At 37.0% G+C, this 115,343-nt stretch carries 94 protein-coding genes, 1 pseudogene and 7 riboswitches (2 of these 102 running past the window's edge); of the genes and pseudogenes, 69 read left to right on the top strand and 26 right to left on the bottom strand.

Translation table 11 applies throughout. The features are described from left to right. Positions 1-163, bottom strand: the 5' portion of a protein-coding gene (locus tag JOC48_RS04430) for a C40 family peptidase (protein WP_239584187.1). 596 nt of this gene lie to the left of the window's left edge; 163 of the gene's 759 nt are visible here — the first part of the coding sequence; its start codon is at positions 161-163; its stop codon lies beyond the left edge, outside the window. Positions 164-794: 631 nt separating this feature from the next. Further along, positions 795-875, bottom strand: a riboswitch (cyclic di-GMP riboswitch). 78 nt (positions 876-953) lie between these two features. Continuing rightward, on the bottom strand, positions 954-1,121 hold the full coding sequence (locus tag JOC48_RS04425; RefSeq protein ID WP_204497840.1) for an aspartyl-phosphate phosphatase Spo0E family protein: 168 nt from the start codon (positions 1,119-1,121) through the stop codon (positions 954-956). Between the two features lie 565 nt (positions 1,122-1,686). Between JOC48_RS04425 and JOC48_RS04420 the strand changes: the two genes are divergently transcribed. Both JOC48_RS04420 and JOC48_RS04415 read left to right on the top strand, forming a co-directional pair. Continuing rightward, entirely contained in the window at positions 1,687-2,439 is a 753-nt protein-coding gene (locus JOC48_RS04420) for a hypothetical protein (protein WP_204497839.1), read from the top strand. Positions 2,440-2,835: 396 nt separating this feature from the next. Then, positions 2,836-3,675 (top strand): SAM hydrolase/SAM-dependent halogenase family protein, encoded by an 840-nt coding sequence (locus tag JOC48_RS04415; RefSeq protein ID WP_204497838.1) that lies wholly within the window; start codon positions 2,836-2,838, stop codon positions 3,673-3,675. 69 nt (positions 3,676-3,744) lie between these two features. Here JOC48_RS04415 and JOC48_RS04410 read toward each other — a convergent pair whose 3' ends face one another. Next, positions 3,745-4,902: an acyl-CoA dehydrogenase family protein gene (locus JOC48_RS04410; RefSeq protein WP_204497837.1), complete on the bottom strand. Its 1,158-nt coding sequence runs from the start codon at positions 4,900-4,902 to the stop codon at positions 3,745-3,747. 74 nt (positions 4,903-4,976) lie between these two features. Further along, a riboswitch (SAM riboswitch) is annotated at positions 4,977-5,128 on the bottom strand. Positions 5,129-5,434: 306 nt separating this feature from the next. Beyond that, positions 5,435-5,538: riboswitch (SAM riboswitch) on the top strand. A gap of 111 nt (positions 5,539-5,649) precedes the next feature. On the opposite strand from JOC48_RS04410, the gene JOC48_RS04405 reads away from it, so the two are divergent. From JOC48_RS04405 to JOC48_RS04390, 4 genes are read left to right on the top strand one after another with little or no spacing between them, the layout of a single operon-like run. Next, positions 5,650-7,041 carry an LLM class flavin-dependent oxidoreductase gene (locus JOC48_RS04405; protein WP_204497836.1) on the top strand — a complete coding sequence of 464 codons (1,392 nt, stop codon included), beginning with the start codon at positions 5,650-5,652 and terminating at the stop codon, positions 7,039-7,041. A 27-nt stretch (positions 7,042-7,068) separates the two neighbouring features. Further along, positions 7,069-8,091, top strand: coding sequence for a methionine ABC transporter ATP-binding protein (locus tag JOC48_RS04400; protein ID WP_204497835.1), 1,023 nt, complete (start codon positions 7,069-7,071; stop codon positions 8,089-8,091). Then, a complete protein-coding gene (locus JOC48_RS04395) occupies positions 8,075-8,734 on the top strand; it encodes a methionine ABC transporter permease (RefSeq protein ID WP_204497834.1) in 660 nt (219 codons plus the stop codon). The genes JOC48_RS04400 and JOC48_RS04395 overlap by 17 nt, the downstream gene beginning before the upstream one ends. Positions 8,735-8,754: 20 nt before the next feature. After that, positions 8,755-9,579, top strand: a complete 825-nt coding sequence (locus JOC48_RS04390) for a MetQ/NlpA family ABC transporter substrate-binding protein (protein WP_204497833.1) — start codon at positions 8,755-8,757, stop codon at positions 9,577-9,579. 701 nt (positions 9,580-10,280) lie between these two features. Here JOC48_RS04390 and JOC48_RS04385 read toward each other — a convergent pair. The 3 genes from JOC48_RS04385 to JOC48_RS04375 form a co-directional block, all read right to left on the bottom strand. Further along, positions 10,281-10,997 carry an EAL domain-containing protein gene (locus JOC48_RS04385; protein ID WP_239584186.1) on the bottom strand — a complete coding sequence of 239 codons (717 nt, stop codon included), beginning with the start codon at positions 10,995-10,997 and terminating at the stop codon, positions 10,281-10,283. A gap of 76 nt (positions 10,998-11,073) precedes the next feature. Further along, a riboswitch (cyclic di-GMP riboswitch) is annotated at positions 11,074-11,158 on the bottom strand. A 197-nt stretch (positions 11,159-11,355) separates the two neighbouring features. Beyond that, complete coding sequence (locus JOC48_RS04380; protein ID WP_204497832.1) at positions 11,356-12,540, bottom strand: MFS transporter; 1,185 nt, start codon at positions 12,538-12,540, stop codon at positions 11,356-11,358. Positions 12,541-12,668: 128 nt separating this feature from the next. Next, complete coding sequence (locus JOC48_RS04375; RefSeq protein WP_204497831.1) at positions 12,669-13,589, bottom strand: DMT family transporter; 921 nt, start codon at positions 13,587-13,589, stop codon at positions 12,669-12,671. A 208-nt stretch (positions 13,590-13,797) separates the two neighbouring features. On the opposite strand from JOC48_RS04375, the gene JOC48_RS04370 reads away from it, so the two are divergent. Beyond that, complete coding sequence (locus JOC48_RS04370; protein ID WP_204497830.1) at positions 13,798-14,034, top strand: YozQ family protein; 237 nt, start codon at positions 13,798-13,800, stop codon at positions 14,032-14,034. Positions 14,035-14,091: 57 nt separating this feature from the next. Here JOC48_RS04370 and JOC48_RS04365 read toward each other — a convergent pair whose 3' ends face one another. After that, on the bottom strand, positions 14,092-15,057 hold the full coding sequence (locus JOC48_RS04365; RefSeq protein ID WP_204497829.1) for a ribose-phosphate diphosphokinase: 966 nt from the start codon (positions 15,055-15,057) through the stop codon (positions 14,092-14,094). A gap of 219 nt (positions 15,058-15,276) precedes the next feature. Then, positions 15,277-17,628, bottom strand: coding sequence for an FdhF/YdeP family oxidoreductase (locus tag JOC48_RS04360; protein WP_204497828.1), 2,352 nt, complete (start codon positions 17,626-17,628; stop codon positions 15,277-15,279). A gap of 264 nt (positions 17,629-17,892) precedes the next feature. On the opposite strand from JOC48_RS04360, the gene JOC48_RS04355 reads away from it, so the two are divergent. The 5 genes from JOC48_RS04355 (at position 17,893) to JOC48_RS04335 (ending at position 23,566) form a co-directional block, all read left to right on the top strand. Beyond that, positions 17,893-18,876, top strand: coding sequence for a substrate-binding domain-containing protein (locus JOC48_RS04355; RefSeq protein WP_204497827.1), 984 nt, complete (start codon positions 17,893-17,895; stop codon positions 18,874-18,876). A gap of 116 nt (positions 18,877-18,992) precedes the next feature. Further along, the gene (locus tag JOC48_RS04350) at positions 18,993-20,093 is read left to right on the top strand and encodes a Gfo/Idh/MocA family protein (RefSeq protein ID WP_204497826.1); all 1,101 of its coding nucleotides are present in this window, start codon (positions 18,993-18,995) and stop codon (positions 20,091-20,093) included. Positions 20,094-20,392: 299 nt separating this feature from the next. Next, entirely contained in the window at positions 20,393-21,694 is a 1,302-nt protein-coding gene (locus JOC48_RS04345) for an ABC transporter substrate-binding protein (protein ID WP_204497825.1), read from the top strand. A gap of 65 nt (positions 21,695-21,759) precedes the next feature. Beyond that, the gene (locus JOC48_RS04340; RefSeq protein ID WP_204497824.1) at positions 21,760-22,704 is read left to right on the top strand and encodes a carbohydrate ABC transporter permease; all 945 of its coding nucleotides are present in this window, start codon (positions 21,760-21,762) and stop codon (positions 22,702-22,704) included. 19 nt (positions 22,705-22,723) lie between these two features. After that, on the top strand, positions 22,724-23,566 hold the full coding sequence (locus JOC48_RS04335) for a carbohydrate ABC transporter permease (protein WP_204497823.1): 843 nt from the start codon (positions 22,724-22,726) through the stop codon (positions 23,564-23,566). 44 nt (positions 23,567-23,610) lie between these two features. Here JOC48_RS04335 and JOC48_RS04330 read toward each other — a convergent pair whose 3' ends face one another. Further along, entirely contained in the window at positions 23,611-24,231 is a 621-nt protein-coding gene (locus tag JOC48_RS04330; RefSeq protein ID WP_204497822.1) for a YesL family protein, read from the bottom strand. Positions 24,232-24,398: 167 nt separating this feature from the next. On the opposite strand from JOC48_RS04330, the gene JOC48_RS04325 reads away from it, so the two are divergent. Then, positions 24,399-26,444: a beta-galactosidase gene (locus JOC48_RS04325; protein WP_204497821.1), complete on the top strand. Its 2,046-nt coding sequence runs from the start codon at positions 24,399-24,401 to the stop codon at positions 26,442-26,444. Positions 26,445-26,525: 81 nt separating this feature from the next. Here JOC48_RS04325 and lacZ read toward each other — a convergent pair whose 3' ends face one another. Continuing rightward, entirely contained in the window at positions 26,526-29,687 is a 3,162-nt protein-coding gene (lacZ, locus tag JOC48_RS04320) for a beta-galactosidase, LacZ type (RefSeq protein ID WP_204497820.1), read from the bottom strand. A gap of 354 nt (positions 29,688-30,041) precedes the next feature. On the opposite strand from lacZ, the gene JOC48_RS04315 reads away from it, so the two are divergent. Then, positions 30,042-31,310: an FAD-binding protein gene (locus tag JOC48_RS04315; protein ID WP_204497819.1), complete on the top strand. Its 1,269-nt coding sequence runs from the start codon at positions 30,042-30,044 to the stop codon at positions 31,308-31,310. 122 nt (positions 31,311-31,432) lie between these two features. Here the strand turns inward: JOC48_RS04315 and JOC48_RS04310 are convergent, their stop codons facing one another. The 3 genes from JOC48_RS04310 to JOC48_RS04300 all read right to left on the bottom strand — a co-directional run bounded on the left by JOC48_RS04310 (position 31,433) and on the right by JOC48_RS04300 (position 34,319). Further along, positions 31,433-32,599, bottom strand: a complete 1,167-nt coding sequence (locus JOC48_RS04310; protein ID WP_204497818.1) for an ABC transporter substrate-binding protein — start codon at positions 32,597-32,599, stop codon at positions 31,433-31,435. A gap of 83 nt (positions 32,600-32,682) precedes the next feature. After that, positions 32,683-33,513: an ABC transporter ATP-binding protein gene (locus JOC48_RS04305; RefSeq protein ID WP_204497817.1), complete on the bottom strand. Its 831-nt coding sequence runs from the start codon at positions 33,511-33,513 to the stop codon at positions 32,683-32,685. Beyond that, positions 33,504-34,319 (bottom strand): ABC transporter permease, encoded by an 816-nt coding sequence (locus tag JOC48_RS04300; RefSeq protein WP_204497816.1) that lies wholly within the window; start codon positions 34,317-34,319, stop codon positions 33,504-33,506. Before JOC48_RS04300 ends, JOC48_RS04305 begins: the two co-directional genes overlap by 10 nt. Before the next feature lie 314 nt (positions 34,320-34,633). Between JOC48_RS04300 and JOC48_RS04295 the strand changes: the two genes are divergently transcribed. Further along, positions 34,634-35,680, top strand: coding sequence for a Gfo/Idh/MocA family protein (locus JOC48_RS04295; RefSeq protein ID WP_204497815.1), 1,047 nt, complete (start codon positions 34,634-34,636; stop codon positions 35,678-35,680). 89 nt (positions 35,681-35,769) lie between these two features. On the opposite strand, the gene JOC48_RS04290 is transcribed toward JOC48_RS04295, so the two are convergent. Beyond that, positions 35,770-36,651 (bottom strand): LysR family transcriptional regulator, encoded by an 882-nt coding sequence (locus JOC48_RS04290; protein WP_338024232.1) that lies wholly within the window; start codon positions 36,649-36,651, stop codon positions 35,770-35,772. A gap of 118 nt (positions 36,652-36,769) precedes the next feature. On the opposite strand from JOC48_RS04290, the gene JOC48_RS04285 reads away from it, so the two are divergent. The 5 genes from JOC48_RS04285 to JOC48_RS04265 all read left to right on the top strand — a co-directional run bounded on the left by JOC48_RS04285 (position 36,770) and on the right by JOC48_RS04265 (position 41,730). Beyond that, positions 36,770-37,831, top strand: a complete 1,062-nt coding sequence (locus JOC48_RS04285) for a YeiH family protein (protein ID WP_204497814.1) — start codon at positions 36,770-36,772, stop codon at positions 37,829-37,831. 92 nt (positions 37,832-37,923) lie between these two features. Next, on the top strand, positions 37,924-38,895 hold the full coding sequence (locus JOC48_RS04280) for a phosphoglycerate dehydrogenase (protein WP_204497813.1): 972 nt from the start codon (positions 37,924-37,926) through the stop codon (positions 38,893-38,895). A 77-nt stretch (positions 38,896-38,972) separates the two neighbouring features. Beyond that, positions 38,973-39,386: a VanZ family protein gene (locus JOC48_RS04275; protein ID WP_204497812.1), complete on the top strand. Its 414-nt coding sequence runs from the start codon at positions 38,973-38,975 to the stop codon at positions 39,384-39,386. Between the two features lie 156 nt (positions 39,387-39,542). Further along, a complete protein-coding gene (locus JOC48_RS04270; RefSeq protein ID WP_204497811.1) occupies positions 39,543-41,498 on the top strand; it encodes an aconitate hydratase in 1,956 nt (651 codons plus the stop codon). A gap of 55 nt (positions 41,499-41,553) precedes the next feature. Beyond that, entirely contained in the window at positions 41,554-41,730 is a 177-nt protein-coding gene (locus tag JOC48_RS04265; protein WP_204497932.1) for a hypothetical protein, read from the top strand. A gap of 120 nt (positions 41,731-41,850) precedes the next feature. Here the strand turns inward: JOC48_RS04265 and JOC48_RS04260 are convergent, their stop codons facing one another. Further along, complete coding sequence (locus JOC48_RS04260) at positions 41,851-42,876, bottom strand: YecA family protein (RefSeq protein WP_204497810.1); 1,026 nt, start codon at positions 42,874-42,876, stop codon at positions 41,851-41,853. A gap of 708 nt (positions 42,877-43,584) precedes the next feature. On the opposite strand from JOC48_RS04260, the gene JOC48_RS04255 reads away from it, so the two are divergent. Both JOC48_RS04255 and JOC48_RS04250 read left to right on the top strand, forming a co-directional pair. After that, on the top strand, positions 43,585-44,154 hold the full coding sequence (locus tag JOC48_RS04255) for a DNA-binding protein (RefSeq protein WP_204497809.1): 570 nt from the start codon (positions 43,585-43,587) through the stop codon (positions 44,152-44,154). Between the two features lie 9 nt (positions 44,155-44,163). Further along, a riboswitch (cyclic di-GMP riboswitch) is annotated at positions 44,164-44,243 on the top strand. 344 nt (positions 44,244-44,587) lie between these two features. Then, a riboswitch (cyclic di-GMP riboswitch) is annotated at positions 44,588-44,673 on the top strand. A gap of 40 nt (positions 44,674-44,713) precedes the next feature. After that, positions 44,714-44,878, top strand: coding sequence for a hypothetical protein (locus JOC48_RS04250; RefSeq protein WP_204497808.1), 165 nt, complete (start codon positions 44,714-44,716; stop codon positions 44,876-44,878). 66 nt (positions 44,879-44,944) lie between these two features. Here JOC48_RS04250 and JOC48_RS04245 read toward each other — a convergent pair whose 3' ends face one another. Beyond that, positions 44,945-45,445 (bottom strand): ribonuclease H-like YkuK family protein, encoded by a 501-nt coding sequence (locus tag JOC48_RS04245; RefSeq protein WP_275580701.1) that lies wholly within the window; start codon positions 45,443-45,445, stop codon positions 44,945-44,947. A 305-nt stretch (positions 45,446-45,750) separates the two neighbouring features. Continuing rightward, a riboswitch (SAM riboswitch) is annotated at positions 45,751-45,858 on the top strand. Between the two features lie 112 nt (positions 45,859-45,970). On the opposite strand from JOC48_RS04245, the gene JOC48_RS04240 reads away from it, so the two are divergent. From JOC48_RS04240 to melA, 4 genes are all read left to right on the top strand, one after another. Continuing rightward, positions 45,971-47,335, top strand: coding sequence for an LLM class flavin-dependent oxidoreductase (locus JOC48_RS04240; RefSeq protein ID WP_204497806.1), 1,365 nt, complete (start codon positions 45,971-45,973; stop codon positions 47,333-47,335). Between the two features lie 118 nt (positions 47,336-47,453). Beyond that, positions 47,454-48,962 carry a sodium:solute symporter family protein gene (locus JOC48_RS04235; RefSeq protein ID WP_204497805.1) on the top strand — a complete coding sequence of 503 codons (1,509 nt, stop codon included), beginning with the start codon at positions 47,454-47,456 and terminating at the stop codon, positions 48,960-48,962. A 330-nt stretch (positions 48,963-49,292) separates the two neighbouring features. Further along, positions 49,293-50,309, top strand: a complete 1,017-nt coding sequence (locus tag JOC48_RS04230; protein ID WP_204497804.1) for a LacI family DNA-binding transcriptional regulator — start codon at positions 49,293-49,295, stop codon at positions 50,307-50,309. Between the two features lie 68 nt (positions 50,310-50,377). Continuing rightward, positions 50,378-51,709, top strand: a complete 1,332-nt coding sequence (melA, locus tag JOC48_RS04225) for an alpha-glucosidase/alpha-galactosidase (protein ID WP_204497803.1) — start codon at positions 50,378-50,380, stop codon at positions 51,707-51,709. Between the two features lie 92 nt (positions 51,710-51,801). Here melA and JOC48_RS04220 read toward each other — a convergent pair whose 3' ends face one another. Further along, positions 51,802-52,764 (bottom strand): NAD-dependent epimerase/dehydratase family protein, encoded by a 963-nt coding sequence (locus tag JOC48_RS04220; RefSeq protein ID WP_204497802.1) that lies wholly within the window; start codon positions 52,762-52,764, stop codon positions 51,802-51,804. 26 nt (positions 52,765-52,790) lie between these two features. Further along, a complete protein-coding gene (locus JOC48_RS04215; RefSeq protein WP_204497801.1) occupies positions 52,791-53,981 on the bottom strand; it encodes a glycine C-acetyltransferase in 1,191 nt (396 codons plus the stop codon). Between the two features lie 354 nt (positions 53,982-54,335). On the opposite strand from JOC48_RS04215, the gene JOC48_RS04210 reads away from it, so the two are divergent. From JOC48_RS04210 to JOC48_RS04100, 23 genes are all read left to right on the top strand, one after another. Next, on the top strand, positions 54,336-55,259 hold the full coding sequence (locus tag JOC48_RS04210; protein WP_204497800.1) for an ArsR/SmtB family transcription factor: 924 nt from the start codon (positions 54,336-54,338) through the stop codon (positions 55,257-55,259). 200 nt (positions 55,260-55,459) lie between these two features. After that, on the top strand, positions 55,460-56,776 hold the full coding sequence (locus JOC48_RS04205; protein WP_204497799.1) for an extracellular solute-binding protein: 1,317 nt from the start codon (positions 55,460-55,462) through the stop codon (positions 56,774-56,776). Between the two features lie 87 nt (positions 56,777-56,863). Then, entirely contained in the window at positions 56,864-57,739 is an 876-nt protein-coding gene (locus JOC48_RS04200; RefSeq protein ID WP_204497798.1) for a carbohydrate ABC transporter permease, read from the top strand. After that, positions 57,740-58,639 (top strand): carbohydrate ABC transporter permease, encoded by a 900-nt coding sequence (locus JOC48_RS04195; protein WP_204497797.1) that lies wholly within the window; start codon positions 57,740-57,742, stop codon positions 58,637-58,639. 18 nt (positions 58,640-58,657) lie between these two features. Beyond that, on the top strand, positions 58,658-60,424 hold the full coding sequence (locus JOC48_RS04190; protein WP_204497796.1) for a glycoside hydrolase family 2 protein: 1,767 nt from the start codon (positions 58,658-58,660) through the stop codon (positions 60,422-60,424). 150 nt (positions 60,425-60,574) lie between these two features. Continuing rightward, positions 60,575-61,576, top strand: a complete 1,002-nt coding sequence (locus JOC48_RS04185) for an acyltransferase family protein (RefSeq protein WP_204497795.1) — start codon at positions 60,575-60,577, stop codon at positions 61,574-61,576. 26 nt (positions 61,577-61,602) lie between these two features. Then, positions 61,603-63,762 carry a family 43 glycosylhydrolase gene (locus JOC48_RS04180; protein WP_204497794.1) on the top strand — a complete coding sequence of 720 codons (2,160 nt, stop codon included), beginning with the start codon at positions 61,603-61,605 and terminating at the stop codon, positions 63,760-63,762. A 103-nt stretch (positions 63,763-63,865) separates the two neighbouring features. Beyond that, positions 63,866-64,942 (top strand): glycoside hydrolase family 172 protein, encoded by a 1,077-nt coding sequence (locus JOC48_RS04175; protein WP_204497793.1) that lies wholly within the window; start codon positions 63,866-63,868, stop codon positions 64,940-64,942. Positions 64,943-65,018: 76 nt separating this feature from the next. Next, entirely contained in the window at positions 65,019-65,414 is a 396-nt protein-coding gene (locus JOC48_RS04170) for a sulfatase-like hydrolase/transferase (protein WP_239584183.1), read from the top strand. A gap of 160 nt (positions 65,415-65,574) precedes the next feature. Further along, positions 65,575-67,614 carry a glutaminase family protein gene (locus JOC48_RS04165; RefSeq protein WP_204497792.1) on the top strand — a complete coding sequence of 680 codons (2,040 nt, stop codon included), beginning with the start codon at positions 65,575-65,577 and terminating at the stop codon, positions 67,612-67,614. A gap of 388 nt (positions 67,615-68,002) precedes the next feature. Next, complete coding sequence (locus JOC48_RS04160) at positions 68,003-68,989, top strand: C-terminal binding protein (RefSeq protein WP_204497791.1); 987 nt, start codon at positions 68,003-68,005, stop codon at positions 68,987-68,989. A gap of 303 nt (positions 68,990-69,292) precedes the next feature. Further along, entirely contained in the window at positions 69,293-70,456 is a 1,164-nt protein-coding gene (locus tag JOC48_RS04155) for an oligogalacturonate lyase family protein (RefSeq protein ID WP_204497790.1), read from the top strand. A 117-nt stretch (positions 70,457-70,573) separates the two neighbouring features. Further along, positions 70,574-71,410, top strand: coding sequence for a sugar phosphate isomerase/epimerase family protein (locus JOC48_RS04150; RefSeq protein WP_204497789.1), 837 nt, complete (start codon positions 70,574-70,576; stop codon positions 71,408-71,410). 32 nt (positions 71,411-71,442) lie between these two features. Beyond that, positions 71,443-72,429, top strand: a complete 987-nt coding sequence (locus tag JOC48_RS04145; RefSeq protein ID WP_204497788.1) for a Gfo/Idh/MocA family protein — start codon at positions 71,443-71,445, stop codon at positions 72,427-72,429. 326 nt (positions 72,430-72,755) lie between these two features. Then, complete coding sequence (locus JOC48_RS04140; protein WP_239584182.1) at positions 72,756-73,454, top strand: FadR/GntR family transcriptional regulator; 699 nt, start codon at positions 72,756-72,758, stop codon at positions 73,452-73,454. A 68-nt stretch (positions 73,455-73,522) separates the two neighbouring features. Further along, entirely contained in the window at positions 73,523-75,097 is a 1,575-nt protein-coding gene (locus tag JOC48_RS04135; protein WP_204497786.1) for an ABC transporter substrate-binding protein, read from the top strand. 101 nt (positions 75,098-75,198) lie between these two features. Then, positions 75,199-76,155: an ABC transporter permease subunit gene (locus tag JOC48_RS04130; protein WP_204497785.1), complete on the top strand. Its 957-nt coding sequence runs from the start codon at positions 75,199-75,201 to the stop codon at positions 76,153-76,155. Next, positions 76,155-77,045 carry an ABC transporter permease gene (locus tag JOC48_RS04125; protein ID WP_204497784.1) on the top strand — a complete coding sequence of 297 codons (891 nt, stop codon included), beginning with the start codon at positions 76,155-76,157 and terminating at the stop codon, positions 77,043-77,045. Before JOC48_RS04130 ends, JOC48_RS04125 begins: the two co-directional genes overlap by 1 nt. Before the next feature lie 30 nt (positions 77,046-77,075). Beyond that, the gene (locus tag JOC48_RS04120) at positions 77,076-77,756 is read left to right on the top strand and encodes a DUF1028 domain-containing protein (protein WP_204497783.1); all 681 of its coding nucleotides are present in this window, start codon (positions 77,076-77,078) and stop codon (positions 77,754-77,756) included. Beyond that, positions 77,753-78,805 carry an ABC transporter ATP-binding protein gene (locus JOC48_RS04115; protein WP_204497782.1) on the top strand — a complete coding sequence of 351 codons (1,053 nt, stop codon included), beginning with the start codon at positions 77,753-77,755 and terminating at the stop codon, positions 78,803-78,805. The genes JOC48_RS04120 and JOC48_RS04115 overlap by 4 nt, the downstream gene beginning before the upstream one ends. Then, a complete protein-coding gene (locus JOC48_RS04110) occupies positions 78,756-79,748 on the top strand; it encodes an ABC transporter ATP-binding protein (protein WP_204497781.1) in 993 nt (330 codons plus the stop codon). The genes JOC48_RS04115 and JOC48_RS04110 overlap by 50 nt, the downstream gene beginning before the upstream one ends. A gap of 29 nt (positions 79,749-79,777) precedes the next feature. Continuing rightward, positions 79,778-80,683 carry an acetamidase/formamidase family protein gene (locus tag JOC48_RS04105; RefSeq protein WP_204497780.1) on the top strand — a complete coding sequence of 302 codons (906 nt, stop codon included), beginning with the start codon at positions 79,778-79,780 and terminating at the stop codon, positions 80,681-80,683. Positions 80,684-80,783: 100 nt separating this feature from the next. After that, a complete protein-coding gene (locus JOC48_RS04100; RefSeq protein ID WP_204497779.1) occupies positions 80,784-82,394 on the top strand; it encodes a gamma-glutamyltransferase family protein in 1,611 nt (536 codons plus the stop codon). Positions 82,395-82,455: 61 nt separating this feature from the next. On the opposite strand, the gene JOC48_RS04095 is transcribed toward JOC48_RS04100, so the two are convergent. After that, on the bottom strand, positions 82,456-83,106 hold the full coding sequence (locus tag JOC48_RS04095) for a YesL family protein (protein WP_204497778.1): 651 nt from the start codon (positions 83,104-83,106) through the stop codon (positions 82,456-82,458). A 520-nt stretch (positions 83,107-83,626) separates the two neighbouring features. Between JOC48_RS04095 and JOC48_RS04090 the strand changes: the two genes are divergently transcribed. Next, positions 83,627-84,667, top strand: a complete 1,041-nt coding sequence (locus JOC48_RS04090) for a substrate-binding domain-containing protein (protein WP_204497777.1) — start codon at positions 83,627-83,629, stop codon at positions 84,665-84,667. Positions 84,668-84,882: 215 nt separating this feature from the next. Here the strand turns inward: JOC48_RS04090 and JOC48_RS04085 are convergent, their stop codons facing one another. From JOC48_RS04085 to JOC48_RS04070, 4 genes are all read right to left on the bottom strand, one after another. Further along, a complete protein-coding gene (locus tag JOC48_RS04085; protein WP_204497920.1) occupies positions 84,883-86,106 on the bottom strand; it encodes a cation:proton antiporter domain-containing protein in 1,224 nt (407 codons plus the stop codon). A 209-nt stretch (positions 86,107-86,315) separates the two neighbouring features. After that, positions 86,316-89,066 carry a phosphoenolpyruvate carboxylase gene (ppc, locus tag JOC48_RS04080; RefSeq protein ID WP_204497776.1) on the bottom strand — a complete coding sequence of 917 codons (2,751 nt, stop codon included), beginning with the start codon at positions 89,064-89,066 and terminating at the stop codon, positions 86,316-86,318. Positions 89,067-89,568: 502 nt separating this feature from the next. Next, on the bottom strand, positions 89,569-89,733 hold the full coding sequence (locus tag JOC48_RS04075; RefSeq protein WP_204497775.1) for an aspartyl-phosphate phosphatase Spo0E family protein: 165 nt from the start codon (positions 89,731-89,733) through the stop codon (positions 89,569-89,571). Positions 89,734-90,132: 399 nt separating this feature from the next. Continuing rightward, positions 90,133-90,954 (bottom strand): AraC family transcriptional regulator, encoded by an 822-nt coding sequence (locus tag JOC48_RS04070; RefSeq protein ID WP_204497774.1) that lies wholly within the window; start codon positions 90,952-90,954, stop codon positions 90,133-90,135. A gap of 118 nt (positions 90,955-91,072) precedes the next feature. On the opposite strand from JOC48_RS04070, the gene JOC48_RS04065 reads away from it, so the two are divergent. The 6 genes from JOC48_RS04065 (at position 91,073) to JOC48_RS04040 (ending at position 99,445) form a co-directional block, all read left to right on the top strand. Continuing rightward, complete coding sequence (locus JOC48_RS04065; protein WP_204497773.1) at positions 91,073-93,118, top strand: beta-galactosidase; 2,046 nt, start codon at positions 91,073-91,075, stop codon at positions 93,116-93,118. A gap of 124 nt (positions 93,119-93,242) precedes the next feature. Further along, positions 93,243-95,024: a helix-turn-helix domain-containing protein gene (locus JOC48_RS04060; protein ID WP_204497772.1), complete on the top strand. Its 1,782-nt coding sequence runs from the start codon at positions 93,243-93,245 to the stop codon at positions 95,022-95,024. A 122-nt stretch (positions 95,025-95,146) separates the two neighbouring features. After that, the gene (locus JOC48_RS04055) at positions 95,147-96,454 is read left to right on the top strand and encodes a Zn-dependent hydrolase (protein WP_204497771.1); all 1,308 of its coding nucleotides are present in this window, start codon (positions 95,147-95,149) and stop codon (positions 96,452-96,454) included. Between the two features lie 19 nt (positions 96,455-96,473). After that, a complete protein-coding gene (locus tag JOC48_RS04050) occupies positions 96,474-97,517 on the top strand; it encodes a TRAP transporter substrate-binding protein (RefSeq protein ID WP_204497770.1) in 1,044 nt (347 codons plus the stop codon). 139 nt (positions 97,518-97,656) lie between these two features. Then, positions 97,657-98,196 (top strand): TRAP transporter small permease, encoded by a 540-nt coding sequence (locus JOC48_RS04045; protein WP_239584180.1) that lies wholly within the window; start codon positions 97,657-97,659, stop codon positions 98,194-98,196. After that, positions 98,174-99,445, top strand: coding sequence for a TRAP transporter large permease (locus JOC48_RS04040; RefSeq protein ID WP_204497769.1), 1,272 nt, complete (start codon positions 98,174-98,176; stop codon positions 99,443-99,445). The genes JOC48_RS04045 and JOC48_RS04040 overlap by 23 nt, the downstream gene beginning before the upstream one ends. A 111-nt stretch (positions 99,446-99,556) precedes the next feature. Here the strand turns inward: JOC48_RS04040 and JOC48_RS04035 are convergent, their stop codons facing one another. Continuing rightward, entirely contained in the window at positions 99,557-100,753 is a 1,197-nt protein-coding gene (locus JOC48_RS04035) for a Gfo/Idh/MocA family protein (RefSeq protein WP_204497768.1), read from the bottom strand. A gap of 190 nt (positions 100,754-100,943) precedes the next feature. Between JOC48_RS04035 and JOC48_RS04030 the strand changes: the two genes are divergently transcribed. The 4 genes from JOC48_RS04030 to JOC48_RS04015 all read left to right on the top strand — a co-directional run bounded on the left by JOC48_RS04030 (position 100,944) and on the right by JOC48_RS04015 (position 105,103). Further along, positions 100,944-101,762, top strand: a complete 819-nt coding sequence (locus JOC48_RS04030) for an AraC family transcriptional regulator (RefSeq protein ID WP_204497767.1) — start codon at positions 100,944-100,946, stop codon at positions 101,760-101,762. 174 nt (positions 101,763-101,936) lie between these two features. Continuing rightward, positions 101,937-103,088 (top strand): Gfo/Idh/MocA family protein, encoded by a 1,152-nt coding sequence (locus JOC48_RS04025; RefSeq protein WP_204497766.1) that lies wholly within the window; start codon positions 101,937-101,939, stop codon positions 103,086-103,088. A 12-nt stretch (positions 103,089-103,100) separates the two neighbouring features. Further along, complete coding sequence (locus JOC48_RS04020) at positions 103,101-104,282, top strand: dihydrodipicolinate synthase family protein (protein WP_204497765.1); 1,182 nt, start codon at positions 103,101-103,103, stop codon at positions 104,280-104,282. After that, positions 104,282-105,103, top strand: a complete 822-nt coding sequence (locus tag JOC48_RS04015; RefSeq protein WP_204497764.1) for a sugar phosphate isomerase/epimerase family protein — start codon at positions 104,282-104,284, stop codon at positions 105,101-105,103. The genes JOC48_RS04020 and JOC48_RS04015 overlap by 1 nt, the downstream gene beginning before the upstream one ends. A 96-nt stretch (positions 105,104-105,199) precedes the next feature. On the opposite strand, the gene JOC48_RS04010 is transcribed toward JOC48_RS04015, so the two are convergent. Next, positions 105,200-105,397, bottom strand: coding sequence for a methionine aminopeptidase (locus JOC48_RS04010; protein WP_204497763.1), 198 nt, complete (start codon positions 105,395-105,397; stop codon positions 105,200-105,202). 459 nt (positions 105,398-105,856) lie between these two features. Between JOC48_RS04010 and JOC48_RS04005 the strand changes: the two genes are divergently transcribed. Together JOC48_RS04005 and JOC48_RS04000 are read left to right on the top strand one after the other, a co-directional pair. Further along, a complete protein-coding gene (locus tag JOC48_RS04005) occupies positions 105,857-106,381 on the top strand; it encodes a DoxX family protein (protein WP_204497762.1) in 525 nt (174 codons plus the stop codon). Between the two features lie 429 nt (positions 106,382-106,810). Next, complete coding sequence (locus tag JOC48_RS04000; protein ID WP_239584179.1) at positions 106,811-107,260, top strand: hypothetical protein; 450 nt, start codon at positions 106,811-106,813, stop codon at positions 107,258-107,260. Between the two features lie 260 nt (positions 107,261-107,520). Here JOC48_RS04000 and JOC48_RS03995 read toward each other — a convergent pair. Continuing rightward, positions 107,521-108,861 (bottom strand): annotated as a pseudogene (locus JOC48_RS03995) (IS1182 family transposase). A gap of 414 nt (positions 108,862-109,275) precedes the next feature. Here JOC48_RS03995 and JOC48_RS03990 point away from each other — a divergent pair. The 7 genes from JOC48_RS03990 to JOC48_RS03965 all read left to right on the top strand — a co-directional run. Further along, positions 109,276-110,325 carry a Gfo/Idh/MocA family protein gene (locus JOC48_RS03990; protein ID WP_204497761.1) on the top strand — a complete coding sequence of 350 codons (1,050 nt, stop codon included), beginning with the start codon at positions 109,276-109,278 and terminating at the stop codon, positions 110,323-110,325. A gap of 74 nt (positions 110,326-110,399) precedes the next feature. Continuing rightward, on the top strand, positions 110,400-111,560 hold the full coding sequence (locus JOC48_RS03985) for a Gfo/Idh/MocA family protein (protein WP_204497760.1): 1,161 nt from the start codon (positions 110,400-110,402) through the stop codon (positions 111,558-111,560). A gap of 26 nt (positions 111,561-111,586) precedes the next feature. Beyond that, positions 111,587-112,660 carry a Gfo/Idh/MocA family protein gene (locus JOC48_RS03980; RefSeq protein ID WP_204497759.1) on the top strand — a complete coding sequence of 358 codons (1,074 nt, stop codon included), beginning with the start codon at positions 111,587-111,589 and terminating at the stop codon, positions 112,658-112,660. 29 nt (positions 112,661-112,689) lie between these two features. Continuing rightward, positions 112,690-113,553 (top strand): sugar phosphate isomerase/epimerase family protein, encoded by an 864-nt coding sequence (locus tag JOC48_RS03975; RefSeq protein ID WP_204497758.1) that lies wholly within the window; start codon positions 112,690-112,692, stop codon positions 113,551-113,553. Between the two features lie 68 nt (positions 113,554-113,621). Then, the gene (locus JOC48_RS21470) at positions 113,622-113,750 is read left to right on the top strand and encodes a hypothetical protein (protein WP_275580699.1); all 129 of its coding nucleotides are present in this window, start codon (positions 113,622-113,624) and stop codon (positions 113,748-113,750) included. A 173-nt stretch (positions 113,751-113,923) separates the two neighbouring features. Beyond that, a complete protein-coding gene (locus tag JOC48_RS03970; protein ID WP_239584178.1) occupies positions 113,924-114,808 on the top strand; it encodes an AraC family transcriptional regulator in 885 nt (294 codons plus the stop codon). 318 nt (positions 114,809-115,126) lie between these two features. Continuing rightward, a protein-coding gene (locus tag JOC48_RS03965; RefSeq protein ID WP_204497757.1) for a carbohydrate ABC transporter permease crosses the window boundary here: on the top strand, positions 115,127-115,343 show its beginning. It continues 728 nt past the right edge of the window; the window shows 217 of its 945 coding nt (coding positions 1-217); its start codon is at positions 115,127-115,129; the stop codon falls past the right edge of the window.

Genomic DNA, 115,343 nt, shown 5'->3' with positions numbered 1-115,343 from the left:
CCGAATTTTTAGTTACTCGTTTAATAGATTCAGATTGTGGGTATGATTGTTTAATAGATACGGATTCATTAGTGTTCGTTGATGCCTGTACCGAAGTTGCTCCAATCCCAAATGATGAAGCGATTAATACAGTTGCTGAAATGGACAATAATGTTTTCTTCATCGTATCGTTCCCCTTTTACGACTAATTTTTGAAATTATTGTCATTATAGCATAGGAATATAGTAAAAATGATAGATGTAATAGAAATGTAATCTTTGTTCGAATAATGTAATCTATTGCAGAAATGGTGGTCAGACAAAGTTGTTTCATCATGTTAAAGATTACAGGCTGCGCAAAAACGTTTAATTACACATGCGATTGGTTACCAAGGGGTACTACCTAATGACAGGAAAGAGAACAGCCCTCAGACCGTAGACCATTAAAAGAGACACTATATGAAGGCACCTTTCATAAATAATAAGAAAAAATCGTCAGTTATATTTCTGACGATTTTTTAATGTGCAAAGCTGCTTTTAATTGTGTACTAAAAAAATTTAAAAAATATGTTTAATGAATTTGTAATGCGGGTAAGTAAATTTCTAGAGTAACAGTTTTGCTCTTTCTCCCATAGAATTTTTTGAGTGGTTGACGTACGACTTATGAAGCAGACTATATTATTCTAGGAAAAAAGCACCAGTGACAGCGATTACATAAAAAAAGCATCCTTTTAATGGTTGCTATGTAAAGACATTCATTTTGTTATTTGATCATTATCCATTCCACTTTTCCCTAAATAGTAAAATGAATGAGTATTCGGTAGCTGGCTAGCTTAGTTTCCCTTAGCCCCTATAGCTTTGCGCGATTACTTTTCAGTAACATTGCCTTTGTCGTACAATATCATTCGAAAACTTTCAAACAGACTTATATTAAGACCCATATTAATCTGGAAAGGGTGCTAATCATACAAAGGATTAGTTTCCTTTCTTAGATTTGGGCATCACAATAAATTCATTAAGTAACTTATCTAGTTCTTGTGAAATAGACACAACTTCTTCGCCATAACGATCTTGCTGAAATGATTTGTACATTTGCAAACGTAATTTTTCTAGCTTTCTTTCACGCAAGGTTGTTTGTCCCATAGAATTAAATCCCCCATTTCCTATAATTTTTGTCTCGGAAGTGGTATTTCATCGTTACTTCACACAAACTTATACGTACATGGAAAAATTTATTTTGTTTTTCATTAATCAAAAGAATTGTTTTGTCTTGTTGGTTTAACCCAGGTAAAATGTATATAGTTGTCCAATCTATCCCCCTTATGAAGTCATTTTTTTTTTAACACTTTTATAGTTTATAACGCATGTACGAACCTGTAAACATGTGTATTTTTTGTTTTTTTGTCGAAATGACAACCAGAATTACGAATTAAGTAGAAAATGACTTAAAATTTGTGTGGTTGTCTGATAGGTCTAACTAAAAGTAGAGTTGATTGTTTAATAACTTTAAATAAGTGATCCATTTAATTATATGAAAATTTTAATATTCCCCTCCCAATTAACCATAATTAGCGATCAGAAAAAAGCGAAAAATTTTAAAATTGAAAAAATTTTGAAAAAATAGTTCAAAATACCTTGATTTATTATGATCCAAATAATATACTTTTATTGGTTTAATAACTAAAAAATGGCAGGGAGTGGTAGGGGAATGATCAAGAATGTTTTATTGATGTTTTTGGCAATGGTTTTTGCAGTACTGTTAGTTGTACCAGCAGTAGGTGCTTCAACCATTGTGAAAGAAGATGTTATTGTCCAGATTAATGGTGTTGAAGTTAAAGGCGATGCAACACATTGGGTTCCAGGCAAATTAAGAGTTGATGCCATTGCTTATGCTGAATTATTAGGAAAAGATTATACATTTGATAAGGAAAAGAAAACGTTTACTATTGATGAAGAAGAGTTGGAAGTTAAAATGTACAATGGTCTACCAAGTGTACATATTCGTGCAATAGCTGAGGCAACTGGTGCGGAAAATGTAGACTGGGATCAATCTACACCAACATGGACAGCATATGTATTGGATTTACCAGATGGTTCAATCGCATTAGAGCCTGTTGAGTCAGTCTATTCTGATGGCGTTCCTGGAATGGGACAACACTGGGGTCTTCCAGATGAGCTTCCTACGGGACCAATATATGGAGTAGAGAAAGGCAAGTTAATTTTTATCGAACAAATGATTAGTCAAGAAGACTTCATTAATGGTGAAAGTTATGTGAATATCCCTGGGATGAAGGGTCTGCCTTCCTTGCCAATTGAACATACAGATATAGAATTTGTTCCAAATGGTCATCCAGGATTTGAGGTACCGCATTTTGATATTCACCATTATTTTGTAACCCATGAAGAACACTTGAAGTTTAGCCTTCCTCCAGGAGAAACAGAGACAGGACATAGTCATTAATTACAAGTTTCATTTTAAATAAACAGGGATTGATTAAAAATAGAGGCTGTCCTATAAGGGTAGCCTCTATTTTGTTTATTCAGAATATATGAGTTAAGTTTGGATTCGTGTAGTTCATCGAGGAAAAAGAGAATGAAGTGAACGAAAGCCCTAGGATTCGTTTTGTGCCGCGCGAAAATTGTGCTGAAATGAACAAAAGTATCGCTACAATTGCTTCGGTACTATCAAATATCATAAATTTTGTTAGGCATGTTTTTCTAAAGAGGGTGCTGAGGTATATAATAGCTAATAAGGAGGAATAAAGGTAATAATTCTTAAAATAAGGAATAATTTTTTTCATTATCAAATGGGTGTACACGTAAAGTTAAAAGTAAACTAGAAGAAAGGGGAGTATGTATGAGTAATGCATTGGTATTCCAATCAGATTTTGGTTTAAGTGATGGGGCGGTTAGTGCAATGTATGGTGTTGCACATTCTGTTAACTCTGAGATACCAATATTTGATCTAACACACGATATTCCCCCATTTGATATTTGGGCGGCTTCCTACCGTTTGTTACAAACAGTCTCGTATTGGCCGAAATATACAGTGTTCGTTTCTGTTGTTGATCCGGGGGTTGGTTCTGATCGTAAAAGTGTTGTCGTAAGAACGGTTACGGATCAGTATATCGTTACGCCAGACAATGGTTCACTTTCTCATATCAATCATAAAATAGGATTAAAGGATGTTAGAGTAATCGATGAAAACATTAATCGTTTACCGAAATCAGGTGCATCTCATACCTTTCATGGCCGTGATATCTACGCATATACTGGCGCGAGATTAGCAGCTAATGTGATTTCCTTTGAACAGGTTGGACCAGAATTACCACTGGATTCTATTGAGAGTCTACCTTTCATGGAAGCTTATTATGAGGGCGGAATAGTAACGGGAATGATTGATATTTTAGATGTTCGTTTTGGCAATTTATGGACTAATATTAGTAGGCAACTATTCCTAAAGTTAGGAGTGGATTATGGCGATAAAATAGAAGTAATGATACAACATGATTCAAGAGATGTTTATAAAAGCATGATGGTGTATGGCCGTTCTTTTGCAGATATAGCTGTAAGCAAACCACTCGTCTATGTGAATTCTTTAGATAATATTGCAGTAGCAATAAATCAAGGTTCGTTTGCAAAAATCCATAATATTGGAACAGGCTCTAACTGGAAAATTTTAGTTAGAAAAGCTTAATAGCTTTCCTAATTAAATCACTATGATGCACTCATGGCATAAAACCAGCCCAACTGGCAGTGTTGAAAATTACTTCAACACTGCATTGGCAAGGTTGTAAACGATCGCATCATCTGTTGGTGGGTTATGTAGCCCAGCACGCACATCACGAAAATGTCGTTGGAGTGGATTGCTTGCAGATAGACTTCTTGCACCAACGATTCGCATTGCTAAATCGACTACATCATTCGCGTTATTCGTTACAATGTGTTTCACAGCAGCTAGTTCTGCTCCGATTTGATGCTGCTGATCTGGTTGTTCTACCCATTTTCTTGCGACGGAAAATAACACTTCACGAGCATTAAACAAAGAGAGTTCCATTTCACCTATTTTTCTTCTTACCTCAGGTACGTCTTTAATAGGTCCTGGTAAAGTATTCGGGCTGTACTCCGATGCAAATGTTATGGCGTAATCTCTTGCTGATGTAGAGATGCCGAGGTACACGGCGGGAATTTGTAAATACCAGCCTTTAGGAGTCGGCTTTTTTATATCCTCTTCGACTAATAAAGCCTCTTCATCTACAAGTACATTGTCTAAAGTTAAATCATCACTTTTGGTTCCTCTCATTGAAACACTGTCCCAGGTTTCTTCTACCTGTACACCATCCAATTGATGATCAACTAGGATAAATCCTCTTTTACCTGTTTCATTAACGTTAACGGTTACAACAGAATAGTCTAACGCTACTGCCATAGAAGTAAATGATTTCCCGCCATTAATTCGCCATTTGTTTCCCTCTTTTATTGCTGTTGTAGTAGGAACTCCGCCTCTTGATGGGCTTCCTGTAGCCCGTTCTGTTTGAGCGAGATTTATTAGTGCTTTCTCCTCAACAATAAGTTTGCAGAGTTTGGCAAAGCTTTCTTCGTTCCAGTGCCTTTTTTCTGCAGCCTCTAATATAACCCCTAAATGCCATCCGATTGATAGAGCTGTTGGACCGTCACCTCTAGCTAAACGTTCTTGAACGAATAGAAATTCAAATAAATTTATTCCGCTTCCTCCGTATTCTTTCGGTACAGTTAGTGCTAAAAATCCTGCTTCTTTTAAATCAGCAAAGTTTTCGTAAGGGAAACTGCCTTCTGCATCAACTTCTGCTGCTCGTTCTTTAAAGCGATTCGCTAATAAGTCTGCTTGATCTAGTAAATGCTTTAGATTTGTATCCGTTGCGATTTGTTCATATACAACTGTCATTCTCCAATCCCCCTAGCAATAAAAAAGTCCTCTTTTCGATGAGAAAAGAGGACGTGTGATTACTCCGAAACTCTTTCTCATCTTCCAGACATTTGGATGTTATATCATACATCTAATGTCTGCTGGAATTAGCACCTTTCATAACCTTGAAGAAATTTATTCATCTAAGGTTAGTTGGTTGCTGCAGGATCAACGGACCAGTTCCTCCCCTGACTCTCGATAAGAAAATTAATTCACGTATAAAAAGACGGCAAACAAAAATTAAAATTGTCTTTTCTTAGTTACACATGAACAATGAACTTGTTAGCAATCACTTTAATTGAATTTCTATTTTATGTCAATGATTAATTTTTTAGAAAGTTTTTTAAAGGTAAGTGTTGAAATTTATTTTATTTTTGGTATCCTTTTCAGCAATGCAATACTGAACTTTAACATAGCCATTGAAAAAGTATTTCGGGAAAATTGCCAAATAGTGTTGACAGAAAAGTCAAAATCCTGTATATTTTTGGATAAATTTAATAGAAAATTGATTTTCTTATCCAGAGAGGTGGAGGGACTGGCCCTATGAACCCTCGGCAACAGACTGAAAAAAGTACTGTGCCAATTCCAGCAAGCACGATGCTTGAAAGATAAGAGGAGATGAATATCCATGTGTTTAAATGGAACCTCTTCTTTTCTTGAGAAGAGGTTTTTTTGATGCACGTATAAGGTAAATTAGTTGTAAGAATTAAGGGGGATGAAGTGAAAATGAGTAAGGAAATAATTTTAAATGCTTTTGAAATGAATAGTTCGATGCACAATTCACACGGGTTTTGGAAACATCCAGAAAGTAAACGGCATCGTAGATATAAAGATCTGGATTATTGGATAGATTTAGCCAAAAAATTAGAGAAGGGAAAATTTGATGCAGTTTTCTTTGCAGATGTGCTAGGTATTTACGATGTGTACCGAAAGAGTAAGGAACCATCCATTCGAGATGGGTTACAAGTACCTTTGAACGATCCTGCCTTATTAGTTTCAGCAATGGCGAGTGTAACAGAGCATTTGTCATTTGCAGTAACGGTGAGTACAACGTATGAACCACCATTTGGTAATGCAAGAAGATTCTCTACTTTAGACCATTTAACGAAAGGAAGAATTGCTTGGAATGTGGTAACTTCCTATCTTCCAAATGCAGCAAGAAACTTTGGATTACAAAACATGATTAAACACGATGAACGTTATAGTATTGCTGATGAATATTTGGATGTTTCATATAAATTATGGGAGCAGAGTTGGGAAGACGGTGCAGTCGTTGAAGATATTGAAAATGAAAAGTTAGTGGATCCGGAGAAAGTTCACGAAATCAATCATGAAGGACATTACTTTAGTGTAGAGGGACCACATTTAAGTGAGCCATCCCTACAGCGCACGCCAGTTATTTATCAAGCTGGAACTTCTGAACGTGGGCGTGAATTTGCTTCAAGGCATGCCGAGTGCATTTTTGTAGGAGGACCGACACCAGAACGAATTCGTTACTATATAGATGATATTCGCAAACGGGCAGAAAGTCATGGACGCAATCCAGAAAAAATAAAGTTTTTCTCCTTTTTAAGTGTCATTGTTGCAGAAACGACGGAAGAGGCAGAGAAAAAATTTGAAGAATATAACAAGGTTTGGAGTGCAGATGCTGCTAAAGCACAATATGGAGCTAGTGGGTACGATATAGCTGAGTATGAAGAGTTAGATCCAGATTTACCTTTTGAATATACGAAGAAGACTGAAGGAGGTCACTACAAAGCTGCTGCCTTAACAAAGGATGCTCCAAAAAAACTAACGGTCGGCGAAGTACTAAACCGATTTGAATCGCTTGATCGCAATAGTATTATTGTTGGTAATCCATCAGAGGTAGCTGATGCCATCCAATTTCAGTTTGAGGAATCTGGTGTCGATGGATTTAATTTAAACCACTTGGTTACTCCAGGAGATTTAGAATCCTTCATTGATTTGGTGATCCCAGAGCTTCAAAAGCGAGGGTTGTATAAAACGGAATATAAGAATGGAACTTTACGAGAAAAACTATTCCCAGAGGGAAAGAGCACGTTACCGGAGGACCATCCAGGAAGTAAATATCGCCGTGTCATTGAAAAACAGCAGTAACGTAAGGGGAATGGAGGAATTGCAGGAATGATTGAGTTAGTGGACATTACGAAGGAGTTCAGCAGTAGCAAGAATGAGCCGATTTTAGGCGTGGATAATGTCTCGCTTACAGTAAACAGGGGAGAAATATTTGGAATCGTTGGATACAGTGGAGCCGGAAAAAGTACCTTGCTTCGGTGTATGAATATCCTAGAGCGTCCTACAACTGGTGTGGTAAAGGTTGATGGCGTGGATTTATTACAGCTTTCCAGTAAGCAGTTACGCGAAGCGAGGCAATCAATTGGAATGATTTTTCAAGGCTTTCATCTTGTAGCCTCTAAGACGGTTTTTGAAAATGTGGCATTTGCCTTAAAAGCTGCTGGAGTGAAGAAAGAAGAGATAAAAACAAGAGTAGAAGAGTTACTTGAAATTGTTGGGTTAAAGGATAGAATTTATCAATATCCAGCTCAACTAAGTGGTGGTCAGAAGCAGCGGGTAAGTATTGCCAGAGCGTTAGCGAATAATCCAAGTGTATTGTTATGTGATGAAGCAACTTCTGCTTTAGACCCTAGTACAACAAAATCAATATTAGCATTGCTTAAAAGAATAAATAAAGAGTTTGGGTTAACGATCGTTATTATCACACATGAAATGGAAGTGGTGAAAGATATATGCCATCGCTGTGCAGTTATGCAGGATGGGAGAATCGTAGAGCAGGGAAATACGTATGATATTTTCTCAAACCCTAGTGATCCGCTAACGAAAAAGTTTATCGATACGGTACTGAGCTTTGACTTACCTTCACGTCTATTGCAAACGACGACCGGGAAACTATTACAGCTACATTTTTGGGGAGAGATAGCTGCGGAAGGAGTTGTTTCCGATATGCTTCAATCGCACAAAGTAAAAGGAAATATTCTTCATGGCAAGGTGGAATACATACAAGATGTTCCACTTGGTATTTTTATTATGGATTTGAACGGAGCGGAAGAAGAGGTTAATCAAGCTATTGAGTATCTTCGAGAAAGAGTGAGTAAGGTGGAGGTGTTACAGCATGAGCAGTCTGATTGAGATATTACCTGAGCTAAATATCGCCTTCTTTGAAACCTTGTTAATGGTTGGAATTGCTCTACTCGTAGCAATCGTGTTTGGATTACCATTTGGAATTATATTGTATGTGACGGATCGAGGGCTATTTTTAGAAAACCGCTGGATTAAGGGAGTAGTTGGAGTTCTTATCAATCTTGTTCGTTCGATTCCTTTTATAATATTACTTGTATTTCTATTGCCTTTTACTAATTTCTTGTTAGGGACGACGATTGGTCCATTGGCTGCTTCAGTCTCTTTATCAGTTGCTGCTATCCCTTTTTATGCCAGAATAGTAGAATCTTCTGCTAGAGAAATAGATAAGGGAGTAATTGAGGCAGCAATTGCTGTTGGAGCATCTCCATGGATGATTATTAAACATATTATTCTACCAGAAGCTAAACCAGGCTTGATTGCAGGCTTAACCATTACGGCTATCAGTTTAATTGGTTACTCCGCTATGGCAGGAACGATTGGCGGCGGTGGAATTGGAGACCTAGCTATTCGTTACGGGTATTACCGCTATGATAATACAGTCATGTTTACAACAGTTATTTTATTAATTGTCCTAGTGCAAGCTGTTCAATATTTTGGAGATTTTTTAGCAAAATCTGTGAACAAACGATAAATTTATTGGAGGAGAAAATAATGAAAAAAATACTATTACCGTTAATAACTTTATTTGTCATCAGTGTACTATCTGCATGTGGTTCAGAGGGGAATGCATCCTCAGGTGAAAAGAAAGAATTGGTGTTAGGTGGAACGATTCCTTATAGTGATATGCTTGAAAAAGGTGTGAAGCCTTATTTAGAGGAATTGGGTTATGAGGTATCTGTTGAGGAATTTAACGATTATGTACAACCAAATAAGGCGCTTCAAAATGGCTCACTAGATGCAAATTTATTTCAACATGAAGTATATATGAACGCTTTTGCTGAAGAGAACGATATGGAGTTATCTAGTGTGATTACTGTACCAACAGCACCAATTGGGATTTATTCAAATAAATATGATTCCCTGGATGAAATTGAAGAAGGAAGTACGGTTGCGGTTGCCAATGATCCTACCAATTTAGCAAGAGGATTGACTGTTTTACGTGATAATGGCGTGATTGAATTTGGAGGAGAGGTTGATCCACTTCGAGCTTCCGAAAAAGATATTACGAGTAATCCAAAGAATCTAAAATTTAAGCCAGTAGAGGCTGCTCAGCTTCCGCGAACCCTGGAATCAGTTGACGTTGCAGCGATTAACGGTAACTTTGCTATCTCAGCAGGAATTGATTTAACGACGGCGCTTGTTCGAGATAATTTACCTGAAAACATTATTAATCGAGTTGTTGTGTTGACGGAAAATCTAGAGGAGCAATACGTAAAAGATATTAAAGAAGCTGTAGAATCCGATCATTTTAAACAGGTGATTGAGGAAGAATTTCAAGGCTTCCACAGACCAAGCTGGATGGAAGAAAGTGAATAAAAAATAAAAGAAGAGTCTCGCTGATTAAAGCAGCGAGGCTCTTCTTTTTTATTACACAATTGACACATAATGCGCAACAAAAGGTGATTTATCATAAATCTAACGAAAAAAAGAGTGCATAACCGACGCTGTGGAAAAACACTCGCTTTCCGTGGGCACGACCTCAGCCTCCTTGTGAATTACACAAATATTAGCTTTTCGTCTAGTTTCTGCTCATTTTCCTCAATGAATTACACGAATGTCAGCTTTTCGTTTAATTTCTACTCATTTTCCTTGATGAATTACACGAATATTAGCTTTACTTTTAATTTCTACTCATTTTCCTCGATGAATTACACGAATATTAGCTTTTCGTCTAGTTTCTGCTCATTTTCCTTGATGAATTACACGAATGTCAGCTTTTCGTTTAGTTTCTGCTCATTTTCCTTGATGAATTACACGAATATATAAATCCACTATACAGCGTAGGAAATACACGTAGACTACTCGAAAATAAAGTCAATTTTCTTCATGTGATGTAACGCTGCCGAAGCCTTCCTTGACCTGCGGGAACATTTGCCAAAGTGAGACCCGCAGCGAAGTATTCTGCCGAAGCGATTGTATGTCACTCGATAGAAAAGACCTGGAAGAAAGCAAATCCATGTAATAGTTGTGTCGCATTAATCTTATGTTGTGCAATACTGAGATATATAAAATAGGTATCACACGGTATTCATTAATGAAGTTGGTTTTCCTAAGAAATATCCTTGGGCGATAGGTACACCTAATGATTCTGCCGTTTTTACCTCTATTTCTTTCTCTAGTCCTTCTAAAATAAGTTGAACATTATTTTCTTTGCAGTAATCTAAAAAAACTAAGATAAGTGCCTGTTTTTTCCTTGATAGATGTAGATCATTAGATAGATATCGATCCAATTTTAAATAATTTGGTTCAAGCTCAATAATCGATTGAAAATTGAAGTAGCCTTTTCCTACATCATCTAAAGCAATTTGAAACCCCTGACTTTTCAGCTCAAAGATTTTGGATTTTAATAAATGAAAGCGATTAACACATTCTGTTTCAGTAATTTCGAGTATAATTTGTTGACTGTTTAGAGCAAAATCAGTCATAATCTTGTTAAGAAAGGATGGAAAGCTTGAATGTAAAATAGTTGACGGGAAAACGTTTACAAATAAGTTTCCTTCTTTACTTAATAAACCTGCCGAATGGTAGGCTGAGACGGCTTTATGCATGGACCGCGAATCCAATTCATAAAGCCGATTCCTTTTTTTTGCTTCTAGAAATGCCGTTTCAGGGTTTAAAAAGTGTTCGGACCTGAGAAGTGCTTCATATCCCAATTTCTTCTTACTCACGACACTATAAATGGGTTGGAAGTAGTGATGGAACTTTTCATATCCTATGAAGTAATCAATAAACAACAGTTAGCTCCTCCTTTCTTCTTTTTCACGAAAAAAAAGCGAACTTCGAAATTAGGTTCGCTTTTAACCTAGTTTCTTCGGCGGCTCGGCTGCCAATAGCATAATGCCTTAGGCCCGTGGCTTTGCGTCCTTCCCTTTCAGAAAGTTTGCCTTTATCGGAAAACAAAATATTGGGATTTATTGGTTCAATTATACCATAATTCTTTATTTTTCCAATTGTTTTCGACAATTTATTTGAAAATTATAATACTTTTAGCCTGTATACATCGAACTAATTATTTATGAGTAGTGCTTATAGGCTAAAATCTAATCATGATGAAAAAACCGAGCAAATAAAATGCTCGGCTTTTGTAATCTATTAAGTTGCTGGTTTTTGGCCTCGGATTAATAAAACCAGGTATAACAGAATCGATAGAAAGACAGATATTGCTGATGCTAAATAGATAAATTTATAGCCAAACAAAAATGCAATTTGTCCGAATGTTATTGCGCCAACACCAACGCCGAGATCAAAAAAGGAGAAAAAGGTTGCATTTGCCATTCCTTTTCGGTGACCTGGTGCTTTTGAAACAGACCATGCCTGTAACGCTGGTTGGACGGTTCCAAAACCTAAGCCATATAGTGCGGCAGCGATATAGAGAACGAAAGAGCCAGGTAACCAAACTAAGAACAGCATAGCACTAAAAATCATAGTGGTTCCTGGTAAAAAGACAAAAATATGTCCCTTTTTATCATATAAACGGCCAGCGAATGATCTTGAGACCATCAAAAACATTGCAAAAACAAAAAAGTAAAATTCGATACCACCTATCCCTTTTTCAGCTGTGTACAAAGGGAGGAATGATGCAATTCCACCAAAGGTTGTTGTGATGAAAAATAATAACAGGGATGGCTTAATTGCGCTTCTTTCAAAAATATCAAACCTTGGGGTTGCGACAGCGTTTTCAGGTTTTTCCACCTTTTTGTATCTAATTTTAGAAGACAATATTAATGCTACGAAACCAAGCGATGAACAAATGAGAAATAATTGCGTAAAAGATAAGTAACCGACTAAAGCTAATCCCAACGATGGTCCGAATGCAAGAGCAATGTTACCTGACAGACCGAAGTATCCCATTCCTTCTCCTCGGCGTTTAGGTGGGATTAAATCAGTTGCGATTGTCCCGGTTGCTGTAGTTGAAAACGCCCAACCAATTCCCTGCACCATTCGCATCAGAATTAAAAAGACGATGCTGAAAATAAAGGCAAACGATCCGACAGAAAGTACAAAAATAGCAAGCCCTAGCATATAGACAAACTGTCGTCCCTTTGACTCTAACGAGTGTCCTGCATATGGTCGTAATAAAAGAGCTGAAAATGTAAAAATACCAGTAATTACACCAATGAGTTTGTCACTACCACCTAATTCTTGTACAAATAATGGAATGGTAGGTAACGTCATTTGAAAGCCTAAAAAAATAAAAAAGTTTGCCGCACAGATGAGGGCAAAATCTCGCGTCCAAATTTTATCTTGTTTGGAAGTTTTTGCTAATGTTTGATCCATAGATAGCTTCCTTTCTTCGTGACTCGAAATATATTATACCGCAAAAAAGAAGATTGGGAAACTATTCAGCACATGTGGCAAGGAAATAAACCCCATTTAAAGTTAAATGAGGTTTATTGATTTATTGATTATCCTGCCTTGGCATGGGAAATCTGGACTTTTTTTCTTTCCGTACTAATCCATAGTAAGCCTAAAACAATCACAAGTCCTCCAACGATTTGTGGAATCCAAATCGTTTCGTTAAAGAATAGAACCCCTGCAACTGCAGCAGCTGCTGGCACAAAATATCGGTAGAAGTTAGCCTTAGATGCGCCTACTTTTTTCATTGATAAATTCCAGATGACAAATGCAGCCACGGTACATAATATCACATTGTATGCAACGGCTCCCCACGTAACTGGAGTTAGTTCAGACCACATAACTTGGTTCCATCCGCTTAACGTGATCGGAAATAAAAAGATGGAACCAAACAGAATGTACCATGTTGTTACACGCATAGCCGAATACTTATTCATAAGTGGCATACATGCCAAGTTAAAAAGTGCACCAATTAAGCTAATCGAAAGAGCTAATAAGTTGCCGAGCATATAGTCAGAATTAAGGCTAAATCCGTCTTTTCCACCTAGAATAATCATCGAGACACCAATAAAAGCAATACAGCCACCTATCGCTAGTCTTAATGTCATTTTTTCTCGTGTGAATAATGGCGCAAACAAAGCAGTGAAAATTGGCCAGGGAGCGACATTTAAAAGGGAAGCATTGGCAAGTGTCGTGTACTTAATGGAATACATGACAAGGATTTCTAAAATAGTTACGCCAACGAAACCAATGACTCCAAGTTTGATGAGGTCTTGTTTATCTACTTTAACAGAGCCTTCTGTCCACTTTAATATCAAAAATAAAATAGGTAATGCCAATCCAAATCGAAGAAATACAAATACCTCTGCTGGAAATACTTCCATTGCCCACCTAGAAACACCGAAATTAATTCCCCAAATAACTGAAACTAAAATAAGTCCGAAATAAAATACCAAGTTTGTTTTTAACATAAAAAAACCGTCCATTCTTAAAAATTACAACACGATGATATTATCGCATGATAAACGATTAGTTACCAGACAAATTTAAATACTAACCTATCGCTTACCTAGGAAAATGGTTTTAATTTTTGGCTGAATTTCAAAAATATCGATATCCATTGTCATAATTTGTTTCATTCAAGAAAATGCTAAGTTAAAAGAAAAGGAGGTTCAATCAATGGCTAAGCATAATAAGAAATTACCACAGGAAGAGGCAAGTAAGGTTGCAGGAAAGATGTATGATCCTTCTGATTATCAAGCGGATAGCGATTTATCCAAGGGTACTGCGATTACACATGAACAATCCTCTGATGCTTATACGGAAGGAACAGTTGATGGACATATTGATGATGTGAACAAAAATGGTGAATTAAAAAGTGGTAAGGGAGAAGACATTCCGAGAAAGGGTTACTAGTTCATTCTAAAAATCCCCCATAGCACAGCTTGAGCTTGCTATGGGGGATTTTACTTATTAAATGGAGTTAAATAGTGGACTAACAGGTTGTTCTTCATAAACCCGTATAATTGCATCACTTAGTAATGGAGCTACAGTTAATTGGGTAATTTTATCGAGCTTTTTTTCTTCGGACAGTGGTATCGTGTTTGTAGCAACTAGCTCCATCAAAGGTGACTCACTAATCCGTTCAATTGCTGGTCCGGATAGTACTGGATGAGTACAGCAGGCATAAACTTCTCTTGCACCATTTTCCATTAACGCATTTGTACCGCGAGTTATCCTTGTTGCAGTATCAACAATATCATCAATTAAAATGGCAGTTTTTCCTTCAATCTCACCAACAACATTTACTTTCGATTCTCCAGGAATTTGCTCGCGTGGTCCGCGGTTGTCAATAATTGCAATCGGTGCTTTTAATTGATCGGCCATTTGTCGTGCTCTTGTTACACTTGCATGGTCAGGAGAAACGATTACAATATCATCCAGCTGCTTTTGTTTAAAATAGTCAGCTAGAATACGGATACCTACTAGTTGATCAACAGGAATGTTAAAGAATCCCTGTGCTTGTGGTGCGTGGATATCTACTGAAATAACACGTGAAGCTCCAGATACTTGTATTAAATCAGCAATTAGCTTAGCTGTTATTGGTTCTCTTGCACGAGCTTTACGATCCTGTCGTGCATACCCATAGTAAGGGATGACGACATTAATCGTTTTCACTGAAGCACGTTTTAATGTATCAATCATCACGAGCAATTCCATTATATGCTCATTTACTGGGTCACTTGTTGACTGAATAACAAATACATCGCACCCTCTTACACTTTCTTCAATGTTAATTTGAATTTCTCCGTCGCTAAATTTTTTTAAGGAGCATCTACCTAGCTCTATTCCTATATTTGCAGCAATTTCCTCTGCTAACGGGCGGTTTGAACTTAATGAAAAAACTTTTAATTTTGAATCAAGGTATGTGTTCGGCACGTTGGTCCCTCCATCACGTTCCATTTTTTCTTTTTTTACTATAACCTATAGTTTAGCTTATATAAGATAAAAATAAAAATAATTCGACAAAACTTAGCAAAGTGTGTCGATTCCTATATTAAACTTTTTAAATGAAAAAAGAAAGAACACCACTCCATCTATTGTGGAGGATGTTCCTTTTAATTAGTATGTGTAATCATATACGTATAGAAGTTTCGCTTAATGTGTTTCTGTTTCTAATTCTTCTATGCGTTTCTCCACATATTTCGTATCTTTATGGGCATAATATGTTTCGGCTTTTTCTACGATCACCGACGCATTATATTCCGGTATTCCTGCATATTTTTCAAATACACCTTTTGAAATGAGAATATTTCCTTCAGGCCAATGTAACTCAATATTACCTGCTTTTACTGGGACAAATTTGGCACGTCCATTAAATGTACCACATTGATTATAGACTACAACAGCATCGCCTTGATTAATATGATACTTTTTTCCATCCTCTTCATTCATTAGTACATCATAACGATCTGCATTATTAAATGGGTCTGAGTCACTGTAAATCATTGAGTTAAACTGCTTTCCTCTTCTTGTCGTTACATAAAAATGACCTTCGGGTTTACGAAGCTCTGGGATTTCCACTGGGATCAAATTGCCTTTTCCATCTGGTGTTGGACAAATCCCACCTTCACAAAGCCATGCACCGCCCCATTGAAAGACATCACCTTCTGGGTCTAGATGTTGAATCCCATCATAATTAGGATTTGCGCGAGAAATCTCGTCACGAATGTGTTCAGCATTTTTAAAATGAACTAAATGCTTTTGGTCAGGCTTGACACGTCTAGCTAAATCCAAGTAGATTTCCCATTCTGCACGTGCCTCCTCCATTCGAGGACCTTCTATTTCCGGTGATAAGTATACCATCCGCTCTGTAGAAGTAGAAGTGCCCCCGCCTGGTTGTTCATACCTTGTCATTGCTGGTAAGACAACAACAGCTTCTTTTGCATCAACCAATGTAGATGTATTAAAAATGATATCCTGATGGACGCGAATATCTATGTTTTCTAGGCACTGCTTGACAAAGTTAGGATTAGGCATCGTTTCGAGGAAGTTTCCGCCAGACATATAATAGAGTTTTAGCTTGCGATCGTGATCATCAGGCAATAACGTGTTTTCAAGTGAGACACCAACAATGTCTCCTTGCCAATCTGGAATCTCGAATCCCCAATGCTGTTCCACCCGTCTTTTATTTGCATCGTCCATACCTCCGCCTGGTAACACGAAAGGATCTGCTCCCATTTCTCCAGATCCCTGTACTCCAGAATGTCCGCGAATAGGCATAACACCACAGTGTTCTCGTCCAATAAATCCACGAAGCATGGCAAGGTTTGCAACCTGTGACACATTATCTGTTCCGAACCGATGCTGTGTAAGTCCCATCGACCAGACAAATATACCTGAATTTGATTTTGCTAATAGCTCTGATAGCTCAACAATGCGTTCTTTCGCAATGCCGGAAGATTGCTCTAGCTGCTCCCAATTATATGAAGTTGCTTTTTCTTTTAATTCATCAAAACCATTAACGTGAGCGTTGACAAATTCATGATTAATCGCTGAACCTGGCTTTATTTCTTCCATTTCAAACCAGTGCTTGATGATACCGTGCATAAAGGCAATATCTCCGCCAATGTTGACTTGATACACATCATCTGCAATTTTTGTACCAAACAATGCTGAATCAGGGATAGATGGAATCCAGTACTTATCCATTGATGGCTCATAGTAAGGGTTGATCATAATGATTTTTGTACCTTTTCTTTTGGCTGCATACATATATTTTGTCGAAACTGGTTGATTGTTTGCTGCGACAGATCCCCAAAATAAGAGGACATCTGTTCCAATCCAATCCTTGTAATTACAGCTGGAAGCCCCGATACCAAGTGATCTGCTTAATGCAGTTTTGGAGGGGGAGTGACATATCCGCGATGCATTGTCGATATTATTCGTTCCTAAGAAACGGGCAACTTTACCGGCTGTATAATAGGTTTCGTTCGTAATCCCTCTAGACGTTAAGTAAAATGCTAATTGTTTAGGATCTAACTGTTTTATTTTATTGGAAATCAAATCCAGTGCTTCATCCCATGATAAACGCCTAAATTGCTTTTCACCCGGCTTCCGAATTAATGGGTAAGGGATTCGTCCTAATTTACGGAGTTCTGTACTACTCATTTTTCTTAATTCATCGACATCCCTATGGATATCTTTTTCCTTCATTGCTGGCATCGTATTTAAGCGTAAAACGTTCAATCTTGTTGTACAGAGATGAGGACCAGTTAAGGTTTGATCCTTTAAGCCTAAAACTCCGAGTGCACAACCATCACAGACTCCTTTTCTTAATATCCGGGCTGCATATCCAAGGTTGTCTTTATTTTCCCAAGCAACCTTCATCGTGTCACGAATATGGTGTGGTTTTATTTTCCCAAGACCAAATGGAACTTTGCTGACCCATAAATCCGGTTCTAGTGATTTAGGTAGTTTGACAGGACCAGTGTGCTTTGTTTTCCCCAATGGAACCCCTCCAACTTTATATGTATAAGTGGTTTTAAATTAAACTGTATTTCATTTATACTACAATAACATGTTAGCGCTTTCACATCAATAAATAAATGATTTTGTAGGTACATCTCCATACTATCTTATGTTATGTTCATGATAAATTAAATAATAGTCATGAATATTTTGAAAAATACGAAAATGTGTTGACAGTTGACAATCGGTCACTCTATAATGAAAACGATTACAAAACAATACATATGGAAAGAAGGGAGTTCCGTGGCAAATATTCAAGAAGTTGCAAGAAAGGCAGGAGTGTCCGTTGCTACGGTCTCAAGAGTATTAAACAATAATAGCAATGTTACTGAAAAAACAAGGTTAAAAGTAAAACAAGTGATAAATGAACTAAGTTATGAACCTAGCAGATTAGGGCGTAACTTAAGGAATTCAGAAAGTAGGCTATTACTTGTTTTGATACCAAACATCTCCAACCCTTTTTATAGTGAAATAATTAATGGGATAGAAGAAACAGCCGTTAAACAGGATTATAACATACTTTTATGTGAAACGAATTCTGATTCAGAGAGAGAATCTATCTATATCAATTTAATTAAAAATAGAATGGCTGATGGCATTATATTAATGGATCCTACTGTTAATAAGAAAAAGTTACATGAACTTAGTGAAACATACTCCATTGTCCAATGTAGTGAATATGACAAAGAGGGTAACATTCCATTTGTCTCTATTAACAATGAATTAGCAGCATACCACGCGGTAAGATATTTGATAAAGATTGGTAACAAAAAAATTGCTTTGATAAATTCAGATGAAAAGTTTTTATATGCACGAGAAAGAAAACGTGGATATGAAAAGGCATTACACGAGTTTGGGATAACTGGTTATTCTGATTTAATTTATCATACGGATGCTGTGAGCTTTGAAGATGGTCAGTTAGCAATGAGGTGTTTATTAGATAAAAAAGAAAAACCAACAGCTGTATTTGCAGTATCGGATATCTTGGCTATCGGTGCATTGAAAGAAATAAATGCAAGTGGATTAAAGGTGCCGAGCGATATATCTATCGTGGGTTTTGATAAAATTGCATTTTCAAATATGACCTATCCTACTTTAACAACAATATCACAACCAATGTATAAGATGGGTTGTGCTTCTGCAAACATGCTTATTAATAAGATTAAAGGCAAGCAAGTGGAAAATATAACTTTTGATCATGAATTAGTTATACGGGAATCTACCTAAATTTGAACATTAAACTTACCAGGAATATATTGACATTTTTGGTAAATAGATGTAGTATTTTTTGTAAACGATTACATTATGTATATATTATAGTGAAATGAAAGAGAGGATGTTGAATGAAAGAAATAAAAGTTGGTTTAATTGGTTGTGGAAATATCAGTGGTATTTATTTGAAAACGATTCCAAAGTTTAGTCTTTTAGAAATGGTTGCATGTGCTGATATTGACTTAGACAAGGCAACAGAGAAAGCTAAGGAATATAATGTTCCTAAAGCTTGCTCAGTAGAGGAATTATTAAGTATCCCGGAAATTGATATAGTGGTTAACTTAACAATACCTAGTGCACATGCAGAAGTTTCTTTAAAAGTATTAGAAGCAGGCAAGCATGTCTATGTCGAAAAACCTCTTGCAGTTACAAGAGAAGATGGTAAAAGAATATTGGAGAAGGCAGAAGAAAAGGGCTTACGTGTTGGGAGTGCACCAGATACGGTTTTAGGCGGGGGAATTCAAACTTGTAGAAAATTGATTGAAGATGGGTGGATTGGAAAACCAGTAGCAGCAACTGCATTCATGATGGGACATGGACCAGAAGCCTGGCATCCTAATCCAGATTTCTTTTATAAATATGGTGGCGGACCACTATTTGACATGGGACCATATTATCTATCGACGCTCATCAATCTAATTGGACCTGTTAGAAGGGTAACAGGATCAACAAGTATCTCTTTTGAAGAAAGAACAGTTACAAATAGTGAAAACTATGGTAAAAAAATACCAGTAGAAACACCGACACATATTGCTGGGGTGTTAGATTTCGAGAATGGCGCTGTTGGAACATTAATTACTAGCTTTGATGTATGGGGTTCGAACACACCGTTTATAGAAATTTATGGAACGACAGGCACTTTAAGTGTTCCGGATCCAAATACGTTTGGAGGACCGATAAAGATTCGACAACAGTATAATTCTGAGTGGGAACAAATTCCTATTACACATAATTATACAGAAAACACTAGAGGATTAGGGGTAGCTGATATGGCACATGCAATATTAAATAATCGACCTCATAGAGCAAATGGTGAAATAGGTTATCATATTTTAGATATCATGCATGGAATTCATGAGGCGTCCGATTCAAGTTCTCATTATGAGGTAGAAAGTAAAGTGGATAAACCATCACCAATCCCATTAGATTTATTACCAGGAGAATTAGATTAAACAAAGGTTTGTTTATCACTAATTGTAGCAGTATATTATACTGTGAATCTACCAGTATTTTATTGGTTAGTAGATTAAGAAATTAATAGATGTAAGACCTACTTAAATACTTTATTCATAAATACTTCACACAAAATCTAAAGATAATTAAAACTACATTTGTTTATTCATTAAACGAATTAAGATTGTATGATGTATTTTTAAGAAAAAGTTAAGGGGGTGATACCAGGAAAAAATGAGTTATACATTTTTTGAAAGCCCTTACACTATCAGTGGACATTAAAAAATAGGAGGTCAATATGAAAACAAAATTCGGTATTGCTAAGGTAATGTTAATGATTTCAAGTATGCTGTTGTTGTTAGTTATTGTTGCTTGTAGTGAATCGGAGGAGTCTTCATCATCAGATTCAAATTCAAATGGTGATGTAGCAAAGCTTACCGTTTGGTTATGGCCAGGCATGGGGATTGAAGAACAAATTGAACAATACGATGAAGAACACGAAAATGTGGAAGTGGAAATTCAGCTTGCAGAGTTTGCTGATGTGCACTCGAACTTAACTACTTCATTAGCAGCAGGTAGTGGTGCTCCTGACATTTCAGCAGTAGAAGTTAAAGGTATTAATAAATATATTGGAAATCCACAACATTTTGTAAACCTATTTGATTTAGGTGCTGAAGAAGTTGCGGATGATTACTTGGATTGGAAGTTTAAACAAGCGCAAACAATCGACGGGGAGTACTTACTAGGTCTTCCTACAGATATTGGTCCACAAGCGATGGCATATCGTACGGATGTATTTGAGGAAGCAGGTCTTCCAACGGATCGCGAAGAAGTAGCGGAGTTAATCCAAACATGGGAGGACTACATTGAAGTAGGTAAAACAATTAAAGAAAAAACAGGAAAAGCATTAATTGATGATGCGGGAGGATTATATACTGTTGTAGAAGGTCAAGGGGAGAAGAAGTATTATGATGCAGAAGGTAATATCATCATAGAAAGTAACGAACAAATTGATTATGCTTATAATCTAGCAACAGAAGTTATTGAATCAGGTCTGGAATCAGGTTTTGAACAATGGTCCACGGAGTGGGGAACAGGTATGACGAATGGTGATTTTGCTACACTTCTTGCTCCAGCCTGGATGATGGGCTTCATGCAAGAAAATGCACCTGATGCATCTGGTAAATGGGATATAGCAAAATTACCAGGTGAAACTTCAGGTAATTGGGGCGGTTCCTTCCTAACAATTCCTGAACAATCGGATCATCCGGAAGAAGCATATGAATTAATTAAGTGGTTGTTATCACCTGAACAACAGTTGGTAACTTTTGAAAGGAACGGTAATTTCCCGTCAACTCCTGAAATTTATGAAACAGATGCGATTCAAAACTTTAAAAGTGAATATTTCAGTGGTGCACCAGTAGGACAAATTTATGCCGAAGCGGCTAAAGATGTTTCTGAAGTACTAGAAGGTCCAGATTCAATTACAATAGAAGAAGTTCTTAAAGATGCGATTATTAGGGTAAGAGATGGACAGGGCAGTCCGGAGGAAAGCTGGCAACAATCAATAGACGAGCTTGAACGTACATTAGGTAGATAATAATTCTAGAGTATGAGGAGTGATATCGTATCACTCCTCATACAAAAAATGAAAGGGGGATACGAATGAGTACAAATTTGCAAGTTGAAAAGAAGAGTAAAACGATAGGCATATTTAGAAAGCCACTCACTCAAGAAAAGAAGGATCGGATTGCGGGTTACCTTTATATTTCACCGTTTTTTATTTTATTTGGAGTATTTGGTGTATTCCCTATATTCTTCACAGCTTATGTATCTTTAAATAAATGGGATATTTTAGGTACGAAATCATTTATAGGGATGAAAAACTATGCACTATTAATGGGAGATCCAGTGTTTTGGAAATCAATTGGGAATACATTTAGTATTTGGTTTCTATCAACACTCCCACAGCTTTTCTTAGCTTTAGTTTTAGCTTTTATTTTAAACCAAGCATTCATCAAAGGAAAAGACTTCTTTCGATTATCGGTGTTTATACCAAATATTACTTCTGTTGTTGCTGTTGCAATTATTTTCGGGGCGATATTTGGTGAAAACTACGGGATTTTAAATTATTTACTCTCTTTCATAGGAATAGATCCTGTTAATTGGACTGGAACTTTACTGGGAACGCACGCAGCAATTTCAATTATGGTCATGTGGCGTTGGATGGGATACAATTCCATTATTTATTTGGCTGCATTACAAAGTATCCCAAAAGACTTATATGAGGCTGCAACAATTGATGGAGCTAATAAAATACAACAGTTTTTTAAAATTACAATTCCTATGATCCGGCCAATGATTATCTTCACTGTGATTGTATCTACAATTGGTGGAATGCAAATCTTTTCTGAACCATTGATTTTCTCTGGAGCTGGCGGTGGCAGCTTTAATCAAGGTTTAACCATTACACTCTATTTATATGAGGAAGCATTTGTTAGAAATAACTTTGGATATGCATCAGCAGTTGCTTGGGTATTGTTCATTATTATTGTGATATTTTCACTAGTGAATCTATTTATTACTAAACGGATTAATTCTACTGAATAAGGAGAGAGGTGAGTGACAAATGAATGAAGTAGGTGTGAAAAAATTTAGTATCGGGCGAATCTCAACATACGTATTTTTGGTAACGATTACAATTCTGTCGCTTTTTCCATTTTATTGGATGTTTGTAATTGGTTCCAACGATACATCTGCCGTTAATAAATTTCCGCCAGCATTTATCCCTGGGACAAGCTTTTTTGAAAATGCACAGAAAGTCTTTGATAATATTAAGTTTTTTAACGCGATAATCAATTCATTCATCGTTTCTACTTGTGTAACGATATCCGTTTTATTCTTCTGTTCACTTGCAGGTTATGCGTTTGCAAAAATTCGATTTAAAGGAAATAAAGCTTTATTTATTTTCGTAATCGGTACAATGATGGTGCCAATTCAGCTTGGGATTATCCCTTCGTACATGATTATTAGTAAATTTGGATGGATTAACGATTTAAAAGCTGTTATCGTTCCGTGGGCAGTTAACGCGTTCGGTGTATTTTGGATGAGGCAATATATCGCTTCAGCTATACCTGATGAATTAATTGATGCGGGTAAAATTGATGGTTGTACAAATTTTCGAATTTATTGGAATATTGTCTTACCATCTGTTCGACCAGCAATTGCTACATTGGGATTAATTACATTCATGCAAGTATGGAATGAGTTCTTATGGCCGCTAGTTGTTTTAAAGAATGAAGCTGTTCATACCATTCAAATTGCTTTAAGGACATTAAATGGAGCTTATTATCAAGACTTTGCAATGATTCTAGCGGGAACATTTATGGCGACGATACCAATATTAATCGTATTTTTGGTATTCAGTAAACAGTTTATTGCGGGATTAACGGAAGGTTCTGTTAAGACGTAATACAACAACATGAATGATAGAAGTAAAAAAAGAAAGCTATTCTCTTAGAGACTAGCTTTCTCTTCTTGTTTATTCTCAATCTTTTCAAATGTTCGATGACAGAATTTATAAGTAAAGTAACTACCTATGCTGAAAATAACTAATACTAAAATCGGTAAATACACAAAGGTTAGCAGCATTGCTATGGTAATAAGAAATGAAATTAAGACAACATGGAAATGACTGACACCAAGTAGAAATGAATTTTTTATAATTGTATTCCATTTTAATTGATAATGAACGATAACTGGAAACAAGAAGGTTGATGTTAGCAAAAATAAAAAGCCAATTACTAATAAAACAGGTAACAGGACAAATTTAGTAGTTGACCCCAATGTAAACGCAAAATAGATGTCAAGGATCAATAATCCAGAAATTAAGAACCATAGGACTCCAATTATTATACTAGTTTTGAAGTTTTCTTTAAATAATTGAAAAAAGGAACGAAATACACTAGAATCCTTTTTTAACACCCATTGACGCACAACGCCAAACATTGCAGAAGTGGCTGGAAAAATTGTAACAATAGGGATACACATTACGATCCATAATAAATTTAAAAGGAAGAAATTAGTTAGTACTTCCATTAGCTTAAAGAAACGACTATCTACAGAAAATATATTCAATATCATCACCCTGTCTTTTGTGTAAGTATATGAATTAAAAATACCATAGTTTAGTGTAGAAAAAAAGATTACTAGAACAAATTCATAGAACTAAATGAAATCGATTACAACATTGAGCAGTAAGACTTCATTTTGGACTTGTAATAATTTAAAAAAGGAGAATGGAGATGACTAAATCTTTGAAAGCAAATCAATTGGAATTAGGGGTGTGTTATTATCCGGAGCACTGGCCGGAAGATCTTTGGGAAAATGATTATGAAAGAATGCGGGAACTGGGTTTTTCTTACGTGCGTTTAGCTGAGTTTGCATGGTCCATTTTTGAACCGGAAGAGGGGAATTTTTCATTTAACTTCTTTGATCGCGCCATTGATCTTGCCCATAAACATGGACTTAAAGTGATATTAGGAACACCAACTGCAACACCGCCAGCTTGGCTCACGCATAAATATCCGGAAGTATTAAACGTTTCACAGCAAGGTGTGCAATTCCAACATGGCATGCGGCGTCACTATAATTACAATTCAAAAAAATATCGTGAATTGTCAGCGAGGATAGTTACGAAAATGGCAGAACATTATCATAATCACCCTGCAGTTGTCGGCTGGCAAATAGATAATGAATTAAATTGCGAAATAGATGTATTTTATTCTGATGCTGATCATGAGTCATTTCGTTCATGGGTGAAAAATAAGTACGGAACGCTGGACAAGGTAAATAAAGCATGGGGAACAACTTTCTGGAGTCAAACTTACACGAGCTGGGATCAAATTTTTCTACCTCGTCCGACAGTAAATGGATCGAAAAACCCACATCAACTATTAGATGAGAAGCGGTTTATATCAGATAGTGCTATTTCTTATGCGAAACTTCAAGCTGATCTTATTAGAAAATTCGCACCTAATCATTGGATAACAACAAATGGGATGTTTAACCATTTGGATAACCATAGGTTGACGGATGAATTACTAGATTTCTTTGCGTATGATTCTTATCCAAATTTCAGTAAAATTTTTCCTGATCAAGGTGAGAAGCCTTTATTAGATCGGAAGTGGAGTTGGAATTTAAGCGCTGTGCGCAGCATTTCTAATAATTTTGCAATATTTGAACAGCAATCTGGTCCTGGAGGCTGGGTAGATAGAATTGAACAGCCATCCCCGCTACCAGGACAAATCAGATTGTGGACATATCAATCTGTTGCACATGGAGCTGATATGATTCTTTATTTCAGGTGGAGAACGGCGACATTTGGATCTGAAATTTATTGGCACGGAATAAATGACTATCATAATCAGCCTAATCGGCGGATAGCTGAAATAAAGGAAATTAGTCAAGAATTAATGCGAATTAAAGAAAAAATAGTAGGAGCTAAGTTTAAGGCGGAAGCAGCCATTGTAACCGATTACGACAATCAATGGGATGGAGAAACGGATAAATGGTATGGTCCTTATATCAAGCAAAGTGAGCAGGAATGGTTTAAGGCGTTCCAATATAACCATATACCAGTGGATGCTCTAAACTTTGATGAAAATACAAACTTATCGGATTTAACAAACTATAAATTACTAGTTTATCCACATCCCGCAATAATGACTGACCGAAAGGCAAATTTATTAAAGCAATACGTCGAAAAGGGTGGTAAGGTTGTATTTGGATGTCGCTCAGGTTATAAGGATGTCAACGGACAGCCTTATATGTTACCGTTTCCTGGAGTGTTAAGAGAGCTTGTCGGTGTAACGGTTGAAGATTTTACTAGAGTAGGAGAATATCAAGAAATTCCAGAAGCTGAATGGGCAACTGAAATATTTCAGGTAAATCAATTTAACGAAGTATTAAATAATGACAATAATACTGAAATTTTGGCTCGTTATAAAAACGCATATTACGAAAACAAACCTGCTGCAGTTAAATCTCAAGTTGGAAAGGGTACAACAATTTATTTTGGTGGAGTTTTCACTTTGGATATTGCTAATGTTATTCTTGACGAATTAGAGATAAGCAAAACCGTGGAAAGTATTGAATTATCAGAAGCAGTGGAGTTAGCCATACGGGAAAAAGATGGAGTAGAATACATTTTCTTATTAAATTACTCTGACTCTTCTCAAACGATAACCTTTAAGGAAGAATGGAATGAATTAATAACTAAGACGAAATTGAATGGAACTATTGAAATGAAGGGATTTGAAGTCTTAATCTTAGAACGTAGGAGGAAGTAATTGCATAACTGTTGTAAAGAAAAGGCCCGAGTTCCTGCTCAGAACTTGGGTCCTTTTCTTTATAAGTTTCACTACTAGTAACTACACATTCGTTACATTGCTTTTTTGCTCTAGCATAGTTTTACTAAGTGAGAGGGCAGAATGTTCACTTTTTGCATATGGCTTCAACCGAACAGAAAATTCAAACTCACTATCTGTTAGCTGGTATTTTTCTAATACATCTGGTCCACAGCTTGCTGAGCCTAGACCGTGGTGCTTATAATCAAGATTCAATGTGATAAAGTCTTGTTTTTCCAACTCATATGGATGTTCTGCCTGTTCAAGATTTTCCGTTGTATAGTAATGTGCACTGAAATCAAAAGTTGGTTTACCTACTGTTAACAGTCCCACACCATAGGTATTCGTAAAGGAAGCCCACGACACTTGATGGCGATTGCCGTTTTCCTGTGGAAACGCATACGGTGTATATAGACCATCAACAGAATTAGACCATATACCAAATTTAGTCGCTTCTTTGCTATCTACATAGGCTTCACCAGGTCCACGACCATACCAAGTCACGTGCTGTTGATGCTTAGGTAATCGCAGTTGAAGACCGATTCTAGGAAGTACCTCTGGAGCATTTCCTACTTTATGGCCTTCCACTTGAATTTCTACATCGCCACTGCCATAAATGGTATAAACATAAGTCGTTTCTATCCCCCAATTGTATTTTGGTGGAGCGACACGGGTTTTTACCGTAACCTCTACTTTTTGTTTGTTTTCGATTGTCTCCACAGTAAATCCTTGAAGACGGTGTTGTAATAAATGCAAATTGTACTGCTGCCACATTTCTTTTGAACTAACTGGTTTTGTATGGGTATTATTCCACCTGTCATTATCAATGTTTGCACGTTGAAGGTGTAATCTTGGACCTGATTCCATTACTGTTGCGTTGTTGTATTTCCATCCTTTTATTGTCCCTGAAATTTTATCAAAGGTGATGTCAAAATCAGCACCAATAATAGATAAATCCATCTCTGTTTCATGTAGTTGGATTGGGTGCTGCTGTATGGTTAATTTGTTAACACCTTGTTCTGCTGTGACAGGTAGTAAAAATTGTGTCCAAGCAACTTCATGTCCAATTGGAGCCCATTTTGTGCTCGTAGTTGTTACAAAGCGAACATTTAACCAATAATCCGTGTCTGAACTTGAAGATGGAAGTGTATAAGGCAAAGAAATGACTCGGCTATCACGAGCAGGTATAGCATCCATCTTTTGAGACCCTTCATGAATGATTTGATTGTCTGCTACAATCGACCAGTGTAATTGAAGGTGGCCTAACGAAAGAAAATCATATCGATTACTTATATCTAGTTCACCATTTTTTAAATCGATTGCTTTTACGACAACTGGTTCAATTACTTTTTTATATTGATCTAAAGCTGGGGAAGGAGTGTGATCTGCCATCACTAATCCATCCATAACAAAGTTGGAATCGTGAATTTCTTCTCCAAAATCTCCACCATAGGCAAAATATTCTTGGCCTTCTTCGGCGAATTGACGAATACCATGATCTAGCCATTCCCATACAAACCCACCTTGAAGTCGATCATACGTATAGAATAAATCCCAGTACTCCTGAAAAGCACCTGGGCCATTTCCCATCGCGTGTGCATATTCACAAAGGATGTGTGGCTTTTTTAAATCTGTTCTTTTTCCGAGTTCCTCCATCGTATTGATGTCTGTATACATTGTAGTAAACACATCCGAGGAGATAGGGTCTTCTACGGGTTTTTTCTGGTTTGAGTGATGGAGTATTTCTCTACATTCCCCTTCATAATGGACAAGTCTCGTAGGATCTTTCTCCTTTGCCCATTGATACATCGCATCATGATTTTGACCATATCCGGACTCATTGCCAAGCGACCACATAATAATAGATGGATGGTTTTTATCTCTTTCTACCATTCGACTAATCCGATCAATGTAGGCTGCTTGCCAATCTTTGTCATCACTCAACTGGTGTGGATTATCAACAAATACAAATCCATGGCACTCTAGGTCTGACTCATCGATAACATATAGACCGAATTCATCACAAAGCTTATAAAATCGAGGGTCATTAGGATAATGGGAAGTCCGAACAGCATTAATATTATGCTGTTTCATTAGCTTCATATCTTCAATCATCCAATCAACAGGTACAGTTCTTCCTAAGTCCGGATGATGATCATGTCGGTTCACACCTTTAAACTTAACAGGTATGCCATTGATCAGAATTAGCCCATCTTTTAATTCAATCGAACGAAATCCAACTTTTGCTGGAACAATTTCAACGATATCTCCTCGGTCGTTTTTTAAGGTCAATAATAAATGATACAAATACGGAGTTTCAGCCGTCCATTTTTTAGGATTTTTTACTGGTATGGAGAAAGAAAGCTTAGTGTCAAACTCTTTTATAGATGCTTTTTCCTCTACAATACTGTTATTCTGCTTATCTAACAGCTTGATATCCAAAGAATACTTGTTTAAATTCATCGATAATGTATTTTTGATAATAGTATCTAGCTGTAATGTTGCGTGCTCATAATTTGAGTCTAAGTTTGTTTTGACAAAAAAATCATAAATATGAACATTTGGTTTAGCTAGTAAGTAGACGTCTCTAAAGATTCCGCTAAGCCACCACATATCCTGATCTTCTATGTAACTACCATCAGACCATTGATAGACACGGACACCAATCGAATTTTTCCCTTTTTGAATATAAGGAGTTATGTCAAACTCTGCTGGAATTCTACTTCCTTGGCTATAGCCAACCTCTTGTCCATTGATCCATAAGTGGAAGGCACTATCAACTCCTTCAAAGCGTAAGATAAGTTGCTCAGTTAGCCATTCATCTGAAACATAAAACTCTCTCCAGTAGGTTCCTGTTGGATTTTCAGTTGGAACATGAGGTGGTTCAACTGGAAATGGATATTGAACATTCGTGTAATGAGGATAGCCGTAACCCTGCATTTGCCAGCAGGAAGGTACAGGGATATCATCCCAATCATCAACCTGATTAAAGCCAAGGCTTTCTGCTTCTTGAGGAGTTTCTGTATAGTTAAATTTCCACGTGCCATTCAACAGTTTAAATTTATCAGATTGACCTCGGTCATAAGTCAATGCTGAAGCATGGTTAGAGTAAGAAAAGAAATAAGCACGATCATCCAACCGGTTTCGTTGTAAAACAGTTTGAGTTTGCCAGTCTTGTACCGTCATTTAAACATCTCCTTTGTTTTTTAATTTAATTTATTAAACATTTCTTTATTATAAATGTATATGAAAAAGCGCTTTCGTACAATCAAAAAACATAATAAAGAATAATGTTGGTTATTACGAGGAGCTTTAAACTTGGTTTCTATATTTTTGAACTAAAAATAATTTTATAGGGTAACTCTATTTTTGTATGTGTTATACTAGTTTTAAAAAAATATTTCCATACTTGGAAAGCGTTATCATTTTTGAGTGATTTAGATTAATACTTGGTAATGAAATTACAATGATGTCACCAATGATTATTTACATAGTAGCAACTTATGAGTTAATAAATATACATAAAGGAGTATGAAGATAATGGGAGAACAAAGAAATTGGGCAGGTAATTACCAATACAGTGCTGCGAGATGGCATTTTCCTGAATCTATTGAACAAGTACAACGACAGGTCATTAACTGTAGTAGTTTAAGGGTGGTTGGTACACGCCACTCGTTCAATGGCATTGCAGATTCAACTGAAAACATGATTTCCCTTCAAAATCTCAATCAAGTAGTAAATTTAGACCGCGAAAACCATACAGTTACAGTAGAAGCTGGCATCAAGTACAGTGATTTGTGTAGATATCTCGATCGTGCTGGATATGCACTGCCAAACCTAGCTTCACTTCCACACATTTCGGTTGCAGGTGCTTGCGCAACAGCTACGCATGGTTCAGGTAATCAAAATAGCAATCTAGCAACAACTGTGCGTGCGCTAGATATTGTTACATATGATGGTAATATTGTATCTTTCAACCGTGAACAAGATAAAGAGCTTTTGGACGGTGTGGTTGTTGGGCTCGGGGGATTTGGAGTAGTCACAAAACTTACGCTTGATGTGGTTCCTGCCTTTCAAATGGTACAAGCTGTTTATAATAATTTGTCTTTGGCGCAACTTGAAGAAAATTTTGACGATATCTTCTCCAGTGCTTATAGTGTAAGTTTGTTTACCGACTGGGCGGATGAGAATTTTAATCAAGTTTGGTTAAAGCATCAACTTAGAGACCAAGACTCTTTCGATTTAAAGCCTGAGTTTTTTGGTGCATCTCTTGCCAACGAGAATCAACACCCTGTGCCAGGTTTGGGTACGGAGCATTGTACGGAACAGTTAGGTATATCAGGCCCGTGGTTGGAAAGATTACCGCATTTTCGAATGGATTTCACTCCGAGCAGCGGTAAAGAACTGCAAAGTGAGTATATTATGTCTCGGAAGCATGCATATGATGCGCTATGTGCAATAAACCAACTTAGTGAGCATATCTCACCATTGCTTCAAACTTCTGAAATTCGCACCATTGCTAAGGATGATTTATGGATGAGTCCATGTTATAAACAGGATTCAGTTGCTATCCACTTTACATGGAAAGATAATTGGGCAGATGTTCAGAAAGTATTGCCGAAAATTGAAGAGAAACTCGCGCCTTTTTATGCCCGACCACACTGGGGGAAGCTGTTCACGATGGCACCGGCGCAGTTATCGCCACTTTTTGAAAAGCTGCCAGACTTTCAACAATTGCTGGGCCACTACGATCCACATGGGAAGTTTCGTAATAAGTTTTTAAATACGTATATCTTTGGTGAGGGTTAGGTTTAGATCGGAGCTCGGTTTAAGTGTAGGTTATGTGAAAGGGGCTGTTCCAAAAGCAAAGGGGTCAGACCCCTCAACTACGAGGGAGTCAGACCCTTATGGGACATCCTCTTATCTATTATTTATTCTTCATACTCACCAAGGATTTCTACTACTTCTTCTGTAAGAGTAGTATCAACCACTTGATCAAAGTCTAATTCTGCAGAAATAGCTCCATTGTTCTGGTAAAAATCGTATTGGTTTTTGATATCCTCTATAAACATGCGCCCGTTAGGATTTAAACCAGTGACACCAACTTGCTTCCAAATTTCAGGGTCTTTTAAGGCGGTGTACTGTGTCATAATATCGATTATTTCATTTAGTTCTTCTTCATCGCCATTCCCGTTTACAAAGACATCATTATAGTCTCGAACTGCTTTCAAGTATGCTGCCATGAAACGTTTTGCTACTTCACTGCGCTCATTTAGAAAGACTGGAGACCCAAGTACCATGGCAATCTGTGCTTTAGGAGCAAAATCAGTTGCATCGCCAAAGCGCACATGAATATCTTGGTTAATACCTTGAGTAATTAATGGCTCAATTTGTAATGCTGCATCGATCTGCTTATTACCAAGTGCAGACATCATGTTCCCAAAATCCGACATTAATACGAATTCAACATCATCTCTAGTTAAACCAGCATGCTCAAGCATTTGTTGAAAAATGTAATCATCTACTGCGTTTTGAGTAGAGACAGCAATTTTCCTGCCCTCCAAATCTTCATAACTAGTAATCTCATCTTGTAAGTCCTCACGAATAACAAAAGAAAAGTAAGAGCTTCCTTCAACATTATGCCCTTTATCTGCAATAAAGCGAACATCAATTCCTTGAGCGATGGAATTAAAGAAGGATGCAGAAGAAATCCCTCCTGCTACGTCTACTTCACCAGATGCTACAGCAGGAAGCATCTCATCACTATTTCCGAACGTAGCAAATTCAACTTCGATGTTATAATCTGCAAAATATCCTTTTTCATTGGCGATATAAAAACCAGCGCCTGATGCAGAACCGTCTTCAGCAATGACAACTTTTGCAGTTTCTTCTAGTGGAGCTAATGGGTCATTGTTATTGGAATCCGATTCATTGGAATCATCTGTGTTGGTGTCGGATGATGGATCACTTTGTTGTTGATCCGAATCTCCTCCATTTGTTTGCTCCTCAGGATCCGTTGAGCCTGAACTGCAAGCTGCTAATGTTAACAAAACAATTAAAAATGGAACAGTTAAAAACAACAACCATTTTTTGTTCATTTTCATCACCTTTCTTTTCGTTTATGGAAAACGAAGTAGATTAATTATTTGTAAAAGTAGGGAGTAGGAACCCACTAACTTATCTATTTTGCTCTTGAACCTTGCACCTCTGTTTGCAGATGCTGCCAAATATCCACAAACTCGTGTGCTAATTCTTCATTGGAACGGACATCTTCCATTGTGCGTGGTCTAGGTAATTTAATATTTTTTTCTTTAACTATTTGCCCTGGCTGTGCGCTCATAAGTAGGATTCTGTCACTTAATAGCATGGCTTCATCAATACTATGGGTAATAAACAAAACGGTTTTCTTTGTTTCTTGCCAGATATTTAATAATTCCTCCTGAAGGATAAATTTATTTTGTTCATCAAGTGCAGCGAATGGTTCATCCATTAATAGAATTTCAGGATCATTCGCAAAAGCACGTGCGATACTGACTCGTTGCTTCATTCCACCAGATAGTTCCTTTGGATAAAGCTTTGCAAACTTTTCTAACCCTACTTTTTCAAGATAGTATTGTGTTCTTTCCTTCGAAATTTTCCTTGGCACATTTCTCATTTTTAGTCCAAAAGCGACATTCTCTTCTACTGTCATCCATGGTATGACTCCTCGCTCTTGGAATACCATCGATTGCAAGGGTCTGTCTGGAGATGAGGGGTGTATTTGAAACGAACCAGTACTTGGTGTTTCAAGATCTGCTAAGATTCTTAGTAATGTCGTTTTCCCACAACCACTTGGTCCAAGAATACAAACAAATTCCCCATCCTCTATTTCTAATGAGATATCCTTTAAAGCTTCGACTCGTTCACTTCGCTTAAAGAAGACTTTCGTTAAGTCTGTAATCTCAATTTTTGTATTTGGCAATCGGCCCACTCCCTTCCTTTTTGAACATCCGCTTATAAGACTTACTTCCATGGGATTAACTTACTTTGTAACCCTCGGATAATGAGAGAAAATAAGTAGCCAAAGAAAGATATTAAGACGAGTCCGACATACATTTGAGGAAGTAAGAATGCTTTATAATTCATCCAGATGACATAACCAATCCCTGAATTGGCACCGATCATCTCAGCAGCAACAATGGTTAATAACGCAATTGCTTGCCCCATTTGAATGCCTTCTAACATGACTGGAAGTGAACCTGGTAATGCAATCTTAAAAAAGAATTTTTTTGCATTTGCTCCATAATTTTTAGCGACATCTACATAAATCCTATCTATATTGGTAACACCAGCAGCAGTATTAATTACGACAGGGAAAAAAACACTGATAGCAATCGTAACCATTTTTGAAAATTCACCAATGCCAAAAATAATTAAGATAATTGGTAGCATAGCTAGTGTTGGTATTGGCATAAAAGCCATTACGAGTGGAGACAAGAAATGGCGAATTGGCGCATACATTCCCATCAGTAAACCAATGCAAATTGCTGGAATGACACCTAACAAGAAACCACAAATAATTCGGATTAAACTTACTTCGATATGATTAAATAATTCTCCACTTAATCCCATTTGATATAACGTGCTTAAAATCAATGTTGGAGGAGGAAAAAATCGATGATCGATCAATCCCGTTCTAGATAAGAATTCCCAGAGAATTAAGACCAAAATAGGAGATGATATGGTAAGAAATTGTTTGAGTTTGTCACGACGCTGTTGTTTTTTATATTCCTCTTTTTCCACCTGTATTGCGGAATGATTTATTTGTTGGTCTTCCATGTTGTCACCACCTCTCACGTTGCTATTCTATGCGTTCGCCCAGAAAGTGTGATTCTCTAATGATTAATAAGTACAAGCAGGATAAAAAAGCAAAAATATTAATTTATCCGGTACATGAAGCTTTTACATGTTGTACAATATAATTAAATCGCTTACAATAATTATTGGTAAATATAGGAGTCGTTGTTATAGTAAAATGGGATTGGATCCTTTGTTTAAAGTGTTTACTCATAAGCAACCATCGATAATGACACATGTAATAGGAAGGGTACAATCTGTTTTCAAAGGCTATAAAAATAGAAAGGATGATGAGGATGGGGAAATTAAAGGTTGGTTTGATAGGTGCAGGTGGTATTGCAACTGGGGTACATATTCCAAATTATTTAAAATTATCTGATCAGGTGGAAATCGTTGCCGTATCAGATGTGAACTTAGAGAGGGCAAAGGATGTTGCAGGCGAATATTCTATTCCGAATGCATTTTCATCCTATGAAGAAATGCTTTCTCAGGTTGAGCTAGATGCTGTTAGTGTTTGTGTTCCAAACAAGTTCCATTTGGCGGCAAGTATCGCTGCATTACAGGCTGGTTGTCATGTGTTATGTGAAAAGCCACCAGCAATGTCAGCTGATGAGGCAGAGGAAATGCTTCAAACAGCACAAAGCAATGGTAAAATTTTAACTTATGGATTTCACTACCGTCATCAACCAGAAGCGATAACTGCCAAAAGATTTATTGATGCTGGTGAACTTGGTGATATTTATTCTGCAAGGGTTCAAGCGATTCGTCGTAGAGGGATTCCAGGCTGGGGTGTGTTTACAAACAAAGAGCTTCAAGGTGGTGGACCACTAATTGATATCGGGGTTCACATGCTGGATACAGCTTTATATATGATGGGTTACCCAGAGCCAGATGTCGTATTAGGAAAAACACATCAGCAGTTAGGAACGAAAAAAGGTGTTGGTTTACTAGGAGATTGGGACTGGGAAAACTATACGGTTGAAGATATGGCTGTTGGTATGATTACTTTTAAAAATGGAGCTTCATTAGTTCTAGAAACTGCTTTTGCTGCAAACGTAGAGGAACGCGATAAAATGCAAGTTTCTTTAATGGGGAATGAAGGTGGAGCCGACATTTTTCCACTTAAAATCTATCAAGAGAAGCACGAAAGTTTAATTGATGTCACTCCAGCTTATTTACCAAAGGTTGGAGGACATGAGCGTGAAATCCAACATTTTGTTGAATGTTGCCTAAAAGGAGAGCAACCAATAAGTACACCAGAACAAGGCTTAATTATACAAAAAATAATCGATGCACTTTATCAGTCTGCAGAAACAGGTAGAGCAGTATCTTTTAATGAATAGTTATATTTATTTAGGTCAGGTCATGAATCTATGTTCATGGATCTGACCTTTTTTCGTTACTTGTTGCTCTGGTGAAGTTAACCCTTTCTTCATTCGTAATAGGTATCAAGAAACTCTACAAATAATTTCGTGCTTTTTGGATGGAAGGAGGTTTGTTGCATAACGTACGAAAAGCTTCTAACAATTGGATTGTCTTTTATTCGAAGCGCCTTGATGGTCCCTAATTCTATCTCTTTCTGGATAATCACCGTTGATACGATAGACACACCTAAACCAGCTTCAACTGACTCTTTAATAATTTGTGAACTCCCAAAATCTCTAGTTTTAATGGGAGAAAATCCTTCCTCTTTAAAAAATTGATCAATTCTTTGACGTGTACCGGACCCTCCCTCTCGAATAATCCACGTTTCATTAGCCAGATCATCAAGAGTCACTTCGTTTTTCGTTGATAAAGGATGATAGGCTGAAACGATTACTACCATCTCATCCTTTGCAAAAGGTTTAATCATGACATCAGCATGTTCCACTTCTCCTTCAATAATGGCTAAATCCAATTGCCCTCGCAAAAGCTGACTTATTACTCTACTCGTATTTCGAATTGAAATATCCGGTGTGATTTTTGGATAATATTGACCAAATTGTGCGATAAGCTTCGGTAAAATGTATTCGCCAAAGGTATAGCTTGATCCTATCCGTATTTCACCACTTGCGGAATTTGATAAATCATCAATTAATCTTTCGACTCGTTCATATTGAAAAAGAATCTCTTTTCCGTGATGATAAAGTATTTCACCAGCTCGTGTTAAATGAACAAATTTGTTCGTCCGATCAAACAATTTCACTTGGTATTGCTTTTCCAGCTTTTGGATTGCTAATGTTACTGCTGCTTGTGTTAAATGCAACGTTTCTGCTGCTCGCGTGAAGTTTTTCTTTTCAGCAACGGTGATAAAAGTCATTAAGGAATGGTCCACCAAAATCCTCCTTTCCTATCATTAATAAAACTAATGGTTATTATAATTATTATTTATTTTACTTATTATTGATTTTACTATAAGTTGAAAGTAATTCACATCCATTTGGAGGCCAGTCATGGACAATAGCGCTAAAAAGGATTATCCAAGTCCCCGGCAAAAGAAAAACCGTCTAATTTGTTTTTTTCAAGAACGGATAGGATTTGTAAGAGGTCTTATACTTACACTTGTCCTAGCTGGTCTAGCTGGGACGATAGCTAATTATCCGTTTTTCTCTGTAATGGGAGTTATGATTCTCTCCATTTTGTTAGGAATGGTGTGGAGAGCTATCATGCCAATACCTTCTGATGCACTAACTGGTGTTACTTTTAGCACGAAAATTCTCCTCCGTGTAGGGATTATTTTAATGGGGATTCGGTTGGATTTTAATGAAATCATTCATGCAGGTTTCTCTTTAATTTTTGTAGATGTTTTGGTTGTCATTTTTACAATCAGTATCGTTATATTATTAGGGCATCTTTTAGCTGTCGACAAAAAGTTTTCAGCATTGTTAGCGGTAGGTACGGCAATTTGTGGAGCTGCTGCTATTGTTGCAGTAGCACCGTTCATTCGAGCGAAAAAGGAAATCATTGCTTTAGCAGTAGCATCTATTGCGATACTTGGTACAATTGGAACAATCGTTTATATCTTTAGTTACGCATTATTTGATTTTGATAATTATTTTTATGGCATATTCGTCGGTGCTACGCTTCACGAGTTGGCTCACGTTGTTGCAGCTGCAGAACCTGGGGGAAACACAAGCAGTGATATCGCCATATTAGTAAAAATGGGTAGAGTAGCTTTACTCTTACCAGTAGCAATGGTGTTCGGTTATATTTTTCGCCCTAAGTTGGATGCCATACCAGGGCAAAGGATATCCATGAAGCAATTACCGATTCCTTGGTTTATTTTCGGCTTTCTAGGTATGAGTTTGATAAACTCAATTGGATTTCTACCAGAGCAGGTGATTCGATTATTAATCGGAATGAGTGTGTTGTTTTTATCGATGGCGATGGCAGGGTTAGGGTTAAGTGTTCGATTTAGTGATTTTAAGCAAATTGGTCTAAAAGGCGTGTTGGTTGGAATTATTGGTTCTGTTGTACTAGGTATTCTAGGTTCATTTCTTTTACTATTCGTGTAATCATTGTAAGGAAATCTATCAAATAAATATCCTGATTAGGTTTAACATGGTACTACTAGATAAGGATGAATCATAATTAGGGGGATAAGGAATTGAAGGCTTTATTAATGTTAAGAGATGCATTTTATGAGGCAAATCCAAATTTAATTCAAGATATAAGAGGATTGGGAGTTCAATTAACGAGCTTGTATACCGATAATGGAATTTCAAAAAAAGACTTGTTAAAACAGGTAGAGAATGTTGATATTATTGTTGTAGCTGTGGTCAGAATAGACAAAGAATTGATTGATCACGCACGAAACTTAAAATACATTCTTAAATTCGGAGCAGGCTATGATAATATCGATGTTGCTTATGCTCAACAGAAGGGGATTACTGTTACGAATGCACTAGGGCAAAACGCATCATCGGCGGCAGATTTAGCCTTTGGTTTAATGCTTGCTGCGGCAAGAAGCATTCCATTTAAGGATAAAGAAATAAAAGAAAAACATTGGGAGCTATCAGTAGGAAATGAAATGGAAGGAAAGCGACTTGGTATTATAGGTTTTGGTGCTATCGGTAAAGCGATCGCCAAGCGTGCAACAGGATTTGATATGAAAACTGTTGCGTTTGGGAACTACAAGGATTATGAAATTGCTGACAAACTACAGGTTCAATTTGTGGAACTTGAGGAGCTTTTAAAGACATCCGATTTCATTGTTTTATCTACTACGATTCATGATAAAAATAGACAGATGATTAATAGAGATTCGCTTCGCTTGATGAAAAAAACTGCATTTCTTATCAATGTATCACGTGGTGGGTTAGTGAATGAACACGATTTAATCGAAGCTTTAAAACAGAATGTAATTAGGGGAGCAGCATTAGACGTGTTCGAGACAGAGCCGACAACTGGTGAACTTGCCTACCTTCCGAATGTTGTAGCAACTCCACATATCGGCGGAGCAACCGTTGAGGCTGTTAGGCGTACAGGCCAAGTGACTTCTGACAATATTGCAAGATTTATAAAAGGAGAAGAGCTAAGGTATGTGATTCCGCCTACTTCAACAAAATCAACCATTTAAAAACGATAACATATAAGAATGAGAGAAACTCCGACTGTCAAGACTGTTAAAAAATAGCAGGTTAGGTAGTGATAGTCATGGGGTTTCTTTTGTTTTTATGGATTCTTTTTATCTTTATAGGAACATGTACGAAGGATGTTCATGCTTTTTTAGATAAAGGGGAAGTAGAATTTGTATTTACGTTACAACCAGAACTGGGGGGATTTGTATTATTTTATCCACCTCATCAGTTTCCTGTTATAGATATCTTCGGTCACTTTATTATGTTTTATATATTAACTGCACTTTTATTGACTGTCATGCAAAATATTAGAGTAGTGGTTTTGCTGGCGATAAGCTATGGACTTTTAACCGAATTCCTCCAATTTTATTTTGGACGAGACGGAGACATATATGATTTTATTGTCGATATAATTGGGGTAATTTCTTATGTAAGTATTTATTTGGTGGTACATAAAAGTAGTAAACATATGATTGAAATAAAAGAATAGGATAGATAGAAAGCGGCTTCTAATGTGAGAGAGGCCGCTTTTTAAAAGAACTGTCGTAAAGGAAAGGTCCTTAATAAAAAATTTTAACTGTTTCTCATATTTTTAGAAATAATACTTACAATAAAGATTAGATTAATGGAGGAGGTACATAACAAAATGGCGTTAAATGTGACTCAAAAACTAATTAAGGACCATTTACTGTCAGGTGAGATGAATCCTGGTGAAGAGATTGGTTTAAAGATAGACCAAACACTGACGCAAGATGCAACTGGAACAATGGTCATGCTTGAACTTGAAGCAATGGGACTTGATTATGCAAAAACAGAAGCGTCTGCACAATACGTTGACCACAACCTTATTCAAGTAGATAACAAAAATCCGGATGACCATTTATTCTTGCAAAGTGCCACGAGACGCTTTGGATTGTATTATAGTCGACCGGGAAATGGGGTTAGTCATCCTGTTCATATGCAGCGGCTAGCGAAACCAGGTAAAACGTTACTCGGCTCTGATAGCCATACGTGTGCAAATGGCTGTATGGGAATGCTTGCAATGGGCGCAGGTGGTATTGATGTTGCAATGGCAATTGCTGGTGAACCCTTCTATGTAAAAATGCCAAAAGTATGGGGAGTTAAGTTAACTGGTGAACTACCTGAATGGGTAAGCGCGAAGGATGTTATTTTTGAATTACTGCGAAGACATGATGTAAAAGGCGGGGTTGGACGAGTAATTGAGTATTATGGACCTGGTTTAGATTCTTTATCAGCGATGGATCGCCATGTTATTGCGAATATGGGGGCAGAGCTTGGCGCAACAGGAACTGTGTTTCCGTCTGATAATGAAATCAAGCGGTTTTTAAGCGAACAAGATCGTGAAGACGATTGGATCGAGCTGAAGGCGGATCGAGGAGCAACCTATGATTTGGAAGAAGAAATCAACTTATCAGAGCTAGAACCACTTGTTGCTAAGCCGTCTAGTCCAGGAAATGTTGTACCTGTAAAAGAAATTGCTGGTGAACCAATTTATCAATCTTATATCGGATCTTCTGCCAATCCTGGATTCCGCGATTTTGCTATTGCCGCTGAAATTGTGAAGGGCAAGCACATTGCTGACGGACTTTCCTTTGATATTAATCCTACGTCACGTCAGATGTTAACGGATTTGGTCCAAGAAGGACATATTGCTAGCTTACTTCAAGCGGGTGGAAGATTACACCAGGCTGGCTGTAATGGCTGTATTGGAATGGGGCAGGCACCAGCTACTGGTCGAAATAGCTTGCGGACAACTCCTCGTAATTTTCCCGGACGTTCGGGTACAAAAGAGGATAGTGTATTTTTATGTAGCCCGGAAACGGCAGCTGCATCAGCATTAACAGGGGTAATTACCGATCCGCGTACACTCGAAATGGATCATCCAAAGGTAAAAGAGCCTAAAAACCCAACGATTGATGTGAATTTATTAGATGAACCTCTATCTGAAGGGGATGCAAAGAAAGTAAAATTGTATAAAGGACCAAATATCGCTTCCATACCGGAAATGGATGCATTGCCAGATGAGTTAGAATTACCAATTCTACTGAAGATGGGGGACAATATTTCTACCGATGAAATATTAGCTGGTGGAGCACGAGTACTTCCTTATCGAAGTAATTTACCAGAAATTAGTAAATTCACGTTCGAAATTGTAGATGAAACCTATTATGATCGCGCAATGGAATCTCGTGAACAAGGCGGACATGCTGTTGTAGGAGGCTTTAACTATGGACAAGGGTCAAGTCGTGAGCATGCAGCCTTGGCTCCAAGATTTTTAGGCTTACGTGTTGCTATTGTGAAAGACTTTGCTCGGATTCATTGGCAGAACTTAGTGAATTTTGGGATACTACCAGTTACTTTTGTGAATGAATCAGATTACGACAAGCTTGAGCAAGGAGATGTATTATCATTTACTAATTTAAAAAATAACATTCAGCAAGGAAATGAATTTACAGTAACGATTAAAGGGAAAAATGAATCGATTAAAGTTCGTCATGCACTATCCGGAAGACAAATCGACATGATGATCAAAGGCGGGTTAATTAATTGGGTAAGAAGTCGCCAAGAAAGTAATTCGTAAAATTTCTAGCTTCATAAAACACCTTTGGAAACATATAACAGAAGGAGTGATTATATTGGTCGATCGTAACAATGTATGCAGAGCATGTGAAGGTACTGGCATGTTAGCGGATGATGAAGAATGGCAGTATCGATGTACGGTATGTAATGGAGATGGACACTTTTTTCCGGGAGATTCCCCAGAGCCGGCGAATCCAATCAATGTGGATGAGAATAATCGATTGTTGGATTAACGAAAAAAAAGACCATGCCAGTTCTCGCTGGTGTGGTCTTTTTTACGTTGGATATATAAAATTTCACTCTATTGCCCGGATCTTCTAATTCATCATTTAATGCCTTAATCTGATTTTGGTTCATTGTGTTTTAAACTCAGTTAGCTTTTCATCTAATACGTCCGTAAGCTTTCGGAAATTGCTTGATACGGTACCAGCTGATGCTCCATATTCATCTGCTACTTCTTTTTGTGTAGCTTCTGAATCTGCAAGGAACGTTACTTGTACAAGATAATCTAAAGCAGCTGCATAAGCGGATGGTTTTTTCAGATTTGGATTTTCCCTTTGACAATATAAATTCCAAAGCTTTACACCCTTAGATGTTAGCTCCTCCGAAAGCCCTTTTTTATTCATGCTTTTAGAAAATAGTGAAGCTACTTGTACGTGTGCATCATTGTCCCAGGTTAACGATTCTGTTGCTGGCTGTGGCTGCATGATTAACCCCAACAAAAAGTTTGGGTAGTGTTTATTCATTCCACCCTGTTTATTGGACAGCTGATCTAAAAGCTTTATGGCTTCTTCTTTTTGACTAGAATCTATTTCAAGTGCTGTTAAAAAGAAATTATAGTAATTTACATAAGGTACAAGAATTCCAGTTAATAGGTCACCTTTTGAGAACTCTTTTCCGCTTAGCATCGGGATATGGTAGCTCTCCTTTGTGCGAACATCTAACAATGTCACCTTTTGTTTGCTCTGTTCATTGATGGATTCTATCTCGTAAACAGATGGAATCATATTAGACCATGACGCTAATAAATCCTTTGTACGAGTATGTTTTATCTTTTCCTTTTGCTTGGCATAGAATATATCAAAAATTGTCTCATTATGATCTGTAATAGGTACGTGTAAAATCGTCCAAAGGTTTAAACACGAGTTAATTGCCTCTTTTTCAGATACAGATAAAAAAGAAACATCATATTTATTTATTTGCTGCTCTATTGCAGTTTTATATTTCGTAAATGCAAAAGAGATCAGCTCTCCATGGAATTGATCTAGTTCATCATTATATACTTGATGGTTTAGCTGAATAACGTTAGATCCACAGCACTTTTTATATTTTTTTCCACTGCCACATGGGCAAGGTTCATTTCTTTTTGGTTTGCTCATAGCATTCCACACTCCGAGTCTTTACTCCTACATTAACAGGTACGGCAGTTACCTTTGTTCCTGGTTAACTAATCCTGAAAATGTTCTATTGGTAGTTATATTATATAGACGAAACAGATTATAAATTTGTTTCACTTTTTTCCTGAATTTCTATTATGGACAGAAAAAAGGTATTTCGCAAGTGAAAATATTTTTTTTAAAGATATTTTAACAATTTTCTCTCGATGTCTATATTATATAGCATCGTCAAAAAAATACAAAGAAAGACCTATTACGACATATTTTTTGTGGGATGAAGCTGGTTTTTTGTCATGAAACAAAAATACATTTGTGGTATTCTAAGTTGTAAGCGAATACATTAAATCAAGGAAGCGATCAATTAAACCATATCTTTGCTGGGTGCTTCTCCATTGTTGGTCGTCCACTTTCGTTGTCTGATTGCATAGAGCAAGCAGAAGTCTTATTGTTTAACCAAGCGAAACGAGTGATTCACTTAATTAACTCTATCAAATCATAGTAGATTAATAATCTTTTGTTGATATTATCCGATTTTATAGTATATATTAGATATAAGTCATCATGGATTAACCTTTCATTCTTAGGTTATATCATGGGATTATCTCTAAAGCAGTAGGATAAAACCATGGTAGATAACAAACATCAAGTCATTGATGGGAGTTTAACAATAAGAATGAAAAGGAGTTAATCATGAATAAAAGAAAGTGGACAGACGAGGAAATTCAATATCTGAAGGATCATTTGGGGCGTTTGAAGATAGCTACAATTGCTGAAAATTTAAGTCGAACAGAAACCGCTGTAATCCTAAAGCTGAAACGTCTCGGGATTTCCAATACAAAATCTTCTGTTGGTCGATTAACGATGCATCAGTTAGCAGTCCTGTTGAAGGTTGATCCTACCGTAGTTAAGTTATGGATTCAAAACCATGGATTACCCTACAAAAGGAGAGTAACACGTTCAACACGTAAATTTTATTTTATTGATCAAGAAGAATTCTGGGAATGGGCGTATCATAATAAGCATCGCATTGACTTTTCAAAAGTTGAATATCAATCGATTGTGCCAGAACCTAGTTGGGTTGAACTAGAAAGAAAAAATGAGAGAAGCATCAACTATAAAAGCTGGACTACTGGTGAAATAAGGCGAATGCTGCATTTACATACTTCTGGTAGTAATTTCGAATATATTAGCAGTGAGCTTAACCGTAGTTTAGTAAGTGTAAAAAGAAAATATCAACGAATAAATATAACGAAAAATTAACATCCAGTCCTATACAAAAGGCAAAATTGTCGAAAGGCAATGACGCAAAGCCAAGGGCCTAAGGGAAGCTATGGCAGCCAGCTACTATAGAATGGAAGGTTATAATCTTTTGATGACATAAAAAAAGACGTATGGAAATACGTCTTTTTTTGCACGTTAGGAAAGCATAAAATTTTAGCGTTGAAGTTAATCGACGTAGTAAAAATTTTTAGGAACTAAGTATAAGCGCAACTAGGCGATCGCCTGCGCCTAAAGGCTTGTCGCTAGCCAAGTTTTCTATAATGCTTTGTTGAGCGTTATGATAGAAAATTCTGGACGTTTTTCTTAATTGTTTAGGTTTCCGATGGAATAAATTGTTATTAATTTAAGATAAATGGACTATTACTTTTTAGCTGAAATTACTAGATAATGGTTTGTAGAAAAAAACATAAATCGTACGAAAAGGCAAAATCATTGAAAAGTGATGACGCAAAGCTATAGGGGCTAACGTTTTTGTAACTATGCTCGCCAGCTTCCGTTACGGACTCCGTCGGTTTGTGTATACGAGGAGGTTAATCGTTTGAAAAGAATTTATTATCGGTTTAAGTATAATTGGCACTTATCTAAGTTTAAAAAACTAAAAGTACGTAAAGATGAGTGTGTTGATCAGCAGAATCAGCAATTGATTGAGAGCGAATTAAATTATCATGAACGTGCTGCTTTTCAATATATGTTTAAGTCATAGGCACCATTTTGGTGCTTTTTTCATGTTAAGATATTTAAGGTTTAATCAAGAAGCTTTTTTAGGGGGTCAAATATATTTTTCAGGGTGTTTCGTAAATCGGTTTGCATAACCAGAAGCAACGAACGATTCGGGCTTAACAACAGGCTCTAATCCTATTGATTGAATTCTAGCCATCATTTCACCTGCTAGGAAGCGAGACAATGACTTTTTCCCTAAACCTACATCAATATGCCCTTCCATTGCAAAGGAGCTTCCACGGTATAAATATGGCAAGACAATGTCAATTAATTGATTTTTTCGTTCATCATTAAACAGGAAAGCGACTTGTTCAGTTAAGGAGGTTTCCATCGAGATTTTTTCGTGTAGATTATCATACTTCCGCTTGATTTTTACAGGCATAATACATCCCCATGCACCTTTCCCCTCGCGAAAAATGACAATCCCAGTAACAAATACCGTATGCTTTTGATAAACTTGGGAATCCGTACCGACTATTAACCGATAATTCGCATTTGGCTCTTGTTTCATAAAACTTATAATATGTTGAAATACCTCATCAAAAGACATTTGACTATTAGAGAGGTTTTTGAACGGTCTACCATAGAGATTAGGAAGGAAGTGTTCCCTCATGGCTTGTTTTCTCCTTTCGAGTACCGACTTAACATTTAAGTTTATAGTTATATAAATATCCTGTTTTTCTATATTTTATTCTATGATATGAAATTTGTGTAGTCAGTTATGACATGGAGAGCTCTATAATGAAATGTTGGGCAAATATAGGAAGAATATTCTGAAAATTGCACAAAAAGTTGTTGACAGAATATTAAATAAACTGTAAGATACAGGTATTAATTAAATCATAAGTACTTTTCTTCTTATCCAGAGAGGTGGAGGGACTGACCCTTAGAAGCCTCGGCAACCAGCACTTTTTTGTGCATTGGTGCCAAATTCAGAGGAATGAATGATTCCGAAGATGAGAAGAGAGATATCGGATAATGTATGGTTGAATCCCTTCTCTCTTCTGTGAGAGAAGGGATTTTATTTTTTATAAAAAGCCCTAGCTGAAACGTATGAAGAACGGAGGAGATAGAATTGAGTAAAAGAATCTATTTAAACGCATTTGATATGAATTGTGTTGGGCATCAATCACCAGGTTTGTGGAGTCATCCAGAGGATCAATCAGAACGCTATAATGATTTGGGATATTGGGTTGAGCTTGCAAAACTATTAGAAAAGGGAAAATTCGACGGACTATTTTTGGCTGATGTTCTCGGTGTTTATGACGTGTATAACGGAAGTCGAGACAGCGCGGTGGAACAAGCGGTTCAAGTTCCTGCTAACGATCCGTTGCTGCTTGTTTCGGCAATGGCACATGCAACAAAGCATCTGGGATTCGGAATTACTTATTCGCTTACTTATGAACAGCCGTATATGTTAGCTAGAAGATTTTCTACCTTGGATCATTTAACTGATGGAAGAGTAGCGTGGAATATTGTGTCTTCTTATCTTGATAGTGCCGCTAAAAATCTTGGACTAAAACAGCAGATTGAGCATGATGATCGGTATGAAATTGCAGAAGAATTTTTGGATGTTTGCTATAAACTTTGGGAAGAAAGCTGGGAAGATGATGCTGTCCTAAGGGATAAAGAGAAAAAGGTATTTGCAAATCCAAAAAAAGTCCATGACATTAACCATAAAGGAAAATATTTTGAAGTTCCAGGAGCACATCTCTGTGAACCTTCTCCGCAACGTACACCAGTTTTATATCAAGCTGGAGCGTCCTCTAGAGGTCGCGCATTTGCTGCAAAGCATGCGGAATGTGTTTTTACTGCAGGACCAACCGCTGAAATCGTGAAAAAAGGTGTGAAGGATTTACGAGAAAAGGCTAAGGAGCAGGGGAGAAGCCCAGAAGACTTATTGGTATTCACTGTGTTTACACCAATTGTAGGTAGGACGGAAGAGGAAGCGTACCAAAAATATGAAACGTTGAAAAGCTATATTAGCTATGACGGAGCGCTCTCATTGCTTAGTGGATGGACTGGTATTGATTTTTCACAATATGAACCAGATCAAACATTGGAGTATATCGAAAGTAATGCGATTCAGTCTGCTGTAGAAGTATTTACAAAGGCGGATCCAAATAAAAAATGGACGATTCGAGAATTAGCAACATTTGTTGGCATAGGCGGTAGAGGTCCAGTTATTGTTGGATCGGCTGAACAGATTGCTGATGAAATCGAATATTGGGTCAACGAAGCAGATGTGGATGGCTTTAATATAGCTTATACACTTGCACCGGGATCGTTTGAGGATTTTGTTGAACTTGTTGTTCCAATCTTACAAGATCGTGGATTAGTTCAAAAAGAGTATCAAGAAGGAACATATCGTGAGAAATTATTTGGATCTGGAAAAAATCGGTTAACAAATGGTCAGGTAGGACTTACTGTCCAAGGCTAATAAGGGGAGGATGGCATTTTATGTTTACATTTTATTGGATTAGTATCTTAGTTTTTTGGATTGTCGGATTAACTGTGTGGAATAAGCTATACCCAAAAAGTGAAAGGAGTGAAAAGTAATGGAGGAGCAAAACATCTATATATGGCTTATTGGAGCATTATTAGTTATTTACTTTGTTTTTACAACGTGGCTTGGGAAAAAAGGAGCTATTCACAGTCGTACAATGAAAGGTTTTTCCATTGCAAAGGGAAAGGTTAATCCATGGATTGTCGGTGTAAGCTTTGGTGCTTCCTATGCAAGTGCTAACTTATTCCTTGGTGTTCCAGGATGGGCTTACACATATGGGGCCCCTACATTATGGTGGACACTTGGTTGTTTTGGAATTACGTGGCTAGGATTATTACTTTTTACAAGAACCTTTTGGCGACAAGGACAGAAAATGGGAGGCATTTTAACATTACCGCAATGGCTTGGGAAAAAGTATAATAGTAAATTACTTCAGGTAATGATTGCAGTACTTATTTTATTTAATATTTATTATATTGTTGGGCAAAACGTTGGGCTTGCAACGATGTTTGAGACGGTGATGGGTATCCCATATACATGGGGAATTGCCATTGGTGTGATTATCACTATTGTATATGTCAGTCTTGGTGGAGCATTTGCGCAATTAATAAGTGACGGCATTCAAGGGATCATTATGTCGGTAACATCAGTACTTCTATTTATTTCACTTATATGGACAATAGGTGGGGGCTGGAACTTTTTAGGTAAACTACAATCTGATCTAGCTGCTATTGATCCAAACCTAGTTCAGCCAGTAGCAACAAGCGGCCCTTTCCATAGCGGATTTGCGATTCTTACGATTCAATGGTTACTATTTTCGTTTGTCCTTTTACCTCATTTAATGAACAAAGTGTTAACATTGGATGATGAAAAGCAATTACGGCCATTTACGTTATCGGCAGGACTTACGTTATTTTTCCTTTCTGTATTATCTGTGTTTGCAGGTATGGCAGCACGCGTTTTATCGCCGGGATTAGCGGCAGCAGATGGAGCTATTCCTACTTATATCATGGAGGCATTTCCGCCAATTATTGTTGCTGTGATTGTAGCAGGATTAATTTCCGCAATTCTATCAACGACTGATAGTTTATACCTTGGTATTACGTCTAGTATTGGAAATGATCTGTATAAGACATTAGTTGTACCGTTTCTCTATAAAGATAAGCAGTTATCGAAACAAGAGATTGATAAGAAAGTGGTAAAAGCAACTAAAGTTTCCTTAGTGATTATTGGTATTGTCTCACTATATATGTCTATTGAACGTCCGGCATCACTAGCATTATTAACACAGTTCGGTATTTCTGCCATTATTAGTGGTATTATAGCTCCGATATCGTTAGGGTACTTTTGGAAATATGCCCATAAATATGGAGCGATTGCTTCGGTAATCTTCGGTTCTGGAACTTTTATGGTTTTGACTGGTTTTGAAATTGTACCAGGAGTATTTGAAGCATTGTTCTACAGTTCCATTATTGGTTTTGCTGTGATGATTGCTGTATCTTTAGTGACTGCTTATGCTATTAAGAGTACGAATAATAAGTTAGGTAATCGTACGGCATAGTAAAAGTTTACTTGTTGTCTTTGTAATCAAACGTATATGACACCCACAAATAGTCTGAAAATCCTAATGGGATGAAGACTGTTTGTGGGTGTTTTTTTATGGTTTAGATTTGTAAATTTTTACTTAGAATTATCTGTTTTTTTAGTAAAAGCAAAAAAATATTTTAAATTTAGTGAATGATTGTAGAATTTTGTCGAAAGAATATTTGAATTTAACATTGAAAGCGCTTTATTAATTTGGTATGATTTATGTATCGAGTAAATATTTAGTTAAAATAACGAAAAATAAAGAAAAAATTTACTAAATGAATTTGTGTGGGGATGATTTAAAATGGCTACCATTAAGGACATAGCCTTTCGCTCGAATGTTTCGGCATCCACTGTTTCAAGGGTGCTAAATAATGATCAGACGCTTTCTGTTTCTGAAGAAACCCGTAAACGAATTATTGAAGCAGCAGAAGCACTCAACTATAAAACGGTTAAATCACGTAAAAATGAACAAAAAAAAGAAGTAATTAAGATTGGAATTTTACTGTGTCAATCATTACAAGAGGAGTTAAGTGATCCGTACTTTTTATCAATCAGACAAGGGATTGAAAATGAGTGTAAAGATCGAGGGATTGATAGTACAGAAGTATACCGTTTATACAATCTTGAGGATGGCCAATTAAATTCTGCTTTAGATTGTTTAATTGTGGTAGGGAAGGTTAGTACAAATGTGTTAAATCGGTTTACTAAGGAAATAAAACATATTATATACATTGATTATTCTCCGGATGATGATAAATATGATTCGGTAGTCATTGACTTTGAAAAAGCGACACGGAAGGCATTAAACCATTTGTTTACGCTTGGATATAAAAAAATAGGTTACATCGGTGGTAGGCAGGCTGAGCATTTAGGGGAGATGATAACGAAATTTGATGATGAAAGACAAAAAGTGTTTATCACAGAAATGCAAAAGAAAAATTTGTTTCATGAAAAATACTTGTTCGTTGGGGAATTCCGAATGGCTGATGGATATCAATTGATGAAATCGGCGATTGAACAAGGTAATCTACCTGAAGCCTTTTTTATTGCGAGCGATCCAATGGCAGTAGGAGCCCTACGCGCACTTCAAGAAGCAAATATACAAGTACCGCAGGATGTAGCATTGGTTAGCTTTGATGATGTGGAAATGGCAAAATTTGCAAGCTGCCCTTTAACAACCGTAAGGGTACATACAGAATTAATGGGCAGAACAGGTGTCAAGTTATTACTTGATCGTAGGGAGGGGAGAGACATTCCGCTTAAGATTGTAGTTCCTACTGAATTTGTCATTAGGGATAGTTGTGGCGCCTCATTGTGAAGCCTAGCCAACCTCGTGACTTCTTGTCACGTTATATTAAAATTAACGAAATTCGAGGAGGATTAATTATGTCAAAAATTACGTTTCTAGGAGCAGGTAGTACAGTTTTTGCAAAAAATGTACTTGGGGATTGTATGACAGTTGATGCATTACAAGGATTTGAATTTGCACTATTTGATATTGATCATGAGAGATTAAAAGATTCAGAAATGATGCTACAAAATTTAAAACAGAGCCTTGGTTCTACAGTAGAAGTTGTTGCTTACACAGATCGTAAGGAAGCACTAAGAGATGCTAAATATGTCATTAACGCGATCCAAGTTGGTGGATATGATCCTAGTACAATTATTGATTTTGAAATTCCAAAAAAATATGGTTTACGCCAAACAATTGCTGATACTATTGGTATTGGCGGGATTTTCAGAAGTTTACGAACAATTCCAGTCATGATGGACTTTGCAAAAGATATGGAAGAAGTTTGTCCGGATGCTTGGTTCCTAAACTATACAAATCCTATGGCTGCTTTAACTGGAGCGATGAATCGTTATACTAGCATCAAGACTGTTGGCCTGTGCCATAGTGTTCAAGTATGTGCAGATCATTTATTAAAGTCCTTGGAGATGCCAACAGACAATGTTCAATGGAAAATCGCAGGGATTAACCACTTGGCATGGTTACTCGAAATAACTCGTAATGGCGAGGACTTATACCCGGAGATTAAAAGAAGAGCGAGAGAAAAGCAAAAAACAAAGCATGATGATATGGTTCGCTTTGAGTTAATGGAGCGTTTTGGTTATTATGTAACGGAGTCATCAGAGCATAATGCAGAATATCACCCTTATTTTATTAAAAGTCAGTACCCTGAATTAATCGATCGATTTAATATTCCGTTGGATGAATATCCACGACGCTGTGTCAATCAAATAGAAGGCTGGAAGAAAATGCGTGAGGATCTCGTTCATGACAAAAATCTGACTCATGAACGCACACATGAGTATGGTTCGTATATTATTGAAGCGATGGAAACAGATAAACCATTTAAAATTGGTGGAAACGTGTTGAATACGGGCGGCTTGATTAGTAATTTGCCAGAAAAAGCATGTGTTGAAGTACCTTGTTTAGTAGATGCAAGTGGTGTAACACCGACATATGTAGGTGAGTTGCCTGAGCAATTAGCTGCCCTAGATAGAACAAACATTAATACACAGTTACTTACAATCGAAGCAGCAATGACGAAGAAAAGAGAACATATTTATCATGCTGCGATGTTAGATCCGCACACTTCTGCTGAGTTATCGATTGATGATATTGTTGCTTTATGCGATGATCTGATTGAAGCACATGGTGATTGGTTACCGAAATATGAGAAAAATGTATCGGTATCTACCTCAAGAGTGTGATATGGTTTAATCTTATATTAGGAAAAAAGAGGCTGTCTTTTGAGGCAGCCTCTTTTCGTATTCTTTGTTTTTTTACTTGAAAACAGTCAAATTTATTTAATACCAATATTGTTATCACTTTCAATATTGGTTAACATATCTATCGTCATCTTTTCGAGATCATACTGAGGATGAAATCCCCATTCGTTTTTTGCAGCAGAAGCATCGATGGAGTTTGGCCAGCTATCTGCTATGGATTGACGAACAGGATCAATCTGATAGTGGATCGTAAAGCTAGGAATGTGCTTTTGGATTTCTTTAGCAAAGTCTTCGGGTTCCACACTCATAGCAGTTAAGTTAAATGCATTTCGGTGTCTAAGCTTAGCAGGGTCTGCTTCCATCAATTGAATGATTGCATCCATTGCATCTGGCATATACATCATATCCATGTAAGTTCCTTTTTGTATATAACAGGTATATGCTTGCTTTTTCACTGCTTCGTAATAAATTTCAACTGCATAATCGGTCGTTCCCCCACCTGGAGGAGTACCATGTGAAATTAAACCGGGAAATCGAACGCTCCGGGTATCTAGACTGAATTTGTTATAGTAATAGTCGCAAAGAAGTTCTCCTGCTACTTTGTTAATGCCGTACATTGTGTTTGGTCGTTGGATGGTATCTTGGGGAGTATTTACCTTTGGGGTTAATGGGCCAAATGATCCAATAGAACTTGGGGTAAAAAATTTTGTGTCTAAATTTCTAGCAATTTCTAAAGCATTAACAAGACCGCCCATGTTTATGTTCCAAGCATGCAGAGGAGTGTTTTCAGCCTTTGCAGATAGTATAGTTGCTAGATGAATAATGGTATCCACGTTATATTTATTCGCTATTCTGGAAAAATTCTTTGCGTCGGTGACATCTAAAATCTCAAACGGTCCAGAATGTATAATCTTAGAATCATCTGTTCTACGAATATCCGTTGCAATAACATGATCCTTTCCATATAAATCTCTTAATCTTCTAACCAACTCAGAGCCAATTTGTCCAAGAGATCCGGTAATTAATATCTTTTTCACTTCTCTCCCGTCCTTCCGAGTAGGAGTTAAATAATACCTAGCTCTTTACCAACCTTCTCATAGATAGCTAGAGCTTTATCTAGCATTTCTCTAGTATGTGCTGCAGTAGGTATGTTTCGGACGCGTCCAGCTCCTTTTGGTACAGTCGGGAAAACGATAGATTTGGCATAAACTCCTTCTTCATTCAGCTGTTTGCTAAACGCTTGGGTAACTTTTTCATCGCCAATAACACACGGGGTAATAGGTGTTTCGCTTTTTCCGATATCAAAACCTAATTCTTTCAATCCTCTTTTCAAGTAGGCACTATTTTCCCAAAGTTTGTCTTGAAGCTCTGTACTTTCCATTAACATGTCAATTGCAGTTGTACTAGCAGCCACATCTGCTGGTGTTAGGGCAGTAGAAAATAAAAATGGACGAGAACGAACCTTCAACCAATCAATCAAATCCTGTTTACCAGCAACATACCCGCCAACTGCTCCAATTGCTTTAGAAAGAGTCCCGATTTGAAAGTCAACGCGATCTTGAAGACCAAAATGTTTGACAGTTCCAGCGCCTTTACCGAGAACTCCTGAACCGTGAGCATCATCTATATAAGTTAGAAGGTCATATGCTTCTGCAATTGCTACAATCTCTGGCAATTTGGCAATATCACCATCCATCGAAAATACACCATCTGAAATAACCATTATTTTGTTAAATTGTTTAGATTCTACAGCTTCCTTTGCTTTTTGGCGTAAATCATCCATATTCGAATGTTTGAAACGAATAATCTTTGCTTTTGATAATCGACAACCATCAATAATGGATGCATGGTTTAGCTCATCCGATAAAATAGCATCCTGTTTATCCATTACAGCAGAAATGGCAGCCATATTACAGTTAAAGCCAGACTGATATGCAATTGCTGCTTCTGTTCCTTTAAATGCTGCAAGCTTTTCTTCTAATTTTAGATGCAGGTCTAATGTTCCGTTTATCGTACGAACAGCTCCTGCTCCTACGCCATGGGATTTGATTGCTTCGATAGCAACGTCTTTAACTCTGTCATCTGTTGCAAGTCCAAGATAGTTGTTGGAAGAAAGGTTTATTAATTTTTTTCCATTTACAGAAATAATAGGTCCATTGGCACCTTCTACAGGGTCAATCACATTGAATAGGCCTTGTGATTTTAATTCACCAAGATTTTGCAAAAGAAAACTGGTAAGCTTTGAACTAGCCAATGAGTATCCTCCTTTGTAATCACGCTTCAAAAAGTGTAAGCAAATGAGGGCGTACAAGGGTTTTGTAAGCGCTTATTTACTATATTATAATTAGTTATATTTATTTTGTTCGTATTAAATGAATATTTATAGTTGGGGTTGTGGATGTGGGGAGTATATACAGAAAGGTTAATCACACCCTAATCCAAAAGTAAATAGAATTAGTGAAATTGATATTTAATACAGAAAATATAGATGATTGTATGTTTTTGTTATTAAAAAGATGGATATTTACAATTTATTCGTTTATATTAGATAAAGAGATATGAATAATAGGATTTGAATAAAAGTTCATCTGAAGCAGGGGGGATTAATTTGCTAGAATTATCGATTAAAAAACCAGAGAACTTAAGGAAAGTTGCACATGCTCTATCTTCTAAAGTTCGATTGCAAATTATTGATTATTTAAACAAGGGAAATATGAATATCCATCAACTGGCAGAAAGCTTAGACATTCCTGTTTCAACAACTGCTTCACATATTAAAGTGTTGGAAGAGTCCGGTTTAATTCTTACAGAACTGCGGCCTGGAAGTAGAGGCGCGATGAAGGTTTGTACACGTAATTTTGATGATATTCACATTCAATTAAACAGTAAAAAGAGTTATACAGCGGATTATAAAGTCTTTGAATTAGACATGCCAATTGGGCAGTATGTCGATTTTGAAGTTGCACCTACTTGTGGTATGGCTAATCATGACGGATTTCTTATTCCTGAAGACGAACCAGTTCACTTTTACAGTCCAGACCGTTCGAAAGCTCAACTCATATGGACGCGGAAGGGCTATTTTGAGTACAAATTTCCGCTTGTGATACCTCCTGACTCTACTGTCAAATCGGTACAACTTTCTATGGAGATTTGTTCAGAAGCGCCAAATCATGATCACAACTGGCCATCTGATATTACGGTGTGGATAAACGGTGTCGATATTGGAACTTGGACAAGTCCTGGAGACTATGGAGATAGACCGGGTAAATTAAATCCTGAATATTGGGCAGAATCAACTAGTACTCAATATGGTTCTTTAAAGACATGGAAAATAGCAAGTGAAAAATCAATGATTGATGACTTTCACCTTTCTGATGTAACTGTTGATGATTTAGGGATATTAGATCAAAACTTTATGTCGTTCAAAATAGGCATTAAAGATGAGGCTATTCACAAGGGGGGGATAAATTTATTTGGTCGAGAATTTGGTGACCATCCACAAGATATTAAACTAAAAATTGAATTTTTATAAGTTTTTAGAAAGTTCTTCATATTATTGAAGGGCTTTTTATTTTGTACATTAAATTTGTATAAATACTAAAAAATATAAAAAATAGTATTGACATAACAAAAATGTAAGCGTATTCTTTTATTAAAGTTACAAAAAACATGTAAATATACAGGTTTTTTGTAATAATTAATTAATAAGTTCTTATTAAAAGGGAGGAATCAATGGTGAAAAGGTTGTTTGTTGGGATTTTCGGGTTAGTTTTAACAGCTTTTGTGCTATCGGCTTGTTCAGGCTCAGGAGGATCAGATAGTGCTGCAGGTGGAGAAAATGATGTTGAGATACCAGAGGGTGCAACAGAGGTTGTTATGTGGAACTTATTTGGTGGCGGTGACGCTGAATACATGCAAGACATCGTTGGAAAATTCAATGAAAGTCAGTCGGAGTATTTCGTAAACAATGTGATGCAAGAACATGAAGAATACTACACGAAACTACTTACAAGTATCGGAGCTGGAAAAGGACCAGATATCGGGATAGCTCATACACATGTTTTACCTGAGTTAGTAAACCAAGGTTTGGTAACAGGGTTAGATGACATAGCTTCTTCGGTTGGCGTCAAATGGGATGAGTTTAACCAAAACATTTTAGATGCAACGATTTATGAGGGTGTTCACTATGCAGTACCAATTGATACTCACGCACAAATTATGTATATAAATAACAAACTTGTTGGTGATGCAGGACTTTTAAATGATGATGGATCCGTTAAAATGGAGCAAACACCAGAAGGTTATGTCGACTTTTTTACTACACTTAAAGACAATCTTCCAGAAGGAAAAATTCCATTTGCATTTTCTTCCTCTGGTAATGACCCTTACTGGCTATGGTGGGGATATTACACTCAACTTGGAGGTAGAGGTATCTTAACGGAAGATAGTTTAGAAAACCCAAAATATGATATTGATCTAGATAAAGCCGTTCAAGCAGCGAATTTTCTTAAAGATTTATATCATGACAAAGAAATTATTCCATTAAATATTAGTGACTTCTACGCAGAATTTCAGTCTGAAAATGCAGCAACAATGACTTCCGGAGTATGGGCCACTGGAATTTGGGAGACTACTGAGGGACTTGATTTTACACCAATGCCTATTCCTAATGTTTTTGGTGAAAAAGGTGCTTGGGCAAGTTCACATACTTTAGTGTTACCTTATTACCAGGATGCAAATCAAGAAGTACAGAAAGGGGCTCTGGAATTCATGAAGTTTGTTGCTGATAATGGTGCAATGTGGGCACAAGCGGGGCATATTCCAGCTAAAGATTCTGTTGTTGAATCAGAAGAATTCCAAGAACTTCCTTATCGAAATGAGTATGCAGAAGTAGCTAGTTACGTAAACTTTGTCGATCGTAACATTTATGCTCGTGGGGTTGAAGAGATTGTTGTCCGTCACTTAGATACAGTATGGGCTGGTGACGCTACAGCGGAAGAAGCTTTTGCTGCGATAGAAACAGAAGTGAAAAAACTTATAGGAGAATGATTTAGTTTCAATTAAAAGTGGATGTTCCTTGTGAAATTGCATCCTTTAAGGGACATCTGCTTTATCTCTAATGAAAGGGGCCTATATATGAACAAAAAGTCATGGATTCAGGATATGAAGGCAATTCCTTTTCTTTTGCCCTTTTTTGTAGCTTATATGATTTTCACTATTCTTCCTATATTTAAAGGGTTAGAAATGAGTCTATATGATTGGACTTTAGTACGGAAAATGGAGTTCGTTGGACTTGACAACTATAAAGACATGTTTGTTGATCCTCATTTTTGGCGTACACTTTGGAATACGACATTATTTGTTATATTAACGACGCCAACTATGGTACTACTTGCCCTAGGGTTAGCTTTACTGGCTAATATAAATTCAAAATTACAAACCTTTTTTCGAGGATCGTTCTTTTTACCAAGTATCTTGTCTGTTTCGGTCATATCATTTTTAGCTATTTTTATGCTTCAACCATATAGTGGATTTGTAAATACAGTACTTCATAGTATTGGGATTGATGCAGAACCCTTTTGGATGGCAGATAAAACACTTGCATGGGTGAGTATTGTTGTTGTCACTTTATGGTGGACAGTAGGTTTTAATATGGTTTTATTCCTTGCTAGCTTACAAGACATACCAGAACAATTATATGAAGCTAGTGAAATAGATGGGGCTACTCGTTGGGAGCAGTTCCGCCATATTACTTTACCACAATTGATACCGATTGGAAGAGTAATTTTGTTGCTTCAAATTCTTGCTTCCTATAAAGTATTTGCCCAAATTTTATTAATAACAGGCGGTGGACCAGGTGGTGCAACAAGACCATTAATTCAGTACATTTATGAAGTAGGATTTACCCAGAATAATCTAGGTTATGCTGCTACCATGTCCTATGCGTTGTTCTTTATCCTATTAGTACTCTCTATCATCCAACTTCGGAGCCAAAGATCGGAGGAGAGATAAATGAATCAACCACATGTACAAAAAAAGAATCAAAGTCAACTTCCGGACGTGCAAGTGAAAAAGTCTCGCCTATTAGAGCGAAATAGAGATCCGTTTCGAAATATAAAAATTGCGGTTGGCATCTCAGTAGCAGTCTTGTTTACCTTGCCAATTATCTGGATGTTGTTCGTTTCTTTAAAGCCAAATGGATTTTCCACAACTAATCCCGTAGAGTGGTTTATTCCACCATTTACTTTTTCAAATTATGTTAATTTAATTTTTGATAGTCTAATCTTACGCTGGTTATGGAATAGTTTAATTGTTGCGCTTATTACCACAGTATTAACTTTAATTATAACGTCATTAGCCGCATTTGCTATTTCTCAAATGAAATTTCGTTACAAGAATTTTATTTTTGTATTCTTTCTACTAGGTTTAATGATTCCTGGGGAAGCAACTATTATTCCACTTTACGAGATTGTCAAAAGTTTAGATATGATAGATAGCTATGCTGGACTAATATTACCGATGATTGCTTCACCATTAGGTGTCATTATATTAAAAAGCTTTTTTGATAACGTCCCTAAAGAGGTTGTTGAAAGCGCCATCATAGATGGATGCTCTTATTTTAAGCTTTTTTATAAGATTGTTTTACCCTTGGCAAAACCTGCAATGGCAGCTATAGGTATCTTTACATTTATTGGATCTTGGAATAACTTTTTATGGCCGTATCTATCTATTTTATCTGAAACGTTATATACGTTGCCGGTAGGTCTTCCAGTATTTAATGCAACCTATTCACAAGCATATGTACTTCCAATGACAGCAAACGCTATTGCGTCAATACCTGTAATTATTGCATTCTTAATCTTTGAAAAACAAATTGTAAAAGGAATTAGTTTTACCGGAATTAAAGGCTAACAAAAGGAGAGTTATAAAATGACGACAAAAACAGTAAGCACATTTCAAAGAACAGAATATCCAAGACCACAATTTCAAAGAAAATCGTGGATAAATTTAAATGGAACTTGGAAATTTGCATTTGATGATCAAAATATTGGAGAAAAAGGATTGTGGCAAGAAAACCCATCTTTTTCTACTGATATCCAGGTACCTTTTACGTACGAAACAAAAGCTAGTGGAATTGGAGAAGAAACCTTTCATCCATATGTTTGGTATCAAAAATCGTTCGAAATTCCAAAAGAAGAAGTTGGGAAGAGAGCATTTCTAAGATTTCAAGCATCTGATTACTTAACAAAGGTATGGGTTAACGGTAGCTATATTGGTGAACATGCCGGTGGGAATGCAGCTTTCTCTTTTGATATTACCAATGCAGTTGATATTACGAAGGAAAATGAGTTGGTTGTAAAAGTAGAAGATAGTCAAAGTTGCTATCAGCCGAGAGGGAAACAGCGCTGGAGAGATGAAAATTTTGGTTGTTGGTACGTACAAAACACAGGTATTTGGCAAACGGTATGGCTGGAATTTTTAAGCGATGAAAGTATAGAGAATGTCAAGATCACGCCCAATATAGATACGAACTCAGTTGCTTTTGAATATAAGCTTAATGGTGATATTACTGAAGATTGGAACCTGGAAACAATCGTAAGCTTTGAGGGGGAAAAAGTTAAGCAATTTTCAACTGTCCCAGATCGTTCAAATATTAGCTTTGAAATGAATTTACTATCTGAAATACATGAATGGAAAATAAAGCACTGGACACCAAAGCATCCAAACTTATATGATGTGACGTTCCGCTTATCTGTGAATGGGGAAGTAGTAGATGAAGTACAATCTTATTTTGGTATGAGAAAAGTATCTATAAAAGATGGCCAAGTGCTGTTAAACAATATGCCAATTTACCAAAAGCTTCTTTTAGATCAAGGATATTGGCCAGATACGATGCTAACACCTCCTTCCGATGAGGCGATGATTGAGGATATTGAGAAAACTTTAGCGATGGGCTTTAATGGTGTACGTAAACACCAAAAGATTGAGGATGATCGATTCTTATATTGGTGTGATAAAAAAGGACTGCTCGTCTGGTCAGAAATGGCTGCAACTTATGAGTTTTCTGATGAAGCTGTTGAAAACTTTACGAAGGAATGGCTCGAGATTTTGCAACAACGTTATAATCACCCATCTATTATAACTTGGGTTCCATTTAACGAGTCATGGGGTGTGCCGCATATACTTACAGATAAAAAGCAACAAGCATTTACAGAATCTATTTATTATTTGTCTAAAACGATAGATTCAGAACGCCCAGTTATTGTGAATGACGGTTGGGAACATACAATCTCTGATATTATAGCACTTCATGATTATGAGGAGCTTGGTAAAGTTTTCTATGATCGTTATAAGAATAAGGACCAAGTACTAAACAATGAGGTTCCTCATAATAGACATAAATATGCATTTGCTGAGGGATATGAATATAAAGGGCAGCCTGTTATTCTGACGGAATATGGTGGCATTGCCTTTAATGAAGGTAAAGGCTGGGGCTATGGTAACCAAGTGGATACGGAAGAAGAATTCTTAAATAGATACCGTGACATTACAGATGCTATCAAAGCAATACCGTATATCAGTGGGTATTGTTATACACAAACGACTGATGTTCAACAAGAAATTAATGGACTATTAAAAGAAGACCGAACACCTAAGATAGCATTAGAAAAAATTAAAGCGGTTAACGACGCATAAACAAATAAGAGAGGTGTATAAAAAAGAGGTTATCCCAAATAAAGGATCTCTTTCAACTACAACAAAGAATGCTAATGTGTAGTAGTGATAAGGGGTGAATTGGGGGTAGCCTCTTTATATTTTAGCAATAATTGTAGTTTCATTGAGGAGGTGATTTCGATCAAAAGAGACCACTCTGTTGATTATTTTAAAGGATTATTGGTTATAGGCATGGTTTACACACATGTTTTACAGTTTTTTAGTGATGTTTCACTCTTTCCATCGATTCATTACAGTACTCAATTCTTTAACTTAATCACTTTTTCAGGATTTGTCTTTTGTTTTGGATATGTTTGTCAATTAGCTTATTATAGTAAACCATTCAGCATGGTATATAAAAAAATGTTTTTAACGGGATTAAAGACACTCCTTGCATTTTATATTTCTGGATTAGCTTTTCAAGTTTTTGTTGGGAATCAGCCACTTAATATTGAAACAATCATGCCTATTGTTTTACTACAAGTAATTCCAGGTTGGTCAGAATTTCTAGTCTCTTTTTCTCTTATAATATTAATTGGACTCGGTCTTTTTCCTATTCTTGTGTGGATTTCGAATCGACCAATAACCTTTTGGGTGATCACCTTACTTCTCTTAGCAACAACTTGGATTGATTATAGTCAAATTACCTCTACCTATATGGGATTATTAATTGGTACGGCTCATTTTCCTACATTTCCTGTACTTCAGTACCTACCATTTTATTTAATAGGTATTTACTTTGCCAAGTACCAGATAGGTTTAAAATGGAAGTACTTACTTGTTTCATCCCTTGGAACGATTCTATTTATATATTATTTAGTTACGACCGATTCTCAATTACCTGGAAGATTTCCGCCGAGTATTTATTGGATTGTAGGACCTACCTTTTTTCTATATATCTATTATATTTTTTCTAAATGGTTAGATAGATTTGGAAAAGGTATAGGTATTTTTAAAGTAATGGGGGAGAATGTACTTTTTTATTTACTCATAAGCAATGTGTTTATCTTTTCGTTAGATAGTGCATTAAGTCTATATGTTGTTGGACCTTGGACGGGATTGTTTTTTACAATATGCTTACTTCTGGTTATCACTTATTTTATTAATATTATGACTGTGAGAGTGAGAAAATAAAGGTTTTTAAAGAAGGAGTTGTAATAATGACAAAAGGAATAAAGAAAATTTTGTTTGTTGTATTATCCTTGGTTTTCATTTTAATGCATCTGGATTCTAGTACTTTGCTGGCATCTGACCCTATTCAAATCGATGGCAATGATCGTCCGGGAAATGAACAATTGCCAGACGAGTTGAAGAATTTAAAACAATTTAAGTTGGAATTAGACGAGTCGACATATAAAAATAAATCGTATCATAATGGAACCATTAGATTGAGCTTTCATAATAAGCAATCTTTTGATTGGAAATCCAAAATTGGAGTCAAATATGTATATGTTAAAGGCGGAGACTCTGGTAATCTTTATTCGTATAAAGAGGAGGAGACAATGGATAAAAATTTACATGCACCAAAAAACCGAGGCGGAAAACAGCCAGACATTGGCCATGTAACATTTTATTATGAAGAAGAACCTTTACAGTTATTTGAAAACCCTATCATAGGTGAAGGGGCCGATCCATGGATTGTGAGGCATTCAGACGGTTATTATTACTATACTCAAACTACAGGCAATAACATCACCATATGGAAATCAAAAACGATTACTGGCTTGAAAAGTGCCGAGAGTAAAGTAGTTTGGACACCGGAAGAAGGTGCACCTAACAGTGAACATATTTGGGCACCGGAGCTTCATTTTATCGATGGAAAATGGTATGTCTATTTTGCCGCTTCAGCCGGAGATATGGGTAAACAACGGATGTATGTTCTTGAGTCTGAATCTTCGGATCCGTTCGGTAACTACTCTTACCCTAAAGGAACAGACTACGGTAAATTAACGACACCATCTGATAAGTGGGCCATCGACGGATCGATTCTAAAATATAACGGAAATTACTATTTTGCATGGTCCGGTTGGGAAGGCGATACGAATGTACGTCAAGATATATATATTGCCCCGATGAGTAATCCATGGACAATCAGCGGGGATAGAGTCGAATTATCCAGGCCGGAATATGACTGGGAAAAGGTCGGTTTTCCCCATGTAAATGAAGGACCACAATTCTTAAAAAATAGTGAAGGGCAACTTTTTATGGTCTATTCTGCAAGTGGAAGTTGGACAGATGACTATAAATTAGGAATGTTGACTTTTACTGGTAATGATCCTATAAACCCTGATGCATGGGAAAAAAGTGCTGAACCAGTATTCGAAAAAAATCCAGAAGCTGATGTCTATGGACCGGGCCATAACGGATTTTTTAAGTCACCAGACGGTACGGAGGATTGGATTATTTATCATGCTGCCAAATTTCAGGGTGCGGGTTGGAACAGGAATGTAAGGATACAAAAGTTTAATTGGAACGAAGACGGAACACCTAATTTTGGTACTCCGGTGTCAACTGGAACGCTGTTGGAAGTACCTTCGGTAGAACGGGCTGGTACATTAACTCCAGGATTGCCTGTTGGCTACAAGTTTGAAGCTGAAGAGGCTAAGGTGAATCATGCCAAAATAGTAACGAATACATCAGCTTCTAATGGAAAAAAGGTTGGGTATATAGATTATGAGGATAGTTACGTGGAGTTTAGTGTAGATGATCTTCCTGCAGGTGATTATATTTTAAAAATTAGATATTCAAATGGAATGGGACAAACGGCAACCCACCATATTTCAGTTAATGGGGCTTCCGTTGGAGAAGTTTCCTATGAAAGTTTTGGCTGGGACAGCTGGCGCTTTGCAGAGAAAACTATCAATCTAAGTAACGGAGAAAATAAGATTAAGATTTCAAAAGGTGACTTGTTCACAGAGATGGATTTTATTGAACTTGTTCCAGAGCAGCCTGAACTAAGATATGAGGCGGAGCATGCTTCCTTAAATAAGGTGAAAGCTATTAATCATCCTACAGCTTCCAACGGACAAAAAGTTGGATATATTGATAACGATCATAGCTATATTGATTATAGAATTAATGTTGAAGAATCAGGAACATATAACCTGAATGTAACTTATGGCAATGGAACAAAGATTGATAGCAGTCACACAGTTACAGTTAATGGTAATAAGACTGGAATGGTGGAATATGTACCTACAGGCTGGGACAACTGGGGTAACACCTCATTGCCGATTGACTTAGAAAAGGGGATAAATACGATCAAGTTATCTAAAAATATTGGATATGCAGAAGTGGATTATATAACTATATCAAAATAAAATTATCAGACTTATTTTGAAGATGCTTTTACTAACCGTGATTAATTCAATTCATTGTTCTGATGGGAGGGTATGAAATTGTGATACAGGGAGGAGTAAGCAAATGAATAACAATTTTTATGGTATTGGAAATTTATCCCGAATTGTTAATGCAGAAACAAGATCGATCAGTGCAGAAAATTTTACCGGAGAAAAGGGGAAAGGAGGAATGGCTACTACAGGTACAGGTGAGTGGCAAGCTAGGCGTTTGGGTCAAGGATGGAAGGTGTCACCTTCAATAAAAATTCAACCAAAAACCACGGTTAAGTTAGCGGATATTAATGGTCCAGGAATGATCAATCATATCTGGATGACGTGCTTTCCAGATTATTGGCGACATTTAATTATCAGAGCTTATTGGGATAACGAAAAAGAGCCATCAATTGAAGTACCATTTGGTGATTTCTTTTGTAATGGCTGGGGTGAGAGAAGCAATGTCAATTCGTTGCCAGTAGCAGTTAATCCAGCAGGTGGGATGAATTGTTATTGGGAGATGCCTTTCCAAAAACAAGCGGTTATTACAATTGAAAACCTTAGTGATAGGGAAGCTGTTTTATACTATCAAATAGATTACGCACTAATGGAAGTTCCAAGTGATGTTGCTTATCTACATGCTCAATGGAGAAGAAGTAATCCGGTGAAATATTTGGAAAACCATACTCTATTAGACAATGTTTTCGGTACAGGACATTATGTCGGGACATATCTTGCTTGGGGTGTAAACAACAATGGATGGTGGGGAGAAGGAGAGTTTAAGTTTTATATAGATGGTGATGAAAAATTCCCTACTATATGTGGTACAGGTACAGAAGATTATTTTGGAGGAGCATGGAATTTTGAACAACCTAAAGGTGAGTATGGTGTTTATTCCACTTCGTTTTTAGGTTTACATCAAGTAATCATACCGGATGGCCTTTATAAGAGTCAGCAAAGGTTTGGTATGTACAGGTGGCATGTAATGGATCCAATTCGGTTTAAGAAAGACTTAAAAGTAACGATTCAGCCGTTAGGTTGGAGAGTAGAGGGAGATACGTATTTACCACTTCAGGATGATATAGCTTCCGTATCATTTTGGTATCAGAAAGAGCCGCATGGTCCTTTCCCTGACTTTCCTGAAAGAGATAAATTAGATGTTATTTAAAAGGTATTGAGTAACAAAAATTTAAGTCTTTTATAATAAGAGTTATTTCTACGCTAATAAGATAGGAGGGGTGCAAATGAAACAAAAGAACCCAAACATTTTATTGATACTAGCAGATGACTTAGGTTTTTCGGATTTAGGAAGTTTTGGGGGCGAGATTAACACACCAAATCTAGATCAGCTTGCTAATGATGGATTACGATTTACACAATACTATAATTCTGCACGTTGCTGTCCAAGCAGAGCTTCCTTGTTAAGTGGATTATATCCGCATCAAGCTGATGTAGGGGAAATGACAGCAGACCTTGAAACCCCTGGATACCGTGGTTATCTGAAAGATCAGTGTGTCACACTTGCTGAAGTATTGAAGGAAGATGGATATCATACTTATTTATCGGGGAAATGGCATGTTGGGGAAAAGGGACCAATAGAACGTGGATTTGATGAATTTTATGGCATATTAGGCGGCTGAACGAACGGATGTTTATCCTCGTAAGATAAAAAGTAATTAATCATGTCATAGACATTGTAGGTTTTGATATAAGGAGGAATCTATTAGAATGAGGAACTGATCCCTCCTTATATTAATAGTAAAAAACTACTTAAATAATTCTCAAGAGAGGAGAACAAAAATGAGTACTAATTTACGACCACCTGCTGTACCACTAGTCACCGTGGATCCTTATTTTAATATTTGGTCGAAAAGTGATCATCTATATGACAGTGAGACAACTCATTGGACTGGTCATACACACGGTATGGTGGGGTTAGTAGTTATCGATGGAACTGTTTGGCGGTTTATGGGGGGGAAAGATCGTCGTAGTGATTACAAATCTTTAGATGCACCAGCTTTAGAACAAACGAACTTAGTAGTAAAACCGTTGTCTAGTATTTATACATTTGAGGGTGCTGGAATAACTCTAACGGTCAATTTTACAACTCCGCTTCTACTTGATGATCTTGATGTTATGTCAAGACCAGTAACTTATGTGACGATAAATGTTGTCTCAAATGATGGCAAATTGCATAATGTACAAATTTATTATGATATTACTGGAGAATTAGCAGTTGATGTTCCCATTCAGGAAGTAGTTGCCTCTCGAAAAAAGCTGAATGACGGGAGTGAAATGCTTCAAATTGGAACAGAAAAGCAAGATGTACTCAAACGTAGAGGGGATAATATTCGAATTGACTGGGGATATGCTTGCTTAGTCACTCCTGTTTCAACAGCTGCTAATACCGTTATTGGTTCAGACAAGATCCGCGATCAATTTTTGGAAAGTAAAAAACTACCAAAAAAAGATGACTCAAAATTCCCACGATCCTTAGAAGACGAGTTACCTGTACTGGCTAGTGTAATAGACTATGGTTCTGTTAATGGAGAAGAAAAATCTCATCATTTAGTATTGGCTTATGATGACAAAATTTCAGTCGAATATTTCCGTAAACAATTACCTGGTTATTGGGCGAGAGAAGGAAAAACTTTTGAAGAAATGTTACTTACATCGATATCGGAATATTCACAAATAATGGAGAAATGTAATCAATATAATGAACAGTTGGTGAATGATGCCAAAAAATCCGGTGGAGATAAGTACGCGGATATTTTAGCATTAGCCTACCGACAAGCAATTGCAGCACATAAATTAGTTGCTGATGAAAATGGAGATGCATTGTTTTTCTCAAAGGAAAATTTCAGTAATGGATGTATGGCAACAGTAGACGTCAGCTACCCATCCATTCCATTGTTCCTAATGGAGAACCATGAGTTAGTAAAAGGAATGTTAAGGCCTGTCTTCCATTATGCAGCATCAGATGATTGGCCGTATGATTTCGCGCCGCATGATGTGGGCAGGTATCCAAAAGCTAACGGTCAGGCTTATGGCATGGCTATGGAAAGACAAATGCCAATTGAGGAATGCGGGAATATGTTGATTATGACAGCCGCAGTTTGCATCGTTGACGGAAAAGCTAATTTTGCAAAAGAGCATCTTGATTTATTGGCTCAATGGGCTGATTATTTAATCCAAAACGGGATGGATCCGGGAAATCAGTTGTGTACAGATGATTTTGGTGGGCATCTTGCTCATAATGCCAATTTATCGATTAAAGCAATTATTGGTATTGCAAGTTATGGAAAACTTTCCTTAATGCTAGGTAATGAAGAAGCAGGTAAGAAATATTTAGAAACAGCAAAACAAATGGCTTCTCGATGGGAAGAGATGGCTCGTGAAGAGGATCATTATAGATTGGCATTCGATTCGCCGGATACATGGAGTTTAAAATACAATTTGGTTTGGGATGAACTTTTTGATCTGCATCTATTTGACCCTCAAATTAAGAAAAAGGAAGTTGCTTATTATATACAGAAAAGTAATCAGTATGGAACTCCGCTAGATAATCGAAAGACGTATACGAAAGCTGATTGGCTCGTATGGGCAGCTACGTTAGCAGGTACGAAAGCAGACTTTGAAAAATTAGTTAATCCGTTGTGGGATTTTCTAAATGAAACATCATCACGTGTTCCATTTACTGATTGGTACTACACTATCGATGGGAAACTATCAGGTTTTGTCAACCGTTCTGTCGTTGGAGGCTTATTTATTAAACTGTTAGCTGAACGCGTGAAAAGTGACAAGTGGGAGTCTAACTCATCAAGTGTTGAAGTTTAACCACCTGCATAGTTAAGTACAATTTAAAAGAAACAGTCCGACTTTTTGTCGAGATTAACGTCGTACAGTTAACCTAAAGACACTGTGTTGAAAGATTCAGTGTCTCTTTTTATTAGGAATATTTGAACTTCCTTTTTAAAGCCTGGTTATCCTTTAGGCTAAGGTTTGTATTTTCTATTTTAGTTTGTAATGGTTCTGTTCTAAGAGCAACAGGATTTACAACAGCAACCATAGTCAGAAATAATACAAAAACCGTTAATATTATTCCTTTTAAAACCGAGATAAATTCTATCATTTGTTATACAATGGAATGTAAGCGGATTCTAATGAGGATCTTAGCCAGCCAAACGAACCAGCAGAAATTGTTTAGATAGGAAAGGGGATTTGGATGAACAAGTTCAAGGTTTATGTAACGGATTGGGAATATAAAGATTTAAGCTACGAAAAGAAAGTATTAACTGACGACAACATAGAATTTATACCGACGCAATGCCGAACGGAAGAAGAGGTTATTAGCGCTTGTAAGGATGCCGATGCCCTTATTAATCAATATGCTCCAATTAGTAGAAAGGTAATAGAAGCAATGCCTTATTTGAAGGTTATTTCAAGATATGGCGTCGGTGTTAATACTATCGATTTGGACGCTGCAACAGAAAAGGGGATTAGTGTCGCAAATGTTCCAGATTATTGTATGGATGAAGTTTCTGATCATGCCTTAGCTTTAATCATGGGTTGTACGAGAAAGGTTGTACTTTTAAATAACCAAGTAAAACAGAAGAACTGGGATTTTAAAGTTAGTAAGCCAATTTTTCGTTTGCGAGATCGTACAGTCGGATTAGTAGGGTATGGTAAAATCCCACAAGCTTTGGCAAAAAAAGTGAAAGCATTAGGTATGAATGTTATTGCGTTTGACCCGTACTTCCCTCCATCCATTGCAGAGGCACAAGGCGTTAAACTCGTCTCGTTGGAACAATTATGTGAACAATCCGATATTATTTCCGTACATGCTCCATTAACGAAAGGTACGGAAGGTATGATTGGAGAAGCGGAATTTAAGCTAATGAACCAAGAAACAGTCATCATTAATACTTCAAGAGGGCCTGTTATTGATGAAAAGGCAATGATTAATGCTTTACAAGATGGATTAATTGCGGCTGCTGGACTTGATGTTTTGGAGACAGAACCAATAGATCCGTCAAACCCATTACTAACGATGGATAATGTGATTTTAACCCCTCATGTCGCATGGTATTCAGAAGAATCAGAGGAGGAAATGCGGACAAAAGTAGCCAAGAATGTCACCCAAGTACTGCTCAATGAAGAATATCCTCCGTATCTCGTGAATAAAGAAGTAAAGGAACAAAAACAAACTTAATTTACCTTAATAGATACCATGCATAACGAACATTTGAATCAGTTTTTCCAACGTGTTCTTCAATAAGGGATTTTTAGATAAATCAGCCAAAAAGAATAGCCCATCTCCAACTTAAGACGTATGACAGATGTTTACAAAATTGGTATAACTATTGATGTAGATAAGCAAACAAGTAGCATACTTATTTGCCAGTATTAAACGCATGGGCTATTGGACGAACGACCTCCCCAAGGTATTTGTCAATCCCATGCGTTTTTTCTATTTTATAGGATGGTTGAGGTGAAGAGGTTGGGGGAAAAAACAATGGTAAGGCCAGAATTAGTGACAAATTTAACTGCAGACGATCAGCTTCTATATTTTACATCAACTAGTCTATTAAAAAAGGAAGAAAAACTTATTTTCATTCGTACCCAAAATGGTAATCCAAATCTTTTTTCGAGAGATTTGATTTCTGGTCATGAACGGCAACTAACCCATAACAAAGATGGATACTTGAAATCTTACGTCTATTTTGACGGGCATGAGAACACAGGATTTGGTAAAGCAAGTGTTAGTTTAGACCCAGAGAGAGGAATCGTTTATTACATTCAAGGCAGTAAAATTTGCTCAGTAGATCAGTCTGGTAAAGGAAAAACATTAAATACAATACCAACTGATCAAGTTACTGCGTTTACTCATGTCAGTGCAGATGGTTCAAAGTTATGTGTACCAACAACGGATGCCAGAGCACTTGACTATGATTTTCTCAAAAATGGAAGACCTGTTTATGACATTGATCGAAGGGTACGTGAAGAAAAGTTAAACTCATATTTGCGGATTTATTGTACGGATACGGGGGAAGAAATCATAACCGAAAAGGTACCGGAAGCTTGGATTACACATGTCCAATTTAGTCCAATAGATTCCAACAAAATTCTCTATAATCATGAATGGCCATCAGATTGTGGTATTCGAAGAGTATGGCTATGGAATGGTCAACAACATCTACAGCTCAGAACAGAAAGTGAGGAGAGAACCAGGGACGACTGGACGTGTCATGAAATGTGGCAAAGCGATGGAAAGAGTGTTATTTACCATGGCTCCTATAATGATTCGGGTATTTGCTATATTGGTAGGGTTGATGTGGAGAGTGGGGATATCGTAGAGGTTTCCCTTCCTGAAAGTTATAAGAAGTACGGTCATTTCACAGTTGCTAACACGCAAAACGATTTACTAGTTTCGGATGGATATTTTCACACAAATGCAGAGCAAGATAATAACAACCACGGTGGAGCTTGGATTAGCACGCAAAGTGTTGACTGGAAAAACAAAAAGATTGAATGGGTACCGCTATGTAAACACGGATCAAACTGGGATTCTCAGGATAGCCATCCCCACCCAATCTATGATCATGATGATTCATATATTTATTTTACATCTAATAAAGAAGGATTACGTGGAATCTATCGTGTTAAAGCAAATACGTAAGCTTGTATGAGCAACGAAAGAAACGTTGATTGATTATGTGAGCAATGAAAACTGTTGCTATATAAGTTCGTGTTCAAAAAGGAAAGGTATGAAAATAATCGAAAAGGGTGAGAAGCAATGAAATTATCTTTTACTACGTTAGGTTGTCCGAACTGGGACCTTGATACGATTCTTTCAAAAGCCGTGGCGTATGGATACGATGCCGTTGATTTTCGTGGTTATTTAGGGGAAATGGACATTTTTAAATTACCGGAATTTTCATCAGATTTAGAAAAAACGAAGCAAAAGTTTAAGGAAGCTTCATTGAAAGTATCTTGTTTTTCGAGTTCTGTACGCCTGTTTACGAATACAGATCAGGAACTGCGTAATCATTTAGAGGAGCTCGAGCAATATGGCCAGTTATGCAAAGCTTTTCATACTCCTTATATTCGTGTTTTCGGTGGAAAGATTGGCGATTCAAGTCGGGAAGCTGCATTGGAGACAGTTACGAACAATTTACATCAAATGCTTCCGATTGCAGAGACATATGATGTTGTCCTGCTTTTAGAGACGCATGATGACTGGACAAATTGTGAGTATGTCGAAGCTGTTCTGAATCATGTTGATTCTAGTCACCTCCAAGTGTTGTGGGATGTCCATCACCCGTATCGAACAGTTGGAGAAAATCCGGAATTAACGTGGGAAACGTTAGGCGAGAAAATTACATACACACATTGGAAGGATTCATACGTAAAAGAAAATACACCAAGAGGCTATCAGCTTTGTTTATTAGGTAAAGGGGATATTCCACTGCAACAAATTTATGATCTATTACAAGAAAAGGGCTATGATGGCTACTATACGCTTGAATGGGAAAAGGTTTGGTGCCCTGAGATAGAAGAACCTGAGGTAGCATTTGAGCAATATGTGAATTATATGAAACAACTTGCTAAAAAGCATGAAATAACAAAGTAAGGCTTTTTTCACTGATGAGGAGGGACAAATGGATGGAAAAATTAAATGTAATTCAAGTTGGTGTTGGTGGCTTCGGTTTATCATGGCTGGAAATATTAAGGGATTTTGATCAAATTGACCTAGTTGGAGTTGTCGATTTAGATGAAAAAAATTTAGAGAAGGCAAGTGAACGTTTAGTGTCTTCCTCTGTTTCTTTTTATCAAAATCATTTGCAAGCGTTTAGAGAATTGGAAGCGGATATAGCGGTTATCGTTACACCGCCACAAACCCATAAAAAATTAGCGATAGATGCACTAGAAGCAGGGATGTATGTGTTTATGGAAAAACCGATTACACAGGAATACAAGGATGCTGTTGCTTTATTAGAGATTTCAAGAAGCTATGAGAAATTTGTGATGATTAGTCAAAATTACCGCTGGAGACCAGAAATAGAAGCTATTCGACAAGCGGTTCAAAACGGAGAAATAGGTACTGTGGAATATGGGGAATGGAATTTTAGGAGAGCTACTAAGTTTGGTGGCTGGCGTGATCAGTATAATGAGATTTTAATTGAAGATATGAGCATTCATCACTTTGATATGCTCCGGCATATTTTAAGGAAAGACCCGACTTCTATTTATGCGAAGAGTATGCGACCTTCCTGGAGCTGGTTTGGTGGAAATCCCGTTGCAAGTGCCATCATTACTTTTGACGACGATGTATTTATTAACTATTTTGGAAGCTGGGTAACCCAAGGCAAGGAAACCTCTTGGAATGGAGAAGTACGTCTTGTTGGTAGTAAGGGAATGATTGAGTTAAGTGATGATCTCCCAACGATAACAGTAGGCGGCGAAGCCCCAGAACGATTAGAGTTGCCAGACATGCCATTTACAGATCGTGAATATTCAATCTATGAATTGGTGCAGGCAATACGCGAGAACCGTAAACCAATTACTAGTATTGAAGATAATATCAAAAGCTTTTCAATGGTTGGTACAGCTCTAGAATCCATTGAACAAGGAAAAGAACTACGTTTTTGAACAGATGCTGTAGAAAGGGGTCTGACCCCTTTTTCCACATTATTCCATAAAACTTTGCTTTATTTTGCAAATTTTTATTCATTTTGAAAAAATTTAATAAATGTGTAAATTGGTAGAACGTTGACATGGAAGGGGTCAACGTTTTTTTAGTATAAAAATTGACGAAAAAAAGTGTTAAAAAATCTTACAAAATTCACACAATTTAAAATATTTGTGATATATTATTATACATATCAGACAGGTAGGACAAGGAGGGTGAGAAAAGCATTTTTATACTTACACATCAGACAGGTATGACAACAGTTAATGATAATTAGGTGATAATGATGGCGAAAAAAGTGAGTACGATTGTAACAGAGTACATTGTGAAGGAAATCAAGCAAGGAAAATACCAGCTAGGAGACAAATTACCTTCCGAACGTGAGCTAATGGAATTTTTAAATGTCGGAAGATCATCTGTAAGAGAGGCGCTTAGCACGTTAGTTGACATGGATGTGCTGGAAAAAAGAATGGGAATTGGTGTTTTTGTAAAAAAGATCGAATTAAATCACTTGGTTGATTCCTATGTTGTTTCAGCTTTATTAGATACAGAGGTTTCTAGGGATTTACTAGAATTCCGTTTACTGCTTGAAGTAGAGATGGCTGGAAGAGCAGCGACAATGGCAAAGGATAAGGATTTGGAAATGATGGAAGAGGCATTAACGTTACACGTTGATGCGATAGAATCAAACAAGCCTACCCTAGAGTCTGATGAAAAGTTTCATAAATCCATCGCATTGGCTACAGGGAATAGTGTTTTGTTAAAGGTTTATAACTTCATTTCTGATCTAATTAACTCTTTTAAACAAGATTTATTAAAGGTAGAAAGCAAGCATAGTAGCTTGCACTATCATCAAAGAATTTATCAAGCGATCAGAAGTGGCGATGAGGCAATTGCCAGAGAAGCAATGCGAGAACATATATTAGACGTTACCGAAAGATTTGAAAAGATGAATCTTTTCAAACAGGATACAACAAATAGCTAATTGGTGATAAGGAAGTGAAAAACTTCTTTTCATATATTTATAAAAAAAAAACAGGGGGCTAAAATTTTATGCGTAAACTATTTTTATTTGCATTGCTATTAGCATTTTCCTTCCTAATGGTAGCTTGTTCGTCAGCGAGCAGTTCAACTGATGGGAATGATGCTAGCGAAGGAGATTCCGACAATCAATCAGAAGACAGTAGTAGTTCAAATAGCGAATCCAAAGATACATTGGTGATTGGCTTAGATGATGACCCACCACAGTTGGACCCGCATCGTTCGTCTGCAGCTGTTGACCGACAAACGTTCCAAAGCTTGTACAACAAATTAATTGATATTAATGAAAATTTAGAATTAGAGCCTGAATTAGCAACGGATTGGAACATCTCTGATGATGGCTTAACGTACACGCTAACGTTACAAGAAGGAGTAACGTTCCATGATGGCACAGATTTCAATGCAGAAGCCGTTAAATTTAACTTTGAAAGAATGCTAGATCCTGATTTTGCTTCACCTCGTGCATCAGAAGTGAATTTGATTGAAGAAGTGAATGTACTTGGTGACTATGAAGTGGAAATCGTATTATCCGAGCCGTTTGCTCCATTCTTGTCTGTACTTACAGATAGAGCAGGTATGATGGTTTCACCGACTGCAGTGGAAGAGCTTGGTGATGATTTCGCAAACCAGCCAGTTGGTACTGGACCTTACGAGTTTGTGGAGCGTGTAGCACAAAGTAAAATTGAATTAACCCGTTATGAAGGTTACTGGAGAGAAAAGCCTGCAATTGCAAATGTGGAAATTCGTCCATTCCCAGATGCTAACGTCCGAGTTACAAACCTAGTTTCTGGTGAGTTAGATTTATTAAATAAAATTGCATTTAAAGATATTGAAAAATTAAAAGAAGATCCAAGCATTACGTTGTTAGAAAAAGACGCACTTGGTTATCAAGGAATTCACTTGAATACCGAAGTAGAACCATTTACAAACAAGAATATTCGCCAAGCTATTAATCTAGCTATTGATCGTGAAGCAATTACACGAGTGGTGTTCCACGGTGGTGCCGTACCAGCAGTTAGTGCATTCGCACCATCTAGTTGGGCAGCACCAGACTTTGAACAGCCAAACGCTGATGTAGAAGCAGCAAAGGCTTTAGTTGAAGAATCTGGTTTAACTGATGTAAGTTTCACATTAAAAATTAATCCGAAGCCAGAAGAAGAGCAAATGGCTCAAATGATGCAGGCTATGCTAAGCGAAGTTGGTATTACAATGGAAATCGAAATGGTTGAATTCGGTACGATGTTAGACCAATTAAGTACTGGTGATTTCGAAGCAGTCCGACTAGGCTGGAGCGGTCGTACTGATCCAGATGGTAATGCTTATCGATTCTTCTATACGGATGCTCCAAATAACTATACGAATTATTCCAATCCTGAAGTAGATGGATTGTTAGATGAAGCTCGTACGGTTAGTGTTCAAGAAGAACGTAAAGCAATGTATGACCAATTATCAGAAATCCTATGGGATGATGCGCCATACATCTTCTTGTATCACGAGCGTGATTACAAAGCGATGAAAAATTATGTAAAAGGCTTTGAGCATGTAGCTGACACAATGGTAAGAACTGAATCTGTTTACTTTGAGTAAATCTTGACAATTGGATGTCCTTGCAGGCTTTCCCGTAATTTTTTCAAAAAGGGAAGCCTTATGGACATCCTCTCTATATTTTAAGCAACGGGGGTGTAGAAGTGGTCTCATTTATACTTCGAAGACTTGGCTTGATGATTGTTATCTTGTTTTTAGTAAGTATTATCATATTTTCTTTGGTAAATGTTTTACCTGGTGATCCGGCATTACTCGTTTTAGGACAGGAAGCGACACCAGACCAAATAGAAGCATTGCGTGATGAAATGGGATTAAATGACCCATTAATAGTACAGTATTTCAATTGGGTAGTGGATGTTTTACAAGGTGATTTTGGTAATTCCATTCGAGATAACACAGCTGTAACAACCATTTTAATGCAAAAAATACCAGTTACATTGGAACTAACTGTATTATCATTTTTCTTTGCTATATTAATAGCTATTCCTGCTGGGATTATTAGCGCGAGCCGTAAAGGTACAGCTTGGGATTACTCCAGTACTTTATTTGCACTTTCAGGTGTATCAGTACCACCGTTTTTCTTAGGAATTTTATTCATTTTCATATTTGCAGTGACTTTAGGTTGGCTGCCACCGTCAGGTTATGTTCCACTAACGGAAGATTTTGGTCGAAGTTTACTGTTAATGTTAATGCCTGCACTAACGATTGGTATCCGTTTATCCGCGGAATTAACTCGGATGCTTCGTTCTAGCTTACTAGAGGTGCTTCAATCGGATTATATACGGACAGGATATGCCAAAGGGCTGTTAGAAAAAAGTGTCGTTTTCGGCCATGCTTTAAGAAATGCATTAATTCCAGTTATTACAGTAAGTGGATTACAAATGGCTACATTTCTTGGAGGGGCTGTTATTACTGAAACCATTTTCTCTGTACCAGGATTAGGACAACTCGTTGTCACATCAATCCTTACTCGCGATTTTCCTGTTGTACAAGGTGCAGTAATGTTTATGGCTTTTGCCGTTATTCTCATTAACTTTTTTGTAGATATTCTTTATAGTGTATTAGATCCACGTATTAAACTATCAGGAGGGACGAAATAATGGAACAAGCAACAGAAGCAAATGTTAAACAAAAAATTCCTAACCCTCGAGTGGAAATGTTTAAAGCAATGATGGGACGTTTTTTTCAAAACAAATTAGCTGTCCTTGGTGGTTTTTTTACCTTTTTATTAATCTTTATGGCTATCTTTGCCAGTGTCATCGTTCCACATGATCCTATTGAACAAAATTATTCTGAGATTATGATGAGTCCCAGCGCAGACCATTGGTTTGGAACAGATGAAATCGGTCGAGATATCTTTAGTCGAGTTATTTATGGAGCACAGGTTTCTTTACAAGCTGGTTTGATTTCCGTTGGTATTGCGTTAGCAGTTGGGGTACCAATTGGTTTAATTTCAGGATATTATCGAGGCTTTTGGGATGAATTTGTTATTATGCGATTCACCGATGCTATGCTTTCCTTCCCTCCATTAGTATTAGCATTGGCTCTTGCGGCAGTATTGGGAGCTGGATTGGAGAACGCAATGATTGCGATTGGAATTGTATTGACTCCAAACTTTATTCGGCTAATTCGAGCAGAAGTAATTGCTCACCGTGAAAGAGAATATGTTGAAGCAGGTAAAGCCTCCGGGTTAAGAGACTGGAGAATTATTTTAATTCATATCTTGCCAAACACATTGGCGCCAATTATGGTACAGGCAACACTTGCGATTGCATCTGCGATAATTTCTGAAGCATCCTTGAGTTATCTTGGTCTCGGAACACAACCGCCTGATCCTAGTTGGGGAGCAATGTTAGCCGATGGACAAGGTTATTTAAGTGATGCACCATGGATTGCACTATTTCCAGGAATATTTATTTTTATCACTGTGTTATCTATTAATCTATTTGGTGATGGAATTAGAGATATGCTTGATCCGAAACTTAAATAATCATACAACCATTTTATATGGAGGTTTATCATGAACGGACTTGAGTTAAATACATTTTCGATAACAGCAAGATGTAAAAAAACGGGGATGCTTGGTGTAGCAATTAGTACTGCCAGACCTGCTGTTGGTGGATTAGCTCCTTACGTAAAGGCTGGTGTTGGTGCTATTTCTACACAAGCATTAGTGAATCCTTATTACGGAATTGATGGCTTGAAGCTACTTGGAGAGGGGTTGTCTCCAGAAGAAGTGTTAAGCCAAGTAACGAGTAAAGATGAAGAAAAAGAACGAAGACAGCTCGCGATTGTTGATCATACCGGTAACACAGCCGGATTTACAGGAAATGATACAGTTCCATGGGCAGGTCATTATGTAGGAGATCAATTTGTTGTTGCAGGTAACATGTTAGTCGGAGAAGCGACAATAGCTGCTATGGCAGAAGCATTTGAAGCCTGCTTCGATAAATATTTTCCTGAGCAGTTACTGGGGGCTCTTCAAGCAGGGCAAAATGCTGGTGGAGACAAGCGAGGAAAACAGTCTGCCGCCCTTTATGTTGTGCATGAACAAGAATATCCAATTGTTGATATACGAGTAGATGAACATGCAACTCCAGTTGAAGAATTACACCGAGTTTTTGAAGTTTGTCAAACAGATTTATTTCCTTATTTAAATAAAATGCCAACTAGATCGAAGAAGGCAGGTGAACAAGATTGAGTGAGCATAGTCAATTAGAAGTGAAAAACTTACATGTTGGATTTCAAAAGAAAAAAACCTTTACGACCATTTTAAATGGGGTTGATTTTTCAGTTGAAAAAGGTGAAACGCTTTGTATTGTTGGTGAATCCGGTTGTGGTAAAAGTTTGACGTCCCTGTCTGTTATGGGGTTATTGCCTAAAACAGGAAAAGTGACAGAAGGACAAATCCTGTTTGATGGAGAGGACTTAACGGAGAAATCACAAAAACAAATGAGTAAAATTCGCGGAAATGACATATCTATGATTTTTCAGGAGCCAATGACTTCGTTAAATCCAGTTCACACTGTGGGAAAGCAAATTGCCGAAGTAGTACAGCTTCACGAAAAAATTAGTAAAAAAAAGGCAATGGAAAAAGCGGTTGATATGTTAAAACTAGTTGGAATTCCTTCTCCTGAGCAACGCGTTTACAGCTATCCACATGAATTAAGCGGGGGGATGCGTCAACGTGTAATGATAGCGATGGCTCTTGCTTGTAACCCGAAGCTTCTTATTGCGGATGAGCCAACAACTGCTTTAGATGTGACGATTCAAGCGCAAATTCTGGATTTAATGAACAGCCTGAAAAATGATTTTGACATGTCAATTGTGATGATTACCCACGATTTAGGTGTGGTTTCTGAAGTTGCTGATAAAGTATTAGTCATGTACGCAGGGAAAGTAGTGGAATATAGTGATGTGAAGTCACTGTTTAACAATCCACAACACCCATATACAAAAGGCTTAATTGAATCGATACCAAAATTGACGGAAGAAACAGAAGAATTACCAATTATTCCAGGCTCTGTGCCTAATCCAGATAACATGCCAAGAGGTTGCCGTTTCGCAACTCGTTGCCCACATGCACAACCAACATGCTTTAATGAGGTTCCTCCTTTAATAGAGACAGAAAGCAACCATAAAGCTAGTTGTTGGATGTTTGATCAACGATGGGAAGAAATAAAAAAGGAGGGAGAAGCCTATGCAAGCCGAAAAGAAACCGCAGCAACAACAGAACCTGTTAGAAATTAAAGGGTTAAAGAAGTACTTTCCAGTAGGCGGTGGAAGCTTTTTTAAAAAAGATAACACGTATGTTAAAGCGGTTGATGATGTATCCTTCTATGTGAAACAAGGAGAAACGTTAGGGATTGTTGGAGAATCAGGTTGTGGTAAGTCTACGATGGGTAGAGCAATCCTACAGCTGCAGACGCCTACAGAAGGAGAAGTTTTGTTCGAGGGTCAGGATATTAGTAAGTTTAAGCCCAAGCAACTAAGAGAGCTTCGAAAAGATATCCAAATTATCTTCCAAGATCCTTTTGGTTCCTTAAACCAACGTATGACAGTCGGAGCGATGTTAAGTGAGATTGTACGTGTCCATCGGATTGTTCCAAGGTCAGAAGAATTAACATATGTACAAAAGCTTTTGAAGGATGTTGGTCTTAATCCAGAACATTACTGGAGATATCCACATGAATTCAGTGGTGGGCAAAGACAGCGGGTAAGTATTGCCCGGGCATTAGCAGTACAACCAAAGTTGATCATATGCGATGAAGCAGTATCTGCTCTTGATGTATCTGTCCAAGCACAGGTACTTAATCTACTACAAAAATTAAAACGTAAATACAATTTAACTTACATTTTTATCTCTCATGACCTATCTGTGGTAAAGCACATTAGTGATCGTGTTGGTGTCATGTATTTAGGGAAATTGGTGGAGTTATCCGACAAACATGGGATTTATAAAGAGCCACAACACCCTTATACCCAAGCATTATTTTCGGCCATTCCCGATGTTAGCGTTCAGGAGAAAAAAGAGCGAATGATGTTAAAGGGAGATGTTCCGAGTCCTTTAAATGTTCCTTCAGGCTGTCGTTTTCATACACGTTGTCCATTGGCAACTGAACAGTGTAAGCAAGAAATTCCAGAATTTAGAGAAACAAAAGACGGGCATAAAGTTGCTTGTCACTTAGTATAAAATAAATATTATCTCATGGGAGTGGTTTTATGTCCTACTCATTAGCACGTTCTCGACCTATTTATGCAATGAGTAAAACAAATGATCCTATTTTACGCGTAGCTGCTGGGTCTCAAGTAGAAATTGAGACCTTTGATTGTTTTGAAAACCAAATTAGTTCTGACGATTCTTCTTATGACGATATGGATTGGAATAAAGTAAATCCTGCTACTGGTCCTGTTTATGTGGAAGATGCTGCTGTCGGTGATGTATTAGTAGTAACAATTGATAACATCGAATTGTCTGATCAAGCGGTTATGGCAGTTAGTCCAGGAAAAGGTGTGCTGGGAGATCAGGTTGATCAATTTGAAGCGAAAATTATTCCAATTCAAGGCGGAAAAGCAATTTTTGATGAAAATTTAGAAATACCACTTAATCCAATGATTGGTGTGATCGGCGTTGCGCCTGAAGGGGATCCTGTATCAAATGGAACTCCAGGCTCTCACGGAGGAAACATGGATAATAAAATGATTACGACTGGTACAACGCTGTATTTCCCTGTTCGAACGGATGGGGCATTGTTTGCTCTCGGTGACTTGCATGCTGCTATGGGAGATGGGGAGGTCTGTGTCACTGGATTAGAAATTGCAGGTAAAGTGACGGTGTCATTAAATGTAATCAAACAGACGGAATTAACTAACCCTGTTCTAGAAACAGATGAATATTTTGGGACAATTGCATCTGCCGAAACTTTAGATGATGCAGTGAAAATGTCAGTTTCTGATATGGCAAAATTATTAGAGGACAAAGTTGGTTTATCATTCAGTCATTTGAATATGCTGTTTAGTGCAGTTGGACAAACCCAAATTTGTCAAGTTGTAGATCCGCTATTAACAGCTCGTTTTCTTATTCCAAAATGGGTACTAAAGAAATATAACATTACATCTATTGTTTAACCAGCTGTTAAAACAGGCATTGAATGTTTTGGAGATCTTTGTACTACTTAAACAAGAAGTAAGCTAGTGACATCTAAATAAGCTAGGAGCGTGTGAATCTATGAAACATAATTTTTTAAATCATCCTTATCCATCTCAGCGAATGACGACTTTTGCTAAAAAAGGGATGGTAGCAACTTCACAGCCACTTGCTGCAGAAGCGGGGCTTCAAATATTAAAACAAGGCGGAAATGCTATTGATGCTGCGATAGCAACTGCTGCTTGCTTAACTGTAGTAGAACCAACATCAAATGGTATTGGTAGTGATGCTTTTGCTCTTGTATGGACAAAAGGAGAACTTCATGGCTTGAATGCAAGTGGACTGTCTCCAGAAAACATATCAATCGATGGAGTGAAAGAAAAGGGGTATGAAGAGGTTCCGAAGTATGGTTGGATACCGGTAACTGTGCCAGGAGCACCTGGAGCATGGGCTGAATTGTCCGAGCGCTTTGGAAAATTACCTTTAACAGAAGTTTTGAAACCGGCAATTGATTATGCGGAAAATGGTTATCCAGTGTCCCCAATTCTAGGGAAGATGTGGAACCAGGCATACGATAAATTCAAGGAAGAATTAACAGGTGATGAGTTTGCTTCCTGGTTTGAAACCTTTACACCCGGAGGTAAGCCTCCACAAATTGGTGAAATGTGGCGTTCCCCAGGTCATGCAGCGACGTTACGTTCCATTGCCGAAACAAAAGCAGAAAGTTTTTATCGTGGAGAACTAGCAGATAAAATTGTCGCTTATTCTGATAAATTCAATGGCTTTTTGACAAAAGAAGATTTAGCAGCTTATAAGCCTGAATGGGTAAATCCAATTAAGGTAAATTATCGTGGCTATGATGTTTGGGAAATTCCACCAAATGGTCAGGGATTAGTGGCACTTTTAGCTTTAAATACTTTAAAGGGCTATGACATGCCAGATAGTAGTTCTGTTGATCGTTACCATAAGCAAATTGAAGCAATGAAGTTAGCGTATGTTGATGGTCAAAAATACATTACAGATCCAGATAAAATGTCAGTGACGGTGGATGCCTTATTATCAGAAGCATATGCAGATGAGAGAAGAGAGTTAATTGGTGAAGAAGCAATAACACCTGAGCCTGGTACACCGCCAAAAGGTGGAACTGTTTATCTTGCAGCTGCAGATGAAGAAGGGAATATGGTTTCCTTTATTCAAAGTAATTATATGGGATTTGGTTCAGGGATAGTTATTCCAGGTACAGGAATATCCATGCAAAATCGTGGGCACAATTTTTCGATGGATCCTACGCATGACAATCGATTAGAAGGTGGGAAACGTACCTATCATACGATTATTCCAGGATTCTTAACAAAGGATGATCAAGCGGTTGGGCCTTTTGGCGTAATGGGTGGATTTATGCAACCACAAGGACATACGCAAGTAATCATGAATACAATTGATTTTCATTTAAATCCACAAGCAGCACTCGATGCTCCGAGGTGGCAATGGATGGAAGGAAAGAAAGTGACGTTAGAACCAAACTTCCCACTTCACATTGCACAAGAATTAGAGCGAAGAGGTCATGAAGTCAATATAGCCTTAGACTCTAGCAGCTTTGGTCGTGGTCAGATTATCTGGAGAGACCCAGAAACAGGAGTACTACAAGGAGGAACAGAGTCTCGCACGGACGGGGCTGTTGCTGCCTGGTAAATACGCAATTAGGAATCGACATAATATAACATAAATCGGGTGGTGCCAGGCACCACCCGATTTAATCCTGTACGTCATTTGAAACAGATTGTGCTTCCGTTTGTTTTCGTTCAAGTTTAGTGAATGCGAGATAACTTGACCACATAAGTACATATGCTAAGAGGCTTATTCCAAAAAACGGGATTAGTCCTGGTAAAACGCTCATAAGAAAGTAAACAGCAATAACACCAATAGCCATTGTAATTGTGTTAAATGGACGCATTAGTGTAAATAGCAGGGCGTTTTTTAACAGGTGCAGTATGTTAACTTCATAATGCACGAAAACAGGAAAAACATATAAAAGCATTAATAAATAGATTAGTATGATTAGCATTACAGGGAAGTAAGCTAATTGTAGCAAGCTATTCGGTGTTTGAACAACTAACTGAAAGTCCAGGTACAAAACATATCCAATAACAGCAAGGATAAGGCCAAGTATGTTACTCTTTATAAACTCCTGTTTGTATGTTTTCCAAAATGTTTTAAAAACAGGAATATCAGTACTTCCCTGGATCCACTTGCGCGTAACTGAAAATAGAGCCACTGTTGCAGGTGAGAATCCAAATAGTATTAGCCCCATAAGTGTAAATGTTATCCACAAAATGTTTACATAAGCTAACCTCATAATCCACTCGGAAATTCTATAAAATCCTCCCATTACACCTGTGTACATAAAAACGGCCCCCTCACCTTATTTCGTCTCAAACTAGATTGTAAATATATTTTATGTAAGCCTTTGCATAAAGTGGTAAAACATGTAATTATGAATGAATATAATAGATTTCATCAAGATAATGTGCATGGAATATCAAAGGTTTTATTTCATTGTTCTTTTAATATAACATACTGTAGCTACTAACTCACCTATAATTTTAATGAGAAAGGATGTATGCAGTTGAAATTCACAAACGGAAATTGGCTAGTAAGAGAAGGGGGGGTGGTATTCACTATCCTTGTATTGTTCATGATCTAGAATCAACAACTGAGGATATAACGAAATTCACCTTTCTCTTAAGTTATATAGATGAATTTCAAGCCACTCCTAATAAGACGTGCAATGTCGATTTTTTCTAAAAAAAGTGAATGAGATAGGAAGAATAGAAGAAATGACCTTGTAGATAAATTAGTAGTAATATATAATGATAATAAAACGCTAACAAAAATAACAAAAGAATGAGATAGGAAGTGGCAAAGTGGCTAACAAAGTTACAATGCAGATGATAGCTGATGCATCAGGCTATTCCAAATATGCCGTGTCTAAAACACTAAATAATCAACCAGGTGTAAAAGAAAGTACTCGTCAAAAAATATTATTTGTAGCTAAGCAATTAGGTTATTTTAAAAATAATGCTACACATAGTGTAAGTGTTCACAGTCATCATAAAGAGGCATTTAATGACGGATTTGTTCTAGTAGTAATGCCCAACCACCGTTACCAAAATGAGGAATCATCTTATTGGAGTAAGGTTTTCAATGGAATAGTTAATTACCTTGAAGAGCTTGATATTGGTACAATGATTATATCAAGTCAAAATAATCTATCGAAGCATATTAAATCTGATTCGTTACTAGGTATTATTACGGTTGGTTTGGTTTCAAGTGATATGTTATTAATGCTAAGTGAGCTAAATGCACCATTTATCATGGTTGACCATGAAGATCATATTGTAAAAGCGGATATGATTTTCATGGATAATTTTGATGGGGTGTATCAGCTAACTAGTCATCTTTTTGGCCTAGGCCATAAGAATTTATGTTTTATAGGCGATATTACATATTCGCGTAGCTTTTACGATCGGTGGTTAGGTTTTAGAAGCGTCTTAGAGAAGAATCACCTGTTTACGAATACAGATCAATGCTTATTTAACATGAACTATTATGAACCTGTTGAAGAACAATTTCTTACATTTTTTGATAAATTAAAATCTAATAATAGTCTACCTACTGCTTTTGTTTGTGCAAATGATGAAATTGCGACAACTATTATGGAACTATTGATTAATAGAGGTTATGATATTCCTAAAGATTTTTCTTTCACAGGTTTTGATAATATCGATTACCATTCAAAAGTTTCCCCTCCTTTAACATCCATTCAGGTATTAAAAGAAACAATTGGCAGACGTGCAGTTAGTATGCTATTATGGCGTCTAGAAAACATGCAGTTTCCTCCTGAGAGAGTCCAACTATCAACTGAATTGATCATTAGGAAATCAATTAGTTCACCTAATAAATAGATAAGCTTGTAATCATTCTCGTTGTCTTTAAAATGAAGGATTTGTTTAAGAATAGTGTTGATATTTAGTATATTTTTGACTCTTGATTTCACACGATGAGTCAAAAATCAACACCGAACTTTAACACAGCCAAAATGAAAGTGAATGAAAAGAAGGTTAGCATTTGCGTTAACCTTCTTTGAGACCGTTTAAATTAGAATTGGTTTAAATAGTAATTACTCATTTTTCTCAGATAAACCAAGCTTATTAATGATAGGTTTTATCGTTAACCCTTGAATTATTAAAGAAAAAAGCACAACAGTAAAGGTTAGTATTAATAATGTATCTCTGCCTTCAAAAGTTTGGGGTAAGCTTAATGCTAACGCTATAGATAAGCTTCCTTTTAATCCTCCCCAGTTTAATATGACCTTCCACTTACTTGGTACTTTTTTAGATAAAGAAGTACTTACATAAACGGAAATGGTTCTTGCGATGAGTACAATCAATATACCTGAAAATATCATGTTCCATTTGTTTTCCATATCAATATTTTGGATCTCTAGTCCGACCATTAGAAATATAAGACTGTTAGCAAGTTCAGTGATTGTATCCATAAAAACATTTATATTCTGCTTTGTCGTTTCAGTCATCCCGACTTTAGATCCATAACTACCAAAAATTAATCCACCTATTACTACAGCTATAACCCCTGAAAAATGAAAGTGTTCAGCAATAAAATAGCACCCAAAATATAATAGTAGTGCAAAGGCTATTTCGAGCGGGTAATCATCATAAATGCGAATAATCTGGGAGAAAGCATATCCAAGAATTGCACCGACAATGATTCCACCGATAGTAAATTTTAAAAATAGTAACGCACCACTACCAAGTCCAACTAACCCCATTTCAATATAAGTCAATAAATAAACAGAAGCTATTTTAAATAGTACTACTGCAATCCCATCGTTAAATAATGATTCAGTTTCCATTAGTGTAGAAAGCCCTTTGTTAACTCCAAGTGATTTAAAAATTGAAATAACACTGATTGGATCAGTAGCACTCATCAAAGCTGCAAAAGTAAATGCGATAGGAATAGGTAATCCTAATAAAAAATAGGTGGAAAAGCCTATGATTAAAAAGGTGAAAAATGTACCGACAAAAGCTAATGTGAGCGATACACGTCTAAATTCCATAAAATGTTCCATAGGCATTTTTAATGTAGCATCAGCAAGTAAAATGGGTAAAAACAAGGATACGATAATCGCGTGAAAAACATTTGACTGCGTAATAAATTGTTCAGATGCTTCAAAAAATGGAATCTCTGTTAAGCCCAGAATTAAACCTACTATTACAAGTGCTATAGAGTATGGTATTTTAATGAGCTTAGCAAACCCAATAACAAAGATAGACACAGCTAGTAACATTAATATTTCAATAAAAACATCATGAAAATCCATTATTATCACCAGTTTCTTTATGTGTATTAAAGTAGAAAAGCAATACCTGATAAGCTAATTTACTTATAGACTGTTCTATTTTTATAAATTGTAAACATACTAAATGAGTTAATTCATATGTATAAAAATTGACATAAAAAAAGAGGCTGTCCCAAAAGCAAAGGGTCAGCCTCTTTTCTCAATTGTTTCTTCAGGTTTTGTTAAAATTTGAATCAGCCTGTGTTGCGTAGACCAGCAGCTACACCGTTTATCGTTAACAACACTTCTGTTAATAGTTCATCGGTGTTATCACTTTCACTTTCTTTACGGAGATCTGTAATCAGGTCTACTTGGAATAGGTTTAATGGATCAACCAATGGATTACGAAGTTTAACTGATTCGCGAATATTTGGTTTGTGATCCATCAATTCTGTTTGACCAGTAATCTGTAATACCATTTCTTTTGTTAAATTGTATTCTTCTTTTATTTTATGGAAAATACGTTTTCCGATTTCTTGATCTTCCAGCATTTCTGCATACTCTTTAGCAGTAGTAAGGTCTGCCTTGGTTAAAGCCATTTGCAAATTGTTAATGGTAGCTTGGAAAAATGGCCATGTATTATACATATGTTGTAAAAGCTCTAGCTTATTTGTTTTATCAATAAATTGCTTCAAACCAGTCCCTGCTGCAAACCATGCTGGTAATAACTGACGACTTTGTGTCCAAGCAAATACCCATGGGATTGCACGTAAATCTTCAAATCGATTACTACCCTTACGTTTCATTGGTCTTGAACCAATGTTCAGTTCACCTAGCTCATTTAAAGGTGTTGCTTGATTGAAGTAAGTTAAGAATCCATCATCTTCAAATACTAGGGAACCATACTTCTTCAACGCAATTTCTGAGATTTCGCTCATCGTTTCGAAAGCTTCTGGTGTTGGCATTTGTTTTTGTTTCGAATCATTTAGTCCCATTATTGCTGTCATCATGGTAGAAGTAGCTTGCTCTAAACTACGGTAAGCAATATCTGGAAGCAAGTATCTAGAGGAAAGTACTTCTCCTTGCTCCGTAATTTTTACTCCATCACCTAATGTAACAGGAGGTTGTGACAATAGACTCGCATTCAATGGACCGCCACCACGTCCTAAAGAACCGCCACGGCCATGGAAGTATTTCAGCTTAACGCCATATCTAGATGCTATATCATGAATATCTTGTTGCGCCTTATATAATTCCCAGTTAGCTGTTAATGTTCCACCATCTTTTGAACTATCCGAATACCCAAGCATTATTTCTTGTAAATCATTCCTAGCGTTCAAATGGTCACGATACAATGGGATATCGAATAATTGCTTAATCATTCCCGGCCCATTCTGTAAATCCTCAATGGTTTCTAGTAATGGAGCCACATGAAGTTTACTTTTTACAGTTCCATCTGGATAAACTCTGTATAATCCAGCTTCTTTTGCAAGAACAAGAACCTCAAGTAAATCACTCACAGATTGTGTCATACTAATAAGGTATACTTCAATCGCACGATCACCAAACGTATCATGGGCACGTTTAATCATTCGGAATGTATTGATTACTTCTTGAGTTGATTCCGTAAACGTGTCATAAATTGAAATCATTGGTCTAGGGTCTTGTAATACTTTTGTAAGTACATCCACTTTTTCTTCTTCGGAAAGCCCTTTATAATCTTCCGTAATGTTAACTAAGTGTAAAACCTCAGCAAGTGCAGATTCATGCTCACCACTGTGATTTCGAATGTCCAACGATGCTAAGTGGAAGCCGAATAATTCTACTTGTCTAATTACCTTCTCAAGTAATTTGATAGGCGGGTTTTGTGGATGGTGATTATATAAGCTGTCTTGAATAATTTTTAAATCCGCCAATAAATCTTCCGCATGCTGGTATCCATGTTCATGATCCTCGGCAGTATATTGTAATTTTTGAATAATCATGGATATTTTTACACGGTAAATCTCGTCTCGATTATTAAATTTATATTTATCTAAATAGGATTCATCTCGTTCTATTGATTCCACTAACTCAGTACTTACATTAACTTTCTTTGCTGAATGACTAAGTAATTCACTTAACTTAGATACTGACTCGATATATTTTCTAAGTACTAGTGCGCGATGTGTTTTTAATGTTTCGAATGTAGTTGTTGCTTTTACATTTGGATTTCCATCTCTATCGCCACCAATCCAAGAACCAAAACGTAGGAAGGAAGGAACATGAAAACGCTGTTGATATTTTTCATATAAAAGATCTTCCAAATCTTGATGAATTCTTGGTAGAACATCAAATAGAACTTTATCAAAGTAATATAACCCATTCGATACTTCCTTCATAACAGAAGGTTTTTTCTCTCTAATTTCTGCAGTTTGCCATAAAATTGTAATCTCGTTCATAATTGTCTCTTCAATTACTTTTTTCTCATAGCGTGTATACGCGTAATCCCAGGCTTTCAGTAAGTCTGCAATTCGCTTATGAATTTGTAAAATTGTTCGTCTCGTTGCCTCTGTTGGGTGAGCAGTAATAATTAATTCTAAAGATAATGTTTCCAATAAATTAGAAACCATTTCCGGAGAAACTTTATTTTCTAATAGCTTGTTTACTCCGTCCTCTAGAGAGCCTGGTTGTATAATATCTGTATCCTGCGCTTGATATTCTCTTCTACGGCGACTTCTGTAATTTTGTTCAGCAATATTAAATAGGTGCAGGTTTACAGAAAATGCGCGAATAACATTTTGTCTTAAAGGTGGCTCAAGACCGCTAATTTCTTGTTTGATTTGATCCTCTATTTTTGGGTCTTGGGTTTCCCGTAACGTTTTAGCTAGCGTACGAATCTTATTAACTTTCTCTAATAATTCTTCCCCACCTTCATGGAGTAGGACATCGTCCAGTAATTCACTTAAGTAATCTACGTCTCTATGTAGTGAGACCGTACCTCTTTCGTCGATTTTTGTCTCCATTTTTTCACTTCCTTTCGAATACTTAATAGGGGTTGTTCAAAAAGTTCGGAAAAGAAATAAGAATGCATTCTTATTCAGATGTATCAAACATGCTTCCCCAAACAATGGTCCTTCTATCCCTCTTTTTGAACACACGCTTATAGATTTATAGATGAGAATTTTAGGAGGAGTAATGCTTAAGGACCGCTATTTGTAGTAGTTTCTAATGAATAATTCGAAGAGACATACATTCATCATAACATGTTTTTCAGAAAAAAATAAAATTTTTAACTTTTTTCGACTTGTTAAAACATCTTACACACTTTTTACACCTATTCTTAGTTCTTTGTCGTTGATCCCAAGATTAGAACTATGTACGAATCGATAAAAATTTATTGTACACAACTTTCGTAGAAAAAATAATCGTTATCTGTATTGTGAGTAAAAAATTAATTTATATTCGATTGTTAGGTTAAAATGAAATTAAAACAAGCTTCTTAAAAATAGAAAAAGAAAAGTAACGTTACATTACTTTTCTTTTTAAAGACAATTTATACGACTGATTTAATAACTGGTCTAATTGTTGGGAAATTTTGAGTACTTCTTCACTATGATTATCATTTTGATAACATTGATACATTTTCATTCTTAATACTTCAATTTGTTTTTCTAACTCTTGCTTTTTCATCGCATTAAACAGCCCCAATCTTGGTTAGTATGGATAAGTCCAATGAATTAGGAGTATTTGCTTATTATACTACAAAATTTGACAAAAATGCTAGAAAATTTGAAAAAAAGTCCATTTTTTGGTAATTTTTGTGGATAATTAGGAGTGATTAATAGGAATTGTATCGAAATGAGTTAATCGTTGGTGAAAAATGTCTAGGAGGAGAGAGTGTGTGGGAACTTTAAATGAAAAAGTCGCTGTATTAACTGGTGGTGCTAGAGGTATGGGGCATGCTATTACTAACTTATCGACGAAGGGGCAACGATAATCGTTACTGATATTGTAGAAGAATAACCGTATGATCATTATTTTCAAGTAGATGTGACAAAAAGTAATGAAGTTGCATGGTCGAGTTGCTAATTAATGAAGTTTTCTAAATTGTTCTGGTGGCATTCCCACATGTTTTCTAAATGTAGCAACAAAATGACTAGGTGAACGAAACCCAACATGCTTAGCAACGGCTTTAATTGTTTGATTTTTTGATTCAACAAGTAGTTGCTTTGCTGTTCGTAAACGAAGATCGATAAAGTATGCATAGGGAGACATGGAAAATGTTTCGCGAAATAAATTATTTAGATTTCTTGGAGACAAATGTAAGTACGCTGCAAAGTCATTCAATCCAACATTCGGATTAGATATATTACCGTGCATCCACTGAATTAAAGCATGGATTTTTTCTAAATGCTCTGATGCGATAGGTTTTTGTGATCGAGCGTAATTGTTTAATGTTAATAAAAAATGATACATATATGTAGAAGCTTGCAGACCAAATACATCTGTCGTTTTTTCTGTTTGATTGATAAAAGTTATGATGTCATTTGTAAGTGGACTTTCGCTTTCCCATTGATAAAAGGCATCTAATTTTATCCCGGCATGAGCTAGCATGTCCCCGATGATTTTTCCATTAAATGTCACATATGCAGTTTCCCATTTGCCAGATACGGATTGATACGAGTGACTAATATTCGGTCGTATTAACATCCCGCTATGTTGATGTAAAATATAGCTTTGATTGTTAATGGAAAAACGTCCTTTTCCATTAATTGTTTGAAGCCAGTGAAAATGCGGATAACCATTCGGGCGAACAATTTTTTCTTGGTTCGGATTTAAACCAATTGTTTCTATATATACAGGAAGTGGTTTTCCTTGCATCGGCGTTAATACAATTCTATTTTCTTTCATTCCAATCATCCCCTCAACTATGCCAGATTATTATATTCCTCACAAAAATCTTATATTTAAAAGCGGTTTGTAAACGGATACAATGATAATATATTATATCACAAAGGTGGGGAAAAAGTTGATTAATGAAAATCTACCTAAAATCTGGTATGGAGGAGATTATAATCCTGAACAGTGGGAGGATCCAGCTGTTTGGGAGGACGATGTGCGCATGTTTAAGTTAGCAGGGATAGATATTGCTACATTAAATGTTTTTTCATGGGCATTAAATCAACCGAATGAAAACACATATAACTTTGAATGGTTAGATGAGACGATTAATAGACTTTACGAGAATGGAATTTATACCTGTTTGGCAACTAGTACAGCAGCACATCCGGCGTGGATGGCAAAGAAATACCCTGATGTTTTGCGCGTGGATTTTTATGGAAGAAAAAGAAAGTTTGGTGCAAGGCATAATTCCTGTCCAAATAGTCCTACATATCGAAAGTATTCGGAGAGAATGGCGCATAAGCTAGCAGAGCGATACAAGGATCACCCTGCTGTCCTAATTTGGCATGTGTCGAATGAATATGGTGGATATTGTTATTGTGAACAGTGTGAGGAAGCGTTTCGTGAGTGGCTTCGAAACAGATACGGAACATTGGAAGCGGTTAATAAAGCGTGGAATACTCGATTTTGGGGACACACCTTTTACGATTGGAGTGAAATTGTTGCTCCCAATGATTTGAGTGAAGAACGCCCTGGAGACGTAAGCTTTTTCCAAGGAATTTCCCTTGATTATCGTCGTTTTATGTCTGATAGCCTGTTAGATTGCTATCAATTAGAATACGACGCGATACGTAAGCATGATTCTGAAACGGCTATTACGACAAATTTAATGGGAACTTTTTTAGACTTGGATTATTTTAAGTGGGCAAAACAGTTGGATGTAGTGTCTTGGGATAATTACCCTCGGATCGATACGCCAATCAGTCGAACAGCGATGAACCATGATTTGATGCGAGGATTGAAAAGCGGCCAACCCTTTATGTTGATGGAGCAAACGCCAAGTCAACAAAATTGGCAAGCATATAATTCCTTGAAAAGACCTGGTGTCATGCGGCTATGGAGTTACCAAGCAGTTGCCCGTGGCGCTGATACAGTCATGTTTTTCCAATTGAGGCGTTCCGTTGGTGCTACTGAAAAATATCATGGAGCAGTGATTGAGCATGTTGGACACGAGCATACAAGAGTATTTCAAGAAACTGCCAAAGTAGGAAAGGAATTGCAACAATTGGCCGATCAACTTGTTGATGCCCGTGTGGAAGCCAAGGTTGGTATTGTTTTCGATTGGGAAAATCGTTGGGCAATTAATTTATCTAGTGGTCCTTCTGTTGCTTTGGATTATGTAGCGGAGGTTCACAAATATTATGACGCGTTTTACCAGCAAAACATCCAAGTTGATATGATAGGAGTAGATGGAGACCTAAGTAAATATGACATTGTCGTTGCACCGGTACTTTACATGGTCAAAGAAGGCTATGCGAATAGATTAGAAGAATTTGTGGCTAATGGTGGAACCTTTGTAACTACTTTCTTTAGTGGATTAGTGAATGAAAATGATTTAGTTACATTAGGCGGGTATCCAGGAGAATTAAGAAGCTTGTTAGGGATATGGGCGGAAGAAATAGATGCCTTACATCCGGATAAGAAAAACAAAATTGTAACAAATGATAGTACGGGTAGCTTGTCAGGAGAATACACTTGCAATCTATTGTTTGACTTGATTCATAGTGAAGGTGCGGAAGTCATCGCTGAATATGGGGAAGATTTTTATCAAGGGATGCCAGTTGTAACAAAAAATCAATATGGAAGCGGGCAGGCGTGGTATCTTGCCTCTAGTCCAGATCAGGCATTTTTAAATGATTTTGTAACAACGATCTGTGAAGAAAAAGGGATACGTTCTTTATTAAAGGCTGGTCCTGGAGTAGAAGTATCCGAGCGAGTCAAAAATGGCAAGTCCTATTTATTTGTCATGAATCATAATGACCATGATAGTACGTTTGATTTAGGAGAGGAACGGAAAGAAAATTTATTTTCGGGAGATGTTATTTCCGGAAAAGTAACGATTGAAGCAAAGGATGTAGTGATTTTAAGAAACGAACATTTAGGAGATTTATAATAGAGGTTGTCCCAACTTTGGGACGCCTCTTTTTTTCTTTGTTTATTTGTCTACCATTAATTACTAGGCTAATAACCTCTATTTATATTGCTTTTTTCGTTATACTAGTATTAGGTGATGTTAAATGGAAAATGAAAAGCGATTAATGAGTTTAATAAATGCAGTAAAGGTGTTAAATTCAACTCGAGATCTGGATGAAGTGCTGCACCAATTAATTAAAGAGGTTCTTAATGTTATAGAAGGTGCAAACGCAAGTGTTTTATTTTTATATGATAAACGAATAGATAAATTATATGCCAAGAGTGCTATTGGCTTTAATATGGATTATTTGAAACAGATTTTGATGGATCCTGGTGAGGGAATGAGTGGTAGAACGTTTTTATCTAAGAAAGGAAAAATTTTTTCATCAAAGTCAGATACTACGAGTGGAATGTCTAATATATCAGATGAAACGAAACGGTTATATACGAAAGCCATGGGGGCAATGGAGTATCCGATGAGTGCCATTAGTGTACCGCTTATATCTAAAGGGGAATGCATTGGGGTCTTAACCGTTGATATCTATAAAGAAAAAGTACAGTTTGATGAGACGGACTTACGTTTATTGGAGACATTTGGTGTGCAGGCGTCGATAGCAATCGAAAATGCAACTTTGTTTTCTCAAAATGAACGAACAAAACGTATTCATGAAGAGTTATCCAAGGTTTCCTTATCTAAAGGTGGTTTAAGCGATATTACGGAAGCGTTGGCAGGATTATTAAATAAGAGAGTTGTCGTATTCAATGAATTTATGGACCCTATGGCAGTGTCAGACCAAGATGCCAAAGCCCTTTCCAATGAAGTAGTTGAAAAGCATCCAATGACGTTAACGGAAGCAATTAAACAACACAGTATATCGCATTATCGTATGGCTTTGTTAAATGGTAATTATCAGGTCTATTTCTTTCCTATTCAAACAGACAAATTGAACCTAGGTGTGCTTACTATATTTGTAGATGACCAGTATGAGTTAGATCCATTAGATCGATTTGCGGTTGAACAGGCTAGTACAATTTTTGCGATGGAAATGAATCGTCGTGATCGATTAATTGCTGACGATTTTAGTTATTCCGGTTATGTGTTGGAACAGCTCATTCATTCCCCATATGAAGAACTTTCATCTAATTATTTAGCCAAAATTAATTTTCCTGAAAAAGAAAACCATCAATATGTCATTGCGCATCTATATATGAAAGATCCGCTCGTTTCATTTCAGGAAGTAAGTGAAAAGAAACAACAATTCTTTCGATTACTTTGTAGAGAGATATCTCGTCTTCCTTATAAGACATTAATCCATGATCATAATATGGAAATAACGATGATGTTTACGATGTCTTCCATGTTAAATGAAGAACAAGTGTTTAATCAGCTAACAGAGCTTTTTGAAAAAATAATTAAGTTATCAAATGAATATTACCAGTTATCTATATTAGTAGGGTTAGGCCAAGTAGTTGATAAGCTTAAACGTATTCGACTATCTTATCGGGATGCAAAGCGTTGTGTTCAATTTTTACAATCGACGAATCAAGAAGAAACCATTTTAACTTATCCGAAATTAGGGTCATATCGTCTTTTTTTAAAAACAGATCGAAGCGAATTGAAAGAGTATGTAGATTCTGTTATTGGAACGATAATAGCTCACGATCAAACGCATGATACGGAATTATTAAAGACATTAAAGGTTTATTTGGAATCAAATCAGAATATGACCGAAAGTGCCAAGGCATTATTTGTTCATACGAACACAATTAAATATCGGTTAAAATCAATTAAAGAAATTTTGAAAGTAGATAAAGTTAATGGGAGAAAGGCCTTTGAATTACAGTTAGGTTTGTATATTTTGGAATATCTAGGAATGAAAGATTAGCCCTTTTGTTGGTAACCGATAAAAACCAACTTGTAGATTTGTCTGCATTAGACATTTGATAACTGTTGGAATTGTCATATAATTTAAAATATTAATTTACTAAAAGTTGAAGGAGGGGTTCCATGACAACAAAGCAAAGGCTAAACCAGCTCCTTTTTGATAGATTAAGGAATGATTATGAAGTTTCTATTGATCACTCGGGGGTTAGTGGAAATCGACTAGCATCGAGGTTAGCTGAATTAGCTAATATCGGTTTAACAGAGGATGATGGGTGTAACCGCATTTCTTTTTCTAAAGAAGAGAGACAGGCAAAAGAGTTAGTAAAAACTTGGATGAAAGAAGCTGGCTTAACGGTAGTAGAAGACGGTGCAGGTAATGTATTTGGCAGATTGGAAGGAAAAGAAGAGCTGCCAGCTGTCTTGTCTGGTTCACATGTCGATAGTGTGCCGAATGGCGGCCACTTTGATGGTCCGTTAGGCGTGTTAGCTGCTTTAGAAGTAGCTGAAGCTTGGAAGGAGACCAATTTTCAGCCGAAGAAGCCTTTTGAAGTCGTTATTTTTACGGACGAAGAAGGTGCAAGGTTTAATGGAGGGCTCACTGGCAGCCGTGCTTTTACAGGAGAATTTGATCTGGAGCAGCAGGTGAAGCTAAATGATTTTGATGGCAGATCTTTTCAAGAGGTAGTTGAAGCAGATGGATTATCCGCGGAGGGCTTTTTAGAAGCAAAAAGAGATTTTTCAACGGTTGATTCGTTTGTAGAAGTGCATATCGAACAGGGAAAACGATTAGAAAAACAGGATCTTCCAGTCGGTGTGGTAACTGGTATTGCTGGTCCTTGCTGGTTAAACGTTACGTTTAAAGGGAAGGCAGGCCATGCTGGAAATACACCAATGAATGATCGTAATGATGCCTTGACTGCTGCAAGTGAATTTGTTTTACAAGTGCAGAAGCTTCCATCGACTGTTAGTTCTTCTGCAGTTGCTACCGTCGGAAAATTACAGGTTTCTCCAAATGGTGTTAACGTTATCCCTGGAGAGGTCCGACTAACCGTTGATATACGAGATATTCACGAAGATACAAGGAATCAATTAACAGAACTTGTTATTCAAGCTGCTGAGCGCATTTCTGATAATAATGATATCGAGTTATCAATTGAGGAGACTCTTAAGGTATCACCGGTACCAATAGATGAAACCATGCAAGCAAAAGCTGGACAAGCTGCGCAAGAAATATTAGGTAAAGAGGCTTTTTATTTACCTAGTGGTGCAGGACATGATGCAATGGTTGTTGGTAGATATGTTCCAACGGCTATGTTGTTTACAAGAAGTAAAGATGGTGTTAGTCATAATCCAGCTGAATGGTCATCTTTGTATGATTGTGTTCAAACTGTTCACGTATTAAAGAAATTCTTAGAGAAACTTGTAGAGTAAAATAAGAGGGGGAAATGAAATGAGAAACATTAAATGGATTACGTTTATTGCAATAGCTGCTATTTTGACAATTGTAGCAGGATGTAGTGGTAATGAAACATCTTCTAAAGAAAACGGAGAAGATGCTGCAGGTGAAACTTATGAATGGAAGCTAGGATGGAACTCCGGTTTAGATGGTACAGCACGTGGGGAAGCAGCAAAAGCCTTTGCTGAATACGTAGAGGACAATTCTGATGGTCGTATTAGCATCGAGTTTTTCCCGAATGAAACGTATGGAACAGCACAAGAGATGATTGAAGCAGTTCAAATTGGTGCATTAGACATGCAAATCGCTGGATCAAACATGATGGCAAATATTGTACCACAGTATGCTGCACTTTCTTTACCATTTTTAACGAAAGGCACAGATGAAGCTTATGCAGTACTAGATGGTGAAATTGGAGATCACTTAAAAGAGCTTGGTGAAGAAGAAGGATTTAAAGTGCTTGGTGATGTTGACTTAGGCTTTGCGCAAATTACAAATAATGTTCGACCGATTCATACACCAGAAGATTTAGCAGGGGTGAAAATGAGATCTCCAAATGATAAGAGTTTAATTGAAACATTTAAAGCTTTCGATAGCTCTGTTTCTACGATGGCTTATACTGAAATTTATAATGGACTGTCTCAAGGTGTTATTGATGGTCAATTCAATCCGCTACTTCATATCTTTGACCAAAACATGGACGAGGTACAGGATTACTTGGCAATTACAAATCACACGTATTATTATGCGTATTTCATTATGAATAACGATCTTTTTAACAACTTAGATGAAGAATTACAACAAGTTGTTTTAGAGGGTGGACAAAAAGCAACAGAAGCAGCACGTCAATTTGGTGCGGAGAACGAAGAGAAGTATTTGGAAATGGCACAGGATGCATTTAAAGAAATTACAGAGCCAGAACTTGCACCGTTCCAAGAAGCAGTACAGCCAGTGTATGAAACAATGGCTGATGTAATGGGGGAAGATATCATTAATGACATGCAATCCTTCCTTGAAGAATACCGTGCGAATAAGTAAAATAAGCTACCGTTTAAAAGGAAATTTTTTATAATTTTTTAGTAATGGTAGAAACTAAATCTGGTAAAGCATAATCGGAGGCCTATATCAGGCCTCCTTGCTTTTATCAGTAATCTATTCCTTATTGGAGGTGGGAATAATGACACAACAGGAAAAAGGCAAATACAGCAAAATAATAGATAGTTGGATTAAAGGTATCGACTTATTTTCAAGTTTTTTAATGGTATTATTAACGATTGTTGTTTTTGGTGAAGTACTTAGTCGTTATGTATTCAATTTTCCTTTAGTATTTTCAACCGAATTAACACAGTTGCTATTTCCTTGGATCATCTTTATAACTGCAATATCTGTAACGAAAAACGAAGATCATTTATCCATTAACTTTTTCAGAGAATTAATGCCGAAATTTGCGCAAAAGATAGCTTTCCTAATTGCAAAATTAGTCATGCTTTATTTCTCGTTTTTTATGTTTATTTCAAGTTATGAAATTGCTCAGGCAGTAAATTCTCAAATATTACCTGTTTTAAGGATTCCAAAATCATGGTTATATTACTCTGTAACTGTTTCATTTGTTGGAGTTATCATCGTTCTCCTCATACAAATTATGCTTATACTCATGAATAAATTAGAGCCACCAAGAGAGGAGGATATGTTAAATGATTACAGTAATGATCGTTAGTTTTTTTCTATTAATTATCCTAGGGGTTCCAATTGCCTTTTCAATGGGAGCATCAGCGTTGATGTATATCATGGTAGAAGGTATTCCGATTGAAATGGTAGCTCAACGATTCTTTTCTAATACACAGTCTTTTGCATTTTTAGCGATTCCTTTTTTTATCTTGGCAGGAAACTTAATGATTCATGGAAATATTGCAAAACGGATTATTAATGTCGCAGATTCAATGGTTCGTCAGTTACCAGGTGGATTGGGCTGTGTGTCTGTAGTTACCAGTATGGGGATGGCTGGTGTTTCGGGATCATCAGTTGCCGATGCTGCTTCTACAGGTAGTGTACTAATTCCAGAAATGAAAAGAAAAGGATATTCGTCCTCTTTTTCAGCAGCTATCAACGCATCCAGTTCCGTGGTTGGAATTATTATACCGCCATCAAGTACAATGATTATTATTGCTTGGCTAGCGGATCAATCTGTAGCAAAAATGTTCTTAGCTGGTGTTATTCCTGGAATTTTGGTCGGATTATTTTATTTAATTACAACAGTAATTATTGCGATTAGAAGAGACTACCCTAGTGAAGATAAGCCAACATTAGGTGAATTATTTACGAACTTACGAAAAGCTTCATGGGCATTATTACTACCGGTTATTTTAATTGGATCCATTGTGTTTGGAATTGCGACTGCCACAGAAGCGGCTGCAATTGCTGTTGTCTATGCATTTTTAGTTGGTATTTTCATTTACCGGAGTCTTAACTGGAAAAATATTCTTGTATCACTTCGAGAAACGGTGTATGGAACAAGTGTAGTTATGGTAACTGTTTGTACATCCATGATTTTTACTTGGGTTCTTATATCAGAAGGAATTCCAAGAATGATTGCTCAGGCATTGCTTTCATTCGGATTAGCAGATTGGTTATTGATGCTAGTACTAGTAGCGATTATGCTTGTTGCTGGTATGATTATGGAATTAGTACCTAACTTGTTTTTATTTATTCCGATTTTCTTTCCAATTGCAACTGATTTAGGGATGGATCCGATTCAATTCTCTATTGTTATGCTCGTTTCTTTAGCATTAGGACTATTCACTCCACCAGTTGGGTCTACCTTATTTATCTCTTGTTACATTGCAAAAATAGGAATAGAAAAAACAATTAAGGATGTACTCCCATACTTTGCAGTAGGTATTCTCGTTGCGTTATTAATTACCTATGTACCTAGCTTAACGTTATGGCTTCCTTCATTATTTGAATAAAGTAAAGGCTGTTATCTAAAAGAACAACAAAGAATAGGAAGAGAGTCTAAGGAAAGAGGCTGTCCCAAAAGCAAAAGGGCAGCCCCTTTCCTTATGTTTGATGAAAAGCAGTTAAGAAAAGACTAATTTATTTTCGATGGTCTTTCCTTTTTTGCTCCATTCCACACCAATATCACTAGGTAACGTCCAATTGTTATAGCAATTTGTAAGAATGTCCCCAAGGCCATCTATCCAATAAAGCTTTTGATCTTTTTCATAGTTTACTAGATGCTGTGGAAATGTAGGGACATCAGGTACGGATTGATGCATTGCCTGAACAAAGGCTACGTGAGAAGAGGCAGCTTCTGCGCCACATAAAATAGCATGATTTCCTTTCTGAATTGCTTCGATACAAACGCTTAATTTTGCTAATTTATCAAGCATGGGATCCTCGTAAAGCTTCTTTGTACCGTCGGCCAAATAGGCAATTACATTATCATTACCACTTCCAGGTGCATACGATATTGTTGCATGTTCAAATTCAAGCTCGAATCTTGGATGTACTTCTTCTTTTATCGCGTGAGATGCATAGTAATAAATATCAAGGTTTTGTGTCGTTTGGACATGTACTGCACATGTATCAAATGTTTCGATATCATTAGTTAAATAGAGCTCAGCTGTTACTTGTTTAATCGTAGAACTTTTTTCTATTGATGGTCCTGTTAGGTAAAAAAGATGATGAATAAAATGTGCCGTTGCATTATTTGCAACACTATCGAAGATCATTTCTCCACTTGGGCTATACTTTTTACCTGCCCAGCCTGATCGAGCAAAGTAATCGAGATTTCGTGGCCATAGTACTAAGCTTTTCAATCGTTTTGGTTTTCCAAATGTACCATTTAAGATATCCTTTTTCAATGCCTGGACTGATGGGGCAAAGGACCAGTTAAAGCCTATCGCAAGGAATTTTCCTGTGCGATCACGAGTTTCTATCATTTCCGTTATATCATCTGGATTTGCGGTCATTGGTTTCTCGCAAAGGACATGGCTGCCGTTATTCATGGCACAACAGGCTTGCTGTTTATGAAGATGAATAGGCGTAGATATGATAGCAAGATCTGCTTTATTATCGTCATAAAATGCTTCTAGGTTTTCATAAATTGGAATCTTTCTGTCTATGATTTCGTTGTAATAATCGGATCTTTTAGGGTTAATATCTACAACACCTGATAAGTATGCGTTTTCATAGTTGTCGCCAAATAATTCTTTTAAATAGGAATGACCATATCCGCTTATACCTATTAGTACGATAGACACATTTTTATTCAACAATGATTCCTCCCTTTATTATGTAATGTTTATTATTTTTCACTCTGAAGTATAAGTACTTTACTTGTGGTAATATATGCAATATATCATACATTATTTTAAAATTGAGTCAAGCGATGCTCCGTAGGCAGTTTTTATTTTACTATTTAAAAAGTACCATGTCATCATCACATTTGGGGGTTCGGAGGTTATGCGTAGTAGAGAAATAGATTTATCATCGGTGGGAATACGTCTGTATGAAAGTAAACATACGGATGGAGATGCGATTCATGAACATGATCATGAAGTTCATCAAATCTTGTATGCACTTGAAGGAGAAGGGAAGCTGATATTAAATGGATCTAGCCATTCCTTCACGCAGGATACAGTAGCCGTCATCACTCCATTCACCTCTCATGCAATTATTTCCGATTCCAAGTTAACGGTTTTGGTGCTTGCATTTGATCAATCTATTCTGGAATCATCGGTAAAAAATGATTTGTTAGAACACTTTTTTGCAAAGACGGAATTTATTGAGCTTAATCCCTTTGATGGGAGTAATGTTAGGCAGCTTTTAAGAAAAATGTTATATGAGCAGTCACATGGTGATTCAATCAATTACGTGGCATTGAAAATTTATTTATCTGAGCTACTGTTAAAGCTTGCACGATCGAACGAACAGCCAGAATCCTTTGATGCAAATGTATTGCGTGCAGAAAGACTACGCAAATACATGGACACCCATTATTTTGAAATGATTAGCGCGGAGGACTTAGCATCTAAACTAGGAGTCAGCACGCGGCATTTAAATAACATTTTTAAAGAAAGATATCAGATTACTCCAATTCAGTATTTAACGGAAATACGGATTGGGTTGGCTAAAAAAATGTTAGTCGAAACAGACAAGGATATCGCGACGATTTGCTTCGAGGTTGGTTTTGAATCCTTATCTACCTTTTATCGGACCTTTAAAAATTCTACGGATACATCACCGAACAAATATCGTACCGCATACAAGCATGAAGTATGACCAGACAGTAATTTAAAAAGTGAAGTGGTCAAACATTCCATACGTCGCAGCCCGGTTTCTCTCCGCTTTTCTAAATTCATTTCCGATTTTAAGAAATCCGTTCTTAGATTAATAAGACGGATTTTTTTATTGTCGTTAAGATAGAATTAACAAATAGCGAAAGGGGAAACACAAATGGCACAGCAAAAAATCGGGATTATAATGAATGGTGTTACTGGTCGAATGGGGACAAACCAACACTTAATTCGTTCGATCGTTGCAATTAGAAAGCAAGGAGGAGTCGAGCTGGCAAATGGAGACATGCTTATGCCAGATCCGATATTAGTTGGACGTAATGAGAATAAGTTAAAAGCGTTAGCAGACGCACACGGTATCGAGCGTTGGTCTACAAACTTAGATGAGGCACTGGCTGATTCCTATAACCAAATTTATTTTGATTCACAAACGACAGTAAGACGTGCAGATGGGATTCGAAAAGCAGTCGAGGCTGGTAAGCATATTTATTGTGAAAAGCCTACAGCAACTAGTTTAGAAGAGTCAATCGAGTTAGCAAAGCTTGTAAGGGAAGCAGGATTAAAAAATGGTGTCGTACAAGACAAACTATTTTTACCAGGGCTATTAAAGCTAAAAAGATTAGTGGATTCGGGCTTCTTCGGAAAAATGTTATCTGTTCGTATGGAGTTTGGCTATTGGGTATTTGAAGGTGACTGGCAAGAAGGTCAACGTCCATCGTGGAACTATCGTGAAGAAGATGGCGGTGGTATCATCGTTGATATGTTTGCCCACTGGCGTTACGTGATTGATAACTTATTTGGTGAAGTAAAAACTGTTTCATGCTTAGGAGCAACTCATATTCCAGAACGTGTGGATGAGAATGGAAATAAGTATAAAGCGACTGCAGATGATGCAGCTTATGCCACGTTTGAATTAGATAACGGTGTTGTTGTTCAGGCAAACTCATCTTGGGCTGTTCGAGTAAACCGCGACGACCTGTTAACGATTCAAGTTGATGGAACAGAGGGAAGTGCCGTTGCAGGTTTACGTAATTGTAAATCACAGCATCGTGTTAATACACCAAAGCCTGTCTGGAATCCAGATATTGAAAACCCGCATGACTTTTTATCTCAGTGGGAAGAGGTTCCAGGTAATCAAGAATTCGACAATGGTTTCAAAATACAGTGGGAATTGTTCCTAAAGCATGTTGTAGAAGATACGGAATTCCCATGGGATTTATTAGAAGGAGCAAAAGGTACACAGTTATCTGAATTAGGATTGAAGTCTTGGGGAGAAAGACGCTGGTTAGATGTACCGGAACTAAAGGTATAAGGAGGAGATTACATGAGTCATACACTAACATTACCAGGGAAGGATCGCAGCCTTTATCCTTATCAACCACAAGGAAATGACCTTTCTTTTGATTTACCACAAGGAAAGGCGTTCGAAAGTCGAATTGCATTTTCTGCTGCCCATGTTGTTGCTGATCCGCTAGCAGATACGGATCCGTTATCAAACGCACAAATCGATTGGGATGCAACGATGAAATACCGACATCATTTATGGTCGCTAGGTCTTTCCGTAGCGGAAGCAATGGACACAGCTCAACGAGGGATGGGATTGAATTGGGAGCATGCGAAAGAATTAATTAGTCGTTCGGTGAAAGAAGCGCGTTCCGTAAATGGGAAAATTGCTAGTGGTACCGGTACCGACCATCTTGCTCCTGGCCCTGATGTAACGATTGAAGACGTCGAGGCCGCTTATGAAGAGCAATGTTCTTTTGTAGAAGGAGAAGGAAGTCAAATTATTTTAATGGCAAGTCGTGCTTTAGCAGCTTGTGCAAAAGGTCCTGAGGATTACGAACGGGTTTATCGAAAGATTTTAACGAATGTATCGCAGCCAGTTATTTTACATTGGCTTGGAGACATGTTTGATCCAGCCCTAAAAGGATATTGGGGATATGAGAATCTTGATGATGCAATGGACGTTTGTTTACGAATTATTCGTGAAAATGAAGATAAAGTGGATGGAATTAAGATTTCGTTATTAGATGATCAAAAAGAAATCAAGATGCGCCGTTTGTTGCCGGATAGTGTAAAAATGTACACTGGGGACGATTTTAATTATCCATCGTTAATTAAGGGAGACGACCAAGGATACAGCCATGCGTTATTAGGAATTTTTGATGTGATTGCCCCTGCTGCAGCTGCAGCAATGCATGCGTTAGATAAAGGGGACCTGAAAACTTATGATGCGTTATTGGTAAAAACAGTTCCGCTATCAAGACATATTTTTCAAAAGCCAACCTTCTCTTATAAAACGGGTGTAGTTTTTATGGCTTATTTAAATGGACATCAAGAGCATTTTCGAATGATTGGTGGATCAGAAAGTGCAAGGTCTATTACGCATTTATCTGATTTATTCGTTATGGCTGATGAAGCGGGTTTATTGATGAATCCAGACCTTGCAGTTGAGCGTATGAAGCTTGTGCTCGAGCAGGCTGGTATACGACAGGAGGGAAGGTAATGGGAGATCATCCATTATTGGATAGATTAAGTTTAAACCAGATAACTACGGAAAAATGGAATTTACGTGAAGCTGTAGAGGGCTGTGTACGTGCAGAGGTTCCATGGATTTCCATATGGAGACATAAGATTGAAGAAATTGGTTTGGCTCAGAGTAAGAAAATCATTCAAGATTCCGGCTTGAAGGTTTCCAGTCTGTGCCGTGGCGGGATGTTTCCAGCTCCGACAGCTAAAGAACGAGAAGAACGATTAGATGATAACCGTCGAGCAATTGAGGAAGCGGCTGAGCTTGGCACAAATACACTAGTACTTGTTTGCGGCTCCGCACCGGACCGTGATATTGACACAGCTAGAAAATGGGTAGTAGAAGGTATTGAAAAATTGATACCATTTGCTGAATCTCACGGAGTAAAACTAGGAATCGAGCCATTACATCCGATGTATGCTGGTGACCGTTCTGTTGTTAACACATTAGGTCAAGCTAATACAATGGCTGAAGCAGTAGGTAAATCACAGGTAGGTGTAGTGGTGGACGTGTTTCATGTTTGGTGGGATCCAGATTTATATAAGGAAATAGAACGAGCAAATGGAAATATATTAGGTTTCCATGTGTCTGATTGGATTGTCCCAGTCCCAGATATTTTTAAAGGTCGAGGGATGATGGGCGATGGTTTAATTGAAATACGGAGAATACGAAATGCTGTAGAAAAAGCTGGTTATCATGGCCCGATTGAAGTGGAGATTATTAATCAAGCGATATGGGATCGTCCAGGGGATGATGTGTTACAAGAAATGAAGGAACGTTATCTGGAGCATGTGTAAAACGTAATTAAAATAGTACACTGTCCGTCTAAGGCTAGTGTGCTATTTTGTGAAATGCGAAAATAAGTAATCGATGGGGATAGCCCCATCGATTACTTACTTCTCCCAATCATCATATAGTCCGCTTCCATTACATCCAGCACATTGGAATGAACTATCAAAAAAGTGTTCATATGGCATGATTTCGATACCTCTACCACCACAGTCAGGACATACCCCATCAGCTTTCGCTTTAGAAACTTTTTTTTGATAGCGGCTATTGGACCAATTGGATAACGCATTGAAAAGCCCCATAGAAATCACCTCACACATAATGTTTTTTGTTAATATGTGACATTATCTTAAAATTATTCAGATACTAGTTGTTAATTATTCTATGTTGAAGTGCTTGGATACGAGATTCTGATGTGTTATTTTGTCAATATAAAATCTAATTGTTCATATTTTTGTCATACAGCTTTTACGACAATGTGAATGACTGAGCAAACTTATTTATAAACATAAAAAACATGTTATTATAAAAATGTAATAAAAAAACAAGAATTCTTGTAAGATAATATGTGAAAAGGTGAACAATGTGAACAGCAAGAAAATATCACAAAAATCAAAAATTAAAGAAAGGGGCAGACAAAATGTTTGTTGAATGACAAACGGGTACAACGAATCAATAATAAAACAGTAGAGGTTTAATTTTACAGATTTATGTGAAGTTTTGAACAAACAATAATAAGTAAAAATAAGGAGCGAATGAAAATGTTTGTACAATTATTAAGAAAAAACAATGTTGTTGCTGGAGTATTAGCAGTCATTCGGATTTATATAGGTTATGCGTGGTTAACAGCAGGATGGGGGAAAGTAACTGGCGGATTTGATGCCACAGGATTTATCCAAGGATCTATCGGGAAAGCAACCGGAGATCACCCAGCCGTACAAGGATGGTGGGCAGCATTTTTAGAAAACGTCGCATTACCTGGTGCCACCGTATTTAGTTTCTTAGTTGCATGGGGAGAGTTACTTGTAGGCATAGCACTAATCTTAGGGTTATTTACAAACTTCGCCGCGTTAATGGGGATAGTCATGAACTTCGCTTTCATATTTAGTGGAACAATCAGCACCAATGGACAAATGATCTTGTTAACAATCTTCCTATTAGTAGCTGGTTACAATGCAGGAAGATATGGTTTAGACAGATACGTGATTCCGTTCATACGTAATTATAGGAAAGTGCATAAACCAGGTCGAACAAGAAGATTTGATGAAACCGCAGAAGCAAATTAAAAATAAAAATTTAAAGGATGTACAGGTGAAATTTATTCACTGTACGTCCTTTTCTTAGTGAATAAAAAAAGGAGCACCCGTTTCCGGATGCTCAATAGGGGGACAATCTATTTTGAAAAATACTGCACATGTACTTCTTACATAACCAATTGGCATATTGATTATGTAAAGAAACAGTATATGTACACAAACCATATGATTTGTAACCGTTTTCAGTATATAACACATATAAAGCGTTTTCATCAGACTAAAGTCCTAATTTTTGAATTTTTTTAAAAAATTATTCCATTACCCACTGGTTCGTGCTAGTTAACAAAGTAGTTCTTTAACGTGGCGAAATAATAAATGGACATGTATTTGAATAATTTTATTAATAAAGGTTGTTCAAAAGTCACCACAATCAAGTTAGTGGCTAAAGGGGACGGTTATGTGTATAAAAGACAGGTGTTTGCATGCTTTATTTTCGTTTTAGTTATTGGATTAACTTCGTGTATTTTTGTTCAATTGTCTCCAAAGCATCAGGCAAAAGAAACGATTGATCTTTTTTATAGCTTTGAACAAGAAGGTAGGTTCAACGACTCGTGGGAGCTTTTTCACAGTCAGATGAAGGATAGGTTTGGTAAAGGACACTATATACAAGATAGAGCACATGTATTTATGAACCATTTTGGAGTTTCTACATTTACGTATGAGTTGAGTGGGGCTGATAAGGTTAATAATTGGAAGATGGAAGAGGAATCGAAGGTAATGGATACTGCATATAAAGTAATTGTAACGCAAACATTTAAAGGTAAATATGGTAATTTTTCAATTGTTCAAGATGTATATGCTACAAAGGAAGATGGAGACTGGAAAATATTGTGGAACTATAAGAAATAAAAGAATGACGTGGTAGATACATGAAAAAAGACTAAAGTTGTTCTATCTTTAGTCAGCTTGTAGAGAAACCCCTTGTTTTTCTACAAGCTTTTTTTATATTAGCCCCGCGGGGGCGAAAACCACTCGCTTTCCGCGGACGAACGCCCAAGCCTCCTCGCGAAAACCCGCGCTGCGGGGTCTTGGCTCGCTCGTTTTTCCGCAGGAGTCTCGTGGTTTTCGCCCCCGCAGTTTGCACTTTAACGAAAAAGATTCTCCTCCACCTAACTTCCCCGAGATAGGTGGAGGGCAATCTTCTTCATGTTCTGACATGCTGCCGTCAGTAACGCTTGTTCACTAACGTTTTGTAATCCGCGCAAGCGACAGTAACGTAGTCCATGCAGTTCTTTTGAATCTGCAAAACTACGCTCAATTTTCTCTTTTCTCATTCGATAAATCCATTTTCCTTCATTGGATAATCGGTTCAATCGAACCTGCTCTTTAGCACCCTCCCATACATGTCTAGTTATTGCTTTACTTTTCGTACACTTAGCTAATAATGGACAGTTCATGCATTTTTCAGAATCTGATTTATAGTGGCGGTATCCTTGTCGATCTGTAGTTGCATAGTGAAGTGTTTGTCCTTCTGGACAAACATAGGAATCCTGTTCAGCATTATATATATATTTCCATTTTGGAAGAAATCCTTTTTCGATTGATAACGACGGTGAGCAATTACCCCAAAGATTTTCCGTTTTTCTAAACCATGGCAAATAGGAGTAGTTAAATAACCAGCATCTAAGCCCACAGCTTCCACTTCAAAATCGAATCGATTCATTTGACGATCAAGGCGATCTAAGTACGGTTTGGAATTCATGAACATTTCCTGGAGTGACATGGACATCCGTAATAATATTGTACTTAAGGTCCGTTGTCCGATGATCAAGGTAAAAGAAACCTTCTGGTTTGTTTTCTCGATATAAGTAACCACTTTCTGGATCAGTATCACTAACTTTGATTTCTTTTGATTCACCCACCACCTTCCTAGATTTTAGAGGCTTTTTTCCATGATTTACTCTGTCCTTTTCCACTGCTTCATTCAATTCTTCTATGTAGTCTGCTGTTTCCACATTTATCTCTTGTTTCGTTAGTTTTTTCTTATTTGCATTCGCTTTTAAATGGGTGGAGTCTGTATATAATACACGTCCACCCACCATGCGGTGGCTCATAGCTTGAAGTACAATTTCATCGAAAACTTCCTGAAATATATCAGTGTCCTTGAATCGAGTACGTCGATTCCAACTAATAGTTGAGTGATGTGGTACTGGATCTGTAAGCTTCAATCCAAGAAACCATCTATGGGCTACATTGGTTTGAATTTGTCGTTCGAGCTCTCTTTCTGAACGAATACCATAAATGTAACCAATAAACATCATTTTAAATAATACGAGGGGATTAAGTGATGGACGTCCGTTGTCTTCTGAATAGAATGAACGCACTTTATCTGGGATAAAGGAAAAATCAATATATTTGTCAATCTTACGCAGTAAGTGGTCTTCTGGCACAAGCTCATCAATCATTACCATTTCTATTTCGTTTTGCCTATCTTTTTGAGTTTGAAACATCAAATCACCGCCTAAATCAAATCTACCAATATTGTATCAAACCGCTGTCCCAGTTGAAATACACGAAGACTCCTGCGGGAAAAGCAAAAGGTTTTCGGTGGGACGAGTAATCGCAGTCCCAAGCCAGGTGAGACCCCGCAGAACGGAACGATAGTGGAGTTCGAGGAGGCTCGCGGATTGCCCGCGGAAAGCGAAGTGTATTTCAACTGGGACAACTTTAGGAACACATAGTTTTCCAATCGAAAAAAAGGCTGTCGAGATACTTTCTCGACAGCCTGACTAAAGTTGTTCTATCTTTAGTCTTTTTTGTTATATATTGCTTACTTTTATCCATATTGCAACATTCAACAAAATATATAGTATAATTTTAAGAAACGATAGCTATGTCAAAAGTTACTGGGGGAGGCCATTTAGATGGTTAGCTTTGGTATTGTTGGATGTGGAAGGGTGGCAGAAGTTCATGCCGCAGCCATTAGTGAAGAAAAAGATGCAAATTTACTTGCTTTGTGTGACATCAATGATAATAGATTGGAAAAAATGGCTAAGGATTATCATGTGTCTGACACATACACAAGTTATCAAGACATGTTGAATAATCCTCGAATTGAAGTAATTAACATTTGTACACCGAATGGACTTCATGCAGAAATGGCTATTCAAGCAATGGAAAAAGGAAAACATGTGATGATTGAAAAGCCATTAGCAACAACGATAGAAGATGCGAATCGTATCATTGAAACGGCTAAAAAGTTCAATGTCAAAGCTACTGTAGTACATCAAAATCGATTTAACGAAGCAGTTCAAACGACTAAAGCAGCATTGAATGATGGCAGATTTGGGAAGCTTTGTTATGGTACAGCAAGTGTTCGGTGGAATCGAGAGCAAGCATATTATGATCAGGACGCCTGGCGTGGTACAAAACAAATGGTAGATGGTGTCCTAATGAATCAAGCCATCCATACCATTGATCTTTTCTTATGGATGATGGGTCCCGTGAAAAGCGTTTATGGAAAAACAACTACACAACTAAGAGATATCGAGATGGAAGATGTAGGTACGGCAATTATAGAATTCGAAAGCGGTACCACAGGTGTACTTGATGGAACAGGCATCATTTATCCAGTAGATCTCGGTGCCGGTATCAATTTATTTGGTGAAAAGGGTACCGTAAGTATCGGAGGAAGTGCTGTTAACCAGATTAAACATTGGCGATTTTCAAGAACGTTTGAAAAAGAAGAACAGGAAATGCTCATGACGCAAAAAGAAAATCCTCCAAGTGTTTATGGAGATGGGCACAAGACAATTATTGCTGATTTTGTTCAGTCGATTCAACAGGATTTAGCTCCATACGTACCATTAGAAGCAGGGCTTGATGCTGTAAAGGTTATATTGGCTATCTATGAATCTTCAAAAACGGGTAAAACCATTTATTTTAATCATAATAAAGCCATATCTCTCCTTTGAGATTAGCTAATACCATACTTAAATAAGTTAATTTAAAAACTATTATACTTTTTATACAAAGAGGTGGAATGAAAATGGAAGAAGTTAGAATTGGAATTATTGGAGTCGGAAATATGGGAGGATCTCATGCGAATTACATTCAGGAAAAGGCAATTAATGGTGCGAGACTTACTGCTGTATTGGACAGCAGTAAAGAACGAGGGGTCCAACTTGAGAAAACGTTAAACAATGATGTGAAAGTTTTTACCGACGAAGATGCCTTTTTTGAATCAGGCTTAGTGGATGCAGTTCTTATTGCTACACCACACTATGATCATCCACAGCTTGCAATTAAAGCCTTTGAGCATGGACTTCATGTACTTTGTGAAAAGCCAGCTGGTGTTTATACGAAACAGGTACGAGAAATGAATGAAGCAGCTGAAGAAAGTGGAAAAGTATTCTCGATGATGTACAACCAAAGAACAAATCCCCTGTATCAAAAGCTACGCGATTTGATTCAATCGGGTGAACTTGGTGAAATTCGCCGAATTAATTGGCTTATTACAAATTGGTACCGTTCTCAAAGCTATTATGATTCAGGTGGCTGGCGTGCAACTTGGGCCGGAGAAGGTGGTGGAGTACTAATCAATCAATGTCCACACCAATTGGATTTATGGCAATGGATGACTGGTATGATGCCAACACGAATGAGGGCTTTTTGTAATTTCGGTAAGTACCGGGATATTGAAGTGGAAGATGATGTAACTGCTTATGCAGAATATGAAAATGGTGCTACTGCGGTTTTTATCACAACAACAGGTGAAGCGCCTGGAACCAATCGACTTGAAATTGCCGGTGATCGTGGAAAAGTAGTTGTGGAAAATGGAAAGATGGACTTTTGGAGACTTCGAGTACCAGAACCGGAATTTAATCGGGAATACAAAGGTGGATTTGGATCACCAGAGTGCTGGAAGGTTGAGGTTCCTATTCAAGGACAGGAAACAGCACACCAAGGAATTACACAAAACTTCGTTGATGCCATTTTAAAAGGAACATCCTTATTAGCTCCAGGAGCAGAAGGGATTAAAGGTCTGACCTTATCCAATGCGATGCAATTGTCTGCATGGCTAGATGATTGGGTGGCATTCCCAATTGACGAGGATCTTTATTATAAGCATTTACAAGAGAAAATTGCTTCATCTACTGTTAAAAAGGAAAGCAATAGCGTTACTTTGAACGTAGAAGGAACCTATTAGTCTAGTGAAAGAAAGGAAAGTTTAACATGGGAAACCAGGACGGTATGAACTATGCACCGAAAGGAAAAGTAAATAAAGTTGTCGCAGATGGGGAATTTCCTTTTGCGGCAATTGCACTCGACCATGGCCATATCTATGGGATGTGTAATGGTCTTTTAGAAGCAGGGGCTCAACTAAAGTGGGTCTATGATCCTGATCCCGAAAAAATAAAAGCTTTTAAGGAAAAATTTCCAGAAGTACAGGTTGCTACGTCTGAAGAAGAAATTTTAAATGATAAGGAAGTTCGGTTAGTAGCTGCTGCAGCAATACCCTCAAAGCGCTGCGATTTGGGACTGCGTGTAATGGATTATGGAAAAGATTATTTTACCGATAAAACACCATTTACATCACTAGAGCAATTAGAGAAAGCAAGGCAAAAAACAGCTGAAACCGATAAAAAGTATATGGTTTACTATAGTGAACGTCTCCATGTGGAAAGTGCTGTGTTTGCTGGTCAATTAATTGATGAAGGTGCCATCGGGAGAGTAATCCAAATTACCGGATTTGGCCCGCACCGTTTAAATGCACCTTCTAGACCGAATTGGTTTTTTGAGAAGGAATATTACGGTGGAATTTTATGTGACATTGGTAGCCACCAAATTGAGCAGTTCTTGTTTTATACAAAAAATAAGGACGCCAAAGTTGCATCAAGTAAAGTAGCAAACTATAACAATCCCGATCATCCGGAACTTGAAGATTATGGTGATGCAACTTTAGTTGGTGACAATGGAGCTACCCAATATTTCCGAGTTGATTGGTTCACTCCAGACGGGTTAGGAACTTGGGGAGATGGCAGAACCTTTATTCTTGGTACAGAAGGTTACATTGAAATCCGGAAGTATATTGACGTTGCAAGAGAGGACTCGAAAGACCATTTATACCTTGTTACGCAAGAGGGAGAAAAGCATTTTCACTTAACAGGAAAAGTAGGATTTCCGTTCTTTGGTGAACTGATTTTAGATTGTATCAATCGAACGGAACATGCAATGACACAGGAGCATGCATTTAAAGCAGCAGAGCTTTGTTTAATTGCTCAAAAAGAAGCAATGAAAGTAGAATAGAAGAATTATAGGAAAGGTGGAGACTAATAATGAAATTCTCAGTTTTTACTGTTATGGCACCAGATACAACACCGAAACAATTGGTTGATTATTTGAAAGATTGTGGATATGAAGGAGTAGAATGGCGCTTTAAAGAAATATCAGATGAATTGAAACAACAAGAACCTAGCTTTTGGGGTAATAATTTATGTACGATTTCTCCGGATAGCTCAGAACAAGATTTGGAAGCATTATCTTCTTATACAAAAGAAAAAGGCATTGAAGTTACTAGTGTTACCCCGTATTTGACTTCCGGTGACCTAGTTTCGACAGAACATGTATTACAGGTTGCACAAAAGTTAGGAGCATCAACGATACGGGTTGGTGTACCTAGGTATGACCGTTCTAAAAATTATAATGACCTATATAAAGGTGCAGTTAACTATTTAAAAGAAGTAGAACAAATGTGTAAGCAGTATAAAGTGAAGGGATTGGTAGAAACACACCATATGACGATTACACCTAGTGCTAGTCTTGCACACCGATTAGTTAGTCAGTTCGATCCGGAACATATCGGGGTTCTATATGACCCAGGTAATATGGTTCATGAAGGCTATGAAAATTATCGAATGGGATTGGAATTGCTCGGTCCATATTTGGCTCACGTCCATGTGAAAAACGCAGAATGGCAAGTGAAGAATCAACAGGATGATGGTACAATTAATTGGGAAGTTAAATGGGCTGCGATTGAGAAAGGTGTCGTTGACTGGCAACAAGTTTTTGAAGATTTAAAAGCTGTTGGCTATGACGGTTATATCGGAATGGAAGATTTTAGTAATGCGTACGGAACGAAAGATTCATTAAAGCACAACATTGAATGGGTAAAAAAACTATTAAATGAAGAGCTGGTGTAGTATCCAATATTGATAGGAGTGGTGTTCCCACTCCTATCAAATAGTTTCATAGAAAAGGAAGTGTAGCCATGAAATTTGGAATTTGTCCAGATATCGACAAGGCAGCAGTCGTTAAAGAAGCTGGATACGATTTTATCGAATGTAATGTCATTTCCTTGGTACCAGAGAAGTTTTTACAACGTCAATTTTCTAAATAAAAATGTGAGTTTGGTAAGAGAAAGAGAAAAATGCACGCGCGAAGATTCATACTATATTCCTGTTTTGTCAATTAGTTGAAGGAGAATACCATTAGATAGAGAATAAAAGTCTTAACCCATATTAATCTAGCCACTCAGATGAGTAGTCTAAGGGGAAGAGGAGGATAAATAGATTGTCTGAGAAAATCCAAACACACTATCGGATGACGGATAAGGTTCATTCACAAGGTGATTTTGAGTATCACTCGCATGACAGGTTTGAAATTTATTATTTTCATAGTGGAAGCTGTAGGTACTTAATTTCAGATAGTATTTATGATTTGCAACAAGACGACATTATTATTATGAATGGTTTAACACTGCATCGTGCAAATCCTGAACCGGGTACAACCTATGAGAGAAGTGTCATTGAATTTTCAGCTGAGTGGGTAAGTCCCATATTAAAAAGCTTAAATGTTCCAGAGCTATTGACTCCATTTACAAAACTAAGTAATACCCTTTTTCGAGGGGTAGACAATGATATGTTAAACGAAATAAAAGAATTAATCAGAAAAATATCTCTAGTAAATGATAAGCATATCAAAGATGAACAAAATGAAAAAAGATTAAAAGAAGGTGAAATTTCTTCCTTACTTATTCAACTGCTGTTTAAAATTTATGAACTTAGCAAAATAAGACTGGTAAGGCTGCCACCCAATAAATCGGAAAAAACAATTCATGTAAATCGTGTTGTCTCTTGGATCGATAAAAACTTTGATAAAGATATAACATTGGATAATATTGCGGATAATTTAAACATTAGCAAATACTATATGTCTAGGATATTTAAAGATATTACTGGCTATACAATTATGCAATACTTAATGAGTTGTCGAATCAATCGAGCAAAGTATTTACTTGAAATCTATCCCGAAAAAACTATTTTAGACGTTGCTTTAGAGTCAGGTTTCGAAAACTCTTCACATTTCAGTCGTTTTTTTCGTAAACAAATGAACATTACTCCATCTGAATATAGAAACAGAAGATCTGTGAAGTATAAGTCCGTATCAAAATACTAATGTAGGAAATTACCTCACAGAACTATTTGAAAAGAGCAATAAAAGACAAATAGTAAACAAAAGAACACAATCCTAATCATGAGTTACTAAATAAGTTCTTTTATAATAAAGTTAACACTTAATAAGGTAATAACCAAACCGATCACTGAGATCATTGGGAGTCCAAACACGAAATAAAACAAAAGCATCCTATGGGAGCTCCTTTATTTTTAACTTGTTGTGAAAGCGTTATCAAAGTTGTGTTTTTTCATAAAGAAGAGTGTCGATATTTTTTGGATTACTGACAAATTGGTTGTCTTTTAACGAAAGGAGAATATTATGGCGAAAAACAGTGTGGAAATCAATGCTAGTTCAAATCCTAGCACAGATACTAGTATAGGATTTGAAACAATGAGACAGAAAAAAAGAAAATCACAACTAACTTGGTATGTTTTTCTCCTTCCAAGTTTTCTAGGGATCTTACTTTTTATGGTCTACCCTATTGTTGAGTCATTTCGATTGAGCTTTTTCCAATCCAATGGAACGATCGAAAACT

Source organism: Aquibacillus albus (assembly GCF_016908325.1).
Classification (GTDB): domain Bacteria; phylum Bacillota; class Bacilli; order Bacillales; family Amphibacillaceae; genus Aquibacillus_A; species Aquibacillus_A albus.
The sequence above is the reverse complement of the archived record's forward strand: the minus strand, read 5'-3'. Positions and strand labels throughout refer to the sequence as shown.

Coding starts and splice junctions, on each gene's coding strand:
- JOC48_RS04425 (WP_204497840.1), bottom strand. CDS start 1,121: ATGGGACAAACAACCTTGCGTGAAAGAAAGCTAGAAAAATTACGTTTG.
- JOC48_RS04420 (WP_204497839.1), top strand. CDS start 1,687: ATGATCAAGAATGTTTTATTGATGTTTTTGGCAATGGTTTTTGCAGTA.
- JOC48_RS04415 (WP_204497838.1), top strand. CDS start 2,836: ATGAGTAATGCATTGGTATTCCAATCAGATTTTGGTTTAAGTGATGGG.
- JOC48_RS04410 (WP_204497837.1), bottom strand. CDS start 4,902: ATGACAGTTGTATATGAACAAATCGCAACGGATACAAATCTAAAGCAT.
- JOC48_RS04405 (WP_204497836.1), top strand. CDS start 5,650: ATGAGTAAGGAAATAATTTTAAATGCTTTTGAAATGAATAGTTCGATG.
- JOC48_RS04400 (WP_204497835.1), top strand. CDS start 7,069: ATGATTGAGTTAGTGGACATTACGAAGGAGTTCAGCAGTAGCAAGAAT.
- JOC48_RS04395 (WP_204497834.1), top strand. CDS start 8,075: ATGAGCAGTCTGATTGAGATATTACCTGAGCTAAATATCGCCTTCTTT.
- JOC48_RS04390 (WP_204497833.1), top strand. CDS start 8,755: ATGAAAAAAATACTATTACCGTTAATAACTTTATTTGTCATCAGTGTA.
- JOC48_RS04380 (WP_204497832.1), bottom strand. CDS start 12,540: ATGGATCAAACATTAGCAAAAACTTCCAAACAAGATAAAATTTGGACG.
- JOC48_RS04375 (WP_204497831.1), bottom strand. CDS start 13,589: ATGTTAAAAACAAACTTGGTATTTTATTTCGGACTTATTTTAGTTTCA.
- JOC48_RS04370 (WP_204497830.1), top strand. CDS start 13,798: ATGGCTAAGCATAATAAGAAATTACCACAGGAAGAGGCAAGTAAGGTT.
- JOC48_RS04350 (WP_204497826.1), top strand. CDS start 18,993: ATGAAAGAAATAAAAGTTGGTTTAATTGGTTGTGGAAATATCAGTGGT.
- JOC48_RS04345 (WP_204497825.1), top strand. CDS start 20,393: ATGAAAACAAAATTCGGTATTGCTAAGGTAATGTTAATGATTTCAAGT.
- JOC48_RS04340 (WP_204497824.1), top strand. CDS start 21,760: ATGAGTACAAATTTGCAAGTTGAAAAGAAGAGTAAAACGATAGGCATA.
- JOC48_RS04335 (WP_204497823.1), top strand. CDS start 22,724: ATGAATGAAGTAGGTGTGAAAAAATTTAGTATCGGGCGAATCTCAACA.
- JOC48_RS04325 (WP_204497821.1), top strand. CDS start 24,399: ATGACTAAATCTTTGAAAGCAAATCAATTGGAATTAGGGGTGTGTTAT.
- lacZ (WP_204497820.1), bottom strand. CDS start 29,687: ATGACGGTACAAGACTGGCAAACTCAAACTGTTTTACAACGAAACCGG.
- JOC48_RS04315 (WP_204497819.1), top strand. CDS start 30,042: ATGGGAGAACAAAGAAATTGGGCAGGTAATTACCAATACAGTGCTGCG.
- JOC48_RS04310 (WP_204497818.1), bottom strand. CDS start 32,599: ATGAACAAAAAATGGTTGTTGTTTTTAACTGTTCCATTTTTAATTGTT.
- JOC48_RS04305 (WP_204497817.1), bottom strand. CDS start 33,513: ATGGAAGTAAGTCTTATAAGCGGATGTTCAAAAAGGAAGGGAGTGGGC.
- JOC48_RS04300 (WP_204497816.1), bottom strand. CDS start 34,319: ATGGAAGACCAACAAATAAATCATTCCGCAATACAGGTGGAAAAAGAG.
- JOC48_RS04295 (WP_204497815.1), top strand. CDS start 34,634: ATGGGGAAATTAAAGGTTGGTTTGATAGGTGCAGGTGGTATTGCAACT.
- JOC48_RS04285 (WP_204497814.1), top strand. CDS start 36,770: ATGGACAATAGCGCTAAAAAGGATTATCCAAGTCCCCGGCAAAAGAAA.
- JOC48_RS04275 (WP_204497812.1), top strand. CDS start 38,973: ATGGGGTTTCTTTTGTTTTTATGGATTCTTTTTATCTTTATAGGAACA.
- JOC48_RS04270 (WP_204497811.1), top strand. CDS start 39,543: ATGGCGTTAAATGTGACTCAAAAACTAATTAAGGACCATTTACTGTCA.
- JOC48_RS04260 (WP_204497810.1), bottom strand. CDS start 42,876: ATGAGCAAACCAAAAAGAAATGAACCTTGCCCATGTGGCAGTGGAAAA.
- JOC48_RS04255 (WP_204497809.1), top strand. CDS start 43,585: ATGAATAAAAGAAAGTGGACAGACGAGGAAATTCAATATCTGAAGGAT.
- JOC48_RS04245 (WP_275580701.1), bottom strand. CDS start 45,445: ATGTCTTTTGATGAGGTATTTCAACATATTATAAGTTTTATGAAACAA.
- JOC48_RS04235 (WP_204497805.1), top strand. CDS start 47,454: ATGGAGGAGCAAAACATCTATATATGGCTTATTGGAGCATTATTAGTT.
- JOC48_RS04230 (WP_204497804.1), top strand. CDS start 49,293: ATGGCTACCATTAAGGACATAGCCTTTCGCTCGAATGTTTCGGCATCC.
- melA (WP_204497803.1), top strand. CDS start 50,378: ATGTCAAAAATTACGTTTCTAGGAGCAGGTAGTACAGTTTTTGCAAAA.
- JOC48_RS04205 (WP_204497799.1), top strand. CDS start 55,460: ATGGTGAAAAGGTTGTTTGTTGGGATTTTCGGGTTAGTTTTAACAGCT.
- JOC48_RS04200 (WP_204497798.1), top strand. CDS start 56,864: ATGAACAAAAAGTCATGGATTCAGGATATGAAGGCAATTCCTTTTCTT.
- JOC48_RS04195 (WP_204497797.1), top strand. CDS start 57,740: ATGAATCAACCACATGTACAAAAAAAGAATCAAAGTCAACTTCCGGAC.
- JOC48_RS04190 (WP_204497796.1), top strand. CDS start 58,658: ATGACGACAAAAACAGTAAGCACATTTCAAAGAACAGAATATCCAAGA.
- JOC48_RS04180 (WP_204497794.1), top strand. CDS start 61,603: ATGACAAAAGGAATAAAGAAAATTTTGTTTGTTGTATTATCCTTGGTT.
- JOC48_RS04175 (WP_204497793.1), top strand. CDS start 63,866: ATGAATAACAATTTTTATGGTATTGGAAATTTATCCCGAATTGTTAAT.
- JOC48_RS04170 (WP_239584183.1), top strand. CDS start 65,019: ATGAAACAAAAGAACCCAAACATTTTATTGATACTAGCAGATGACTTA.
- JOC48_RS04165 (WP_204497792.1), top strand. CDS start 65,575: ATGAGTACTAATTTACGACCACCTGCTGTACCACTAGTCACCGTGGAT.
- JOC48_RS04160 (WP_204497791.1), top strand. CDS start 68,003: ATGAACAAGTTCAAGGTTTATGTAACGGATTGGGAATATAAAGATTTA.
- JOC48_RS04155 (WP_204497790.1), top strand. CDS start 69,293: ATGGTAAGGCCAGAATTAGTGACAAATTTAACTGCAGACGATCAGCTT.
- JOC48_RS04150 (WP_204497789.1), top strand. CDS start 70,574: ATGAAATTATCTTTTACTACGTTAGGTTGTCCGAACTGGGACCTTGAT.
- JOC48_RS04145 (WP_204497788.1), top strand. CDS start 71,443: ATGGAAAAATTAAATGTAATTCAAGTTGGTGTTGGTGGCTTCGGTTTA.
- JOC48_RS04140 (WP_239584182.1), top strand. CDS start 72,756: ATGGCGAAAAAAGTGAGTACGATTGTAACAGAGTACATTGTGAAGGAA.
- JOC48_RS04135 (WP_204497786.1), top strand. CDS start 73,523: ATGCGTAAACTATTTTTATTTGCATTGCTATTAGCATTTTCCTTCCTA.
- JOC48_RS04125 (WP_204497784.1), top strand. CDS start 76,155: ATGGAACAAGCAACAGAAGCAAATGTTAAACAAAAAATTCCTAACCCT.
- JOC48_RS04120 (WP_204497783.1), top strand. CDS start 77,076: ATGAACGGACTTGAGTTAAATACATTTTCGATAACAGCAAGATGTAAA.
- JOC48_RS04110 (WP_204497781.1), top strand. CDS start 78,756: ATGCAAGCCGAAAAGAAACCGCAGCAACAACAGAACCTGTTAGAAATT.
- JOC48_RS04105 (WP_204497780.1), top strand. CDS start 79,778: ATGTCCTACTCATTAGCACGTTCTCGACCTATTTATGCAATGAGTAAA.
- JOC48_RS04100 (WP_204497779.1), top strand. CDS start 80,784: ATGAAACATAATTTTTTAAATCATCCTTATCCATCTCAGCGAATGACG.
- JOC48_RS04095 (WP_204497778.1), bottom strand. CDS start 83,106: ATGTACACAGGTGTAATGGGAGGATTTTATAGAATTTCCGAGTGGATT.
- ppc (WP_204497776.1), bottom strand. CDS start 89,066: ATGGAGACAAAAATCGACGAAAGAGGTACGGTCTCACTACATAGAGAC.
- JOC48_RS04075 (WP_204497775.1), bottom strand. CDS start 89,733: ATGAAAAAGCAAGAGTTAGAAAAACAAATTGAAGTATTAAGAATGAAA.
- JOC48_RS04070 (WP_204497774.1), bottom strand. CDS start 90,954: ATGAAAGAAAATAGAATTGTATTAACGCCGATGCAAGGAAAACCACTT.
- JOC48_RS04060 (WP_204497772.1), top strand. CDS start 93,243: ATGGAAAATGAAAAGCGATTAATGAGTTTAATAAATGCAGTAAAGGTG.
- JOC48_RS04055 (WP_204497771.1), top strand. CDS start 95,147: ATGACAACAAAGCAAAGGCTAAACCAGCTCCTTTTTGATAGATTAAGG.
- JOC48_RS04050 (WP_204497770.1), top strand. CDS start 96,474: ATGAGAAACATTAAATGGATTACGTTTATTGCAATAGCTGCTATTTTG.
- JOC48_RS04045 (WP_239584180.1), top strand. CDS start 97,657: ATGACACAACAGGAAAAAGGCAAATACAGCAAAATAATAGATAGTTGG.
- JOC48_RS04040 (WP_204497769.1), top strand. CDS start 98,174: ATGATTACAGTAATGATCGTTAGTTTTTTTCTATTAATTATCCTAGGG.
- JOC48_RS04030 (WP_204497767.1), top strand. CDS start 100,944: ATGCGTAGTAGAGAAATAGATTTATCATCGGTGGGAATACGTCTGTAT.
- JOC48_RS04025 (WP_204497766.1), top strand. CDS start 101,937: ATGGCACAGCAAAAAATCGGGATTATAATGAATGGTGTTACTGGTCGA.
- JOC48_RS04020 (WP_204497765.1), top strand. CDS start 103,101: ATGAGTCATACACTAACATTACCAGGGAAGGATCGCAGCCTTTATCCT.
- JOC48_RS04015 (WP_204497764.1), top strand. CDS start 104,282: ATGGGAGATCATCCATTATTGGATAGATTAAGTTTAAACCAGATAACT.
- JOC48_RS04010 (WP_204497763.1), bottom strand. CDS start 105,397: ATGGGGCTTTTCAATGCGTTATCCAATTGGTCCAATAGCCGCTATCAA.
- JOC48_RS04005 (WP_204497762.1), top strand. CDS start 105,857: ATGTTTGTACAATTATTAAGAAAAAACAATGTTGTTGCTGGAGTATTA.
- JOC48_RS03990 (WP_204497761.1), top strand. CDS start 109,276: ATGGTTAGCTTTGGTATTGTTGGATGTGGAAGGGTGGCAGAAGTTCAT.
- JOC48_RS03985 (WP_204497760.1), top strand. CDS start 110,400: ATGGAAGAAGTTAGAATTGGAATTATTGGAGTCGGAAATATGGGAGGA.
- JOC48_RS03980 (WP_204497759.1), top strand. CDS start 111,587: ATGGGAAACCAGGACGGTATGAACTATGCACCGAAAGGAAAAGTAAAT.
- JOC48_RS03975 (WP_204497758.1), top strand. CDS start 112,690: ATGAAATTCTCAGTTTTTACTGTTATGGCACCAGATACAACACCGAAA.
- JOC48_RS21470 (WP_275580699.1), top strand. CDS start 113,622: ATGAAATTTGGAATTTGTCCAGATATCGACAAGGCAGCAGTCGTTAAA.